General features: G+C 70.4%; 100 protein-coding genes and 3 pseudogenes. 47 read left to right on the forward strand and 56 right to left on the reverse strand.

Annotated features, from left to right (window positions below):
• Positions 1-489: 489 nt before the first annotated feature.
• Positions 490-2,529 (forward strand): HelD family protein, encoded by a 2,040-nt coding sequence (locus ACWDGI_RS40430; RefSeq protein WP_450768117.1) that lies wholly within the window; start codon positions 490-492, stop codon positions 2,527-2,529.
• A 43-nt stretch (positions 2,530-2,572) separates the two neighbouring features.
• Positions 2,573-3,511: a helix-turn-helix domain-containing protein gene (locus ACWDGI_RS40435; RefSeq protein ID WP_450768011.1), complete on the forward strand. Its 939-nt coding sequence runs from the start codon at positions 2,573-2,575 to the stop codon at positions 3,509-3,511.
• A gap of 80 nt (positions 3,512-3,591) precedes the next feature.
• On the opposite strand, the gene ACWDGI_RS40440 is transcribed toward ACWDGI_RS40435, so the two are convergent.
• On the reverse strand, positions 3,592-4,128 hold the full coding sequence (locus ACWDGI_RS40440; protein ID WP_450768013.1) for a DinB family protein: 537 nt from the start codon (positions 4,126-4,128) through the stop codon (positions 3,592-3,594).
• 275 nt (positions 4,129-4,403) lie between these two features.
• On the opposite strand from ACWDGI_RS40440, the gene ACWDGI_RS40445 reads away from it, so the two are divergent.
• Positions 4,404-4,835, forward strand: a complete 432-nt coding sequence (locus ACWDGI_RS40445; protein ID WP_450768015.1) for a hypothetical protein — start codon at positions 4,404-4,406, stop codon at positions 4,833-4,835.
• A gap of 13 nt (positions 4,836-4,848) precedes the next feature.
• On the opposite strand, the gene ACWDGI_RS40450 is transcribed toward ACWDGI_RS40445, so the two are convergent.
• The 5 genes from ACWDGI_RS40450 to ACWDGI_RS40470 all read right to left on the reverse strand — a co-directional run bounded on the left by ACWDGI_RS40450 (position 4,849) and on the right by ACWDGI_RS40470 (position 10,285).
• The gene (locus ACWDGI_RS40450; RefSeq protein ID WP_450768118.1) at positions 4,849-5,406 is read right to left on the reverse strand and encodes a transposase; all 558 of its coding nucleotides are present in this window, start codon (positions 5,404-5,406) and stop codon (positions 4,849-4,851) included.
• Between the two features lie 61 nt (positions 5,407-5,467).
• Positions 5,468-7,087, reverse strand: a complete 1,620-nt coding sequence (locus tag ACWDGI_RS40455; protein ID WP_450768017.1) for an FAD-dependent monooxygenase — start codon at positions 7,085-7,087, stop codon at positions 5,468-5,470.
• A gap of 435 nt (positions 7,088-7,522) precedes the next feature.
• Positions 7,523-8,818 carry an MFS transporter gene (locus ACWDGI_RS40460; protein ID WP_450768019.1) on the reverse strand — a complete coding sequence of 432 codons (1,296 nt, stop codon included), beginning with the start codon at positions 8,816-8,818 and terminating at the stop codon, positions 7,523-7,525.
• Positions 8,815-9,354: an ArsR/SmtB family transcription factor gene (locus tag ACWDGI_RS40465; RefSeq protein WP_450768021.1), complete on the reverse strand. Its 540-nt coding sequence runs from the start codon at positions 9,352-9,354 to the stop codon at positions 8,815-8,817. Before ACWDGI_RS40465 ends, ACWDGI_RS40460 begins: the two co-directional genes overlap by 4 nt.
• Positions 9,355-9,844: 490 nt before the next feature.
• Positions 9,845-10,285 carry a MarR family winged helix-turn-helix transcriptional regulator gene (locus ACWDGI_RS40470; protein WP_450768023.1) on the reverse strand — a complete coding sequence of 147 codons (441 nt, stop codon included), beginning with the start codon at positions 10,283-10,285 and terminating at the stop codon, positions 9,845-9,847.
• Positions 10,286-10,354: 69 nt separating this feature from the next.
• On the opposite strand from ACWDGI_RS40470, the gene ACWDGI_RS40475 reads away from it, so the two are divergent.
• Positions 10,355-10,729 carry a cupin domain-containing protein gene (locus tag ACWDGI_RS40475; RefSeq protein ID WP_450768025.1) on the forward strand — a complete coding sequence of 125 codons (375 nt, stop codon included), beginning with the start codon at positions 10,355-10,357 and terminating at the stop codon, positions 10,727-10,729.
• 561 nt (positions 10,730-11,290) lie between these two features.
• On the opposite strand, the gene ACWDGI_RS40480 is transcribed toward ACWDGI_RS40475, so the two are convergent.
• A complete protein-coding gene (locus tag ACWDGI_RS40480; RefSeq protein ID WP_450768027.1) occupies positions 11,291-11,926 on the reverse strand; it encodes a maleylpyruvate isomerase N-terminal domain-containing protein in 636 nt (211 codons plus the stop codon).
• A gap of 489 nt (positions 11,927-12,415) precedes the next feature.
• On the opposite strand from ACWDGI_RS40480, the gene ACWDGI_RS40485 reads away from it, so the two are divergent.
• Positions 12,416-13,129: a VOC family protein gene (locus ACWDGI_RS40485; protein WP_450768029.1), complete on the forward strand. Its 714-nt coding sequence runs from the start codon at positions 12,416-12,418 to the stop codon at positions 13,127-13,129.
• Between the two features lie 481 nt (positions 13,130-13,610).
• Here ACWDGI_RS40485 and ACWDGI_RS40490 read toward each other — a convergent pair whose 3' ends face one another.
• Positions 13,611-14,384 carry a hypothetical protein gene (locus ACWDGI_RS40490; protein WP_450768031.1) on the reverse strand — a complete coding sequence of 258 codons (774 nt, stop codon included), beginning with the start codon at positions 14,382-14,384 and terminating at the stop codon, positions 13,611-13,613.
• Positions 14,385-14,412: 28 nt separating this feature from the next.
• Between ACWDGI_RS40490 and ACWDGI_RS40495 the strand changes: the two genes are divergently transcribed.
• Complete coding sequence (locus ACWDGI_RS40495; protein ID WP_450768033.1) at positions 14,413-14,634, forward strand: hypothetical protein; 222 nt, start codon at positions 14,413-14,415, stop codon at positions 14,632-14,634.
• 538 nt (positions 14,635-15,172) lie between these two features.
• Here the strand turns inward: ACWDGI_RS40495 and ACWDGI_RS40500 are convergent.
• On the reverse strand, positions 15,173-16,510 hold the full coding sequence (locus ACWDGI_RS40500) for an alpha/beta fold hydrolase (RefSeq protein WP_450768035.1): 1,338 nt from the start codon (positions 16,508-16,510) through the stop codon (positions 15,173-15,175).
• 68 nt (positions 16,511-16,578) lie between these two features.
• Here ACWDGI_RS40500 and ACWDGI_RS40505 point away from each other — a divergent pair, with 68 nt between their 5' ends.
• On the forward strand, positions 16,579-17,196 hold the full coding sequence (locus ACWDGI_RS40505; RefSeq protein ID WP_450768037.1) for a TetR/AcrR family transcriptional regulator: 618 nt from the start codon (positions 16,579-16,581) through the stop codon (positions 17,194-17,196).
• A 171-nt stretch (positions 17,197-17,367) separates the two neighbouring features.
• Here the strand turns inward: ACWDGI_RS40505 and ACWDGI_RS40510 are convergent, their stop codons facing one another.
• Positions 17,368-17,697, reverse strand: coding sequence for a hypothetical protein (locus ACWDGI_RS40510; RefSeq protein ID WP_450768038.1), 330 nt, complete (start codon positions 17,695-17,697; stop codon positions 17,368-17,370).
• 371 nt (positions 17,698-18,068) lie between these two features.
• Here ACWDGI_RS40510 and ACWDGI_RS40515 point away from each other — a divergent pair, with 371 nt between their 5' ends.
• A complete protein-coding gene (locus tag ACWDGI_RS40515) occupies positions 18,069-19,205 on the forward strand; it encodes a serine hydrolase domain-containing protein (protein ID WP_450768039.1) in 1,137 nt (378 codons plus the stop codon).
• An 83-nt stretch (positions 19,206-19,288) separates the two neighbouring features.
• On the opposite strand, the gene ACWDGI_RS40520 is transcribed toward ACWDGI_RS40515, so the two are convergent.
• Positions 19,289-19,753, reverse strand: a complete 465-nt coding sequence (locus ACWDGI_RS40520) for a hypothetical protein (RefSeq protein WP_450768040.1) — start codon at positions 19,751-19,753, stop codon at positions 19,289-19,291.
• A gap of 96 nt (positions 19,754-19,849) precedes the next feature.
• A complete protein-coding gene (locus ACWDGI_RS40525) occupies positions 19,850-20,299 on the reverse strand; it encodes a hypothetical protein (RefSeq protein ID WP_450768041.1) in 450 nt (149 codons plus the stop codon).
• A 520-nt stretch (positions 20,300-20,819) separates the two neighbouring features.
• Between ACWDGI_RS40525 and ACWDGI_RS40530 the strand changes: the two genes are divergently transcribed.
• Positions 20,820-22,025 (forward strand): cytochrome P450, encoded by a 1,206-nt coding sequence (locus tag ACWDGI_RS40530; RefSeq protein WP_450768042.1) that lies wholly within the window; start codon positions 20,820-20,822, stop codon positions 22,023-22,025.
• Between the two features lie 605 nt (positions 22,026-22,630).
• Here ACWDGI_RS40530 and ACWDGI_RS40535 read toward each other — a convergent pair.
• A complete protein-coding gene (locus ACWDGI_RS40535) occupies positions 22,631-22,993 on the reverse strand; it encodes a hypothetical protein (protein WP_450768043.1) in 363 nt (120 codons plus the stop codon).
• A 469-nt stretch (positions 22,994-23,462) separates the two neighbouring features.
• On the opposite strand from ACWDGI_RS40535, the gene ACWDGI_RS40540 reads away from it, so the two are divergent.
• Both ACWDGI_RS40540 and ACWDGI_RS40545 read left to right on the forward strand, forming a co-directional pair.
• Positions 23,463-23,591, forward strand: a complete 129-nt coding sequence (locus ACWDGI_RS40540) for a hypothetical protein (protein WP_450768044.1) — start codon at positions 23,463-23,465, stop codon at positions 23,589-23,591.
• A 104-nt stretch (positions 23,592-23,695) separates the two neighbouring features.
• Entirely contained in the window at positions 23,696-25,147 is a 1,452-nt protein-coding gene (locus ACWDGI_RS40545) for a glycoside hydrolase family 76 protein (protein WP_450768045.1), read from the forward strand.
• 95 nt (positions 25,148-25,242) lie between these two features.
• On the opposite strand, the gene ACWDGI_RS40550 is transcribed toward ACWDGI_RS40545, so the two are convergent.
• The 3 genes from ACWDGI_RS40550 to ACWDGI_RS40560 all read right to left on the reverse strand — a co-directional run bounded on the left by ACWDGI_RS40550 (position 25,243) and on the right by ACWDGI_RS40560 (position 30,346).
• Positions 25,243-26,355 carry a 2-oxoacid:ferredoxin oxidoreductase subunit beta gene (locus tag ACWDGI_RS40550; protein WP_450768046.1) on the reverse strand — a complete coding sequence of 371 codons (1,113 nt, stop codon included), beginning with the start codon at positions 26,353-26,355 and terminating at the stop codon, positions 25,243-25,245.
• Entirely contained in the window at positions 26,348-28,264 is a 1,917-nt protein-coding gene (locus tag ACWDGI_RS40555; protein WP_450768119.1) for a 2-oxoacid:acceptor oxidoreductase subunit alpha, read from the reverse strand. Before ACWDGI_RS40555 ends, ACWDGI_RS40550 begins: the two co-directional genes overlap by 8 nt.
• Positions 28,265-28,876: 612 nt before the next feature.
• Positions 28,877-30,346: an MFS transporter gene (locus tag ACWDGI_RS40560; protein WP_450768047.1), complete on the reverse strand. Its 1,470-nt coding sequence runs from the start codon at positions 30,344-30,346 to the stop codon at positions 28,877-28,879.
• 1,033 nt (positions 30,347-31,379) lie between these two features.
• Between ACWDGI_RS40560 and ACWDGI_RS40565 the strand changes: the two genes are divergently transcribed.
• The 10 genes from ACWDGI_RS40565 to ACWDGI_RS40610 all read left to right on the forward strand — a co-directional run bounded on the left by ACWDGI_RS40565 (position 31,380) and on the right by ACWDGI_RS40610 (position 41,987).
• The gene (locus ACWDGI_RS40565) at positions 31,380-32,450 is read left to right on the forward strand and encodes a ketoacyl-ACP synthase III family protein (protein WP_450768048.1); all 1,071 of its coding nucleotides are present in this window, start codon (positions 31,380-31,382) and stop codon (positions 32,448-32,450) included.
• On the forward strand, positions 32,450-33,442 hold the full coding sequence (locus ACWDGI_RS40570; RefSeq protein ID WP_450768049.1) for a 3-oxoacyl-ACP synthase III family protein: 993 nt from the start codon (positions 32,450-32,452) through the stop codon (positions 33,440-33,442). The genes ACWDGI_RS40565 and ACWDGI_RS40570 overlap by 1 nt, the downstream gene beginning before the upstream one ends.
• A gap of 55 nt (positions 33,443-33,497) precedes the next feature.
• Positions 33,498-34,385, forward strand: a complete 888-nt coding sequence (locus ACWDGI_RS40575; protein ID WP_450768050.1) for a Phenylacetic acid catabolic protein — start codon at positions 33,498-33,500, stop codon at positions 34,383-34,385.
• Positions 34,385-35,434, forward strand: coding sequence for a Phenylacetic acid catabolic protein (locus tag ACWDGI_RS40580; protein WP_450768051.1), 1,050 nt, complete (start codon positions 34,385-34,387; stop codon positions 35,432-35,434). Before ACWDGI_RS40575 ends, ACWDGI_RS40580 begins: the two co-directional genes overlap by 1 nt.
• Positions 35,431-35,919, forward strand: a complete 489-nt coding sequence (locus tag ACWDGI_RS40585) for a PaaD-like zinc ribbon domain-containing protein (protein WP_450768052.1) — start codon at positions 35,431-35,433, stop codon at positions 35,917-35,919. The genes ACWDGI_RS40580 and ACWDGI_RS40585 overlap by 4 nt, the downstream gene beginning before the upstream one ends.
• Positions 35,916-36,659: an SDR family NAD(P)-dependent oxidoreductase gene (locus ACWDGI_RS40590; RefSeq protein WP_450768053.1), complete on the forward strand. Its 744-nt coding sequence runs from the start codon at positions 35,916-35,918 to the stop codon at positions 36,657-36,659. Before ACWDGI_RS40585 ends, ACWDGI_RS40590 begins: the two co-directional genes overlap by 4 nt.
• Positions 36,656-37,456 carry an enoyl-CoA hydratase/isomerase family protein gene (locus ACWDGI_RS40595; RefSeq protein ID WP_450768054.1) on the forward strand — a complete coding sequence of 267 codons (801 nt, stop codon included), beginning with the start codon at positions 36,656-36,658 and terminating at the stop codon, positions 37,454-37,456. Before ACWDGI_RS40590 ends, ACWDGI_RS40595 begins: the two co-directional genes overlap by 4 nt.
• Positions 37,457-37,461: 5 nt before the next feature.
• Complete coding sequence (locus tag ACWDGI_RS40600; RefSeq protein WP_450768055.1) at positions 37,462-39,165, forward strand: AMP-binding protein; 1,704 nt, start codon at positions 37,462-37,464, stop codon at positions 39,163-39,165.
• Between the two features lie 200 nt (positions 39,166-39,365).
• Positions 39,366-40,709, forward strand: coding sequence for an MFS transporter (locus ACWDGI_RS40605; RefSeq protein WP_450768056.1), 1,344 nt, complete (start codon positions 39,366-39,368; stop codon positions 40,707-40,709).
• Between the two features lie 48 nt (positions 40,710-40,757).
• On the forward strand, positions 40,758-41,987 hold the full coding sequence (locus ACWDGI_RS40610; RefSeq protein ID WP_450768057.1) for a cytochrome P450 family protein: 1,230 nt from the start codon (positions 40,758-40,760) through the stop codon (positions 41,985-41,987).
• 513 nt (positions 41,988-42,500) lie between these two features.
• Here ACWDGI_RS40610 and ACWDGI_RS40615 read toward each other — a convergent pair.
• The 9 genes from ACWDGI_RS40615 to ACWDGI_RS40655 form a co-directional block, all read right to left on the reverse strand.
• Positions 42,501-43,802, reverse strand: coding sequence for a flavin-containing monooxygenase (locus tag ACWDGI_RS40615; protein WP_450768058.1), 1,302 nt, complete (start codon positions 43,800-43,802; stop codon positions 42,501-42,503).
• Positions 43,803-43,869: 67 nt separating this feature from the next.
• Positions 43,870-44,874: a zinc-binding dehydrogenase gene (locus ACWDGI_RS40620; RefSeq protein ID WP_450768059.1), complete on the reverse strand. Its 1,005-nt coding sequence runs from the start codon at positions 44,872-44,874 to the stop codon at positions 43,870-43,872.
• A 32-nt stretch (positions 44,875-44,906) separates the two neighbouring features.
• A complete protein-coding gene (locus tag ACWDGI_RS40625; protein WP_450768060.1) occupies positions 44,907-46,400 on the reverse strand; it encodes an aldehyde dehydrogenase family protein in 1,494 nt (497 codons plus the stop codon).
• Between the two features lie 53 nt (positions 46,401-46,453).
• Positions 46,454-47,995 (reverse strand): GMC family oxidoreductase, encoded by a 1,542-nt coding sequence (locus ACWDGI_RS40630; protein WP_450768061.1) that lies wholly within the window; start codon positions 47,993-47,995, stop codon positions 46,454-46,456.
• A 62-nt stretch (positions 47,996-48,057) separates the two neighbouring features.
• Positions 48,058-49,302: a cytochrome P450 gene (locus tag ACWDGI_RS40635; RefSeq protein ID WP_450768062.1), complete on the reverse strand. Its 1,245-nt coding sequence runs from the start codon at positions 49,300-49,302 to the stop codon at positions 48,058-48,060.
• A gap of 118 nt (positions 49,303-49,420) precedes the next feature.
• On the reverse strand, positions 49,421-50,782 hold the full coding sequence (locus tag ACWDGI_RS40640) for an aspartate kinase (protein WP_450768063.1): 1,362 nt from the start codon (positions 50,780-50,782) through the stop codon (positions 49,421-49,423).
• Positions 50,783-50,884: 102 nt separating this feature from the next.
• A complete protein-coding gene (locus ACWDGI_RS40645; protein ID WP_450768064.1) occupies positions 50,885-51,997 on the reverse strand; it encodes a 3-dehydroquinate synthase II family protein in 1,113 nt (370 codons plus the stop codon).
• 122 nt (positions 51,998-52,119) lie between these two features.
• Positions 52,120-52,953 carry a 2-amino-3,7-dideoxy-D-threo-hept-6-ulosonate synthase gene (locus ACWDGI_RS40650; protein ID WP_450768065.1) on the reverse strand — a complete coding sequence of 278 codons (834 nt, stop codon included), beginning with the start codon at positions 52,951-52,953 and terminating at the stop codon, positions 52,120-52,122.
• A 136-nt stretch (positions 52,954-53,089) separates the two neighbouring features.
• Positions 53,090-54,208, reverse strand: coding sequence for a ParB/RepB/Spo0J family partition protein (locus ACWDGI_RS40655; protein WP_450768066.1), 1,119 nt, complete (start codon positions 54,206-54,208; stop codon positions 53,090-53,092).
• A gap of 663 nt (positions 54,209-54,871) precedes the next feature.
• On the opposite strand from ACWDGI_RS40655, the gene car reads away from it, so the two are divergent.
• Both car and ACWDGI_RS40665 read left to right on the forward strand, forming a co-directional pair.
• On the forward strand, positions 54,872-58,384 hold the full coding sequence (car, locus tag ACWDGI_RS40660; protein WP_450768067.1) for a carboxylic acid reductase: 3,513 nt from the start codon (positions 54,872-54,874) through the stop codon (positions 58,382-58,384).
• A 215-nt stretch (positions 58,385-58,599) separates the two neighbouring features.
• Entirely contained in the window at positions 58,600-59,205 is a 606-nt protein-coding gene (locus tag ACWDGI_RS40665) for a TetR family transcriptional regulator (protein ID WP_450768068.1), read from the forward strand.
• 85 nt (positions 59,206-59,290) lie between these two features.
• Here ACWDGI_RS40665 and ACWDGI_RS40670 read toward each other — a convergent pair whose 3' ends face one another.
• The 3 genes from ACWDGI_RS40670 to ACWDGI_RS40680 all read right to left on the reverse strand — a co-directional run bounded on the left by ACWDGI_RS40670 (position 59,291) and on the right by ACWDGI_RS40680 (position 62,633).
• Positions 59,291-60,034, reverse strand: a complete 744-nt coding sequence (locus tag ACWDGI_RS40670) for an HAD family hydrolase (protein WP_450768069.1) — start codon at positions 60,032-60,034, stop codon at positions 59,291-59,293.
• Complete coding sequence (locus ACWDGI_RS40675; protein WP_450768070.1) at positions 60,031-61,266, reverse strand: acyl-CoA dehydrogenase family protein; 1,236 nt, start codon at positions 61,264-61,266, stop codon at positions 60,031-60,033. The genes ACWDGI_RS40670 and ACWDGI_RS40675 overlap by 4 nt, the downstream gene beginning before the upstream one ends.
• A 305-nt stretch (positions 61,267-61,571) precedes the next feature.
• The gene (locus ACWDGI_RS40680) at positions 61,572-62,633 is read right to left on the reverse strand and encodes a ScbA/BarX family gamma-butyrolactone biosynthesis protein (protein ID WP_450768071.1); all 1,062 of its coding nucleotides are present in this window, start codon (positions 62,631-62,633) and stop codon (positions 61,572-61,574) included.
• Between the two features lie 135 nt (positions 62,634-62,768).
• Here ACWDGI_RS40680 and ACWDGI_RS40685 point away from each other — a divergent pair, with 135 nt between their 5' ends.
• Both ACWDGI_RS40685 and ACWDGI_RS40690 read left to right on the forward strand, forming a co-directional pair.
• A complete protein-coding gene (locus ACWDGI_RS40685) occupies positions 62,769-63,404 on the forward strand; it encodes a ScbR family autoregulator-binding transcription factor (protein ID WP_450768072.1) in 636 nt (211 codons plus the stop codon).
• A gap of 49 nt (positions 63,405-63,453) precedes the next feature.
• Positions 63,454-64,467, forward strand: a complete 1,014-nt coding sequence (locus ACWDGI_RS40690) for an aldo/keto reductase (RefSeq protein ID WP_450768073.1) — start codon at positions 63,454-63,456, stop codon at positions 64,465-64,467.
• 58 nt (positions 64,468-64,525) lie between these two features.
• Here ACWDGI_RS40690 and ACWDGI_RS40695 read toward each other — a convergent pair whose 3' ends face one another.
• Positions 64,526-65,209 (reverse strand): alpha/beta fold hydrolase, encoded by a 684-nt coding sequence (locus ACWDGI_RS40695; RefSeq protein ID WP_450768074.1) that lies wholly within the window; start codon positions 65,207-65,209, stop codon positions 64,526-64,528.
• A gap of 327 nt (positions 65,210-65,536) precedes the next feature.
• Between ACWDGI_RS40695 and ACWDGI_RS40700 the strand changes: the two genes are divergently transcribed.
• Together ACWDGI_RS40700 and ACWDGI_RS40705 are read left to right on the forward strand one after the other, a co-directional pair.
• Positions 65,537-66,130 (forward strand): YdeI/OmpD-associated family protein, encoded by a 594-nt coding sequence (locus tag ACWDGI_RS40700; RefSeq protein ID WP_450768075.1) that lies wholly within the window; start codon positions 65,537-65,539, stop codon positions 66,128-66,130.
• Between the two features lie 68 nt (positions 66,131-66,198).
• Positions 66,199-66,510: pseudogene (locus ACWDGI_RS40705) on the forward strand (transposase); the annotation flags it as partial.
• Between the two features lie 70 nt (positions 66,511-66,580).
• On the opposite strand, the gene ACWDGI_RS40710 reads toward ACWDGI_RS40705, so the two are convergent.
• The 3 genes and pseudogenes from ACWDGI_RS40710 to ACWDGI_RS40720 form a co-directional block, all read right to left on the reverse strand.
• Positions 66,581-67,405 (reverse strand): hypothetical protein, encoded by an 825-nt coding sequence (locus tag ACWDGI_RS40710; protein WP_450768076.1) that lies wholly within the window; start codon positions 67,403-67,405, stop codon positions 66,581-66,583.
• Between the two features lie 77 nt (positions 67,406-67,482).
• Complete coding sequence (locus ACWDGI_RS40715) at positions 67,483-68,130, reverse strand: RNA polymerase sigma factor (protein WP_450768077.1); 648 nt, start codon at positions 68,128-68,130, stop codon at positions 67,483-67,485.
• Between the two features lie 325 nt (positions 68,131-68,455).
• A pseudogene (locus ACWDGI_RS40720) lies at positions 68,456-68,907 on the reverse strand (CHAD domain-containing protein); the annotation flags it as partial.
• A 122-nt stretch (positions 68,908-69,029) separates the two neighbouring features.
• Between ACWDGI_RS40720 and ACWDGI_RS40725 the strand changes: the two are divergent.
• Together ACWDGI_RS40725 and ACWDGI_RS40730 are read left to right on the forward strand one after the other, a co-directional pair.
• A complete protein-coding gene (locus tag ACWDGI_RS40725) occupies positions 69,030-70,352 on the forward strand; it encodes an ATP-grasp domain-containing protein (RefSeq protein ID WP_450768078.1) in 1,323 nt (440 codons plus the stop codon).
• Between the two features lie 7 nt (positions 70,353-70,359).
• Positions 70,360-72,381 (forward strand): CocE/NonD family hydrolase, encoded by a 2,022-nt coding sequence (locus ACWDGI_RS40730; protein WP_450768079.1) that lies wholly within the window; start codon positions 70,360-70,362, stop codon positions 72,379-72,381.
• Between the two features lie 236 nt (positions 72,382-72,617).
• On the opposite strand, the gene tkt is transcribed toward ACWDGI_RS40730, so the two are convergent.
• Complete coding sequence (gene tkt, locus ACWDGI_RS40735; protein ID WP_450768080.1) at positions 72,618-74,834, reverse strand: transketolase; 2,217 nt, start codon at positions 74,832-74,834, stop codon at positions 72,618-72,620.
• A gap of 216 nt (positions 74,835-75,050) precedes the next feature.
• Entirely contained in the window at positions 75,051-75,524 is a 474-nt protein-coding gene (locus ACWDGI_RS40740; RefSeq protein ID WP_450768081.1) for a hemerythrin domain-containing protein, read from the reverse strand.
• A gap of 482 nt (positions 75,525-76,006) precedes the next feature.
• On the opposite strand from ACWDGI_RS40740, the gene ACWDGI_RS40745 reads away from it, so the two are divergent.
• A complete protein-coding gene (locus ACWDGI_RS40745; protein ID WP_450768082.1) occupies positions 76,007-77,068 on the forward strand; it encodes a glycoside hydrolase family 19 protein in 1,062 nt (353 codons plus the stop codon).
• Between the two features lie 916 nt (positions 77,069-77,984).
• A pseudogene (locus tag ACWDGI_RS40750) lies at positions 77,985-78,380 on the forward strand (carbohydrate binding domain-containing protein); the annotation flags it as partial.
• Between the two features lie 296 nt (positions 78,381-78,676).
• On the opposite strand, the gene ACWDGI_RS40755 reads toward ACWDGI_RS40750, so the two are convergent.
• On the reverse strand, positions 78,677-79,003 hold the full coding sequence (locus ACWDGI_RS40755) for a winged helix-turn-helix transcriptional regulator (RefSeq protein WP_450768120.1): 327 nt from the start codon (positions 79,001-79,003) through the stop codon (positions 78,677-78,679).
• Between ACWDGI_RS40755 and ACWDGI_RS40760 the strand changes: the two genes are divergently transcribed.
• Together ACWDGI_RS40760 and ACWDGI_RS40765 are read left to right on the forward strand one after the other, a co-directional pair.
• Positions 78,924-79,199, forward strand: coding sequence for an acyl-CoA dehydrogenase family protein (locus tag ACWDGI_RS40760; protein ID WP_450768083.1), 276 nt, complete (start codon positions 78,924-78,926; stop codon positions 79,197-79,199). The two genes, ACWDGI_RS40755 and ACWDGI_RS40760, sit on opposite strands and share 80 nt — an antisense overlap.
• A 129-nt stretch (positions 79,200-79,328) precedes the next feature.
• Positions 79,329-79,703 carry a flavin reductase family protein gene (locus tag ACWDGI_RS40765; protein ID WP_450768084.1) on the forward strand — a complete coding sequence of 125 codons (375 nt, stop codon included), beginning with the start codon at positions 79,329-79,331 and terminating at the stop codon, positions 79,701-79,703.
• Positions 79,704-79,731: 28 nt separating this feature from the next.
• Here ACWDGI_RS40765 and ACWDGI_RS40770 read toward each other — a convergent pair whose 3' ends face one another.
• Positions 79,732-80,676 (reverse strand): NADP-dependent oxidoreductase, encoded by a 945-nt coding sequence (locus ACWDGI_RS40770; RefSeq protein ID WP_450768085.1) that lies wholly within the window; start codon positions 80,674-80,676, stop codon positions 79,732-79,734.
• A gap of 8 nt (positions 80,677-80,684) precedes the next feature.
• Positions 80,685-80,987 carry a hypothetical protein gene (locus ACWDGI_RS40775; RefSeq protein WP_450768086.1) on the reverse strand — a complete coding sequence of 101 codons (303 nt, stop codon included), beginning with the start codon at positions 80,985-80,987 and terminating at the stop codon, positions 80,685-80,687.
• Positions 80,988-81,275: 288 nt separating this feature from the next.
• Between ACWDGI_RS40775 and ACWDGI_RS40780 the strand changes: the two genes are divergently transcribed.
• On the forward strand, positions 81,276-81,779 hold the full coding sequence (locus tag ACWDGI_RS40780; protein WP_450768087.1) for a MarR family winged helix-turn-helix transcriptional regulator: 504 nt from the start codon (positions 81,276-81,278) through the stop codon (positions 81,777-81,779).
• 196 nt (positions 81,780-81,975) lie between these two features.
• Positions 81,976-82,290 carry an ATP-binding protein gene (locus ACWDGI_RS40785; RefSeq protein ID WP_450768088.1) on the forward strand — a complete coding sequence of 105 codons (315 nt, stop codon included), beginning with the start codon at positions 81,976-81,978 and terminating at the stop codon, positions 82,288-82,290.
• Here ACWDGI_RS40785 and ACWDGI_RS40790 read toward each other — a convergent pair.
• Complete coding sequence (locus ACWDGI_RS40790; protein WP_450768089.1) at positions 82,266-83,177, reverse strand: SDR family oxidoreductase; 912 nt, start codon at positions 83,175-83,177, stop codon at positions 82,266-82,268. The genes ACWDGI_RS40785 and ACWDGI_RS40790 overlap by 25 nt on opposite strands.
• A gap of 126 nt (positions 83,178-83,303) precedes the next feature.
• On the opposite strand from ACWDGI_RS40790, the gene ACWDGI_RS40795 reads away from it, so the two are divergent.
• Positions 83,304-83,894, forward strand: coding sequence for a TetR family transcriptional regulator (locus tag ACWDGI_RS40795; RefSeq protein WP_450768090.1), 591 nt, complete (start codon positions 83,304-83,306; stop codon positions 83,892-83,894).
• A 256-nt stretch (positions 83,895-84,150) separates the two neighbouring features.
• Here the strand turns inward: ACWDGI_RS40795 and ACWDGI_RS40800 are convergent, their stop codons facing one another.
• Entirely contained in the window at positions 84,151-84,855 is a 705-nt protein-coding gene (locus ACWDGI_RS40800; protein ID WP_450768091.1) for a DUF4097 family beta strand repeat-containing protein, read from the reverse strand.
• A gap of 446 nt (positions 84,856-85,301) precedes the next feature.
• Between ACWDGI_RS40800 and ACWDGI_RS40805 the strand changes: the two genes are divergently transcribed.
• The 3 genes from ACWDGI_RS40805 to ACWDGI_RS40815 are packed head-to-tail and all read left to right on the forward strand — an operon-like array spanning position 85,302 to position 86,451.
• Positions 85,302-85,721, forward strand: a complete 420-nt coding sequence (locus ACWDGI_RS40805) for a phage holin family protein (protein ID WP_450768092.1) — start codon at positions 85,302-85,304, stop codon at positions 85,719-85,721.
• The gene (locus ACWDGI_RS40810) at positions 85,718-86,188 is read left to right on the forward strand and encodes a DUF3618 domain-containing protein (protein WP_450768093.1); all 471 of its coding nucleotides are present in this window, start codon (positions 85,718-85,720) and stop codon (positions 86,186-86,188) included. The genes ACWDGI_RS40805 and ACWDGI_RS40810 overlap by 4 nt, the downstream gene beginning before the upstream one ends.
• Positions 86,185-86,451, forward strand: a complete 267-nt coding sequence (locus tag ACWDGI_RS40815) for a DUF4235 domain-containing protein (protein WP_450768094.1) — start codon at positions 86,185-86,187, stop codon at positions 86,449-86,451. Before ACWDGI_RS40810 ends, ACWDGI_RS40815 begins: the two co-directional genes overlap by 4 nt.
• A gap of 203 nt (positions 86,452-86,654) precedes the next feature.
• On the opposite strand, the gene ACWDGI_RS40820 is transcribed toward ACWDGI_RS40815, so the two are convergent.
• The 7 genes from ACWDGI_RS40820 to ACWDGI_RS40850 all read right to left on the reverse strand — a co-directional run bounded on the left by ACWDGI_RS40820 (position 86,655) and on the right by ACWDGI_RS40850 (position 90,794).
• On the reverse strand, positions 86,655-87,296 hold the full coding sequence (locus ACWDGI_RS40820) for a carbonic anhydrase (RefSeq protein ID WP_450768095.1): 642 nt from the start codon (positions 87,294-87,296) through the stop codon (positions 86,655-86,657).
• 86 nt (positions 87,297-87,382) lie between these two features.
• Entirely contained in the window at positions 87,383-87,826 is a 444-nt protein-coding gene (locus ACWDGI_RS40825) for a MarR family winged helix-turn-helix transcriptional regulator (protein ID WP_450768096.1), read from the reverse strand.
• Positions 87,827-87,920: 94 nt separating this feature from the next.
• Positions 87,921-88,835, reverse strand: a complete 915-nt coding sequence (locus tag ACWDGI_RS40830; RefSeq protein WP_450768097.1) for an alpha/beta hydrolase fold domain-containing protein — start codon at positions 88,833-88,835, stop codon at positions 87,921-87,923.
• Positions 88,836-88,845: 10 nt separating this feature from the next.
• On the reverse strand, positions 88,846-89,826 hold the full coding sequence (locus tag ACWDGI_RS40835; protein WP_450768098.1) for an amidohydrolase family protein: 981 nt from the start codon (positions 89,824-89,826) through the stop codon (positions 88,846-88,848).
• A complete protein-coding gene (locus ACWDGI_RS40840; RefSeq protein ID WP_450768099.1) occupies positions 89,810-90,082 on the reverse strand; it encodes a DUF1427 family protein in 273 nt (90 codons plus the stop codon). Before ACWDGI_RS40840 ends, ACWDGI_RS40835 begins: the two co-directional genes overlap by 17 nt.
• Entirely contained in the window at positions 90,079-90,249 is a 171-nt protein-coding gene (locus ACWDGI_RS40845) for a DUF1427 family protein (RefSeq protein ID WP_450768100.1), read from the reverse strand. Before ACWDGI_RS40845 ends, ACWDGI_RS40840 begins: the two co-directional genes overlap by 4 nt.
• On the reverse strand, positions 90,231-90,794 hold the full coding sequence (locus tag ACWDGI_RS40850; protein ID WP_450768101.1) for a quercetin 2,3-dioxygenase: 564 nt from the start codon (positions 90,792-90,794) through the stop codon (positions 90,231-90,233). Before ACWDGI_RS40850 ends, ACWDGI_RS40845 begins: the two co-directional genes overlap by 19 nt.
• A gap of 209 nt (positions 90,795-91,003) precedes the next feature.
• Between ACWDGI_RS40850 and ACWDGI_RS40855 the strand changes: the two genes are divergently transcribed.
• The 3 genes from ACWDGI_RS40855 to ACWDGI_RS40865 all read left to right on the forward strand — a co-directional run bounded on the left by ACWDGI_RS40855 (position 91,004) and on the right by ACWDGI_RS40865 (position 95,270).
• A complete protein-coding gene (locus tag ACWDGI_RS40855) occupies positions 91,004-92,572 on the forward strand; it encodes an FMN-binding glutamate synthase family protein (RefSeq protein ID WP_450768121.1) in 1,569 nt (522 codons plus the stop codon).
• 36 nt (positions 92,573-92,608) lie between these two features.
• Positions 92,609-94,369 (forward strand): thiamine pyrophosphate-dependent enzyme, encoded by a 1,761-nt coding sequence (locus tag ACWDGI_RS40860; RefSeq protein ID WP_450768102.1) that lies wholly within the window; start codon positions 92,609-92,611, stop codon positions 94,367-94,369.
• Between the two features lie 187 nt (positions 94,370-94,556).
• The gene (locus ACWDGI_RS40865) at positions 94,557-95,270 is read left to right on the forward strand and encodes a hypothetical protein (protein WP_450768103.1); all 714 of its coding nucleotides are present in this window, start codon (positions 94,557-94,559) and stop codon (positions 95,268-95,270) included.
• A 486-nt stretch (positions 95,271-95,756) separates the two neighbouring features.
• Here the strand turns inward: ACWDGI_RS40865 and ACWDGI_RS40870 are convergent, their stop codons facing one another.
• Complete coding sequence (locus tag ACWDGI_RS40870) at positions 95,757-96,155, reverse strand: hypothetical protein (RefSeq protein WP_450768104.1); 399 nt, start codon at positions 96,153-96,155, stop codon at positions 95,757-95,759.
• Between the two features lie 71 nt (positions 96,156-96,226).
• On the opposite strand from ACWDGI_RS40870, the gene ACWDGI_RS40875 reads away from it, so the two are divergent.
• Positions 96,227-96,850: a TetR/AcrR family transcriptional regulator gene (locus ACWDGI_RS40875; protein WP_450768122.1), complete on the forward strand. Its 624-nt coding sequence runs from the start codon at positions 96,227-96,229 to the stop codon at positions 96,848-96,850.
• Between the two features lie 36 nt (positions 96,851-96,886).
• Here the strand turns inward: ACWDGI_RS40875 and ACWDGI_RS40880 are convergent, their stop codons facing one another.
• The 3 genes from ACWDGI_RS40880 to ACWDGI_RS40890 form a co-directional block, all read right to left on the reverse strand.
• On the reverse strand, positions 96,887-97,009 hold the full coding sequence (locus ACWDGI_RS40880) for a hypothetical protein (RefSeq protein ID WP_450768105.1): 123 nt from the start codon (positions 97,007-97,009) through the stop codon (positions 96,887-96,889).
• 612 nt (positions 97,010-97,621) lie between these two features.
• Complete coding sequence (locus ACWDGI_RS40885; protein WP_450768106.1) at positions 97,622-98,917, reverse strand: amidohydrolase family protein; 1,296 nt, start codon at positions 98,915-98,917, stop codon at positions 97,622-97,624.
• 72 nt (positions 98,918-98,989) lie between these two features.
• Positions 98,990-100,159, reverse strand: coding sequence for a trans-sulfuration enzyme family protein (locus ACWDGI_RS40890; RefSeq protein ID WP_450768107.1), 1,170 nt, complete (start codon positions 100,157-100,159; stop codon positions 98,990-98,992).
• Positions 100,160-100,313: 154 nt separating this feature from the next.
• On the opposite strand from ACWDGI_RS40890, the gene ACWDGI_RS40895 reads away from it, so the two are divergent.
• A complete protein-coding gene (locus ACWDGI_RS40895) occupies positions 100,314-100,751 on the forward strand; it encodes an Lrp/AsnC family transcriptional regulator (protein ID WP_450768108.1) in 438 nt (145 codons plus the stop codon).
• 92 nt (positions 100,752-100,843) lie between these two features.
• Here the strand turns inward: ACWDGI_RS40895 and ACWDGI_RS40900 are convergent, their stop codons facing one another.
• Together ACWDGI_RS40900 and ACWDGI_RS40905 are read right to left on the reverse strand one after the other, a co-directional pair.
• Positions 100,844-101,686, reverse strand: coding sequence for a PhzF family phenazine biosynthesis protein (locus ACWDGI_RS40900; RefSeq protein WP_450768109.1), 843 nt, complete (start codon positions 101,684-101,686; stop codon positions 100,844-100,846).
• Between the two features lie 523 nt (positions 101,687-102,209).
• Positions 102,210-103,079 carry a UbiA family prenyltransferase gene (locus tag ACWDGI_RS40905; protein WP_450768110.1) on the reverse strand — a complete coding sequence of 290 codons (870 nt, stop codon included), beginning with the start codon at positions 103,077-103,079 and terminating at the stop codon, positions 102,210-102,212.
• Between the two features lie 148 nt (positions 103,080-103,227).
• Between ACWDGI_RS40905 and ACWDGI_RS40910 the strand changes: the two genes are divergently transcribed.
• From ACWDGI_RS40910 to ACWDGI_RS40920, 3 genes are read left to right on the forward strand one after another with little or no spacing between them, the layout of a single operon-like run.
• Complete coding sequence (locus ACWDGI_RS40910) at positions 103,228-104,295, forward strand: type III polyketide synthase (protein ID WP_450768111.1); 1,068 nt, start codon at positions 103,228-103,230, stop codon at positions 104,293-104,295.
• Positions 104,296-104,321: 26 nt separating this feature from the next.
• Positions 104,322-104,855, forward strand: a complete 534-nt coding sequence (locus ACWDGI_RS40915) for an isoprenylcysteine carboxyl methyltransferase family protein (RefSeq protein ID WP_450768112.1) — start codon at positions 104,322-104,324, stop codon at positions 104,853-104,855.
• Positions 104,852-105,865, forward strand: coding sequence for an NAD(P)/FAD-dependent oxidoreductase (locus ACWDGI_RS40920; RefSeq protein WP_450768123.1), 1,014 nt, complete (start codon positions 104,852-104,854; stop codon positions 105,863-105,865). Before ACWDGI_RS40915 ends, ACWDGI_RS40920 begins: the two co-directional genes overlap by 4 nt.
• A gap of 324 nt (positions 105,866-106,189) precedes the next feature.
• Here ACWDGI_RS40920 and ACWDGI_RS40925 read toward each other — a convergent pair whose 3' ends face one another.
• The 4 genes from ACWDGI_RS40925 to ACWDGI_RS40940 form a co-directional block, all read right to left on the reverse strand.
• Positions 106,190-106,606, reverse strand: coding sequence for a hypothetical protein (locus tag ACWDGI_RS40925; RefSeq protein ID WP_450768113.1), 417 nt, complete (start codon positions 106,604-106,606; stop codon positions 106,190-106,192).
• A gap of 188 nt (positions 106,607-106,794) precedes the next feature.
• Positions 106,795-107,229 (reverse strand): VOC family protein, encoded by a 435-nt coding sequence (locus tag ACWDGI_RS40930; RefSeq protein ID WP_450768114.1) that lies wholly within the window; start codon positions 107,227-107,229, stop codon positions 106,795-106,797.
• A gap of 317 nt (positions 107,230-107,546) precedes the next feature.
• Positions 107,547-108,461 carry an RNA polymerase subunit sigma-70 gene (locus ACWDGI_RS40935; RefSeq protein ID WP_450768115.1) on the reverse strand — a complete coding sequence of 305 codons (915 nt, stop codon included), beginning with the start codon at positions 108,459-108,461 and terminating at the stop codon, positions 107,547-107,549.
• Between the two features lie 5 nt (positions 108,462-108,466).
• Positions 108,467-109,027 (reverse strand): dihydrofolate reductase family protein, encoded by a 561-nt coding sequence (locus ACWDGI_RS40940; protein WP_450768116.1) that lies wholly within the window; start codon positions 109,025-109,027, stop codon positions 108,467-108,469.
• Between the last annotated feature and the right edge of the window lie 185 nt (positions 109,028-109,212).

Below are 109,212 nucleotides of genomic sequence, written 5' to 3' on the forward strand. Positions count from 1 at the left end.
CGTCAGGGACAAGATCAGCACGCACCCCGGACACCCTGCCGACCAAGATCGTCGAGTACAAGACCCGCAGCTCAACTCATTCTGAAACGATCAGTTAGTTGTGCCGTCTCATGAGGTTGGTGCCGCATCAGCGGTGGTAACGACGCGCCAATGAGCGGTGCCCGGGTGGGGCCGGCTGCGCCGGCCGCCTGGGCAGGGTTTGTGGCATGGCGGCGAAGTGCTGAGCCTCCTTGAGCTCGAATCTCTGCGGGCTGGATCAGAGCCCGCCAGCTCGCCATGGTCGACAGTCAGTACCAGAGGGCCGCACAGACCTGAGCCTTGATGGCGGACCGGCCGCGGGGCGGCTGAACCGGGCAAGTAAGTCAAGCCTTACTTTCAAACAAATTTGGCTGCATAGTGGGGGCCGAGTCGAGAGGAAGGATATTTTTGTCCCAGTTCAATGAGGTTGCCGCGGGACAGGTCGAGGTGGAGCAGGCTCATGTGACCGCCATGTACCGGCTGCTCGATGAGCGATTGGCTGATGCACGGGCCCAGCTGGCGGATGTGCTGAGGTCGTCGGCCGACAGCGCGGGCGAGGTGTACGCGCGCGATGTCGCCGCAGAGCGTCTGGCAGGTCAGGTTCGTCGCCTGGAGGGGGCCGAGGAGGGGTTGGCGTTCGGCCGGGTTGACGGCACGGACGGAACCGCCCTGCACATCGGACGGCTCGGCCTGCACACGGGTGACCGGGACCTGCCACTGCTCGTCGACTGGCGAGCGGACGCGGCGCGGCCTTTCTACGAGGCGACGACCGTCCACCCCATGGGGCTGCGGCGCCGGCGTCATCTGCGGGTCGAGGGCCGTGCGGTACGTGCGGTGAGCGACGAGCTACTGGACGGATCGTCGGCCACAGCCGGCGATATCGTCGGCGACGGACCGCTGGCGGAGGCGCTGGAGGCGCAGCGCACGGGGCGGATGCGTGCGGCGGTGGCGACGTTGCAGGCGGAGCAGGACGCGATCGTGCGGTCCCCGCATCGGGGGACAACGGTGGTGCAGGGCGGCCCCGGTACGGGCAAGACCGTGGTTGCGCTGCACCGGGCGGCATACGTGCTCTACGCGTTCCCGGGAGTGGCCGCTCGCGGTGTGCTGGTGCTCGGGCCGAACGCGCGGTTCCTCGAATACGTTTCCCAGGTGCTCCCCTCGTTGGGGGAGAACGACGTGCTCCTGGCGACGTGCGCGGAGCTGGCCGGAGTGGAGCCCGCAACTGTGGAGTCCTTTGTTGTCGCGCGCCTTAAGGGGAGTTCCGCGCTGGCCGAGGCGCTCGCGGCCCTGGTGCGCTCCCTGCAGGCACCGGCCGGCGGCTTCGCGGTCCGGGTGGGGCAGCAGTCGGTCCGGCTGGAGAGCGTAGATGTCGCGGCGGCGCGGGAGGCCGCGCTGGCGGGCGATCTGGCGCACAACCGTGCGCGGGAGGTGTTCAAGGAGCACCTGATCGTCGCGGTCACGAATGCCCTGAAGCGCGATGCCGTCGAGGCCCTCGAACATATCGACGCCGAGGTCGCCGAGAGCACGGGCATGGATCTCGATGCCGCGGCCGAGGCCGATCTGCGGACTCTCGGTTTCGACGACGCGCCGGCCGCGGATCCGGCCGAGGTGTTCGACGCGGATGCCGTCCGCGCGGACCTCTCGGGCGACGCCCACGTCGACCGTGCGGTGGAGTCCCTCTGGCCGCGGCTGACGCCCGACGTGGTCGTGCGGACCCTGCTGGCAGACGCTCGCATGTTGGCGAGGCACCTACCCTCGCTCGCCGGGGAGGAGCGGTCCCGGCTGGTGCGCTCGCCTGATGCCCCGTGGACGGATGCCGATGTGCCGCTGCTGGATGAGGCGGCGGCCCTGGTGGACGGGCTGCCGGAGCGGTCGTTCGGGCACGTCGTGGTCGATGAGGCCCAGGAACTGACCGCGATGCAGTGGCGGATGGTGATGCGTCGGTGTCCGGCCAGGTCGATGACTCTGGTGGGTGACTTTGCCCAGGCGGGCCCTGCGACGGCGGCGAGCGACTGGTCCCAGGCGCTGGGTCCTTACATAGGCAGCAGGTTCTCCCTGCACACATTGACCGTCAGCTACCGCACGACCCAGGAGATCCTTGCGAGCACCCACGGCCTGCTGGCGCGGATCGCCCCCGGTCAGACACCGAGCCGGTCGATCCGCCACGGCGTTCCTCCCCGCCACCTCACCGCCTGCCCGCACTCCGTCGCCACCACGGTGGCCGGGGAGCTTCGGGAGCAGGCGCAAGCGCACCCGGGCGACCTGCTCGCCGTGATCTGCGCGGACGACCGGGTCGAGGAGTTGGCGTCGGCTGATGTCGCGCGGTGGGCGCGCGTGGTGCCGGCTTCCGAAGCCCGCGGCCTGGAGTTCGACGCGATCGTCGTCGTCGCTCCGGAGGAGATAGCCGCAGCCCGCCCCGGCGGTGAGCGCGACCTGTATGTCGCCCTCACGCGTGCGACCAAGAGACTGTGCACGATCGCCGTGAACACGGCGTCACAGCACACCTCATGACGCCTGTGATGGACACTCGGAGCTGGGACCTCGACGGGCTGATGTGACGGGACATCTCATCGCCCCGCTGACGCCTGAAGGGCGGCGCCGGTTATGTGAGCGCGTGGATGCCGGGCGTCCGGTCGCGCACGTCGGGGCGGAGGCCGGGAACTCCCGCCGTCGCCTGGCCAAGTGGTACGCCCGCTGGCGCGCGCACGCCGAAGCCGGGCTTGTGGACCATTCCTCCCGGCCTCCCACGAGCCCGGCCCGCCCCGCCGAGGACGTCGCGGACCTGATCGAGGCGCTGCGGCGGCAGACCGAGCACGGGCCCGCCCGCCTCGCCGCGGACCCGCAGCGACTGCACGGCATCACCGTCGCGCCCGCCTCCGTCCACCGCGTCCTCGTAAGCCGCGGGGTCAATCGGCTGCGCGACCTGGACCCGCCCAGCAGCGAGCAGTTGCGCGAGGTGATCCGCTACGAGCATGCCCACCCCGGCGAGCTGGTCCACGTCGACATCAAGAAGCTAGGTCACATCCCGGCCGGCGGCGGCTGGCGCATGCACGGCCATGGCACCGACGGCGCGCGGGCCTCCAAGGGCGCCGGCCCAAGGACCGGGAAGGTCGGCTACACCTACCTCCACTACCTCCACTCCGCGCTCGACGACCACTCCCGGCTCGCCTATCTCGAGGCCCTGGAGGACGAGAAGGCGGCGACCGCGGCTGCCTTCTGGCACCGGGCCGTCGCGTTCTTCGCCGCCCACGGCGTCACGCCCGTCCGCCGCGTCATCACGACACCGGCGCGTGCTACCGCTCCCGGACCTGGGCGGACGTGCTCACGAAGGCCGGCACAGAGCGCAAGCGCACCCGTCCCTACTCACCGCGAACCAACGGCAAGGTCGAACGGCCCGCTTCGGAGCGCTGAGGCTGTCCACCACCGCCACGTCGAACCACCCCCACCACACAGTGCAGACCGGGGCATTGCACGCCTGCTTGCGGTGGCGTAGCGGCAGGGGCCGCCACCGCGACATCCTGACCGCCGAACAACGGAACGGCATAGGCATGCTTCGTGGGGCGCATGGGTCGGCTACTCGCCGGTTACGCCGTCGATGGCCTCGCGGAGGAGGTCCGCGTGGCCGACGTGCCGGGCGTACTCCTCGATCACGTGCTCCAGGACGAACCTCACGTCGGTGTCACCGAATTCCGGGTTCGGCACGATGCGTGCGAGGTCGACGGTCACCTTGGCGAATACCTGCCGCGACTCCTCGCACGCCTTCAGATAGTCCTCGTAGACCACCTTGGCCGACGTAGTGTCCGACTCGTCGTACCACTCGCCACCGTCAGCGGTGGCGTAGGTCCGATAGGGAAAGAATTGAGGCGCCGTGCCGGCCAACGTCCGCTGGAACCAGGCACGCTCGACCCCCTGAAGGTGGCGCATGAGCCCCAGCAGGGTCAACGCCGACGACCGTACCGGACGTAGCCGCAGTTGTTCATCCGAAAGGCCTTCGCACTTCCACAGGAAGGTCGCTCGGTGGTAGTCGAGATTCGAGGCGATCACCTCCAGCCACGAGCCCGATACTGCGCGCTCAGGCCGGACGATCTTCTGGACCACCATGTCGCTCAAGCTGGTATCTCCTCACCGGTCATCGTGCTTGGTCGCGTTCGTACGTGCCCACGATCCGAGGACCGGCCGGCGTCTCTACCGGCACCTCCCGTGTGCGCGTCCGTCTCAGAAGACCTCTCTTCGTATCAGGACTCATCGCCCGACGCTCGATGCCGCCTCGAAAGTTGCCCTCCACGGGTGCGCGTCGGCGGCGGCTTGAGCGCAACCCGGCGAACCACTGGGGTCGCCGCACTGAGCCGTGTATCGGAAGTGAATCTTGAACGTAGGGTGTCGGCATGTCGCTGAGTCACATAGCCCTCTCGTCCGGACGTTCGATCGAGCTCACCGAGCTGCGAATGTCTTCGACCTACGGAGGGATGCTGGAGGGCTACCCGTGCAAGCCCATCAATGACATGAAGGTCGGGAGCCTTCAGCGGCAGGCTGAACGTGCGTTTCCCTCCACGCCAGTACACCTGGTGCCCCCCTCTCGCGATTACCCGGACCAGACTGCCGGCGCCTTCGGCCCCGTTGAGGTGCTGCCCCCCGTGGCCTGCATCGGTGCCTTCCGCTCGACAGCGGTCGCCCCGGAACTCGACTCGGCACTGCACCGGTCCGCTCTCACCGTGGTCTGGTTCCAGACCGGCTTGGATGTCCCGTCGGGCAAGGACGCCGACCTTGTGCTGCGCAGCATTCGCTGGGAGGAGCGGGCCCAGGACTACGAGCTCTAGCGACGGGTGCCGATCACAGCCACTCACTGATCGCAGCGATCAGGACGGTCGCCTCGTAGCGCACCGCAAGCTTGTGGTAGCGCGTGGCGACAGCCCGGTTCCTCTTGAGGCAGTTGATGCCGCACTCGACCGCGTGACGCTCGCGGTAGTCGGCCGGGTCGAAGCGCGGGGGTCGGCCTCCGCGGGAGCCAAGCTTCTGACGGTTGCGGGCCTGGTCGTCCATGTCGGGGATGGTGCAGCGGTTCCTGCGGCGGCGCAGGTAGGCGCGGTTACTGTGGGAGGCGTACGCCTTGTCGGTCCGCACGCGGTCGGGGCGGACGCGTGGCCGGCCCGGTCCGACGCGGGGCACGCGGACCTTCTCCCATACGGGTTCGAACGGTGGCGAGTCTCCGCGCTGCACGGCCGTGATCACGATCGACATGGGCTTTCGGCTCTGCTCGACGGCCAGGTGGAGCTTGGTGGCGAACCCGCCGCGTGAGCGTCCCAGCCCATGGTCATGGGGCTCGGTGAAGATGCCTCCCGGTGGTTCCTCCTGCAGGGTCGCCCTGCCTTCGGGCTCCGGCCGGGTTATTCGGGCGTTGAAAGGGGCCCCAAGACGGCACGAAGCCCTGCTAGAGGCTCAGGGCTGTCGTTCACCGTCCTAGCAGCCGCCGGATCACGTCGTCCAGTTCGTGTCCGTCGGCTGTCGGTTCATCGTCGGTCTTCCAGGCCACGAAGCCGTCCGGGCGCACGAGGACCGCGCCGTCGGGTGTCGTCCCATGAACGGCCGACCACTCGGGCCCCTCTCCGGTGTCGAGGTCGTATGCGGCTCCCCGGCCGATGAGGTGGGCCTCGAGCGGCACACCCTGCCGTCCGGCCGCCCTGCGCGCCGCTTCAGACCAGTCCGGGCGTCCGCAGAGCAGGACGAAGGACTGCTCGTACAGGTCGATGGTGGAGAGGACCTCACCGTCGCGTACGACCTGCATGTGGGGGGCGCGGGTACCCGGGTCGGCACACAGGCGCAACAGGTCGGGGACGACGGGTCCGCCGGCACCGGCCACCGCCGGGGACGTGTAGCGGTATCCCAGCGCCACCGTGATCGGTACCTCGGAGTAGCCCGCCGATTTCCTGGCGGTATAACCGGAGTTCTGGTCGCTGCGCGCCTGAGCGGTCGACCGTGCGCTGATGGCCTGGGCCAGGGGGCGTCGCTCGGCCTCGTAGGTGTCGAGCAGGCGGGGGTCCGCCCAGCCGCGCAGGACGGCGGCGACCTTCCACGCGAGGTTGTGTGCGTCCTGGATGCCGATGTTGGCGCCGAAGGCTCCGGTCGGCGGCATTTCGTGTGCCGAGTCACCGACGAGGAACACCCGACCGTCCCGGTAGACGTCCGCCAGCCGCTCCGCGGCGCACCAGGGTGCCTTGCTGGTGATCTCGATATCCAGATCGCGCATCCCGGCCGCCGCGCGGATGTGCTCGGTGCACAGTTCGTCGGTGAAGTGCTCGGCCGTCTGTCCCCTTTCGGGGAACCAGGGCAGCTGGAAGATCCAGCGCTCCTTGTCGTCCACGGGCTGCAGCACGCCCTGGCCCGCAGGATCGGTGACGTAGCACAGGACGAAATGGTCCTCCCCCACCATCTCGCGCAACATCCTGCTGCGGAAGGCAATACTGAGGCGGTTGAACAGGACTCCCGGTCCCGTCTGCCCGATGCCGAGCCGCTCGCGCACGGTGCTGCGTGGTCCATCGGCAGCGAGCAGGTAGTCCGCGCGCAGCGTGCGGGACGCACCGGATTCCGTGTCGCGCACGACGGCCGCCACCCCACGATCGTCCTGTGTGAACGACATCAGCTCCGTCGCGAACCGTACGTCCCCGCCGAGTTCCCTGGTGCCCCGCAGCAGCACCGGTTCGAGGTCGCTCTGGGGGCAATCGCAGCGAACCGCCGAACAAAGACCGTGCTCGGGCGGTCTTCCGGTGACCGGCGCCTGCAGCCACTCCCGGAGTTCGCCGTGCAGCGTGTCCACCCGGAGGATGCCCCGGTTGTGGGACAGGGTCCCCGCCGCCCGGCGGATCGCCGGCTCCAAACCTGCGGTCCGGAAGAGTTCCATCGTCCGCATGTTGGTGCGCCGGCCGCGCGGGTGCTCTGACAGCGTCGCGCGGCGTTCGACAACCTGGTGGCGGATACCCAGGCGCCCGAGGAACAACGATGCGGACAGTCCTACGAGCGCTCCCCCGGCAATCAGCACGGGTACGTGTTCGTCACCGTCACCGCTATCGTTCATACGATCGTCTCCTCCAGGGTCCGGAGCGCCGTGCTGTACCAGCGCCTCCCTGGAGGACTCTCCCCCACCTCTGCCGACATCTGGCCGACACGCTCGAGTGATCGCCCGGATGCCGTATGGCGGCCGCGATGGACCGACCGCCGCTGCACAGGCTGCAGGCCGGCAGGCGAGGGCGAGTCCTTGGATCGGACGTCGGCTGCGATTTGATGCACTCAATGCACTTCAAGACGAAAGCGTGTCGGGGATAGCAGGGCCCCGGCTGGCTGGCTGGCTGGCTGGCTGGCTGGCTGGCTGGCTGGCTGGCTGGCGCCGAACGTCGCCTCGTCCTTGCAGGGGATGAGCGTCGTCGTCGGCCTCCCATGGCTTCGGCCGAGCCACCCCAGACCTCCAGATCACCGCTCCCAGAGTGATCCAACCAGCTTGAAGATCATTCCGTCAGGAGCTCTCAATGGCATGCTCCTGAACGAAGTCCCCGGATTCCGGGTGATCTGGATCCTCGGCCGGGGCGGTGGCTCGCAGCGCCGCCGCGACCCGGCGGTTGCTGGTCATGGTCGCGGTGATGGTGGTCATGGTGAGGAGGAGGCCGGCTGCGGTGTAGAGGGGGGTGCGTACGTCGTAGGCGGTGGCCAGCCAGCCGCCGAGGAAGGCGCCGAACGGGGCGGCGCACATGGCGAGCATGCGGGAGGTGGCGGCGACCCGGCCCATCAGGTGGGCGGGGACGATCGCCTGTCGGAGAGAGGGCGCGAGCACCATCGTGGCGCCCATGCCCGCTCCGCAGACGGCGAGCGCGAGGCCGGCGACATACGGGTTCGGGGCGGCGGCAAGGCCCACAACGGCGAGTCCCTCGACTGCGGCCGTGCAGGTCAGCGCGGCGCCGGTGCCGAGTCGTCGGCCGAGGAAGGAGGCGATGCCTGCGCCGAGCAGACCGCCGGTGGCCTCCGCCGTGAGGAGCAGGCCGAAGCCGAAGGTGTCGATGCCGAGACCATCGTGCGCGAAGAGGGCGAGTACGGTCTCCACGGCGAGGAAGGCGATGTTCCCGACCGCCGGACGCAGCGCGAGCCCGAGCAGCAGTTGATCCCGGAATACGTACGACGCGCCGGCTCGCGCCTGCCGCAGCAGCGACTCACGGGCCTGCGGTGCGGGCCGGGGTGCGGCGGGAAGTGACCGTACGAGCAGTGCGGAGAGCGCGAACGAGACCGCGTCGGCGAGCAGCGGGATTGCCCGTCCGAGCGCGAGAAGGGCACTGCCCGCGGGGGGCCCGGCGAAGCCGGACGCGGCGGTCTGGGTGCCGCGCAGGCGGGAGTTGGCGCGCTCCAGGAGTGCGGGGTCGCGGCCGAGCAGATCCGGCAGGTAGGCCGTGGCGGCTGTGTCGAAGAAGAGTCCGCCGAGGCCGAGTAAGAAGGCGACGGCCGCGAGCAGTGGAATGCTCAGCACGTCGAGCGCGGCCGCTGCCGCGGGTATCGCGAGCAGCATCGCACGTGCCGTGTCCGTGACCCACATCGTGCGCCGACGGTCCCAGCGGTCCACCAGCGCACCGCCGAGCACCCCGAAGAGCAGCCACGGCAGGGTTCCGGCGGCCGTGACGGCGGCGAGCGCCATCGGATCCCGCGTCAACGTCAACGCGAGCAGCGGCAGTGCGGCATGCGTCACCCCGTCACCGAGCGAGGACACCGTCTGTGCGGTCCACAGCCGTCCGAACCCGGTCGGCAGCTTCCGGATGTCTGAGGTCACTTGGCGTCTCCTTCGGCCTGCTGGCGCGGTGCCGGGTGGAACAGTGCGAAGACGAGTGACGCGTCCGGCAGCGACGGATCGGACAGCTCCCGGTACTCGTCCGCCAGCGCCTGCAACCGCGCCCCCAACTCTGCGAACTGCTCCTCGGTGAGCCGCAGATGCGCCATCCGCACATGCCGTGCGCCATCCGCCGGCGCTGCCTCCAAGTCCGCCACCGCATGCCGCATCAGCACATCCGGCCCTCCCTCGCCCGGATCCGGCAGCACGATCGCCCGCGCGGCCATCGCGTAGTACCGCTCGGTGACCCCCCGCACCTTCCGCGTCCGCACCACCTTCACGAGGCCGGCCCGCTCCAGCAGCCGTACGTGATAGCTGGAACTCCCCTTCGCGAGACCAACGCGCTCGGCGATCTGCGTGATCGTCGCCGGCTCGAAGCGGAGCACGGCCATGATCCGGTGACGCGTGAGATTGGAGACGGCGCGCAGCTGTTCGTCAGTGGTGACGTGAAAGGTCTCGGGAAGGTCATCGGCAGGCATGCGAGAAATGGTCAACGATTCTTGACCATTGCGCAAGGGGATTGCACGCGGACGTCCAGAATCTGCCGCCCGGCGCGCGAGAGCTGCCGAAAGGCCTTCGATCCACCACGCCGGTCCGCGACGCCCCGGCCGCGCCGACCGTCGCGGACGAAAGCCGCGCCGGCTGCACCCGGGACACGTGCAAGCACGGGACCGACGCGGACGAGAACGCTGCGGCACTCGCGCCGACGGCCTCCCCGAGGAGGCCGTCGCCTCCCCCGAGATCGGCGCGAAGTGCTCGCTGACCGGGGGCAGTTGGTATAGCCCGTACGACCACCGGTATCCGGCAGTGCGGGGAGGCTCGACCTCGACGACCTGGTCCGTGGTCAGCTCCGGGAGTCCTCGGGGGGTGCGGGGTTCACGACTTTCAGCGCATGACCGACACGGGGATGCGCAGATTCGTGGCCCCTTATGGGTGGCCTGCGGTCGTCCGGGCCGGTGGTTGACCGGCTCACCAGGCGGGGCGGATCGGTCCCGGTGGCGCAAGCCGGGTGAGGTCGGCGACCAGTTCACTGAAGCGCGCCTCGCCCAGCGCCTCCTGCCATGGTGCGACGGCTGCCCGGGCCGCTTGGTCGGCGGCGCGAGTGGCGGCCCAGCCGGCCTCGGTCAGCCGCAGGAGCCGGGCGCGGGCATCGTGGGGGTGCGGGTGCCGCACGACGTATCCCTTGCGGACCAGTTCCTCGACCAGCTGGGCGGCGGCCTGCTTGGTCACCCCCAGGTGCTCGGCCAGGTTGGCCGTAGTGGCGTCGCCGACGGAGATGCGGGCAAAGGCGAAGCCGTGTGCCGGCCGCACGTCCTCGAATCCCTGCTGGGACACGCGAGCGTGGATCTCCTGTACCAACTGGCCGGAGAGTGCCAACACGACCGCAGAGAAGGCCAGAGCGTCATCCATGGGTTTGACTATAGGCCGTCAAGCTGCTTGTCTTTATAGACAAGCAGCTTGTCTATAAAGGAGGTTGGCGTGTCCTTCATCAGAAGTCACGAGGCCGTCGTGCACGAGCTCCACGGTGCCCGCTTCGTTTCCTACGTCCGTCCGGGCACGGGGAGTCGGGATCTCGCCGCCTGGCGCGGCGAGATCCCGGCCAAAACGGTGGCCCCGGCCCACACGATCAGTCACGAGGAGACGTTCTACGTTCTGTCCGGTCGTCTTCGGCTCACCATCGGCGGCGAGAGCGCCGAACTCGGCGTCGATGACGCGGCGGTGGCTCCGGCAGGCTCTGAACTGGCGGTCGCCAACATGACCGACCAGCCCGCGCACATATGGGTCACGACACGTGTCGGGCTCACTGCCAAGCTGGCCGACGGCAACACCATCACGCCGCCCTGGACTCATTAGGCCCGCAGAGGGCCTGTGGCCACGCTTCCCGGATCAGCGACACCTCGGTCGCCGCCGAGCCCTCCGCCTTCTGCTGCTGGGCGAGCTCCTGCACCGGCCGGCACTGCGCTACGACGGCCCCCGGCACCGACCCCCGCGGGCGCCGACACTGACCCCAGCGGCCGTCCGCACGCGGGCCGAGGCGCACGTGAACGGACCGAAGGCCGTCAGGACGAGTCCGCTGCCTGACGTCGTCCGCGCCCGGGCTGATCGCGGCCCGGGCGCGACGGCGGGTAGGGCCGTCCCAGGGGGGCACAGTCCCTCAGTCCCGTTTCGGAGTTGCTCCTCGAGGAGGAGCTCGCCCCCACGGGCCAGGGTCTGGAGTAACTGCCTTTGCGAGTCCCTCCGGCGCCTGCTGCTGCCGGGCAATCATGAAGCTCAGGTCGTCCTCGCTGAACCAGCCGCTCGCGCTGTTTTCGGCGGCGACGAGCTTGTCCAGGCCGAGGCAGCGCATCCAGCCGCGCGGCGTGGTGACCACACCAAAGCCCGGGCCGAACGGGCTGACGCGAGCGGACGCAGCGTTCAGAACACGTTGATCGCAGACGGCGCCCGTTCCGCGCGAGTCAGGGCCCGGAGCAGGGCCGCTTGGCCATGGCGCCGGACGGCAAGCCCGGTCAACAGGGAAATGACGGGATCCACAGCATCGCCGGGAAGCTCTGGAGCACCGAGGCCCACACTGACCGCCAGGTCATCCATATGCACAGAGAGCTCGACCATCCGCGTCACGAGGAAATCGTCCAGCCTCAACGCCCACCCTGTTTGAGGCATGAACACCACCCGGTCGCCCTGGACCTCCTCAAGGCCGGTTCGCTGCCGGTCGAGTGAGATATGGACCCGCTCGACCAGCGGTCGCGCACCGTCAGATGAGATGCCTTCGCCCTTCGCCCGAATCCCAGAGTTGATCTCGCCGTCGAGCGGCGCGTCGATCCACACGGCCCGCGCATAGTGCTCCAGCACAGGGATGGGTTCCTGCTCGGAGGCGGGCCCCTCCAGCGCCGGATCCACGCTGAAAACCTGATACGCGAGGTGGCCGGCCAGACCGCCGACAGTCCACTGTGCCAACGCGCTGGGTTTCTCCCACGAGGCCGCCACTTCAGGTGTGTCCAGCAACGCCACGGCCTGCGCGGCGGTCTCCAAGTAGGCGTTCTTCAGACTCACAAGCCCCCCTGATCCGTCCGGAGTCCCAACCCTACGCAGCGACGCGGAGGTTGAAGGCCCGATGCCACCCGCCTGTCCACGCAGCGCACTCGCTCCGCGAGGACACAGCGCCCGGACACCGGCCCACTCGGCGACCTGCCCGGCCAGATCCTCGGCAGCGGGAAGAAGTGATCGTTCATGGGGCGGTTCCAGGGCGCGCCGTGCTCTCTCCTCTCCCCCCGAGGCGCGAACGGCCTCGGCCGCGTTGTCCCTCGGCAGCCGTGTCGCGTGGGACGCGGGTACGTGCGTAACAAGGCGGTCGGCATCAGCCGTGACCGGTGGGCCGCCGTCCCCGGTGTCTGAGGACAGCGATACGGCGACAGCCCCGATCAACAAATCAGCAGCAGCTCAGTACTTCCGCGCGGGAGAGCTGTAACTACCCTCGTTCGAGGCGCTGGCATGGCGCCCTGCCGACAGTTGGCGCTCAACGGACCGAGGAAGCGTGACGCAATGACCAGCCGACTCATCGCACTCTCCTTCGACGCGCACCAGCCGGACCGCCTGGCGCATTTCTGGTCCGGGGTCCTGAACTTGGAGAGAGCCGACGATTCCGACCACAGCGTCGCCCTGACGTCCGGGAATGATGCCGGGTACCGGATCGGCTTCCGTCCCACCCGCGTGCAGAAGATCGCCCAGAACCGGCTGCACTTCGACCTGACCAGCTCCTCCCTGGAAGACCAGCAGAAGACGGTGGCCCGGGCGCTCAGCCTCGGCGCGCGGCACACCGACGTCGGCCAGGGACCGGACGCGGCCCATGTGGTGCTCGCCGACCCCGAGGGCAACGAGTTCTGTGTCATCGAGCCGGGCAACAGCTTCCTCGCCGGCTGTGGCTTCATCGGAGCGCTCGCCTGCGATGGTTCGCGGGCCGTGGGCTACTTCTGGAGCGAGGCGCTGGGCTGGCCGCTGGTCTGGGACCAGGACGAGGAGACCGCCATCCAGTCACCGAACGGTGGTACGAAGATCACGTGGGGCGGACCTCCGTTGATGCCGGACCCCGGCAAGGACCTGCACTTCGACCTCGCACCGGACGGCGATCAGCAGCCGGAGGTCGATCGCCTGCTCTCCCTCGGAGCGAAGCGTCTCGACTCCGCCTACGGCGAGAACGGCGCGGTGCTGCTGGCCGACCCCGACGGCAATGAGTTCCGCGTGCTCCCGCACCAGTGAAGCCGGACCCCGTGGAAGCCGCGGTCGGCGGTTGCTGCGGCGGTGGTCAAACATGCCCCGGACACCGCGGACGCAGGTTGGCGGGAACAATCACGCCACCTTGGTGCCCGGCGTCCGAACTCCGGTAGGGACCGGCCGCCGGGGCGGGACCGGCTGCTTGTCTCACCCCCCTCCGGTCTGGACGCCCTGGACGAGGATCTCGGCTGAGAACGCGCGCCGGTTGTCGTGCGGCTGCCGGGGCGGCCATGGCCTGCCGCCGGCACAGGCAACCGCATCCACCCTGATGAACGCGGCTGTCCCTGCTTCGGCCGTCGCGGCGGCAGCAGGGACGGACTAGTGGCCGGGAGACTCGACCCGTTCCCCGTCGCCGACCTGGTCCCCGTCACCAGCCTGGAACGGCATCACGTACGCGGTACCCGAGGCGGTCGCGGTGCCTGTGGCACCGGTGCTCGTGCGGCAGGCGGCAGGCGGCAGGCGGCAGTCACTCGAGGGGGTCAGGATCGTCCGGCGTATGCCGGGCCAGGCCAGGAGCACGGCACCCGCGGACGCTGCCGGGGGTGAGCTGCGGCTCGGGCTCCGGCTTGAGGCCGTCGGCGATCGGATAGACAGTGAGAACCATGAACCGGCACCGGCAGCCATCGCGGCGGACTCCGTGGATCGCGGGCGGAGCGGCCGTGGTCGCCCTGGGAGCCGGTCTGGGGGCCTGGGCTCTGGTGTCGTCCCACCACGGCGGCAGCAGCCCCCACTCGACGCCGTCACCCTCGGTGACGGCGTTGCCGTCGGTGCCGGTATCGCCGTCCACGCCGAGTCTCTCCCTGTCCCCTTCGCCGCGGCCGTCTACCCCGAGTTCACCGGCCTCGGTGAACCCAAGTTCACAGGCCTCGGCGACCCCGAGTTCACCGGCCTCGGCGACCCCGAGTTCACCGGCCCTGGCGACCCCGCCACCGGCCCACACACCCGCACCCAGACCGACCCGCACCGTACGGCCGGTGCCGACCGCCACCCGGCCCGCGCCCCACCAAACGCCCCCGGCTCCCCCGCCGCCGGTGCGCACACCGACCACGAAGCCGGCCCCTCCCCGCACACCGACGCCCCGACCGTCCGTCACCCCGCCCCGGCCGACCCCGCCCCCAATCACCCCACCGCCTTCGCAGACACCGGTGCCCAGACCGTCCGCGACCTCGCCCCGGCCGCCGGCCCCGCCCCGGTCCTCGCCGTCCCCCACGACGACGCGGCCGAGCCCGCCCCCGGTCACCTCGCAGCCTTCGCAGGCACCGCTGCCCGTGACTCCGGCTCCGACGACCACCGGCAACAAACCGGGAACCACCACCTGGGTCACGTCGCCGGAGGCGGTTGCGGCCGCCAAGCGGATGGCAGCTGCCAAGGCGGTCGGCGACCCGGTCTGCTCGCTGTCGGCCGTGGGACAGCCGGACCCCAACCTCGTACCGCAGGGCCGGCCTATCGGCATCGGGCACTATGGCGACTACTGGTGCCTGATCTGGTAGCCCACCACGGGCAAAGCCGCGCCCGGGCCGCACCGACGCGCAGCCGTTCTAGGCCCCTACACCCATGCGAGCCGGGGGGAGCGAGAGTGGGCACGACGTCGGGCGGGGCCCGTTCGGTGGCGCGTTCACCCGATCAGACGATCGGGCGCCTGCCCGCCGCATGTTGCTCCCGGATGGGCCTCCGTCTGTCGGCCTTCCGGTCTGTCCGATCGGCCCCCATCGCACGCCAGGGGCCGGGTGTCGCAGGCAGGAGGAGAGCGGCCCGGCGGCGCCGGCGCGAGACGTCGATGGGTCAGCCCCGCGGGTCCGCCGGTTCCAGCGGGCCGCCGATGTCCAAGGCGCCCAGCCGGGCATTGCACCAGCCGACCAGCAGGATGTCGAAATCGGTCATCGCCCGTTCGCGGCCGATGGCCACGGCCGCCTACATCGACGCGGCAGCGGATCCCGGGACACCAGAAACGGCCGCGGGGCGCAGGACCGTCACCCGGTCGCCCTGCGCCTGGCCACACACGGTGAGCGGACGGGCGGCACCTCTTCATTATTTGTGGTCGCGCAGGAAGGCAGGGATTTCGGCACGGGTCGGGGAGTTCGGCAGGGGGGCCGGCTTGTCCTGAAGGAAGGCAGTGATGACGGTGGCGGCCCGGTCGTTGTTGTCGTCGAGGCCGTTCCACATGTGGTGTCCGACTCCGGGCATGTACTGGGTGCGTTGGACGGCGGGGTCATCGGCAAGGACGGTGGTCGCCCATTGACGGACCTGGGAGGAGCACTCGGCGATCATCAGCATCGCGGGAGTCCTGGACTGCCTCAGCTGCGAGGCGATGGAGGGTGAGTCCTTGACCGTCTGCTGGATGCGGAGGCTGGCGGCGGGGCTGAAGGAGAAGTTCTGTGCGGTGTCCTCGGTGGGGATGCGCTGCGCGTCGCGCGCGCAGTAGGCGGATGCGGTGTCACTGCCGAGGTCGGCGGCGGTGAAGGCGTTGTCGCCTTCGGCCTGTCCGATCAGCCCGGTGCCGGGGGTGAGAAGTCCGAGTCGCATGAGGCCGAACGCCACGGCGTACCGGGGGATGTGCGTCGATCGCGGTCCGGTCATGGTCGGCGCGAGGCCGCGCGCGGATTTTTGGCCCTTGTGCCCGGTGATGTGCGCGGTGGGGCCGTCCATGGGGCCGGGCTCGGCGATGATCGCCCGGTGCAAGCGTGCGGCCACGTTCGGGTCGGCCAGGGCTCGGGTGAGCACGACCCCGCCCGAGGAGAATCCGAGGATGTCGACCTTGCCCTTGTTCAGGCGGTCGACGAAGGCGGCGAGGTCGCGGACCGACCTGGAGATCGTGTACTGGCCCATGGGGAGCAGATCGCTTCGTCCGCCACCGGCCTGTTCGTAGGCGTAGATGTCGTAGCCCTGGCGTGCCAGGAGCCGCAGGAACCGGTGGTCGAGCACCGAGATGCCTCGGACCGGTCCGCCGTTGAGGTAGACGAACGGGATGGGATGCCGGGTGCCGGAGCCCGCGGGCGGGTAGTGGTAGACGGCGACCCGGCTGCCCGTAGTCAGGCTCCAGTGCTGCGTGGTCACGAACGGCAGGGCGGGCGGGTACTGCCGGGTCGTCGGCACGGTCGGGATGCAGACGGCCGCCGTCAATGCTGCCGCGACAACCACCGGCAGGAACGGCACGAGCCGTGCCGGCCAAGTGCGGCGCCGGCCCCGCCACGTGGCGAGGACAGCCCCGACTCCCAGGGTCGTCAGCCATGCGGCGAGCCCCGATCCTGCCCCGTCCGTGAGGGCGATCAGTGCGAGAAAGACGACGACCAGCGTCGCGACGGCGGCCAGGGCGGACAGTAAGCGTCCGGTGAAGCGGACGAGGCGGCGTATGGCGGACGTGGGCAAGGCGAACCTCCGACAGTTTCAGAACGCTGTTTCAAAACGACGTTATCAAACAGGGTAGGCTACTGACCGTGGGTAGGCCGAGAACAAACGACGAGGCCGTCAAAGAGCGGCTTGTGGCGTGCGCGACCGAGATGCTCGCCACCCGTCCGCAGGAGTCGGTCACGGTCCGCGCCGTGGCCGCTGCCGCCGAGGCGTCGACGACGGCGGTGTACTCCTTGTTCGGCGACAAGGAGGGGCTGATCGGTGCGGTGCGCGACAAAGCCGTCGCCGGCCTGTTCCAGGACGTGTCAGCGGTGCAGACCTCCGCGGACCCTCTCGCCGACCTCTACGCGCTGGCCGTCGCATACCGTCGTTGGGGGCGCGGACACAGCCATCTGTACACGGTGTTGTTCGGTGGCGTGCAGTCCTTCGACCCCTCGGGGGAGGTCGGCGCCCGTGACCCGATCCGTCCGCTCCTCACGGCGATCGATCGCGCGTTGGCGGCGCCCGTCCTCGCCGGCGAAGCAACGTCGATCGCCCTGTCGATCTGGGCCACCCTGCACGGGCTCGTGACTCTCGAACTGGCCGGGGCGTTCGACGCCGCCACAGCCGACGCCGCATTCCGCTCGACGATCCACGCCACACTCCGCGGGTGGACGACCCCGGCGGTGTTCCGCAGTCTCCGCCAAGCCGGACTCACTCCCTGACAGGATCAGGGCCGGTATCCGGACTCTGCCGGTCCTGGTCGGAGGCCCTGTCGTTCTTGAAGTCGCGAAGTGGACGTCGCCGAACCCGACGACGACCTTGACGCACGCTCCGATCTGCTCGACGGCGGCCCCCATGCCATGCCGATTCTCCGAGCAGGTCCGGGTGGTGGTCTACTCCGGGACGAGGACGGTGAGCCACTCCGCTTCGCGCGGCCGGTACCCGTAGCGGTTCCAGAGTCCTGAGACGATCGCCGGGGCGTGGCCGGCTCCGTAGACGACGGCCACCCGGATCGCTTCGTCGCCGCGTTCCGAGTGGATCTCGCCGAGCGCGTCGAGCAGTCGCTGGTCGCGCCGGTCGGTCATCGCGTGCTCCACAGGGCTGTCGGCCATCAACTCCGTCCGCAGTGTCGACGGCAGGTCCTCGACCTCCTGGTCTTCGTCGAGGAAGGCAAGCGGACCGCACAGCGCGAACACCAGACCCATCACGGGGGCTGCGACCATGAGCAGTACGTAGCTCCACCGTGGCGGTGTCTTCACTCCGGCCGATCTTCCCCGGATTCCCTCCATGATTTTGAGGGCGCATTCCCTGAGTCGGAGGCGGACTTGGGAGTAGAACGTCGGCGATGCCACATGCAGCATCGGGAAGATCACGAATTCAAGTGGCGTCCCTGGCCGCCTCATGCGGATCACGGCAGAGCGGACGGCCTATCCGGTCACATCGACGCCGCTCGTTTCTCTGGGTCCCTGGGCGTCGTCGGCGTGTTCCTGTCCGAGGGCCGGCAAAGCGGGTGTGCGGGTCGGCGCCGATGAGTTTTGGGCGGACGGCCGGTCCTAGAGTTGTACCCGGCGCCGACAACGAGAGGCTGAGCCCGATGAGCCACCTGACCGCGATGTTGGAGAAGTACGTTGCCGAGGGCGTCTTTCCCGGGGCGGTGGCTCTGGTGGACCGCGCCGGCGACGTGGAGGTCGCGGCCGTGGGATCGGCGGAGCAGGGAGGCTCGGCGCCGTTGCAAGCCGACGCTCTGTTCCGGCTCTCCTCGGTCACCAAGCCCGTGACTGCCGCCGCCGTGCTGGCGCTGGTCGACGACGGCGTGCTCACCCTGGACGCGCCGATCGCGCGCTGGCTGCCCGAGCTGGCGTCCCCGGTGGTCGTCCGTACTCCCGCCAGCGGGTTGGACGATGTGGTGCCGGCCGCCCGTCCCATCACCGTGGAGGACGTCCTGTCGTCGCGCTCGGGGTGGGGCTTCGGAGCGGATTTCACCGCGCCGGTGCTTCAACCGCTGTTCGCGGACGTGGCCGTGTACAACGGCGGGCCACGTCCGACGGCGAGTCCGGACGAGTGGGTTGCCGCCCTCGCGGGCCTTCCGCTGCTGCGCCAGCCCGGAGAGGCGTTCCTCTACAACGCCAGTTCCGACCTGCAGGGAGTACTCGTCGCACGGGCGGCAGGGCGCCCGCTGCCGGAGTTCCTGGCCGAGCGGATCTTCGAGCCGCTCGGGATGGTGGACACCGGATTCGACGTACCGGCCGCGGCGCGACACCGCCTCACCCCCTACTACCGGACCGACCCCGACGGCGCCCTGACCTTCGCCGACGCTCCCGACGGCGCCTGGTCCACTCCGCCCGTGTTTCCCTCGGGTGCGGGCGGTCTGGTGGCCACCGCCGCGGACTGGCTCGCCTTCGGCCGCATGCTGCTCGCCGGTGGCGGCACCGTGCTCTCTCCCGAGTCCGTGCGCCTCATGACGACGGATCACCTCACCCCCGTGCAGCGCGAAGAGGGCTCCCTCTTCCTGCAGGGCCAGGGCTGGGGATACGGCGGATCGGTCGACATCACCACTGCTGAGCCCTGGAACGTCCCCGGCCGCTACGGGTGGGTGGGCGGCACCGGCACCGCCGCCCACATCGTCCCGGCCACCGATACGGTCACCGTCCTCCTCACCCCCTGCGGCCTGCCCGGCCCAGCCTTCCCCGCCTGGATGCGCGACTTCTGGACCTATGCCGCAACCTCCTGACTGCCTGACCGTCCTGCTGCCGACCCCCACGGCACGCGCCGCCGGCCCAGACCCCTGGGCCGCCGTCCTGTTCCCGCCCGCCGTCACACCACCGCGTCGTACGCGGCCCGCACGCGCACGCCGTCAGTACGAGGCCGAGGGGTGCTCTGGGCGAACACACCCAGACGCAGCACGAGATAGCGGCCGATCCCGACGAGCGCGGTGGCCGACAGGTACACCGTCTGCTGCAGGACGAGTCCGGCGCCGGGGCGAAGTGCGGCCAGCGCGCCGACCGCGGCGGACGTGACCAGCCACCCGAGGGCAGTGGTGGCCGCGCTCTCCAGGTGACCTGCCAGACCGGGCCGTCCGTGGCCGAACGAGACACGAGCGTGCAGCTCGGTCGCGACCACGGTGGAGGCGACGGCGGTCAGCGCATTCGCCGCCATCCACGGAATCCACCGCGAGAGCAGGACCAGGGCTGCGGAGGCCGCCAGGGTGACCACACTGCCCAGTCCGGCGAAGCGTCCGAAGGCCGCCGCGTGCCGACGGATCAGTCGCAAGCCGCTCATGGTGATCCCCTCCCGGGCAGCTGGCCCTGGCAGGGCCGTCGTCGTCATGCCGCAGAGCGTGGCCGAACCCCCATTCAGCGCGGTTTCAGAGCGTTTTCAGGTCCGGCGACGGTGGTGAAACCGGTACGGCGACAAGCAGCCGCCTGCCTCGACTGTGCTCAGCCGATCGGCGGGGTGGAGTCGGGGCGCTGTGCTCAGCCGCAGTACGCCGTTGGCCCTGGCGGTGTACTCATGACGGGCGTTCTTTGCGATCTTTCGTTCGGCCGCTTCGCCAAGGTCGACGCCCAGCATCTCCGCGATCGCCGTGGGGTAGCGGAAGACGTCGGCGAGTTCTTCACCGCGGTCGAGCGGGCCCTTGCGCCACGCCGTGAGAGCCTCGCCAGCCTCGGCCGTGAGCAGCCCGTACTCATACGGCATGTCGGTCGTGTCGAAGCCCCTGGCGAGCTGTCCCGCGACGTTCGGCCACGCCGCCCGGGCCGAGACAGCCGGGGCACTGAGGGTGAGGGCGGTGGGGGCGAGCGGGAGCTGGAACAGGACGGCGAGCATATGGGCGGGGGGCGGGGGGCGGGGAGCATGGCCCGGCGCGGCCACCGACTCGACGTACAGGGGGTGGACGCCCCAGGGCATTGCGGTCGTCAGGGTCGCACCGCCCGACGCGTCGGCGGACAGCGCGGCGGCGCTGCCGGGCTACTGGTCCCGGGCGTGGAGGAACTGGTCGAGGCCGCTCGCCGCGCAGCCCGGGGTGCCGGCCGTGCGTTTCGTTCGTGGACCGCCTTCCACCTGCCGAAACGCTGCCGAAACGCTCTGGAGGATCACGCCGGCGGTCCCAGTCCGCTTCCGGAACAGGGCTGCCCCGATCACCCTCCTGTGGCCCATCACTCTCCACGCCGCCCGAACGACGGACACATGCGGCTCCAGCGGCGCGACTCCGTGTACCAACTCCGCTGTCCGCCGGCCACTCGGGAATCGGGGCGGGAAAGCGCACCGGACGCACAGCGGTGGCCCGATGGCGCCGAGTGACATATCCATGAAATAGCAAAGTCGGCGAACCAGGGAGAACAGTGCGATGACCTCAGGCGACGAAGCAATCACCTGTCCGTTCGACTTCAGCGAGGGCTTGGAGTTCGATCCCTCCCTGACGGCGCTCATGGACCGTGGTTCCATCGCCCGGATACGGCTGCCCTACGGTGCCGCCGATGCCTGGCTGGTCACCGGCTTCGAGGGGGTGCAGCAGGTGACCACCGATCAGCGGTTCAGCCGGGCGGGGATCATGGGGTCCGACTTCCCCCGGCTGACGCCGGAGCCCATCGTCTCCGCCGAGTCGATCAATGTGATGGACCCGCCGCACAGCAGCCGCCTGCGCCACCTGGCGTCGCAGGCGTTCACCCAGCGGCGGGTGGACGCAATGCGAGCAAGGATCACCCGTCTCGCGGACGCCCTGCTCGACGAGATGGCCGAGCAGGGACCGCCGGCGGACCTCGTAGGCCATCTGTCGAACCCACTCCCCCAGCACACCGTCTTCGACCTGTTCGGCATTCCCCAGGGCGACTGGAGCCGGATGCAGCAGAACCTGCAGCGACTCCTCGCCACCGGCCCGGACAGCCGCACGACCGCCGCAGCCGCCAAGACCGAACTGCGCGACTACTTCACCGCACTGGTCGAACAGCGGCGGAGTTCTCCCGGCGACGACCTGATCAGCGCGTTGGCCACCGCGAAGGACGGCGAGGACGCACTCGACGACCAGGAAGTGGCCGTGATGGCGCTCACGCTGACGCTCAGCGGGCAGGACACGGCCACCTGCCAGATCAGCGACATCTGCTACCTCCTCCTGACCCGGCCCGAACTGATGAAACGCCTGCGCAGCCGGCCGGAGACCCTCACGGACGTCCTGAACGAGCTGCTTCGCGTCATCCCTTTCCGCAAGGGAGTCGGCATTCCCCGTGTGGCACGGGAGGACGTGGAGATGGCCGGGGTACGGATCAGAAAGGGCGACTTCGTCCATGTGTCGTACCTGACGGCGAACCGCGACCCCCAGCGATACCCGGACCCGCAGTCCATCGACCCCGACCGGCCCTCGGCACCGCACATGACCTTCGGCTGGGGCGGGCACCGCTGCATCGCCGTACCCCTGGCCATGGCAGAACTGGAAGTAGCCATCGGACGGCTGCTGGACCGGTTCCCCGGTCTGCGGCTCGCGGTCCCACCTCAGGAAATCCGCTGGGACACCGAGACCATCCGGCGCTTCCCGATCGAGCTGCCCGTCGCCTGGTAAGGGCCTCGCACTGATCCAGTCACACACCCACCCCGAGCCCGGCAGGCACACCCAGTCCCTCACCTCGTAGCAGCCACACCGCGAACCTGACACGTCATCCCCGGTCGGCACAAGCGACCGGTGGGGGTTCTCGGCTGCGCGTCACCGTGGCCGACGCCGGCAGCAGCGCGGTGACGCAGACGGTGAAATGCGCGTGCCTGCGGCGTGGCGCCGCCTGAGTCGTAGCCAACGTAGACACGCGGCCGGTGAACAGTGGTGGTGCCGGGGCCTCGTCTCCGGCACCACCACCGGCCACAGCGAGGCGGCGCCGGAGCACCACCTGAGCCCACTGCGCGGCCCCCGCGGCACGCCCGCGGCCCTTTACCCGTCCCTCCGGCGACCCCTGTCCCTCCGACGACCGGCCCGTGCTGCTGTTTCCGTTGGCCAGCAAGAAGGGACCGTGCAGCCCGTCAGCGACGGCCGTGAAGGCCTCCGTCAAGGTCGGACGGTGCCGCGCCCCGACCCGCCTACCTCCGGTGGCGTAACGCGGCGAACGGCGGGCACCGTGACGTCCAGGCCGCCGAACGCAGGGAACGTGTCCGCATCCGCAGCGAGTTCGCGCACGGTCAGCCGAGTGGATTCCAGTTGAACCAGCCTCGGGAAGTGTTGTAGACGTTCGTGGGTTCGTCGCAAGTCTGGGATGTCGAGATCCGCAAGGCGACGGCATCCGCACGCGCCGCATAGTCGTCCGCCAGAACGACCGAGATCAGAACCGACGACAGCATGAGCACGGGAAGAACTCGTCCGCGGCGCACGTGTGGGATGACCAGGGCGGCCACGGACAGCACGAGGCCGGCCAGCAGGAGCCACCGGTTCACGCTTGCTTCCCGGTCGAGCCGTCTGGACAGCGCTACAAGGTCATCGCAGAGTATGTACGTTTCCGGTCCCCTGACCACCGACAGACAGCGCTCCAGCACCGCGGCGAGCACGATGAACATCCCAACGGCCGGCAGCAGGCTCCGCTCTCTCTCAGATCGCGCCCCAGTCCCGACCTGCCCCGCAGCCCCCATTGCCCGCTTCCCTTCGACTGCCCGGCGGAACATCCGGCCGAGCGCAGAGATTACCGCCCCATGTGATTAGGGGTCCGGCTACCCGAGTCAGTGCACGTATGTGGTCAGAGCCGGCTTGACTTCCAGTCTCCGAGATTCGAACGCGGGGCGGCCAGGCCCTTATTGCCCGGCCCGGCGGCCGCTGCGTGTTGCTCTTGCCGGTGCACGGGAGCCTCGGCACACGTGCCAGCAGGCGTTGTCCGGCTGGGGTACCGAAACCTCCCTGGCAAGACGCCTCCAGGGGCAGTAGAGGGAACTTGGCCATTGACAGGCGCATGCAATTTTCCGATCCTACGGGCGGGACTGTGGGCACAGACCAAGGCGGCGCATCCGACACCGGCTGCACACGATGGCCTTCAGCCCCGCACCGGCCAAGGACCCCACGACCGATCCGGTCACCCGCACCAGCCGGGTGCCCGGCCAACTCCCGGCCTGCCGAGCCGCCTTCACCACCCGCACGAAGCGGCACCGTGGCTGAGCAGCTGACAGCAGACCGCACGCCGGCAGCTTCGACCCAGCCCTGTGCCCCTCCCCCCGTCCGCGAGCACAGCATGGCGCGCCATACCCCCCACAGGAGTTCACATGCATCTCCTCCGCACCGTCATCACCACTCTCGCCCTCAGCGTGATGACAACGATGTCCGCCGTCCTCGTGCCCGGCGCGGCCCAGGCCGCCGGCACCGTGTGCGACAAGTACTGCGACGGCAGGGATCCCGCGCTCTCCCCCGGCGACCGTATGCCCGTCACCACCACCCTCTTCTCGCGCTCCATCACGCTGCACATGGACGACAGCGATGACATGGGCTGGGCCTCGATCGACAACGGAAGCCCCACGGACGAAGTCTGGCTCGACCGGTCCTTCGACGGCGGCCGCACATGGAGTTCGGGCAGCCGACTGGGTGACACCACCATCCCGTCCGGTCAGCGGGGATGGCGCACCCTGATGTACAACGCCGACGACTGGGCCAACCACGGGGTGGGGGCCCTGCGGGCCTGCGGCAAGGCAGGCGACCGGGCCGACATCGCGTGCACGCCCTGGGCCCGTACCACCTGGAATGCCGCGGACCGCCGCGGTGCCGCGGCCACCGCACTCATGGAGTTCTACGACTACGGGACCGGGCTGTTCTCGACGACCGGCTGGTGGAACTCGGCCAACGCGCTGACATCCCTGATCGGCAATATCCGCAAGACCGGCATCACGAGTTACCAGTACGCCGTCGGACGGACCTACGACCTCAACATCAACGCCCAGAGTGGTCAGTTCAGAAACTCCTACATCGACGACACGGGCTGGTGGGGCCTTGCCTGGGTGGCGGCCTACGATCTCACCAAGGACAGCCGTTACCTCGACACGGCGCGAGCGGACGCGGACTACATGGCGTCGTACTGGGACTCCACCTGCGGTGGCGGGGTGTACTGGAGCACGGCGAAGTCGACGAAGAACGCCATCCCCAACTCCCTCTACATTCAGCTCAACGCGGCACTGCACAACCGAATCCCGGGTGACACCGTCTACCTGGGCCGGGGCCAGGCCGCATGGTCCTGGCTGAAGGGCACCGGTCTCATCACCTCCAACAACACCGTCTCCGACGGCCTGTCACTGTCCACCTGCAAGACCGGCGACGCCACTGTCTGGTCCTACAACCAGGGTGTCCTCATCGCGGCCCTCACCGAGCTCCACACCGCCACCGGTGACAGCGCCGTGCTGGACACCGCCCGGCGTATCGCCGACGCCAACACCACCTCGACGCAGCTCAACACCGCCGACGGCATCCTGAAGGACCCCTGCGAAACGGGCAGTTGCGGAGCCGACGGACCTTCCTTCAAGGGCGCCGACGTCCGGGGCCTGGCACAGCTCAACAGCGCACTGACCGACCACCCCTACACCGCCTACCTGCAGCGCCAGGCCAACCTCGCCTACAGCAGCGACCGCAACGTCCTGGACCAGTACGGCCTCCACTGGTACGGCCCCGTGGACACCACCGATGCCGCCCGACAGCACAGCGCCCTCGATCTCATGAACGCCGCTTCTTAGGCGGGCAAGCCCGCTCGGGCGGTGCGGCTGGCGCCGTCGACGCCGAGCGAGGCGACGGTGGTCATCGCCCCATCGCTGGGCGGCGTCGTCTGCTGTCATAGCGGGCGGCTGCCCGGAGTCGGTCGCACAGTCCAGGTGTCGCCGCCGGCGAGGAGGGCGGCGAGGTTGCCCTTGCCCTGCTGCTCGACAGCGGTGTCGAGCTGCTCTGCCATCTCGGTGTCGTAGACCGGGCGGTGGACCGAGCGCAGGACGCCGATGGGGGTGTGGTGCAGGGTGTCCGGGTCGGCGAGGCGGGAGAGCGCGAAGGCCGTGGTCGGGGACGTCGCGTGGGCGTCGTGGACCAGGATCCGCGCCGCGTTCTCCGGCGTGACGTCGACGATCTTAAGGTCGCCGGTGGCCAGGTCCCGAACGACGCCCTTGGCGCCTCTTTCGTCCGCAAGGGGCGTGCCGAAGCGGATGGGCTCGCCGTGCTCGAGGCGGATGACAGCCTCCTGGGCCTGTTCCTTGTCCTTGAGGACTTCGAAGGCGCCGTCGTTGAAGATGTTGCAGTTCTGGTAGATCTCCACCAGGGCGGTGCCGGGGTGGGCGGCGGCCTGCCGCAGGACGTCGGTGAGGTGTTTGCGGTCGGAGTCGACGGTGCGGGCGACGAAGGAGGACTCGGCGCCCAGGGCGAGGGAGATGGGGTTGAAGGGGGTGTCGAGGGAGCCCATCGGGGTCGATTTGGTGATCTTGCCGACCTCCGAGGTCGGCGAGTACTGACCCTTCGTAAGGCCGTAGATCCGGTTGTTGAAGAGCAGGATCTTCAGGTTCACGTTCCGGCGCAGGGCGTGGATGAGGTGGTTGCCGCCGATCGACAACGCATCCCCGTCGCCCGTCACCACCCACACGCTCAAGTCCCGCCTGGACGTGGCGAGTCCGGTCGCGATCGCCGGCGCGCGCCCGTGGATCGAGTGCATGCCGTACGTGTTCATGTAGTACGGGAAGCGGGACGAGCAGCCGATGCCCGAGACGAAGACGATGTTCTCCTTCGCCAGGCGGAGCTGGGGCATGAAGCCCTGCACGGCGGCGAGGACGGCGTAGTCACCGCAGCCGGGGCACCAGCGCACCTCCTGGTCGGACTTGAAGTCCTTCATGGACTGCGGGCCGTCGGACTTCGGCACCAGGGACAGCGCGTCGGTCACCGGCGCCTTCGTAGCGGTGTCAGCCATGGTGGATGGCCTCCTCGAGAGCGTGGGCGAGTTGCTCGGCCTTGAACGGCATGCCGTTGACCTGCGTGCAGGACTGGGCGTCGACCAGGTACTTGGCGCGGATGAGCGTGGCGAGCTGGCCCATGTTCATCTCGGGAATGATCACCTTGTCGTAGGCGGTGAGGATCTCGCCGAGATTGGCCGGGCAGGGGTTGATGTGCCGCAGGTGGGCCTGCGCGACCTTCTGGCCTGCGGCGCGGACGCGGCGGACGGCGGCGGTGATCGGACCGTAGGTGGAGCCCCAGCCCAGGACCAGCAGCTTCGCCCCGTCACCGGCGGCGGCACCCGGGTTGTCGACCTCGATGTCCGGGACGTCGATGCCGTCGATCTTGGCCTGCCGGGTACGGACCATGAAGTCGTGGTTGGCGGGGTCGTAGGAGATGTTGCCCGTACCGTCCTGCTTCTCGATGCCGCCGATACGGTGTTCGAGACCGGGCGTGCCCGGGATCGCCCACGGACGGGCGAGTGTCTGCGGGTCTCGTTTGTACGGCCAGAAGACCTCGGTGCCGTCGTCCAGGGTGTGGTTCGGCCGGGAGGCGAACTGCACCCGCAGGTCCGGCAGCTCATCGGTTTCCGGGATCCGCCAGGGTTCGGAGCCGTTGGCGAGATAGCCGTCCGACAGCAGCAGCACGGGGGTGCGGTAGGTCAGTGCGATCCGGGCGGCGTCCAACGCGGCGGTGAAGCAGTCCGACGGGGTGGCCGGGGCGATCACCGGTACCGGCGCCTCACCGTTGCGGCCGAACATCGCCTGCAGCAGATCCGCCTGCTCGGTCTTGGTCGGCAGCCCGGTCGACGGGCCGCCCCGCTGGATGTCGATGATCAGCAGCGGCAGCTCCAGTGAGACCGCCAAGCCGATGGTCTCCGACTTCAGCGCGATACCCGGACCCGAGGTCGTCGTCACGCCCAGCGAGCCGCCGAAGGCCGCGCCCAGCGCTGCGCCGATCCCTGCGATCTCGTCCTCGGCCTGGAAGGTCCGGACACCGAAGTTCTTGTGCTTGGACAACTCGTGCAGGATGTCGGAGGCCGGCGTGATCGGATACGAACCGAGGAACAGCGGCAGATCGGCCAGCCGCCCGGCCGCCACCAGCCCGTACGACAGCGCCAGATTGCCGGAGACAGAACGGTACGTACCCGGCGGGAAGGCCTTCGCGGCCGGAGCCACCTCATACGAGACCGCGAAGTCCTCGGTCGTCTCGCCGAAGTTCCAGCCCGCCCGGAAGGCGGCGATATTCGCCGCGGCGATTTCCGGCTTCTTGGCGAACTTGCTCCGCAGGAAGGCTTCCGTGCCCTCGGTGGGCCGGTGGTACATCCACGACAGCAGACCCAGCGCGAACATGTTCTTCGACCGGTCGGCGTCCTTGCGGGACAGCCCGAACTCCTTCAGCGCCTCCACCGTCAGCGTCCCCAGCGGTACCGGATGCACGCTGTAGCCGTCCAGGGAGCCGTCCTCAAGCGGGCTTGCCTGATATCCGACCTTCGCCAGCGCGCGCGTGGTGAACTCGTCGGTGTTGACGATGATCTCCGCGCCGCGCGGCACATCCGGCAGGTTCGCCTTCAGAGCGGCCGGGTTCATCGCGACCAGGACGTTCGGCGCGTCGCCCGGCGTGAGGATGTCGTGATCGGCGAAGTGCAACTGGAAGGAGGACACGCCCGGCAGCGTGCCTGCCGGTGCTCGGATCTCCGCGGGGAAATTCGGCAGCGTGGACAGGTCGTTACCGAACGAGGCGGTCTCCGACGTAAAGCGATCGCCCGTCAACTGCATGCCGTCCCCGGAGTCCCCCGCGAACCGGATGATCACCCGGCCCAGACGGCGGACCTCCTTCGTGGGAGGCACCTCGACCTCGGCAGACAGGCTGTTCTGGACAAGCATCGGGAAGCTCCTGACATTCTTGATCTCGCAGGTCACGGCGCCGGAGAACGCCGTGCGCGGCCGCAACCCCGGGAGAGCGGATCGTGCCGCGGCCCCGGCGGGAGGGGGGCGGCCGAGCGGATCGCTGCCCTCGTCTCGGCCGTCGGTTGCCGTCGGTTGCCGTCGATTGACGTCGATTGGCGTCGATTGGCGTCGATTGGCGTCGATTGGCGTCGATTGGCGTCGATTGGCGTCGATTGGCGTCGATTGGCGTCGATTGGCGTCGGGGTACCGGTGACCGGCCGGGCGGAGGAGGATGCGGGGGCCGGGACCCGTCCTGCCGCCACGCACGAGGCTTCCGTACCGCGGGCAGAGGTGCATGGTGCCTCGGACCCTCGGCACGAGAGCCTCGTTGCTGCGTGTGCGGACGGCGACCGGGTCCGGGACGCCGTCCGGCGCTGCCGTCCCAATGCCGTACCGGTGTGATGGCCGCCGGCCTGCTCACCGGCCGTGCGGCGCCCCCGGCAAGGACGCTGCGGGCGGCCGACCGCAGGCCCGGACCTCGCTCACGGTCCTCCGCGTCCTGCTAACGCCAGCTCAACATTGGGCATTGGGCATTCGGCTGAGGCGGCGTCAGCCCGCCTGCGTGGCAGGATCGGCGACTTCCGTCGTCGGCGCCGCAGGGGTGGCAGGCTCGGGAGCCGGCCGGGGCTGCTTCTTCAGGCCGAGTCCGATGAAGGCACCGGCGAGTGTCCCCGTGGCGGCGACCCACCCTGCCATCCGAAGCCCGCCGACCAGCGCGTGGGGGCCGGGGTTGTGGCCGGCGTGGGAGTTCGCCACCGCGACCAGGGCCGCGAGGCCGAGGGCGCCGCCGATCTGACGGCACGTGGAGGCGAGCGCCGAGGCGACCCCCTGCTGGGCCGGTTCGGCCCCCGAGGACGCCACCGCGACGAAGAGCGAGGGGAAGGCGAAGCCGCCGCCGGCGCCCCAGATCGCGATCCCCGGCAGCAGTGCCCAGTAGGAGCCGTGCGTGGACATGCCGGCGATGATCGCGGCCAACCCCACGGCGGTACCGACCGTACCGAGGAAGAGCGTCGTACGGACCCCGAGCACGCCCAGCACCCGGGCGTTGAGCTTCATCGCCACCGCCATGCAGATCACGGTCGGCGGCAGGAAAGCGATGCCGGCGGCCACCGGGCTGTAGTTGAGCACTGTCTGCAGGTAGGTGGTGAGCAGGTAGTACGTACCGCCCAGAGAGGCCTGGAAGACGATCAGCGCCAGCATGGGGACGTTCAGGCCCCGCAGGCGGAACAGCTTCAGCGGCACCAGCGGGTCGGTGGACCGCTTCTCGATCAGCACGAAGACTGCCAGCAGCAGCGCGCCGACCGCCAGGGCGCCGGCGCCCTCGATCGATCCCCAGCCCTTGGCCGGACCGCTGACCAGACCGAACACCAGCAGTGTCGAACCGATGGTGGCGACCACGGCTCCGACGGCGTCGAAGCTGCGGCCGGTGCCGAGCGGGCGGTCGGGCGGCAGGATCCGGGTGGCGGCGAACGCCGTGATCAGTGCGAGCGGGACGTTGACGAAGAAGACCCAGCTCCAGCCGAAGGCACTGGTCAGCACGCCGCCGAGCAGCGAGCCCGCGGCCAGGCCCGCGCTGCCCACGGCGCCCCAGACGGATGTGGCCCGGTTGCGCTCAGGGCCCGGAGCGAACGTGGTGAAGACGAGCATCAGCGTCGCCGGCGTCAGCAGCGCACCGCCCACGCCCTGAATCGCACGAGCGGCCACCAGGAGCCCGGCGTTCTTCGCGAGTCCGCCGGTGAGAGAGGAGAGCGCATAGATGACCAGACCGATGACCAGCATGCGCCGCGGGCCGATCCGGTCGGCCGCACGGCCTCCGAACAGCAGCAGTCCGCCGAGCGCGACCGAATAGGCGCTGACGACCCACTGCAGCGACTGTGCGGAGAAGCCGAGCTGGCTACCGATGTCCGGCAGCGCCACATAGACGATGTTGTAGTCGATGGTGACGATGAACTGAGTGAACGCCAGCAGGGCGAGTGTGTACCCGGCCCACCGTGGCGATCGGGAGTCTGAGGTGGCCATGGTGTGGCTTCTTCCTTCGGGGTGAGCGGGGCGGTGGCCGCCCGAGGTGGATTCCACGCCTGAGAATAATCCCTTCGTGAAGGTATGTAAATCTGGAGACGGCAGCTGGACGAGTCAACTGCGCACAAAGGTCATGCAGTTGAGGTCACTGACACCGTGGTGCGAGGCAGCGGGCCCCCTCGACGATCACGCGGACCGCCAGCGGTGTATTGCAGGGCCCCGGCTGCCACCAAGTCACCCTCACCGAGCCGATATCGGCGCCGGCGGTGCGTTGTAGGTAGGGCCGTGTCGGTAGGGCCGTGCCGGTAGGGCTGTGTGGGTAGGGCCGTGTCGGTGGGGCCGTGCCGGTAATGCACTGCCAGATGGTGTCCGGGGCCGCCACGGGATGGCTCCGCCAACAGATGGCAGGTGGATCCGATCCAGGCGGCGGTGACGCCGTGAATCCGATCCAGGGTGGCGATGAGGCAGTGGATCCGGTCCAGTTGGCGATGACGCAGTGGATCCGGTCCAGTTGGCGATGACGCAGTGGATCCGGTCCAGTTGGCGATGACGCAGTGGATCCGGTCCAGTTGACGACAAGGCACTGGAAGATGTCCGGGGCACGACAGAGCGGCGAGCGCGCCGCGGACGGCTTTGGCGGCCGCCGGCCCCCGCTCCCCCGGCGCCCGTGTGCAAGTGAGGACCGTCCTCACTTGCACAGGGGTCACCTCTCTCCTGCGGCGCCGTGGCGCAAAGTGGCGCAGGCAGCGCAGGCACTGCCCGCAGGCTCCGCACGGCCCGGTGGTCGCTCACGGACGCCGCACTCCGGCGCAGCTACATACCTTTGCGAAGGTATGCGACTCTGGGCGGGAAGCCACTGGTGGCCCAGTGCGCCAGTGTCCGCTCCCGGTGGTGGACCTGCGTACCGCACCGCGCCTGGTACGGCGTGCCCCTCTTCCCCGGCCCGGGCGAACTGCCGGGCACTCACCCGGCCCCCGCTCGTCGGCCGGTGACCCGCACTCCCTACGGATCCCGAGCTTTCGAAGGAGCCTGAATGAAATTCGGAAACGATCTGCGGATCAAGACCGTGACCGCGTGGTTTCCACCAGACCGCGAGAACGTCGAGGACGCCGTGGCGGCGGGGAAGCTGACCGACTCGGACGCGGAGCGGCTCGGTGTCAGCCAACTGCCCTTCTCGGCCGCTCTGTCCGCTCCCGAGATGGCGGCGGAGGCCGGCCGTGCCGCGATAAGCCGGGCGGGCTGGAGCCCGTCCGACATCGGCCTGGTCCTGCACACCTGGATCTACCACCAGGGCCATGACATGTGGTCGCCGCCGCACTACGTGGCCAACGCGGTGGGCGCCGGCAATGCCACGCCCTACGGCGTTCAACAGGGCTGCAACGCAGGGGCGTTGGCCCTGCAGCTGGCCGCGATGCACCTGGATGCCGACGCCGGACTCGGTGCCGTGCTCGTCACGACGGGCGACCGGTTCTGCCCGCCGGGTATGGACCGCTGGACCTCCGACTACGGGCTCGGCTTCGGTGACGCGGGGACCGCGGCGCTGGTGCACCGCGGCGACGCGGAACGCGACGACTACGCCCTGCTGTCGCTGGCCACCGCGACCGACGCCCAGTTCGAGCTGATGATGCGGCACGGCAACGACTTCAGCCCGGCCCCCATGTGGCACGACGGCTTCATCGACCTGCGCACCCCCAAGAAGTCCTATCTGGCGGAGTACGGCAGGACGAAGTTCGAGACCATCGCGGGCCAGAACATCCGCAAGGTGATCGCGGACAGCCTGCACGACGCGGGGCTGGAGCCCGACGACCCTCGGATCAAGTACATCGCCCTGCCGCGGCTCGGGGCGAGCCTGCTGGACTCCATCTACGGCCCGGTGCTCGACGAGCTGCTCAAGGCCGAGGCCCTGCGGTTCGGTTCCGCCACCGGCCACCTGGGGTGCGGGGACTTCCTGGCGAACCTGGCCGACATGCGGGACCGGGTGCCGCTCGAGCCGGGCGACGTCGCGTTGGTGATCAGCGGTGGGGCGGCCTGGACCTGGGCCTGCGCCGTCGTCCAGGTACCGGGCGGGACATCGCAGGGCCAGGCTACGGCGAAGGACGTGTGATGGGCTTCGGATTCCTCGGCCTGGGCGGCCACGTGCCGCCGCTGGTCATAGACAACGCACAGGTCGCCGAGTGGACGGGCGCGGAGGAGAACTGGATCGTCGAGCGGACCGGCATCCTGGAGCGCAGGTACCGGGAGCCCGGCACCGTCACCTCCGACCTGGCCCTGCACGCCGCGCGCGAGGCGCTGGGGGCGCTGCCTGAGGCGGTGGCCCGGCTCGGTGTGATGGTCGTGGCCACGTCGACGCCCGACCAGCCGCAGCCCTCCACCGGGGCGATCCTGCAGAACAAGCTGGGCCTGTCCGGCGTTCCGGCGTTCGACGTCAACGCGGTGTGCTCGGGCTTCCTCTACGCGCTGGCGGTCGCCGACTCGATGCTGTCGGCGCGGCTGGCCGGGGAGGGCGGCGACCACGCTCTGGTGGTCGGCGCCGACATGTACTCCTCGCTGATGAACCGCTCCGACCGGCGCACCGTCAGCCTCTTCGGCGACGGGGCCGGTGCGGTGCTGCTCGGTCCGGTGCCCGACGGATACGGCGTGCTGGGCTGGCGGCTGGTCGCCCACGGCGAACACCGCGAGCTGGTCGAGGTGCCGGCCGGCGGCACCCGTACGCCGCTGGACGCCCGCAGCCGGGAGGCCGGCGAACACCTGTTCCGCATGCGGGGCCGCGAGGTGCGCGACTACGCGCTCGGCGTGCTGCCCAAGGTCGTCGGCGAGGCGCTCGACTCGGCCGGGATCCGGCTGGCGGACGTGGACCGCTTCATCCTGCACCAGGCCAACACCCGCCTGGTGGAGGCGTGTACGCGTGAACTCGGCGTCGACCCCGACCGGGTGCCGCTGACCGCACCGCAGTTCGGCAACACCGCCACGGCCTCCATCCCGCTCACCCTGCGCGCGGAGAACGAACTCCGGCCGTTCCGGCGGGGCGAGCGCCTGGTGCTGGCCGGAGTGGGCGGCGGCATGACGGCGGGGGCCGTGGTCGTCCGCTGGTACTGACCCCTCCCCCGCGACACCGCTGCAAACCATGCAAGCGCTGCGAAAGGAATGAGACATGCCGACCGCGACAGCGGCGGGACTCCGCTGCTACGAGCTGTGGGACCCGATGCCCGACGAAGTACGGGAGGGCGCCAGGCGGTTCGCCACCGTACAGGCACTCAACGAGCTGGTGGGCGTGCTGCCGTTCGCCGAGTGGCTGGACCGCGCGCCCAGCTACACCCGGCGGCAGATGCTGATGGCCAAGGTCCAGGACGAGGTGGGCCACGGGCACGTGGCCGCCCGGGTCGCCGAGGACCTGGGCATGCCGCGCGAACGGATCCTCCTGGACTACCTGGAGGGCCGCTCGAAGGTGCACAACATCTTCCACTACTCCTTCGCGTCCTGGGAGGAGTTCGGCCCGGGGCTGCTCCTGATGAACTCGGCGGCGATCCTGCAGTTCCGGTCGCTGATGAAGGGCGTGTACCTGCCCTACGGCCGGGCGCTGCGCAAGATCGAGCGCGAGGAGTCCTTCCACTACCAGCACGCGCTGGACCTGACCCACGAGGTGCTGACGCACGGCGACGCCGGCCAGCGCCGCCGGGTGCAGGAGGGGTTCGAGACGTGGCTGCCGCGGGTGCTCGCCTACCTCGGTCCCCCCGACACCGAGACCCTGCACACCAACCGCATGCACCAGATCGGCCTGAAGCCCGACGGCAACGACGAGCTGCGCCAGGCCTGGCTGAACAAGATCATTCCGGTCTTCCAGAAGCTCGGCGTGCACGTGGACCCCGCGCTGGCCCGTCAGACGCCCTCGGGCGAGTGGGAGTTCGCCATGCCCGACTGGGCCGAGGTGAAGAAGGTCATCGCGGGTGGCGGCCCGGCGTCGCAGCGCCGGCTGGACTGGGTGCGCGGCGCCCTGGACCGCAACGCGCGATACCGGCGCGCGCTGAAGGGGGTGGCGTGATGCCGCACGTTCCCACCGACACCGACGTCTACGAAGTCTTCGCGCAGACCGGCAGCGGCTCGCCGCTCAACCACGTCGGCTCCATCGTCGCGCCGCGCCGGGAAGCCGCCTGGCACCTGGCCAAGGAGACCTACGGGCGCCGCGACGACCTCTCCCGGCTCTGGGTGGTACGGCGCACCGACCTGATCGTCTCCAGCGCCGAAGACCGCGACCTGCTCGCCGCCAAGACCCGGATGCCGCACCGCCAGCCCGGCTTCCCCACCACACGCCGCCGCGACCGCTCCGCCGCGCCGGACACCGCCGCGCCGCGACAGCGCCTCGAAGGCGCCGAGTTCGAGCACACCGACGACGCACGCGGGGCCGCCGACCACGCACTGACCGGGCTGTGGCTGGCCCTCGCCGACGACCTGTTCGTCCTGGGCAACCGACTGGGAGAACGCATCGTCGACTACATCGACCTGGAGGAGTCACTGGCGGTCGGCTCCATCGGACAAGAGGCCCTGGCGCACGCCGAAACGATCCTGTCGCTGCACGGATTCGACGAGTCCGCCGCCGACGCCCACTTCTTCGAACGGCCGCAGGAGGAGTGGCAGGTGTCCGGTGTCATCGACCGGCTCGGCGACTGGCCGTCCACCGTGGTGTGCGGGCTGGTGATCTCCGCGGCCGTCACCCTGCTCGCCGAGCAGCGCGCCGAGAACGACCCCGCGATCGCCGCCATCCGCGACGAGCAACGAGTCCACCTCGACCACTGGCGACGCTGGGCGCGGGCGCTCGCCGCCTGGCCCGAGACAGCCGAGGAATTCACGCGGGCGTACGCCGAGGTGACGCAGCGCGCCGGCGACCTCTTCGGCGCCGGCCCGCAGGACGCCCTGACGGGTGCGCTGCACGAGCGTCTGAACGCACTGATCAGCGACAGCGGCGGCCCCGGATCACGCCTGCCGCACCTGCCGGTGCCGCGGACCGCGGGGACGGGCGGCAGCGTCCTGGCCGACTGCCTCGCGCGCGGCCGCCTCGTGCGCGAGCACTACGCCCCGGAGGTGTTCCTGTGAGCCCCGATCCGCTCACCGGCGTGGTCGCCGACGTGCGCGATCCGGAGATCGACGTGGGCCTGGGCGACCTCGGAGTGGTCCGCTCGGTGTCCAGGACCGACGACCGGATCGTGGTCCGCCTCGCCCCCACCCGGCTCAGCTGCCCCGCCCGCGGCGAGATCGCCCGCCGGGTGCGGTCCGCACTCACCGACGCCGCACCCGGGCACGGAATCGACATCGTGTGGGAACGCGGCGCATGGCAGCCCACGGCGGTGACCACCGCCGGCCACGACGCACTGCGCACCGCCGGATACCGCGTGGCGGGCGAGGTTCCACGATGCCCCTACTGCGCCGGCGACGACGTCGTACGGGCCGGCCGCTTCGGCGGCGCGGTCTGCAAGGTGCCCTACGACTGCCGCGGCTGCGGCTCGCCCTTCGATGTGATCGGTACGGCCGGCTGCTCCGCCGTGCTCCCGGTCCCCGACGTCAGGCAAGGAGGATCATGATGAGGCTCGCCGGAAAGACAGCCGTGATCACCGGGGGCTCCCGGGGACTGGGCCGGGCCATCGCGGAACGCTACCTGCTGGAAGGCGCGCGGGTGGTGTGCGCGGCGCGCAACCCCTACGACATCAAGGAAGTCCTCGACCTCTCCCCCGACCGCGGCGCGTACATCCAGGTCGACGTCACCAGCAACGACTCGGTCACCGCGCTGATGGCCGAGACCGCCGAACGCTTCGGCGGTGTGGACATCCTGGTCGCCAACGCCGGTGTGAGCCGGGACGGACGGGTGGACCGGCTGGCGGTCACCGACTGGCAGGACATGGTGGCCACGAACCTGACCGGGGTCTTCCTGTGCACCCAGGCGGCCATTCCCTACCTGGAACGCAGCTCGGCCCCCCGGATCGTCAACGTCTCCTCCAGCATGGCGACCCGGGTCGCCATCGGGGCGGCCGGCTACTGCGCCACCAAGGCCGCGGTGGAGATGTTCACCCGGGTCAGCGCCATCGAACTCGGCCCCCGCGGCATCCTGGTCAACTCCCTCGCTCCGGGCATCCTCGACGAGGGCATGGGCGAGCAGCTCACCAAGAACGACAAGATCTGGGCGCGCTACCGGAGCAGGCTGGCGCTCGGCCGGCCCGGCGGCGCCGACGAAGCCGCGGACGCGGCGGTGTTCCTGGCCGGTCCCGAATCGAGCTACGTCAACGGCCACGTCCTCGAGGTGAACGGAGGCCTCCTGTGGTCATGATGACCGTACCTACGGCGGAACATCTCTCCGTGTGGCTGGACGTCGACGGAGCGGTGGGCATCCTGCACCTGGACCGGCCGCCGCTGAACGTGCTGGACCGTGCGGCGCAGTACGCCCTGCGCGCGGCGGCCGAGCAGGCCGCGGCCGACGAACGGGTCCGCGCCGTGGTCCTGCACGGCGGGCCCACGGCCTTCTCGGCGGGCGGCGACATCAAGGAGATGGCCGCGATGACGCACGCCGAAATGGTGGCGCACGCGGTGGTGCTCCAGGGCGCCTTCGACGCGGTGGCCGCCATCCCGAAACCGGTGGTGGCCGCGATCAACGGCCCTGCTCTCGGCGGCGGTTGCGAGCTGGCGCTGACAGCCGACGCACGCATCTGCGGCACCGAGGCACGTCTCGGGCTGCCCGAGGTCCTGCTCGGGGTCATCCCGGGGGCCGGCGGCACCCAGCGGCTGCCGCGGCTGATCGGTCCGGCCAAGGCCAAGGAGCTGATCTTCACCGGACGCCAGGTCGGTGCCGACGAGGCGCTGCAGCTGGGCCTGGTGGACCAGGTCGTGCCGACCGGTCAGGTGCTGGAGACCGCGCTGCGGTGGGCTCGGCGCTTCGAGAAGGGCCCCGCGCTGGCGCTGCACGCCGCCAAGACGGCTGTCGACCAGGGTCTGGCGACCGACCTGGCCGCCGGGCTGGCCATCGAACGGTCGGTGTTCGCCGCCCTGTTCGCCACCGAGGACCGGCTGACGGGCATGCGGGGATTCGCCGCCGACGGTCCCGGTCGCGCGATCTTCAACGGGAGGTAGCCGCCATGCGTACAGCGACCGGCGAGTTCCAGCGCGCCCGCGACCACCTGTTGTCCTCCTACGGGGACCTGCCGCGCGCCCGTGCCTTCCCCCGGCCCGACCTCGGCGAGACGTTCAGCTGGGTCGCGGACTGGTTCGACGTCGTCTCCGACGGCAACGACGCCACCGCGCTGCGCGTGGTCGACCTGGACCGGCAGGGCTCGGTCCTCGCCGACACGGCGCTGAGCTTCGCCGAACTGGCCGAGCGATCCCGGCGGGTCGCCGGGTGGCTGCGGTCGATCGGCGTGCGGCGCGGGGACCGCATCCTGCTCATGCTCGGCAACCGGGTGGAGCTGTGGGAGTGCGTGCTGGCCGCGTTCCGGCTGGGCGCCGCGGTGATCCCCGCGGCCGTCCAGCTGACACCCGACGACCTGGCCGAGCGGCTGGAGCGCGGCGAGGTGCGGCACGTCATCGCGCAGACCGATCTCACCCCCAAGCTCGATGTCCTGCACGGCGGTTGGACGCGCGTCGCCGTCGGGGACCGCGTTGCGGGCTGGCAGGACTACCAGCGGGCCTACGCGGCCGCACCGCTGCGGGAGGCGGTACGGACCCGGCCCGAGGACCCGTCGCTCATCTACTTCACCTCGGGTACCACCGCCCGTCCCAAAATGGTCGGGCACACCGGGCTGAGCTATCCGGTCGGTCACCTGTCGACCATGTACTGGATCGGCCTGCGCCCCGGTGACGTGCACCTGAACATCTCCTCGCCCGGGTGGGCGAAACACGCGTGGAGCTGCCTGTTCGCCCCCTGGAACGCACAGGCGACGGTCCTGGTCGTCAACCAGCCGCGGTTCGCGGCGCGTCCGCTGCTGGAGATGATGTCGCGCTGCGCGGCAACCTCCTTCTGCGCTCCGCCCACCGTGTGGCGCAGCCTCATCCAGGAGGACCTCACCCGGTGGCCGATGTCGCTGCGCGAGGCGGTGGCCGCCGGAGAACCGCTGAACGCGGAGGTCGTGCACCGCATCCGTGACGCCTGGGGCGTCACGGTACGGGACGGCTACGGGCAGACCGAGACGACCGCCCAGATCGGGACGCCGCCGGGGATGCCGGTCGTGGAGGGCGCGTTGGGCTGGGCCCTGCCGGGCTACGACGTGGCGCTCCTTGACCCACAGACCAACACCCCCGTGTACGGCGGCTCCGCGGAAGGCGAGATCTGCCTGCCGCTGGCCGGCCGGCCGCTGGGTCTGATGAGCGGGTACCTCGGCGATCCCGAGGCGACCGCGCGCGCCATGCACGGCGGCCACTACCACACCGGTGACTTCGCCACCCGCGACGCCGAGGGCCTCTTCCGCTACCAGGGACGCGGTGACGACGTCTTCAAGGCGTCCGACTACCGGATCTCTCCCTTCGAACTGGAGAGCGTGCTGCTGCGGCACGCGGCCGTGGCCGACGCCGCGGTGGTGCCCTCACCCGAGCCGCTGCGGCTGGCCGTGCCCAAGGCCTACGTCGCGCTCGCCGCCGACTACCGGCCGGAGGCGCAGACCGCACAGCAGATCCTCGCGCACGCCCGCGAACACCTCGCTCCCTACAAGCGGATACGCCGGATCGAGTTCGCCGAACTGCCCAAGACCATCTCCGGCAAGACACAGCGGGCCGAGCTGCGCAGGCGCGAGGAGCAGCGGCTCACGCGCTCGGCGCAGGAGTGGTGGGAGGAGGACTTCCACAGCTAGCTCCCCGCTCCACCGGGTGTGTCCGCCGGGGCGGTGTCGTCCGCCGCGCATCAGGCGCACTTCATCCCAAGGGTGCGGGCTGCGCCGCCGGCGGACCGGTCACCGGCGCAGCCCGCACGGCCGCGGCCCTCGGCCCTCGGCCCCCGGCCCCCGGCCCACAACCTCATCGACACAGTCGACCATCGAGCCTCGGAGACGCCATGAATCGTGTCCTCACATCCGAGGGGCAGCGCAGAAGAGCCGTACTGAGCAGCCTCATCGGCAACAGCATCGAGTTCTACGAGTTCCTCATCTACGGGTCGTTCTCGTCGCTGTATTTCGGCAAACTGTTCTTCCCCTCCTTCGCCCCCGCCACCGGAACGCTGCTGTCGCTGTCGACCTTCGCGGTCGCGTTCGTGGGCAGGCCCCTGGGCGCCTTCGTCTTCGGCCACTTCGGGGACCGGCTGGGTCGCAGGACGACGCTGATCACCACGCTCACCGTGATGGGCGGCGCAACGGTCCTGATCGGCCTGCTCCCCACCTACCGGACCATCGGCGTCGCCGCCCCGATCCTGCTGACGGTCCTCCGGTTCGTCCAGGGGTGCTCGCTCGGCGGGGAGTCCAGCGGCGGATTCCTGATGGCGCTGGAGAACGCCCAGCCGAACAAGCGGGGCTTCCTCACCGCCGTCGTCGGCACCGGCAACGCCTGGGGGCTGCTGCTGGCCAACGGGGTCCTGCTGCTCGTCACGCTGCTGCCGGACCGGCAGGTGCTGTCGTGGGGGTGGCGACTGCCGTTCCTGTTCAGCGCGTTCCTCGTGGCCTTCGCGTTGCGCGTCCGGCTGCGCCTCGTTGAGACCCCCGAGTTCGAGGAGGTGAAGTCGGCGGGCGCGGTCAGTGCCGTACCGGCGCTCGCGGTCCTGTCGCGGCACGGTCTGCTCACCCTGTGCGCGTCGCTGTCGGCGCTCCCGATGTTCCTGGTGTTCTACCTGGGGTCGGTGTTCTCGCTCAAATACGCGTCGACCATCCATGTGGGCCGCTCGGAGATGCTGGCGCTGCTCGCCGGGTCGTGCGTCTTCCTGATCGTCGCCATGCCGTTGTTCGGCCGGCTGGGTGACCGCCGCAGCCGCAAGGCGGTCTTCGTCGGCGGCATCGTCGTCATGACGGTGGCCCCGTTCGCCTGGTTCCCGCTGCTCGGGACCGGGTCGTTGCCGCTGATGGCACTCGGCTTCCTGGCGCTGTTCGCCGGGTTCGCCGCGAACTACGGCGTTCAAGGGGCGTTCTTTCCGCAGCTGTTCCCCACGGCGCTGCGGTACTCCGCGATGTCCATCAGCTACAACGTGGGCGGTCTGCTCGGCGGCGCCGTCAGCCCGCTCATCGCCGCGTCCCTGCTCAGCAAGTACCACAGCTGGACGCCCATCGCCCTGTACATGGCGGCGGCCGGTGTGATCGGCCTGGTCGCATCGCTGTTCCTGCGGGAGCGCCCCGCCGGCTCGCCGGTGCAACACACCGCCGCCGCACCGACGCTGGCCGCGCCTGCCGACGTCGCCGCCGCCGCCCGGAGCTGAGGACAACCGGCGCACGTCTCTGTTCGATCTCCAGTGAGGAAGTTCCCCATGTCGTCCCTGTCCATCACCAGTTGCCCCGTTCTCGATCCCACCGGCCGGGCGATGCACGCCGAGGCCACCTCGCTGCGCGAGGCGCCGGCCGTGCTGGTGAACCTTCCCGGCCCCGTCCGCGCCTGGGCGGTCACCCGGCACAGCGTCATCCAGGCGTTGACCAACGACCCGCGCGTCTCGCGCGACATACGCCGGCACTGGCCCGACCTGGCCCACATGCCCGACGGCTGGCCGCTCGCCGCCCTCGCCCTGCAGCAGAGTTTCTTCAACTTCTACGGCGAGGAGCACCGCAGGTCCCGCCGTCGCGTCGCGCCCACGTTCTCACCGCGGCAGGTGGAACGCATGCGTCCGCAGGTCCAGGCGACCGCCGACCGGCTGATCGACGCGCTGGCCGAACTGCCCCCGGGGGCCGTCGCCGACATCCGCCAGGCCCTGGCTCTGCCGCTGACCATCACGGTCATCTGCGACCTGTTCGGCGTCCCCGACCACCTGCGCACCAAGATCGGCACAGGGATCGACGCCGTGCTGAACTCCTCGCTCGGGCCGGAGGAGGCGCTGGCCGCCAACAACAACCTGTACGAGCGCCTCGGCGAACTGCTGCGGTACAAGCGGGAGCACCCGGCCGCCGACCTGACCAGCGACCTGCTGCTGCCCTCCGACCCCGGTCAGGAGCCGATGTCGGAGGACGTCCTGCTCGGCACGCTGTTCCTCATGATCGGCGCCGGTTACGAGACCACCGTCAACCTCATCACCAGTGCCGTCCACGCCGTACTCGACCACCCCGAGACCCTCACCCGGGTCCAGGAGGGGACCATCGGCTGGCAGGACGTCATCGAGGAGACGCTGCGCGTCGAGGGCCCGATCATGCACATACCGATGCGCTGCGCCCTGGAGGACATCGACCTGGGTGAAGGCGTCGTCATCCGCAAGGGCGATGCGATCACCGTCGCCTTCGCGGCCGCCGGACGCGATCCCGAGCTGCACCCGCAGTGCCCGGAGCGCTTCGACCCCACGCGCTCCAGCAAGGAGCACCTCGCGTTCGGTCACGGACCCCACTTCTGCCTCGGCGCGCACCTCGCCCGACTCGAAGCGGACGTCGCCCTGAGCACGCTCTTCAGTCGGCTGCCCGAGCTCGCCCTGGCGCACCCCGGGCAGCAGCCGGCGCGCGTGGAGTCCTTCATCATCAACGGCCCCCTGGGCCTGGAGGTCGTACCCCGGCCGGCATGACCGTGCCTGCGCCGCCGGCGTCGCCCCCGAGGCTCGGGGCGGCGCCGGCGGCATGTCCTTGTCCGTGTCGTCAGCCGGGTCACCGGCCGGCTCCCACCGTGCCGCAGGCCATGTCACTCGACCAGCTCTCACCGTGCCGCAGACCGTGTCACCCGACCACCTTTCACCGTGCCGCAGACCGTGTCACCCGACCACCCTTCACCGTGCCGCAGACCGTGTCGCCCGGCCCGCTCCACCGCGGCGTCGGCCGGGATGGCATCCCGGCCGACGCCGTTCGCCGGTCCCGTCCGGAGCGGCCGCCGACCGAGCGGGGACTCGGGCCCGGACCGGATCGGACCGGCCCGACCCGACCCGACCCGACCCGCCAGCAGAATGACGCACCGGCGACGCGGCAAGACGAGACGGCTGCGCGGCAGGGCGGCGACAAAGCGCGGCCGGCACGCAGACGACGCAGCGGCGCCCGGCGGGAAATCCCGCCGGGCGCCACTGCCTGCGTCGTGCCGGTCGCCGTGGTCAGCCCCAGAGCTGGCCGAGCGCCGCCGGCGAGCGGTGGCGCAGCGTGTTGTCCAGGTGGATGGAGCGGGCGACCCGCTCCGACTGGATCCGGGTGGAGGCGATGAGCAGCGGCATCACCGAGCCGCCCTCGGGCAGGCCCGCGTAGTACAGCCCCGGCAGGGTGCCGGCCCCCGCGCGGTGCACGGGCATGCCGCTGTCGTCCAGGGCGGTACGGGGCAGGATGCCGTAGTCGGGCACGAATCCCGTGGCCCACACGATCGTCGTGATGTCGAGGGCGGCCAGGTCCAGCTCTTCCCCGTAGTCCGCGAACTGCGAGGCGTCGAAGGGAGGTACGGGCGTGCGCTCGGGCACGGTCAGGCCGTACTGCTCTATCGCGGTGTCGATGGCCTCGAGGAGTTCGGTCTCGGCGCGGGCCGCGTCCCGCGCGATCGCGCGGACGTTGTCCTCCAGCAACAGGATGCCGTCCCGCACACCGCGGACACTGCCGACGAGCGTGACGCCCTTGCGGGCCAGCACACCGAGGCTGAGGTCGCGGCCACCGGCCTTGCCGCTGAGCACCGACACGCCGGGCAGGACCGGCGAGTTGCCGCGCCCGCCGGACGCGGACTCCAAGTTGCCCTCCAGCGGCAGCAGTTGCAGCCAGTCCAGGACCTGGGCGCCCCGGTAGCGGCGCGGCGAGGTCTTGTGCCGGCCGACCGCGAGGTACACCTGCCGGCCAGAGTCTCGCAGGTCCTCGGCGATCTGCTGGCCGCTGTTGCCCGAGCCCACGACGAGCACCGCGCCGGGCGGCAGGGACTGGGGGTCGCGGTAGTAGCGGGTGTGCAGCTGGGTGACCGACGGGTCGATCCGGGCGGTCAGTTCGGGCAGGCGCGGCGAGGAGTAGCCGCCGAGGGCGGCGACGACGTTGCGGGCCTCGACGCTCTGGCCGTTCTCCAGGTGGAGCCGGAAGCGTGCGTCGGGGTGGGCGGGGGTGTCGACGGGTGTCTCGACCGACCGCACGGGCGTGTGCTCGCGCACGTCGATGCCCGACTCGGCGACGTAGCGTCGCAGCCGCGAGGCGACCTCGCGGGCCGGCATGTACCCCTCGGGGTCGTCGCCGTCGTAGGGCATGCCGGGGAAGGTGACGGTCCGGTTGGGCGTGTTGACGCGCAGGCTCTCCCAGCGCTCCTTCGCCCAGGCCTGGCCGGTCTCCCCCCGCTCGAAGACCACCGCCCGGTAGCCGAGGCGGGCGAGGGAACCCGCGACCGAGCAGCCTTGCTGGCCCCCTCCGACGACGGCGGTCTCGACGAATTCGGTCATGATGGCAGCGCTCCTGGTCCGCTTGGAATGGGGTTTCTCGTCACGCGGTGGTGCGTCGTGGGTCGGTTCACGCGCCGGTGGCGCGGGCCCAGGGCAGTACGACGGTCTTGCCGGTGGCCTGGTCGGCCTCCATGCGGCGGTGGGCGGCGGCGATGTCGTCCAGGGCGAAGACGCGGTCGAGGTCGGGCCGGTAGACGCCCGCCTCGACCTCGTCGACGATCCGCTGCAACAGCCCCTGGCCGGTGCTGCCCTTGAGGGTGTCACTGTGAAAGGCGGTGAGCCTGGTCCCGGTCGGGATCATGGCGATCGGTTCGAAGTCGGGGATCAGCCAGCCGCTGAGCGAACCCGCCACGCACACCGTCCCGCCGCGGCGCACGAGCCGCAGCGAGTCCACCACGGTGCTGGTCCCCACGAGGTCCAGGACGTGGTCGGGGCCGTGGGGCCACAGCGCGTGCACGGCGTCCGCCAGCGGCCGGGCGTCGTCCAGCAGGACGTGGTCGACGCCGGCCGCCTTCAGCGCCTCGGCCTTGCCCCTGTTGCGGGTGGTGGCCGCGATGTCGACGCCGAGGGCGGCGGCGATCTGCGCCGCCGCCAGCCCCACCGAGGAGGTCCCGCCGCGGATCAGCAGCCGTTCACCGGGTGCGATTCCCAGGGCGTCCAGGGAGCCGCGCGCGGTCAGGTAGGTCTCGGGCAACGCGGCCAGGACCTCCCACGGCAGGGTGGTGGTCACCGGCATCAGCAGGGCGTTCGGCAGCAGCGCGTACTGCGCGTAGCCGCCGTCGAACTGGCGGCCCATCTCCCCCATCACCGCCGCGACCGTCGTCCCGACCGGCAGCCGGGGGTCGGTGGAGTCGGCCACGGTACCCACGCACTCGATACCGAGCACGCGGGGGAAGGAGACACTCGGGGAGTGTCCCTGACGGGTCCTCAGCTCGGAGCGGTTCAGGCCCGCGCCTTGCACACGGACCAGGCTCCAGCCGTCGCGGATCTCCGGGATGGGCAGATCGCGGATCTGCAGTACCTCGGGACCGCCCGCCTCCACGCAGACCGCCGCGCGCATCGTCGTACTCACATGCCACCACCTTGCGGATGCCCGGAAGCCGGTCAGGCTTCGTCCACGACGTCGAGGGACGGCGCCCAGCGGGGGATCGCCTCGCGTCCCGAGGGCAGCCGCAGGCTGCGGCTGAAGCTGTACTCCTGCAAGGTCTCCAGGGCGTGCTCACGGCCGTACCCGCTGGCGCCCACGCCGCCGAACGGGGTGCCGGTGAACGCGCGGTTGTAGTGGTTGACGAACACCACGCCGGCCCGCAGCTCGCGGCTGACCCGCAGGGCGCGCTCGGAGTCGCCGGTGAACACGCCGGCGACCAGGCCGAACTCGGTGCCGTTGGCGATGCGGACGGCCTCGGCCTCGTCGCGGAAGGGGATCAGGCACACGACCGGCCCGAAGATCTCCTCCTGTGCGATCCGCATGTCGGGGGTGACGCCGGTGAACAGGGTCGGCGGCACGTAGTAGCCGTCCGCCAGTTCCGGGTCGGTGGGCAGGGGTGCCTGCGCGGCGATGGTGGCGCCCTCGCCGACGCCGATCTCCAGGTAGTCCAGCACCCGCTGTCGCTGCGCGGGGCTCACCAGCGGCCCGACATGGGTGCCCGCGTTCGAGCCGGCGCCGACCTTCAGCCGCCGGACGGCGGACGCGAGGCGGCGGGCGACCTCGTCGTGCAGGTCGGCGTGGACCAGGACCCGTGAGGAGGCCGTGCACGCCTCGCCCTGATTGAAGTAGCCGCCCTCGACCGCCCAGGGCAGGGCTGACTCCAGATCCGCGTCCTCGAAGATCATCAGGGCGTTCTTGCCGCCGAGTTCCAGCAGCGTCGGCGTCAGGTTGTCGGCGGCCGTCTTGATCACCGCCCGGCCCGTGGTGGGCGCGCCGGTGAAGGAGATCTTGCCGACCAGCTTGTGGCCGGCCAGATGGGCGCCGATCTCGCCGCCGCCGGGCACGATGTGCACGACGTCGTCCGGCAGTACCGACTGGACCAGCTCGGCGATGCGCAGCACCGACAGCGGCGCCTGCTCCGGCGGCTTCATGACCACGGCGTTGCCTGCCGCCAGGGCGGGGGCGAGCTTGCCCGCGGTGTGCAGCGGGGGCCAGTTGAACGGCACGATCGCGCCCACCACGCCGAACGGCTCGCGCACCGTGACGTCGAGCATGCTGCCCGCGTCGCGGGCCTGGCCGGGCATCGCCTCGCACAGGCCGGCGAACATCTCGAAGATGGTGACGGCGCCCTCCAGGTCGAACTGGCGCGCCTGGGTGAACGGCTTGCCGTTGTCACTGGACTCCAGCGCCGCGATCTCGTCGGCGTGCTCGCGGATCACCTGGGCGACCTTCCACAGCCACCGGCCACGCTCGCGCGGGGTGCGGGCCTTCCACGCGTAGTGGGCTTCGTGGGCGGTCCTGACCGCCTCATCCACCTGGTCGGCGTCGGCTCCCTGGACGACCGTCAGGGGCCGGCCGGTCGCCGGGTCGTCCACGGTGAACCGGTCGGCCTCGTTCTCGGACGACCAGCGGGTACGCAGGACTTGTACGGCTTCGACGGTCGTGGACACGGAATCCTCCTGATAGTGCGCCGGGCGCGCCCGGCTTCGGCTGGTGGTGGGGCTCAGTTGTGCGGGGCGAGTCGTTCGCACAGCACCGAGGCGATCCGCTCGGCGACCACGATGGCGGGGACGTTCGTGGCCACGCGGGGCATCACCGGGAACACCGACGCGTCCGCGACGGTCAGTCCCTCGACGCCGCGTACAGCGCCGTCGGCGTCGACCACGGCGGTCGGGTCGTCCGGGCGGCCCATGCGCATCGTGGCGCTGCCGTGGTTGTAGTGCGCCGGCGCGCGGCGGACGGCGTCGGCCAGTTCCCGGTCGCTGATGTCCGGGCCCGGCACCCGCTCGTCGAACAGCAGGTCGGCCAGCGGGCGGGTGCGGGCCAGGCGGCGGGCCAGACGTACCCCGTCGGCGACCCGTTCGGCGTCGTCGGCGGCGGTGTACATGCCGAGGTCGATCGTCGGCGCGGCCTCGGGGTCACGCGACGACAGCCGGACGCTCCCGCGGGAGCGGGGCTGCACGCAGGAGACGAAGAAGACCATGTCCCAGCCGGTGGGGTGGTTCTCGGCCCGCGGCACGAACTGCTCGGGCAGGCTGCCTGCCGGCACGGCCGCCGAGGGCAGGATCTGTACGTCGAAGTCGGGCTCGTCCGGCCCGGTGGCGACGCTGAGGACGCTGCCGAACACCGACCGGGCCTCGGCCCGGGGCGGCTTGGCCGCGTGGACGTTCCAGTAGGCGGGGTGCTCGGTGAGGTTGCGTCCCACTCCGGGAAGGTCGGCCACCACACCGATACCGAGCGCCGTCAGGTCGCCGCGGTCGCCGATGCCCGAACGCAGGCTGATGGCGGGCGAGTTGTAGGCGCCGGCGCTGAGCACGACGTGCCGGGCGGGGATCTCCTCCCCGGTGGCCAGTCGCACGCCCCGGGCCCGGGTGCCGCTGAACAGCACCCGGTCGACCAGCGTCTCGCCGCGCACCTGGAGGTTGGGGCGGTCACGGACCGGGTTGAGGTAGCCGATGGCGGTGCTGAGCCGTATGCCGTCGGCCGCGCTGAGCGGGGTGCGGGCGAATCCCGGCGCGCCGGGCGCGTTGAAGTCGGCGACCTCCGCGTACCCGAGTCGCACGCCGGCCTGCTGCGCGGCGACGGCGTGCTGTCCGAGGTCCTCCGGGGCGCCCAGCGTCATGCGGTAGGGGCCGCCCAGGCCGTGGTACTTCTCCTCGCCGTACGGGTAGTGCTCCATCTCCTGGTAGAAGGGGAGCATCTGCGGGTAGCCCCAGGCGGGGCCGGCCGCGGCGGCCCACGCGTCGTGGTCGGCGGGCCGGGCCCGCATGGCGACGCAGACGTTGACGGCGGAGCAGCCGCCGATGACGCGGCCCCGCGGAACGGGCACCTCGTTGCCGAAGGCGTCCGGGACGGAGCGGTAGCCCCAGTCGTAGGTGTACGGGGCGTAGGTCGCGTCCTTGATGTCCGGCGGTGTGTCGTCGGTGGTGGCGAAGTCGGGGCCCGCCTCCAGGAGCAGCACCGAGCGCCGCGGGTCGGCGCTCAGCCGGTTGGCGAGGACGCAGCCGGCGGATCCGCCGCCGATCACGATCACGTCGTAGGTCATGGCGGCCGCCTACCCGGACCCGGGTCGGCCGGCGGCGCGTCGCGGGCCGGGAGCTGGTGCGGTCATGATGCGGCCTCTCGCAGGGTCGGGACGTTCCAGTGCAGGTGCAGTTCCTCGAATCCGCGCGCGATGACCAGCCGTTCGCGGCTGCGGGAGTCGGCGGGGCCCAGGCGCAGGCCGGGGAGCCGGTCGAAGAGCAGCGGGATGGCGACGCGCAGCTGCAGGCGTGCCAGGGAGGCGCCGAGGCAGGCGTGGACGCCGCGGCCGAAGGCCATCTGGTGCCGGCGGGGCCTGCCGCTCAGGGCGAACTCGTCCGGGTTGGCGAACACGCACCCGTCGCGGTTGGCGGAGCCCCAGTGGACCATCACGCGGTCGCCGGGCACGAGGCGCCTGCCGGCGAGTTCCGTCTCCCGTGTCACGGTGCGGAACAGGCCCTGCACCGGGGATTCGAAGCGCAGGATCTCCTCGACCATCGCCTCGGCGGAGGCCTCGCCGGCGCGCAGGGCCGCGAGCTGGCGGGGGTTCTGCAGCAGGGTGACCAGGCCGTTGCCGATGGCGCGGGTGACCGTGACGTGTCCCGCGATGATCAGGTTCATCACGATGCGCATCAGTTCCACGTCGTCGAGTCCGTGCTCGACGCCGTACTGCGCCAGCGAGGAGACGAGCGAGTCCTCGCCGGCCCGGTCGGTGTCGTCCAGCAGCCCCATCACGTAGTGCTGCATGGTGACGACGTCATGGGCCCAGTCGACCCGCTCGGCCGGCTCGCCGGTGCCGACGGACAGCTTCAGCCAGTTGGAGCTCCACTGGCGCAGCAGCGGCACGTCCTGGGACGGCACGCCCAGGATCCGTGCCATGACGATCAGCGGCAGGGGCCAGGCGTAGCCCTCGATGATGTCGGCCCGGCCGTCCCCCGCGAACCGGGCTATCAGTTCCTCGGCGGTGTCCTGGACGAAGGGCTCCAGCGCCGCCACGCGCCGGGGTGTGAAGACGCGGTTGACCGCCACACGCAGCCGGGTGTGCTCCTCGCCGTCGCTCTCGGTCAGGTTCGGCGTCAGCGCCCAGCCTTCGGCCAGGACCTGCTTCACCTCGTCGGACTCGGGTCCCGCGGTGATCCGCACCGCGCTCTCGGAGGAGAACGTCTCGGGGTCGTGGACGACGCGCACCACGTCCTCGTGGCGGCTGAGGATCCAGATGTCCCGGTCCCGGTCGTGGAGCACCGGGCACTGCGCGCGCATCTGCGCGTAGACGGGGTAGGGGTCGGCCAGTTGCTCGTCGGAGGTGGGGTCGAAGGCCGGCGTGGCGGTCATCGGGGACCCTCCCGCCGCGGCCTGCCGGCGGGGCCGCGCGATGTCGGCCCGCCCGGACGGCCGGGGTCGAGTCGGATGACGGACATCGGTGTTCTCCCTCGTGGTGTGGGGGCCGGGGTCACTCGGCGGCGGCCAGAGCGGGCACCGCGTCGAGCTGCCCGCGCCCGGCGGCCAGCGGCCAGGCGGCGCCGGCGTGGTCCGGGTCCGCCGTATGGACCAGGGGCGTCACCGGCTCGGACAGGAAGGTGTCGTGGACGATCTGGGTGGCCGCGGCCAGGTCGCTGCGACCGGTCAGCACGCTGAGCCGGTTGGAGGTGACGTGGAGGTCGGTGCGCGCGGCGCCGACCGAGCGCAGGGCTTCCAGCAGCCGCACCGGCGCGTAGGGCCGCCGGCCGATGCCCAGGCCGACGACGGAGAGCCGGGCCAGGTTCATCGTCCAGTGCGCCTCGTCGAGGCGGATGCCGCGGTCGGTGTCGGCCAGCAGTTCCCGCATCTCCTCCACACTGCCCTCGGGCAGCGTGAGCGCGATGTCGCCGGCGTCCTCGGTGCCGAGGTTGCCGTAGCGGCGCAGCTCGACCTCGGTCTCGCGCTCGACCAGTTCGCCGAGCAGGCGCAGGACATGGTCGGAGGTGATCCGCCGCAGTACGCAGCGGACCAGGCCGGAGCGCCCCGCGACCCCGGCGATGGGGTGGAGGCGGCCTGCGGGAGTCCACGACTCCCCGGATGCCGCCCCGGCGGCGCGTCGGCCATCACCGACCCAGGTCTGCGGGCCGATCGCGGCGCTGTTGGAGCGCACCTTCAAATCGACGCCGTGGGTTCGCGCGTAGTCGACCGAGTCGGAGGCGAGCACCTTCGCGCCGCTGACGGCCAGTTCGGCCATCTCCTCGTACAGCAGGGCCGTGTGCCGACGGGCGCCGGCGACCGTGCGGGGGTCGGCCGTGTAGACGCCGGCGACATCGGTGACGATCTCGCAGTGGTCCGCGCCGAGCGCGGCGGCCAGGGCGACGCCAGTGGTGTCGGAGCCGCCGCGGCCCAGGGTCGTGCGGGCTCCGGTGACGATCGACTCGCCCTGGAAGCCCGCGACGACGGGGACGGCTCCCCTGGCGAGTTCCTCCCGCAGTCTGCGCGGGTCCACCTCCACGATCGTGGCCCGGCCGTGGCGGTGGTCGGTGCGGATTCCCGCCTCGGGACCGCTGAACGAACGGCTCGCGACGCCCTGGTGGCCCAGCGCCAGCGATACCAGTCCGGCGGACGCGGCCTCGCCCGTGCACAGCAGGGCGTCGAGTTCGCGTGCGTCGGGGCGGGCGGTCACCGCGGATGCCAGCCGGAGCAGTTCGTCGGTGGCCCCGCCCATGGCGGACACGACCACGACGACCTGGTTCCCGTCCTCGCGTGCCGCCCGGATCTGCCGTGCAGCTTCGATGACCTTTTCAGGTGTGGCGACCGATGTTCCGCCGTATTTCTGCACTATGAGCGCCATCTCACGCACTCTCTTCCTTCAAATCCGTGAAACGTGGAGGACGTTGCCCGAGCGCCCCGGTGACCGCCGGTTCCCGCGGCGGTCACGTGACCGGCGCGGGCTCTACTGCTCGTGGAGGAACTCCCGGATGGCGTAGCCGACGTGGCGCTGGTCGGTCATGGTGTGGCCGAGGATGACGTCACCGGGCCGCAGCTCGGTGAAGTTGTGCACACTGCCGCCGGGGCCGAGCGCCCGGACGTGCCAGTCGTCCTGACCGACCATGTCCACGAGCTGGCCGCTGCGGGTGCGGGCCTCGATCCGCAGCATCGGACGGGACTCCATCTTGATCCGGCCCACGACCACGGTGCGTACGCTGCCGTCGGTGCTGACGGCCAGGATCTCCGACCCGCAGTGCAGCTCGGACAGGTACTGGGTGCGGTTACCGGGCGTCAGGGTGTAGGAGGACAGAGCGGCCGCGTTCACCCGGAACGGGCGGGTGGGCATGTACGGCAGCGGGTGGGTCTCACTGCTGACGAGCACCAGGCCGGTGGAGTACGACCCGACCAGGATGCCCTCGTTGGGCCGCAGGTGGGAGCAGGTGTCGACGCAGACCCGGTCGCCCAGGCCGAGGTGGGTGAGCTGGACGATCTCCAGCTCCTCCATCTCCAGCGAGGCGGCCTCGCCCCGGGTGACCTGCATCAGTTCGGTGGCGTCGCCGACGCGCTTGGGCGCCAGCAGCACCGCGTCCGAGCCGCGCTCCAGCACCCCGAGGGTGGTGGCCGCGTCCTCGACGTCCTCGACGACGGTGACGATGGAGCCCTTGGCCTTGTCGGCCGCGGCCAGCAGGATCTCCAGGGGGATCTTGCTGGGGTCCTGACGGAACTCGACGAGGGTCAGGTCGGCCTCGTTGGCGATCCGGCAGGCGAGTTCGAGGGTCTGCTCGTCCAGCACCTTGACCAGGACACCGGAGCGCAGACCGGGGCGCAGGCCCTCGAACTTCTCGGCGATGCTGTGGTCGGCGATCAGGATGTCGACCACGTCGACGAGCTGGTCGATCAGGGTGGTGGGCGTCTCCCCGGTGACGACGGCGGCCTTCTGCACGTTCGGCGGGACCTTGCCGACCAGTTCGGGGTCGTCCAGCACCACGGTCTCGATGCCGATGTGGGTGCTTTCCTCGACGATGGCGGTGGCGAGTTCGGAAGCGGTGCCGCGGAGGTCGATCCATGCGGATTTCATGTTCGCACCTTTGATTGTGGGTGGCTTGCCTGTCGTGGTCGCGCCTGGCTGTCGGTGACGGGTCGTCACGGTGTGCGGTGGAGGGGAGGCCGGGTTGGCCGGGTGGAGCGGCGGGGTGCCGGTCAGACGGTCGCCTCGGACAGCTCCTGGCCCAGTGCGGCCAGGGCCGCGAGCGACCGGGGTCCGGCGTGGACGCGGCGGGCCACCGAGCGGGCCAGGCCGCCCGGGTCCGGTGCCTGGAAGACGTTGCGTCCGACGGCGACGCCGAGCACGCCGGACTCCATCGTGCTGTCGATGAGGTCGAGGAACTTCCCGGTGTCCTCCAGCACGCCGCCGCCGGCGGTGACGACCGGGATCGGGCTGGTCGCGACGACCTCGCGCATCGTCAGGGGCGAGCCGGTGTACGGCAGCTTCACGATGTCGGCGCCGAGGTCGGCCGCGACGTTCGCGGCGTGCGCCAGCAGGACGGGGTCGGTCGGATCGGTGACGCGGGGGCCTCGCGGGTAGACCATCGCGAGCAGCGGGAGGCCGAAGCGGGCGCATTGGCCGGCGACCGCGCCGAGGTCGGTGAGCTGGGCGGCCTCGGTGCTGGATCCCAGGTTGATGTGCACGCTGACGCCGTCGGCGCCCAGGGCGACCGCCTCTTCCACGGCGCCCACCAGGATCTTCGCGTCCGCGTCCGGCGCGTGCTGCGTGCTGCCGTTGAGGTGGACGATCAGTGCCAGCCGCCCGAGCGCATCGGTCGGCAGGAACCGTACGCGCCCCTTGTGGACGATGATCCCGTCCACCTCGTTGGCGGCCATCTCCTGGACGAGCCCGGCGAATCCGGCGGCGGAAGCCACCGGGCCGTCGGCCAGCGAGTGGTCGAGCGGAACCAGGAACGTCGTCCCGGAAGCCGAGTGGACAATTCGCTGAACCCGACGGTCCTTTCCGGTCCAGCCGTATGCATCGGTCATTTTATTCAACACCCCGTCCCAAACCCAGATGACCAGATCAGTTGTCCGGTGCGCATTCGAAGCGCTTTCTGTGGAAGTTTCTCTGCGGTGTTTCCGGTGTTGCCTCAATGACCAAACCAAGGAATTCACCGACCCGTCAAGCCCTGCGATTTCCCCGCTTTTCAGCGTTTACCGCCGGCTGCCTCTGCTCGGGCGGATCCGACCGGCGCTGCGCCAGGCGCACGGAAAGGTCCTGCCACGCCCGCACGCTCGCCTGGGCGAGTTCCGCGACGAAGTCGAGGCAGTGGTCGGGCAGGTCGAGGACGAGCCCGTCCTGCGCCTGCGGGTCGATGGCGGCCACCGCGAGGATGCTCAGCAGCAGGCGGCCGGACTGGTTGAACCGTAGCGAGGGGTCGGTGCGCAGGGAGCGCAGCAGCGCGCTGGACCTGTCGAGCTTGCCCGGCACCGCGGTCGCGGCCTGCGCACGCGGCGCCTCCGCGCAGCGCGCGGGCGGGAGGCGAGGTCCCTCCGCCTTAGTCGCGGGCGGGATGCGCCGCTGATCGGGGATCACCGCCCTGGCCTCCCGTAGGAGCTGGTCGCGGACGTCGCGGACGGTGCCCGGGGACACGCCGGCGACCGCGCTCACCGCCCGCAGGGAGGAGGCAGGTTCCCGTAGGAGCATCTCCTTGGCGCGCTCCCGCCCGGCAGCGGTGCTGACGGGCCGCACGCGGCCGTCCTTGCCGAGCCTGGTCTGCCCGCCGGGCCGTCCGATCGCCTCGCGCAGGGCGGCGATCGTCTTGGGCGAGAGCCCGACGGCCGAGGCGATCGCGCGGTTCGACCAGCCCTCCTGCTCGGACAGGATGCGGGTGCCGGCCGCCTTGCGGTCGGCGAGCGACAACGGCAGTCCGTGCCGTACGTTCAGCCGCACCGCCAGGACGAAGGCGCTCGCGTCGTCGCCGTCGAACCAGCGCGCCCGGATGGCCTCTTCGCCTCGTAATTGGGCTGCGCGGACCCGGTGCACACCGTCGACGACCCGGTGGGTACCGCGCTGCACGACGATGGGCGGCAGCTCGGCCTGCGATTCCGCCAGGACCCGTACGTGCTCGCCGTTCTCCCCCGCGGAGCGCGGCGAGTGGGACAGATCGAGCGCCGCGATCGGGATCCATTCCGTGTCCGTACCGGCGTCCGATCCGGCGTACCGCGCCTCGGCGTCCACCTGATCCGGAGGGTGGACGCGCGCGTCCCGTCGCTGGAGCACTGCTTCGCTGTCTGCCACGTTCGACCACTCCTCAGCCACACCTGCCGCTGTCGGTCAGGGGCCGCGGATCCTGTGCGCACTCCGACGACCCACCATAAGAATACCTTCGCCAAGGTATTTTTTCTAGGAGCGTGGCACCCGACGCGGTGTGCAACCGGGGATTTCCCCGGTTGCACACCGGGCGACCTCGGGTGCCGGTGGCGGGGCGCCCCGAGCAGGGCGGCAAGGAGAACCCGCCGCCGCCGAGCGCGGGCCCGCACCGGCAAGCAGACAGACGGGCGGCCGCCGCACAGCCTCGGGGGTGGACCGTGCGACGGCCGCCGGACGCAGCGTAGCCCGGGAGTCCCACGGCGCGGCGAGGCGGCCCCACGGCAGCGGACACGGAGACGCACGCGGTGCGCACTGATTTCCAGGGGAATCGCGCACCCCAGCCGCGCGAGCGGAATTCCGGACGCCATCGCGAGCGCAATTGCCCGCCCCTCCCCCGCCACCCCGACAACCTGGCGTCCGTTTCTTTCCGCGCGCTAAGCTGACCGCGCCTTGGCCACCGGAGCCGTCTGCTCCCCTGCGCCGGCCCGGCCCGTGGTGGTCTTCTTCGGCTTTCAGCCGGGCTCATGTGCCGGAAAGAATTCGCGGTCACAGAAAGGCGTGGTCATGGGTAATGACTCACCAGGCACCACTGTGCGCGCTTCCGCAGGGAAAAGCCGGAAGCAGCGCATTGCCGAACTGTTCCGGGCCGAGCCGGAGCTCGCCGAGATCATGCCGGTGGCCGGCGTGTTCGAGGAATCCACCGGACGCGGGCCGCGCCTGTCCGAGATCGTCAGGCGTACCCTCACGGCGTACGCCGACCGGCCCGCACTCGGCGAGCGGGCCAGGCAGTACGTCAGCGTGGACGGCCGCGTCACCGCGCGGCTGCTGTCCCGGTTCGACACCATCTCGTACGGCGAGCTGTGGAAGCGGCTGAGCGCGGTCGCCGCCGACTGGTACCACCACCCGCAACACCCGCTGCGCGAAGGCGACTTCGTCGCGATCCTGGGCTTCGCCGGCACCGACTACACCACAGTCGATTTGGCCTGCGGTCAGGTCGGGGCGGTCGCCGTGCCCCTGCACACCAACGCCTCGGTCGACCACATCCGCCACCTGGTGGCGGAGGCCGCCCCGCGCGTCTTCGCCACCAGCACCGACCGACTGGCCACCGTGCTCGAAGCGCTGGCCGGGCAGAACTGCGTGCGGCGCATCCTCGTCTTCGACCACCGCCCCGAGCTCACCGAGCACCGGGAGGCACTGGCGGCGGCCGCCCGGCTGCTGGACACGACAGGTGCCCCGGTGTCCCTGGAGCTGCTGTCCGACGTCGTCGCCCGCGCGGGTGCGCTGCCGCCGGCGCCCGAACTGCCCCCGGACAGCAGTGCCGACGGCGCGCTGTCGGCTCTGGTGTACACATCCGGCAGCACCGGCACGCCCAAGGGTGTGATGTTCCCGGAGTCGACGGTGTCCCTGATGTGGCGCCCGCCCGCGGGACCCGACAACCAGTACCCGTTGATCACGGCCAACTTCCTGCCGCAGAGCCACCTGGTCGCCAGGCGGCTGGTGATCAAGACGCTGGCCACCGGCGGCACCGCGCACTTCGTGGCCAACAGCGACCTGTCCACCCTCCTGGACGACCTGTCGCTGATCCGGCCGACCGAGATCGCCATGGTGCCGCGGGTCTGCGAGCTGCTCTTCGAGAGCTACCACGCCCAGCTCAACCAGCGTGCGGCGCGCGGCGAGTTGAGCGAGACCGACCACGCCGAGGTCATCGCGCACCTGCGGGACCACGTGCTGGGAGGGCGGGTCATCCACGCCCCCTGCGGGTCCGCGCCGCTCGCCCCGGAGCTGGCCGCGTTCCTCCGCGACGCCCTGGACGTCCCCCTCCTGAACAGCTACGGCACGACGGAGACCGGTCTGGTCATGCTGGACCACCGCGTGCAGAGCCCCCCGGTAGTGGACTACAAGCTCGTGGACGTGCCCGAACTGGGCTACTCCACCGCCGACTCCCCCTACCCGCGCGGCGAACTGCTGGTGAAGACCGCGCTCATCACCCCCGGCTACTACCGGCGCCCCGAGGACACCGCCGGGGTGTTCGACCAGGACGGCTACTACCGCACCGGCGACATCATGGCCGAGACCGCGCCCGGCGAACTGGTCTACGTCGACCGCCGCAAGAACGTACTCAAGCTCTCCCAGGGCGAGTTCGTCGCACTGTCCAAGGTGGAGGCGGCGCTCGTCGCCAGCCCCCTGGTGCGGCAGGTCTTCGTGTACGGCAACAGCTCCCGTGCATACCTGCTCGCCGTGGTGGTGCCCACCCCCGAGGCGATCGCGCAGGCCGGTGACGAGGCGGCACTGAAGGCGGCGGTCAGCCGGTCGCTGCAGGTCGTCGCCGCGCAGGCCGGACTGGCGCCGTACGAGGTCCCGCGCGACCTGATCGTCGAGACCGTGCCGTTCAGCCAGGACAACGGTCTGCTGACCGACTCGACCAAGCAGCTGCGCCCGCGGCTGAAGGAGCGGTACGGCGAACGGCTCGAAGAGCGCTACGCCGAACTCGCCGCGGGTCAGGCCGCGGAGCTGCGCGCGGTGTGGCAGGGCCACGACCGCCCGGTGGCCGAGACGGTCGCCCGCGCCGCGCAGGCGCTGCTGCCGGGGCTCGATGCGGAGCCGGACCCGGAGCAGCGCTTCACCGATCTGGGCGGCGACTCGCTGTCGGCACTGTCGTTCGCGAACCTGCTGCGGGAGGTCTTCGGCGTCGAGGTCTCGGTCGGAACCGTCCTGGGGCCGGCCAACACCCTCGGCGAGATCACCACCCACGTGGAGCGGCTGCGCGGCGTCGCGGCGGGACAGCGGGCCACCTTCGCCGCCGTCCACGGCGAGCACGCCCCCTCGGTGCGGGCCGGGGAGCTCACTCTGGACAAGTTCATCGACGCCGCGACCCTCACCGCGAGCACAGCACTCCCCCGGCCGGTCAGCGAGCCACGCACGGTGCTGCTCACCGGAGCCAACGGCTACCTCGGCCGCCTGCTGTGCCTGGAGTGGCTCGAGCGCCTTGCCCCGGTGGGCGGCACGCTGGTCTGCCTGGTGCGCGCCGCCGACGACAGCGCCGCCCGGCAGCGCCTGGAGGAGTCCCTGGACAGCGGGGACACCGCGCTCAAGAGCCGCTTCGCCGAACTGACGGCCAACGGCGCGCTGCGGGTGCTGGCCGGCGACATCGGCGCGGCGCACCTGGGCCTTGGCGAGCAGGACTGGCAGCACCTGACCGCCACGGTGGACCTCATCGTGCACCCGGCGGCCCTGGTCAACCACGTGCTGCCGTACCGGCAGTTGTTCGAGCCCAACGTGGTCGGGACCGCCGAGGTCGTCCGCGCCGCCCTGACCACCCGGCTGAAGCCGGTCGTGTTCGTGTCCACCGTGGCCGTGACCGCACACGGCGCGGCCACGGCGGACGAGGACACCGACATCAGGGTCGACAGCCCGGAACGTGCGATCGACGACAGGCACGCGGGCGGCTACGCCACCAGCAAGTGGGCGGGCGAGGTGCTGCTGCGCGAGGCCCACGACCGGTGCGGGCTGCCGGTGACCGTTTTCCGCTCCGGCATGATCCTGGCGCACGCCCGGTACGCCGGGCAGCTCAACGTGCCCGACACCTTCACCCGCCTGCTGCTGAGCCTGATCGCCACGGGGATCGCGCCCGAGTCGTTCTACGGCGGCGCCGAGGGCGGCCGGCGCCCACGGGCGCACTACGACGGGCTGCCGGGGGACTTCGTCGCCGCCGCGGTGGCCGCCCTGGGCTTCCGTACCGACGGATACCGGACGTTCAACGTGGTCAATCCGCACGACGACGGAATCTCGCTGGACACCGTGGTCGACTGGCTGGCCGACAGCGGGATCACCGTCCGCCGGGTCGGCGGCCACCAGGAGTGGCGCGAGCAGTTCGAGGCCGCGCTGCAGGCGCTGCCACAGGCGCAGCGCCCGTACTCCCTGCTGCCGCTGATAGCCGCCTGGCGCGAGCCGCTCGTCCCTCGCACGACGTCGGCGCTGCCCGCGGAACGGTTCCGCGCAGCGGTGCGCACTGTCGGCATCGGCGCCGAGCGGGACATCCCGCACCTGTCCCGGCCGCTGATCGAGAAGTACGTCGCCGACCTGCGGCACCTGGGTCTGATCTAGTGCTCCGGTCGCGAACGCGTCGCCCGGGCCGGCCGGCCCGGGCGACGCGTTTCGGCCCGGACACCGATGCCCGGCCCGGAGCGCGACGGTGGCGGGATATCAGCACGCGATCCGGTCGTGCGCGGATATGATCACGTGCATGCGGTCCGCATCGGGCCGCGTCCACACAATAACATACCTTTGTGAAGGTTTCTTCTCTGGAATGGAGGATCCGTGTGACTCAGGAGCGTGCGGTCCGCACCCGGGAGGCGGTGCTCAAGGCTGCGGCGGAGGAGTTCGCCGCGCACGGCTACACGGGCACGACGCTGCTCGACGTGATCCAGCGCACTGGCATGACCAAGGGCGCTCTGTACGGGCATTTCTCCTCGAAGGAGGAGCTGGCGGCGGCGTTGATCGGGGAGGCCGGGGACGAGCTGAGCACGCGGGCGGCACGGGCCGGCGAGCCGGACGCGGCGGCGGTGCGCACGTTGCGGCAGACCGTGCTCGACATCGCCCGGCACCTCCGCCAGGACACGCGGGCCCGGTCCGCGTTGCGGCTCGCCGTGGAGAGCCCTCATCTGGACCGGCACGAGCCCGGACTGGTCCAGCGGATCTGCTTGCCGCTGACCCGTGCCGTCACGGAGGCACAGGCCGGTGACGGGAGCACCGGCGGATACCCCCCGGAGGCCGTGGCCCGCCTGTTGCTCTCGATCTTCTTCGGGGTTCCTCACCCCGTGCCGCGTGACGACGCCGACGCCGCGCGGCGGTTCGACGACCTGTGGACGGCGGTGTCCGGGCCGGCGAAGGACGGTCCGGCCGCTGCCCGCCCACACGAGCGCTGAAGCGCCGTCCGCCCTCGGCAGGCCGCTCGGCTCCGGTGGAGACGGGCGGGCCGGGCCGAGGGCGCACGACCATCTGTACGGCCGGTCAGGCGCCGTCCCGGCGACAGGCCACGCGGGCCACCGGACCCGGTGAGAGCAGGGCAGGGACGTCGAGCGCGGCGTGGGGGTCCAGCACCCGCGCCCGCGGCAACCGCGCCGTCAGTTCCGGCGAGCCGCCCACGATGACGGGGTGCCCCACCTCCGCCAGCATCGGCAGATCGGACAGGTGGTCCCCGTACGCGTAACACCGCGCCGGGTCCACGTCCGGACAGCGCCGCAGCGTGTCACGGACCGCCGCGCGCTTCGCCTCTCCGATACAGGGATCGCCCACCAGACGGCCGGTCAGCACTCCGTCCTGGATCCCGGGGACCGAGCACAGCAGGTGCGTCGCACCCACTTCGGCGGCGATGGGCGCGAGGACCGCAGGGAACGATCCGGACACCAGGATCACCGTGTCCCCTGCGTCGCGGTGCAGCTCCAGCGCCCGGCGTGTGGCGGCCAGGTAGAAGCCGGGTGCCCCCGACCGCTCGGCGTACCAGGCCTCGGCCAGCTCCGCGACCCGGGCGGCGGGCTCGCCCGCCCAGGTGCGGTAGTACAGGCGGTTCATGGCTTCCCGGGGAGCGCCGGCGGACGTCCGCAGGGACAGGTCCCGCCGGACGTCCGCCGCGAGGCGGGCACCTCTACTTCCGCGGGTGCCGCAGAAGTAGTACGCGAGGAAGTCGAACATCGACTTCCCTGCGATGAGCGTCTCATCGACGTCACTGAACACCAGGCGGCCCGACCGGCTCACCGCGGCCCCCACGGCAACGTCGTCGACCACTCGCCCTCGCCCCAGGCGGCGTACGCGCCGGCCGAGGCGTCCAGCCGCAGGGCGCCGTGCGCCGCCACCGTGTGCGTGTCCCGCCAGGCCCGCTGGACCTCGCTGGTGTCGTCCCGGGCGTGGGCACCGCCCGTCCTGAACAGCCGTTCGACGGCCTCCACCAGCAACTCGGCCGCCACCGCGGCGTCGCGCCGGTTGACCGCCTCGACGCGTGGCGCGGTGGGCTCGGCGTCGGCGCTGGCTCCGGCCCGCTCCAGCAGCAGGGCCACGGCGTCGATCTCGGCGGCGGAGCGCGCCAGCGCCCGCTGGACGGCCGTGTCGCCCAGGGCCGCCGGGCGCCCGGCGGGCGGGGTCGTCGCCCAGCGCGTGAAGGACCGCAGGGCGAGCCGGGCCGCGCCGAGCGCCGGCGCGCAGAACATCGGGCCGCCGGCCACATGCGCGGGCGCCTGGCGTGCCGGTGAGGCACCCGGCTCGACCACGGCGGCGAGCACGTCGCCCAGCGGGCAGGTGCGCCGGTCGGGGACGAACACCCCGCGTACGTCGACGGAGTTGCTGCCGGTGCCGCGCAGCCCGGTGCTGCGCCAGGTGTCCCGCACGATCACCTCGCAGCGCGGCACCGCCATCACCCATGCCGCGGCCCGCGCCGGACCAGCGGGGGTGACACCGGCCGCGACCGCGGTGTCGTCGACCGGGGCCGCGAGCAGGACCCAGTGGGAGAAGTCCACACCGCTGACACAGTCCCAGCGGCCGTCCAGCAGCCAGCCGCCCGGTACCGGGCGCGCCGTGCCGGCGGGCGGGGCCAGGGCGGCCGCGATCAGTGTGTCGGGGCCCTGGCCCCACAGCTCCCGCTGTCCTTCTTCGGGCAGCCTGGCGGCGAACCGCCCGTTCGCGGCCCATAACATGCCGCACCATGCGGCGGAGGGGCACTGCCCGGCAACCAGCGCCGTGGCGGTGATCAGGTCGGCGAAGCCGCCTTCCCGGCCGCCCCATCGGCGGGGCACGAAGTGACGTGCTGCTCCCGCCTCCTTGAGGGCGGTCACGACCGCGGGAGCCAGCCGCCGGTCTCGGTCCGCCGCCGTGGCGGCACGCCCTGCCGCCCGGGCGGCCCGCAGTACGGCGTCCTCGGCGAACGTGCCGCCTGTTCGCTCCGGAGGGAAAAGGCCGGATCGCTGCTTTTCTTGCGGCTCAGCATGATCGAGCATGATTCAGCTCCTTGTCGAGCCGGACAGGGATGTGAAAACATACTTTCTTAACGGTTTCTTAGTCGGAGGTACGGATGCCGCGAGAGCAGGAACCCTCCCTGCGCACGTACGCGTCGGCGCACGCCCCGACACGGGAGGCACTCGCAGCCGTCAACTCCGCCCCGCCGGTCGACGCCGCTTCTGGTCCGGGCGTCAGCCGGCCGACTTGGTCCGCACAACTCACAGGGGGCGGCGGGTCTTTGGCTCCCCTGTACATCGGAGACCGCGGTCGCGGTCGAGGGAGGCCCGCCGGTCTGCGCTCACCGCTAGACCGCCGCGCCGGAGCCGACCGTGTCGCGGGAGAAGGTGACCCCCTCGGGCGCGCCGGGCAGGACTCGGGGCAGCCACTCCATGGTGACCGTGGCGACGGCGTCCTCCCGCTGTACGGCCGTGATGCGCAGCCTCGTGGCGTCCGACGCGGCCACCGGCGGCTGCAACTCGGCGCACAGCCGCACCGGTTCGTCAAGGTCGGCGAAGGCCGGGCAGTCCATCTGGACGGCGCGCAGCACCGCTCCCGCGGGGACGCCGTGGCGGCGGTGGACCAGGTGATGGCCCAGTTGACGAGCGCCTTCCAGGGTGACCATCAGAGGTATGTGGTCCCCGGGGTGATCGAAGAGCACGGCGTGGTGAAGATCGACCAGCAGCCGCCACTCCCCCGCCTCCGTGCGGCCCAGCACGCTGTCCTTGGCCCGCAGGCGGCCGACGTCGGCCGCCGGCAGGCGAGTTGCGGTCAAGTGCCCGACGCGGGCGACCTCGTCACGGCCCTGCCCCTCCGCTCCCCGCCAGCGGAGCCGCTGGTACAGCCTCTCGTCGACGGCGTAGACGCTCAGCCCGGCCCGGGCGCACTCGCGCCCGGCCACGGACACCACCGCGTCCACTCGCATACCGAAGCGCCGGGGCGGTCGGTTCGCCACCCACGACCACTGGGCGTCCAGGGTCACGTGCAACGGGGTGTCGCCTACCAGGAACGCCTCGTGGTCCGTGATCTCGAAGTGGGTGTCGCTGCCGAAGAACCGGTGTCCCAGCGGGATCCCGCAGTACTCGTGCGCCAGGTAGACCAGAGCCTGGCGCACTGTCTCGGTCAGCAGCAGCGGGTCGGACATGCCCTGAGCGTCGGGATAGTACAGCGCGTGGTCCCGAGGCCACTGGGCTCCCACGAGGAACCGGCCCTCGCTCACCTGCAAGGCGTCCGTGATGAAGACCTCCGCGACCGCGGCCCGGTGGACCAGTTGTCGGGAGACTGGTTGAAGGAACTTCAGAGAGGCATCCACTACTGCCGTGCCCGGTTCGCCTGGGACCCTGGTCGACAGTTCGTACAACTGGTCCATGGTCTCTCCCCCATCAGGTTCGGGAATACCGTGGTGATGCGCCGTGAAAATATACCTTCGCAGAGGTATTCTGCAAGGACCAACTCGTGCGGGGCATGCGCGCCAGGCACCGTCGAAGCGTTCGGAAGAGGAATCATGAGCAACCTGAACAGCGACCTGCGGACCGCCGCCAAGGCCGCTCCCCCGCGGGAACTCAAGCAGGAACGGGCCAGCCGCACCCGGAGGCAGCTCCTCCACGCCGCTGCCACGGCCTTCGCTGAAAAGGGGTTCCCCTCCGTCACGCTCCAGGACATCGCCGACCGCGCCGAAGTGACCAAGGGAGCCGTCTACTTCCACTTCACCAACAAGGAGGCGGTGGCCGTCGCGGTCACCGAGGAGTTCTACACACAGCTGCCCGCCATTGCCGAGTCGGTCACGGCCAGGCAGTTCCCGCCGCTCGACGCGGTCGCCGAGCTCCTTCTGCGGACCGCGGTCGCCCTGCGGGACAACCCGGTGATGCAGGCCGGTGCCCGGCTGCAGATCGAGCGGAACCTGGTCGACGCCGACATGCCGACGCCGTTCAGCGAGTTCACCCAGCTCATCGCCGAGCTACTGGCACAGGCCCAGGACGAGGGCACTTTGCGGACCACCACCGACATCTCCTCCATGGCCCGCGTCGTCGTCGCCGCGTTCTTCGGCAGCCAGCACATCTCCTGGGTCCAGCACAATCGTGAGGACCTCACGGATCGCGTCCAGGAGATCACCGACGTCATCCTCCCCCGCCACGCGTGATATCCGCGCCTCCCCGGCCACCCACCGCCACACAAGGAGAGCCCTTCCCATGTCCGCCCTCACCCTCCCGGTCGTTCCTCTCGGTACCAGCGGCCCGCCAGTAGGCGCCCAGGGCCTGGGCTGCATGGGATTCAGCGAGTTCTACGGACCCAGCCCGCAGGCCCAGGCGCAGGAAACCCTGCAGGCCGCCCTCGACGCGGGCGTCACCATGTTCGACACCGCCGACCTGTACGGACACGGCGAGAACGAGGTGCTTCTGGGCCCCTTCGTCCGCGCCCACCGTGAACGGGTCTTCCTCGCCACGAAGTTCGGCATCGTGCGGCAGCCGGGCCGCCGGACCTGGAACCAGGTCCGCGGCGACCGCGCCTATGTCCGCCGGTGCGCCGAGGCGAGCCTGAAGCGCCTCGGCATCGACACGATCGACCTGTACTACGCGCACCGCCGCGACCCCTCGGTTCCCCTGGAGGAGACCGTCGGCGCGATGGCCGAGCTCGTCCAGGAGGGCAAGGTCCGCCACTTGGGGCTCTGCGAGGTGACCGGCCCCGAACTGCGCGCGGCCCACACCGTCCACCCGATCACCGCGCTGCAGTCCGAGTGGTCGCTCTTCAGCCGCGACGTCGAGACGTCGGCGGTCCCCACGGCCGCGGAACTCGGCGTGGCATTCGTCGCGTACTCGCCTCTCGGCCGTGGCCTGCTCACCGGCGCGCTCCCCGACAACAGCGAACTGAGCCCGGGCGACACCAGGTTGTCGATGCCCCGGTTCACCGGCGAACACGCCCGCACCAACTACGCGCTCCTCGACACCGTCCGCGCGATCGCCGCGGACCACGCCGCGACCCCCGCACAGATCGCGCTGGCCTGGCTGCACCAACAGTCCCGCGTCCACGGCCTCACCGTCCTGCCCATACCCGGCTCCCGCAGGTCCGCCCGGCTGCGGGAGAACGCCGCCGCGACGGCGCTCACCTTGTCCGCGGCCGAACTCTCCGTACTCGAACCGCTGGCGGCGCAGGTGGCCGGCACCCGCTACGCGGACATGAGCACCACGGCGACCGCCCGCGAGTGACCCCGCCCCGGGGGGTGGCGAACTGAGCGCCGACTCCCGGCAACGCCGCGCATCAGCGTCACGCGCCCCCACCGACCGGCTGCAGCGCCCCGAGGACTGCCGCGAGACCAACCGGATCGAGACGGGCGATGTTGTGGCCGACGGGAATCTCGTGCACCCGCCAGCCCGAGCTGTGGCGCAGCCGTTCGGTCACGGCCACGAACGGGCTGCCCGGCCACGCGCCACCGCTGATGAACGTGCGGCCGACCGCGCGGCGGGGGCCGCTTTGCAGCCTGAGCGACTGGAGGAGGCTCGCCAGCGGATGCGGCCGCGAGCGCGGGTCGGCCCCACGGGGGACCGCCACCCAGCGGCCGTCGTCGCGGACACCGGTCATGAACAGGTGCCGGAACCGGTCGCTGGTCAGCGACCAGCACGAATCACCGTCCTCCGGGACGTAGGCGTCGATGAAGACGAGCTGGTCGAGACGGTCGACGAGCCGGTCCGCGACACCGGCGATCACCATCCCGCCGTAGCTGTGCCCGCACAGCGCGAGGGGCCCTTCACCGCCGCCTTCGATGAGCCCGGCCACCTGGTCGATGTGGGTGTCGAGATTCGGCGGCCGGTCCACGTCGGCCGGACCGTCCGGCTCCAGCCCGGCCAGGGTCACCGCCTCGACCTGGTGACCGTCGCGGTGCAACTCGGCCGCCACCTCGTCGAACGCCCACCCGCCCTGCCAACCACCCGGCACCATCACGAACTTCACCACATCATCTTAGGCGAGGCACCACACCACGCGTACGCTCCGTGACGGTACGTCACAGCCGTTCCGGGGCCGGCGAGCATCGCGTTCGACTGCCGGCTCCACGATCATGCAGGTCGCACGGGATCCCCGTATGCGGCGCCCGACCGCACCCCGCCGCCGGGCGGTCAGCCGGGCACCGGCCCGGATCTGGGTCGCTGGCCCGCGCGCGGAAGGCTTCTCTCACGGCTCTCGCATGATCGTTCTGCGTCGAGAGCACAGATGATCACCCAGGTCCACGGGCATCCCGCATCCGGGGCCGCGCCCGAATGCGTCATGACAATCGGCCGGATGTGGTTCGCTGCTGGGGTGACTCAGGACTTGGAGATCGTCGCATTCGAATCCGCCGAGGCATTCCAGGCATGGCTCGGCGAGAATCACGCCGTCTCGCCCGGCATCTGGCTCAAGCTTCGCAAGAAGGGCCCCGGAATCGTCGCGCTGGACTACGCCCAGGCGCTCGACGAGGCACTCTGCTACGGCTGGATCGACGGCCAGAAGGCCAAGTTCGACGACCAGTGGTGGCTGCAGCGGTTCACCCCGCGCAAGCCGCGCAGCAAGTGGTCCAAGATCAACCGGGACAAGGTGGCCGCCCTGATCGAGCAGGGCCGGATGCATCCCCAGGGGCAGGCCGAAGTCGACCGCGCCAAGGCAGACGGCCGCTGGGAGGCGGCCTACGACGGCGCGAAGGCCGCCACGGTGCCGGACGACCTCGCGGCGGCCCTGACCGCCGACCCGGCCGCGGCGGAGTTCTTCGAGACACTGGACCGGCAGAACCGCTACGCGATCCTGTACCGGGTCCAGGACGCCAAGAAGCCCGAGACCCGGGCGCGCCGGATCGAGAAGTACGTAGCGATGCTGGCCAAGGGCGAAAAGCTGTACCCGTAGTCGCGGAGAGGGACCGCAGCCGTGCAGCGCCTTGGGGACCTGGCGCGCCTGCGGCCCCGGCAGCAGCCGGCCCGCTCCTGGCCGTCTGGGTCACCGCGGCGAGTGTCTCCGACAACGTCGGCGGCATACACCTGATGTCCCACATCGCCGCGGCTCACCCCCGAGTAGCCAAAGCATGGGCCGACATCGACCACGGCACCAAAACCATCGACCACGGCGCCCGCCTCGGCATCGACGTGGAAGTCGAAGTCGAAGTCGAAGTCGTCCAACGCGAGCCGGGCGCCGAGGGATTCAGGGTGATTCCGCGGCGCTGGGGCGTCGAGCGCACCTTCGGCTGGTTCGTGCACCGCCGCAGCCTGGCCCGCGACTACGAAACCCACCAGCTGGCGCGACACCCGACCCCCGAACCGCCCCCCGAACCAAACAACCTCGCCGGGGCGAAACGCTCTTTTACTGCTTGTCGGTGAACTGCGGGTCCGTCTTCTGGTTGTAAATCTCCGCGCCGGATGCGTTGTAGGCATGGACGTAGGGGCTCGGGCCCGCGTAGTGCGGACCGCGGTAGTCGGTGGAGAGCGCCGCCGCGTAGACGAACGCGCCGCCTGCCATGACCGCCGGGTACTGCTTCGGGTTGTCGCCGTAGCTGATGGTGATCTTGGCGATGTCGGATGTGTAGTGCCCGGCGCCCAGCATGAGGTACCGCCCCTCGCCCGCGGGCGCACTGTTCGAGTCGAAGTACTCGATCATGTGACCGGTGCCCCACAGGCGGTCGTTGATGAACGTGGGCGGGGAGTCCTGGCTGTTGCCCTTTTCGCCCTTCGACTCGCATTGCACGTACTGATCGGCTGCGTTCACGGCGATGACCACGCCGTCCCAGTCCTGCGACGCGATGGGCGCGCGGACCGCGACCACCGCGTGGAATCGCGATGCGTCCGAGCCCAGGCAGGAGGCCAGGATCTTGGCGACGGTCCCGGCGTCGATCGGGGTCGTCGTCCCGCTGGTGATGGAGAACGCGTCCGCAGCGGAACTCGCGTGAGCCGAGGACGACGCCGAGCCGGCTCCGGCCGACGTGGAGCCGTTCGTGGTGCTCGGACTCGGGGACGCGGTGGCGCTCGTCGGGTTTCCGGCGGGGTCGGCGAGCAGCGGCTTGCCATCCCTTGCCCCGTTGAAGACGGCCACGGCCGCGACGCTCATCGCCGCAACGCCGGTGGCGACGCCTATCGGCACTCCCCACCTGCTGCGCAGCGAAGCACGGTTGTTCTCAGGGCCGATCTTCATCAGTAGCTCCTCTCGGGTCCGCCGGTGGTTCGGCAGATCACGATCGGAAGGAGCCGCAGGAATGCCCGGCTTGTGGTTCATCGTGCGACCTCTTCCGCGTTGACGGGATTGTTCGAACCGAATGACGCTGGAGCCGCGGCTCCGCCAACGAGGTCGGCCCCCAGCCTCCGCCGCGCCCGGTGCAGTCTGGACTTCACCGTCCCGACCGCCACGCCCAGAGCTGCCGCAGCCGCCTGCTGGTCCAGGCCCGACCACACGCAGAGCTCGACGACGTCGCGTTCGTGGCGCGGCAGCCGCGCCAACGCCCGGTGGATTTCCGACATGCGACGCTCGTCGTCGACCCGGCCGGCGACGCGGTCCGCGTGGTCACCCACCGGCTCGTCATGCGAGACGAGCCGGCGCAGCAACGCCTCGGCCCGCCTCAGCCGCCGCCTGGTGTTCGACAGCAGGTGGTCGGCGATGCCCAGCAGCCACGGCAAGGCCGAGTCGCGGTCCAGCACCGTCTCCGATCGCCGACGCCAGGCGTGCAAGAACACGGTCGACGTGAGGTCTTCGGCTTCGGACCAGTCGGCCGTGCGCCGGAACAGGTGGTTGTAGACGGCCTTCCCATGGCGGTCGAACACCCGGCCGAACGCCTCCCGGTCGCCATCGACGGCCCTCGCCCACAGCTCTCGGTCGGATATCCCTCCGACCGGTACGGCGGGACCAGCATCGTTCAGTTCCATGCCCTATACGTGTCCGGCAGCCGACCGAAGGTTCCCGCTGAGTTTGCTCCGCTTCGACGGACGGATCCGGCCCTGCTGTGAAGACATGTCTGCAGTCGATTTGTCGTCACTCGGTTACATTTGCGCACTTCGCCCGCCCCCTGAAGGCGCTGCTCCTTCACGCGGAATGTATCGGGCTGCCGATGACGGGCCTCGCCGGGGCCCAGACCGGCAGGTGGCCCGGAGGTGCGCCTGTCCTCGGCGTGCTGCCGTCTTCAGGACCGCACTCCTCGTCGCGGGCAACTTCATCTGGTCGACCTCATGCGGCTGCGGCCACTTCGCACGTCTAGTCGAGCGTCTTGCGCGGATCGTGCCTCGAGGCGTCAGCCCATACCGTCGGCAGCTCTCGTTCGTGCCTGTCGGCCTCGGCGTGTTCCTGTCCGTACAACAGGCCCCAGACGAAGCCGGGTTCGCCGGCCTCGTGTGCCGCCACGGCCAACTTGCGCAGGGCATCGCGGGTCACGACGCTGTCCTGGTGGTTCCCGAGCACCTTCTGGACCGCTTTGACGCGCTTGCCCAGACGCGTGGCGGGCTTGCCGAGTGCGGCGCGGGCCGGCTCCGTGGCGTACCGGGTCTTCTTGGCCGCCTTGCGGGCCTCATGGAGGGCCATGTCACGTTCTGTCCCCGCGCGAGTTCCAGCGCATGGGCCATACGACCGGCAAGACGATCGTATTCCTCGAGAATGGCCCTGGCCGTGACCCTCTCCGGCTCCCGGTCGGCCTTGCCCCGCGGCGGCGGCCGTTCCGTCCGAAGGGATCCGTTCCGCCCCTGTGGACCCTCACGCCGCCGGGGTCTTGCCGTGTGCCTGATCGGCCCATGGGTACACGGCCGGTTCCCTGCCCCGACCCCTGGAGCCGTCAGTGAGCCCACGCCCCCGCAACGTATTCGTCGTCGGTCTCGACGAGGCCAATCTACGGACCCTGCGGACCGTCCCCCGCGCCGAGGAGCTGCGTTTCCACCGCCTCCTGACCATCCGGGAGCTCCAGCACGGCGAGGTGACCGTACCGGAACTGATCGACCGGGCCCGGAGCGTGCTGGACGGCTTCGACGAACCGATCGACGCGATCGTCGGCTACTGGGACTTCCCGGTGAGCACGCTCGTCGCGCTGCTCTCGAAGGAGTACGGGACGCGCGCCACCAGTCTGGAATCGGTGGTCAGGTGCGAGCACAAGTACTGGAGCCGTCTCGTGCAGCAGGAGGTCGCCACGGAGCACCCGCGCTTCGGCCGGGTGGACCTCGACGCGTCCGACCCGCAGCCGCCGGAGGGTGTGCGGTTCCCCATGTGGCTCAAGCCGGCGCTGTCGTACTCCTCCGAACTCGCCTACGGCGTGCAGGACATGGAGCAGTTCCGCACCGCCGTGGAACACATCGGCCAGGGCATCCACCGGGTGGGCCGCCCCTTCGAGTACATCCTGGACCGGCTCGACCTGCCGCAGGAGATGGCCGGGGTCGGCGGCCAGGTCTGTCTCGCCGAGGAGACGCTCGACGGCGTCCAGGTCGCGGTCGAGGGATACGAGCACGACGGCGAGATCACCGTGTACGGCGTTCTCGACTCGATCAACTACCCGGATTCCACCAGCTTCCTCCGCCACCAGTACCCCTCCGCCCTGCCGGAAGCGGTACAGGAGCGCCTGCGGGAGGTGTCGAAGCGGGTGATGCGCCACATCGGCTGGCGGCAGGCGACCTTCAGCATCGAGTTCTTCTATGATCCGGCCACCGACGGGATCTCGATCCTGGAGATCAACCCCCGCCACTCCCAGGCACACGCGGAGCTCTTCGACTACGTCGACGGCGTGCCCAACCACCACTGCATGCTCGCCCTCGCCCTGGGCGAGGATCCGGCCATGCCGTCCGGGCAGGGACCGTACGCCCTGGCCGCCAAGTGGTACTACCGCTGGTTCTCCGACGGCGTCGTACGCGAGGTGCCGCAGCCCGAGGAACTGGCCCGCATCGAGAAGGAGATACCCGGCGTCCGCGTCGACGTCGTGCCCAACGAGGGCCAACGCCTGTCGGACGTCGACCAGCAGGACAGTTACAGCTACGAGGTGGCACACATCTTCACCGGCGGTGCCGACGAGCACGACCTGCGCGAGAAGTACGACCGCTGTGTCGCCGCGCTACGACTTGCCTTCGACCGCCCGACTGACCCCACGACCGACCCCACGACCGACCGCACGGCTTGAGAGACGTATGCGATACATCGACAACCTCCCCCACACCACCAGGCAAGAGGACCACGTCAGGATCCCGATGCCGGACGGCGTCCACCTGTCGGCACGCGTCTGGCGCCCGGTCTCCTCGGACGACTCCCCCGTCCCCGCGATCCTGGAGTACATCCCGTACCGCAAGGGCGATCTGAGTTCGGTCCGCGACTCGATCCACCACCCCTACATCGCCGGGCACGGCTACGCGTGTGTCCGCGTGGACCTGCGCGGTACCGGTGACTCAGAGGGCGTCCTCACCGATGAGTACCTGGAAGTCGAGCAGAACGACGCCGAGGCGGTACTCGACTGGCTGGCTGCGCAGCCCTGGTGCGACGGCACGACCGGGATGATGGGCATCTCCTGGGGCGCGTTCGCGGCCCTACAGGTCGCCGCCCGGCGCCCCAGCAGTCTGCGCGCCATCGTCATCTCCTCGTTCACCGACGACCGTTACTCCGACGACATGCACTACATGGGCGGCGCAATGCTGTCCGACAACCTCGCCGAGGCGGGCACCATGTTCGCCTACGCCACCTGCCCGCCGGACCCGTCCGCCGTCGGCGACCGCTGGCGCGCGATGTGGCACGAGCGTCTGGAAGCCGCCGAACCGTGGGTGCTGAACTGGCTACGCCACCAACGCCGCGACGACTACTGGAGGCACGCGTCGGTGTGCGAGGACTACACGGCCGTACGCTGCCCCGTCCTCGCCTCCAGCGGCTGGGCCGACGGATACTCCAACGCGGTGACCCGCCTGCTCGCCCATCTGGACGTACCACGCAAGGGCTTGATCGGCCCCTGGTCCCACAAGTACCCCCACCTCGGCGAACCCGGACCCGCCATCGGCTACCTCCAGGAAGTGGTGCGCTGGTGGGACCACTGGCTGAAGGGGGCCGACAACGGGGCGATGGACGGCCCGATGCTCCGGGCGTGGATGCAGGACAGCGCGCCACCCTCCACCTCGTACGAGGAACGCCCCGGCCGGTGGGTCGACGAGCGGACATGGCCCTCGGAGCACGTTCACGACACCCCGTACGCGCTGCGCTCGCGCCACCTCACCACCGCGGACGAAGCCCCCGACGACGGGGGAAGCCAGACGCTGCGGTCCCCGCTGTCCGTGGGCCAGTTCGCCGGCAAGTGGGCCTCGTACAACGCCCCGCCGGACCTGCCCTACGACCAGCGGGAGGAGGACGGCGGCTCCCTGGTCTACGAGACCGAACCGTTGACGGACCGGCTGGAGATCCTCGGGGCGCCTCGCATCGAACTGGAGGTGAGCGCGGACCAGCCGGTGGCCATGGTGGCCGCCCGGCTGTCGGACGTGGCCCCGGACGGCAGTGCCACCCGCGTCACGTACGGCGTCCTCAACCTCACCCGCCGGGACGGCACGGACGAGCCCGCCCGCTTGGAACCGGGTCAACCCGTCCGGGCCACAGTGCACTTGAACGGTGTGGCGCAGGCATTCCCGCCGGGCCACCGCATAAGGCTTTCGCTGTCCACGTCGTACTGGCCGTTGGCCTGGCCGCCGCCACGGCCCACGCTCCTGACCGTCCACGAGCAACCGTGCCGCCTCTTCCTGCCGGTCCGCCCCGCCGACGAACCGGATACCTCGGTCCCCTTCGAGGCGCCCGAAGGCACGGCCCCCATCACGACGACCCAGGTGACCCCGCCGGAGCAGCGCTGGGAGGTGAGCCGCGATCTGATCGACTACCGGGCGGCGTTGAACATCGTCAAGGACCGCGGCACGGTCCACTACGACGCGATGGACCTGGACGTCGGCTGCCGCGTCCACGAGCGGTACACCTCGGTCGCGGAGGACGTCACCTCACCGGCCGGCGAGGTGACCTGGGCCATGAGTTTTCGTCGCCAGGACTGGGATGTACGGGTCCGCACGAGCACCACGTTGACCTGCGACTCCGAAAACTTCCACGTCAACGCCACGCTGGACGCCTACGAGGGCGGCCGACGCGTCGCCTCGCGCACCTGGAACGAGTCGGTCCCCAGGGACGCGCTGTAGACCGTCCGCGTTCTCGCCCCCGGGCGCGTGTCCGCCGAGCAGGCGTGTCACGGCCGGCAGCACCGAGGCCGCTGTCTGGCCGGACACCATCTCGGCGGGACCCTCCGACCCGGATGTCGCCGAGTCTCTTCTGGACCGGCTGATCAACGCCGGCCACGAGATCGTCGTGAACGGGCGGCGCTGAAGATGGATTTGTAGCCGTGTGCGCCCACGGGTACGGGAGCGGCGCCGCGCTGTCAGGGGTGGTCTCCGGTGCCGCCGCTGGTGGGAGCGGAGGTCTGTCGCTGGCCGCCGGGGCGCGGGGCGCGGCCGGCGTCGTGGATGCTGTCGCGGGCGGCCGCGGCGACCGCCTCGGGCGTGATGCCGAACTCGGTGTACAGGCGCTGGTAGTCGGCGGAGGCGCCGTAGTGCTCCAGGCTGACGATGCGTCCGGCGTCGCCGACCACGTCCCGCCAGCCCTGCCCCACCGCCGCCTCGACGCTGACCCGGGCCCGCACGGCCGGCGGGAGGACCTCGTCCTGGTAGGCCGGGGGCTGAGCGGCGAACCACTCCCGGCACGGCATCGACACGACCCGCACGGCCAGGCCGTCGGCCTCCAGCAGTGTGCGGGCCTCAAGGGCGATGTGCACCTCGGAGCCGGTCGCCACGAGGATGACGTCCGGCACGGTGCGGTGCGCCGCGTCGGCGAGGACGTATCCGCCGCGGGCAGCGTCCCGGGCAGGAGCGCAGGCACCGTTACCGCGGTCAAGCACGGGAACGTTCTGCCTGGTCAGGACCAGTGCGGCGGGGCGATCCCGGTGTTCCAGGACGGTGCGCCAACAGGCGGCGGTCTCGTTCGCGTCGGCAGGGCGGACCACGTCCAGGCCCGGGATGGCGCGCAGCGCGGCCAGGTGCTCCACCGGCTGGTGGGTGGGGCCGTCCTCGCCCAGGCCGATGGAGTCGTGGGTCCACACATAGGTGGTGGGCAGCTTCATCAGCGCGGCCAGGCGGACAGCCGGGCGCATGTAGTCCGAGAAGGTCAGGAACGTGCCGCCGTAGGGGCGGGTCAGGCTCTGCAGGGCGATGCCGTTGAGGACCGCGCCCATGGCGTGCTCGCGGATGCCGAAATGCAGGGTGCGGCCGTAGGGGCCGCCCTTCCAGTCCTTGGTCTGGCGGTCGGCCGGTACGAAGGACGGCTCGCCGTCCATGGTGGTGTTGTTGCTCCCGGCCAGGTCGGCGGAACCACCCCACAACTCCGGCAGCACCGGGGCCAGCGCGCTGAGTACCTCGCCGGACGCGGCACGGGTGGACATCCCCTTGGGGTCGGCGGGGAAGTCGGGCAGGGCCTCGGTCCAGCCATCCGGCAACCGCTGCGCCTGCAGCCGGTCCAGCAGTTCGGCGCGCGCCGGATCGGCCGTCCGCCACGCCGCGAACGCCTCGTCCCACTCGCCGCGCAACCGCCGCCCGCGGTCGGCGGCCTGCCGGGTCCGCGCCAACACCGCATCCTCCACGACGAAGTGGCGCTCGGGGTCGAACCCCAGCAACCGCTTGGTCGCGGCGACCTCGTCCTCGCCGAGCGCGGAGCCGTGGGCCTTGCCGGTGTTCTGCTTGGTGGGGGCGGGCCAGCCGATCAGGGTGCGCAGCATGATCAGCGAGGGTCGGCCGTCCTCGTCCTGTGCGGTACGGACGGCGGCCAGCAGCGCGTCGACGTCCTCGGTGTAGTCGCCGGTGACCGTCCAGTCGACGGTCTGAACGTGCCAGCCGTAGGCGGCGTAGCGGGCCGGGACGTCCTCGCTGAAGGCGACGTCGGTGTCGTCCTCGATCGAGATGTGGTTGGAGTCGTAGAAGACGACGAGATTGCCCAGCCCCTGATGGCCCGCCAGGGAAGCGGCCTCGCCGGTGACGCCTTCCATCATGTCGCCGTCGGAGGCGACGACGTAGACATGGTGGTCGAAGGGACTGCTGCCCGGCTCGGCGTCGGGGTCGAGCAGACCACGTTCGCGCCGGGCCGCCATCGCCATGCCGACCGCGCTGGCCAGCCCCTGACCGAGCGGGCCCGTGGTGATCTCCACACCTCGCGTGTGCCGGTGCTCGGGGTGGCCCGGGGTGGCGGAGCCCCAGGTGCGGTACGCCTCCAGATCCGACAGCTTCAGGCCGTAGCCGGTCAGGTAGAGCTGGATGTAGAGGGTCAGGCTGGAGTGCCCGCAGGAGAGCACGAACCGATCGCGGCCCAGCCACTGGTCGTCGCCGGGGTCGTGCCGCATGACGTTCTGGAACAGCAGATGCGCCAGCGGGGCGAGGCTCATGGCGGTGCCGGGATGGCCGTTGCCGACCTTCTGAACCGCGTCGGCCGCCAGCACCCGTGCGGTGTCCACCGCCCGTACGTCCACCTCGTCCCACCCTGTACGATCCGCCAGCGGCCTCGTCACCGACCGGTCCGGTCGGGAAGTGGTGTCGGGCTTTTCGCTCGTCATGCCGTTGCTCCTCGGAACTGCCGGTGGCTGGTTCTGCCGTCCTTGAAGGGGCGTACGGAGCCCGGGCCGCCGGGCCGCCCCTCGAGGGTCATTCGTGCGCGCCGGGGCGCCCCGCGGGGGTCATTCGTGCGCGCCGGGCCGCCCCGCGGGGGTCATTCGTGCGCGCCGGGCCGCCCCGCGGGGGTCATTCGTGCGCGCCGGGCCGCCCCGCGGGGGTCATTCGTGCGCGCTGGGCACCTGGAGCGGGTCGTGCGGAGCGTCGGGCTTTGCAGCGGCGAGTTGCTCGCCCAGTTCGCCCAGCCGGCTGCGGCCGAGAGCGGAGCGGACCTTGGGGAACCACTCCTTCTCTTCCTCCTCGACGTGGTGGCGCACGTTCTCGATGAGAACGGTCATCTTGGCGTCGAACCGCTCGTCCTCGGGATCCAGGCCCGCAAGTTCGGAGAGCATCCACAGGACGACGTGGTGTTCCTCGACGCTCTCCAGCACGTGGTCGGTGGTGTCCGGCACGGCGGCGCGGGCGGCGGGGTAGAAGATCTTCTCCTCGATCCAGGCGTGGACCGTCAGCTCCTCGATCACCTTGTCGGCGATCTTCCGCTTGGTCTTGTAGGCACGGTCCCCGGCCTGCTCGAACTCCTTGAACAGCTTCTCGACCGTCTGGTGGTCGTCCTTGAGCAGCACAATCGCGTCCATGGGCCCGCCTTCGCGTTGTCCGGCACGTCCCGCAAGGAGCGGGGGTGTTCTCGCCGGTGGAATACCGAAAGCCGATCGGCTCCCACGCCCCGGTTACCCCGGGCAGTGCGTCCGACTCATCTGAGGGCGGCATCGGCAAGGTCGACAGCATTCCGACGCGGTCGGTGACACCAATCTGGTGGTCGACACCGGTGGGTGGATCCTCGGCAAGGAGGTCGATGCTCCCGGCGAGGGCGGTCGTTCCCCGACGACACCTCCGGAGACGACGCAGACACAATCCGTCCACGGTCCGCCTGCGGCCCCGCCGCGGGGCAGGGGACGCAACTATTGCCCATGCCCTGGCAAATGCCCCTACCTGACCCTTGACTGGTCTGGACCAATCACGCTTTGCTGCAGGGGCCACCACTCACCCCCTACGTCTGGAGTGGCAGATGAGCACAACCATGCCCAGCGGGCATCGCAGACCCGTATATGGCAGGTGCATGACAGCACTGCTGGCCGTACTGGTCGGCCTCCTCGGCGCGTTCACCGTCTTCGGCGCCGCGAGCCCCGCGGCGGCGGCGGACTGCGCCGCGGCCTGGAGCTCAGGCGCGGTCTACACCGGCGGCATGACCGCCTCCTACAACGGCGACAACTGGCAGGCCAAGTGGTGGACACAGGGCGAGACGCCCGGTGTCGCCGCGGTCTGGGCCGACCAAGGAGCCTGCAGTGGCTCCGGCGGAGGAGGCACCGGCGGCGGCAGCTGCAACTACCCCGCCTGGGTGGCCGGACAGTCCTATGCGACCGGCGCCATCGTGAAGTACACCCCCAATGGCCAGTACTACGTCGCCACCCACGACAACCCCGGATACGACCCCACCATCAGCACTTGGTACTGGTCCCCCTACACCTGCACCGGAGGCTCGGGGGGAGGAGGCACGGGCGGCGGCTCCGGCGGATTCGTGGTCAGCGAAGCCCAGTTCAACCAGATGTTCCCGAACCGGAACTCCTTCTACACCTACAGCGGTCTGGTGGCCGCGCTCAGCGCCTACCCCGGATTCGCCACCACCGGCAGCACCACCGTGCAGAAGCAGGAGGCCGCGGCGTTCCTGGCCAACGTCGACCACGAGACCGGCGGCCTCGTCTACGTCAACGAGGTCGACCAGTCCGGGAACTACTGCGCGAGTGAGCCCTACGGCTGCCCCGCCGGCACCTACGCCTACTACGGACGCGGCCCGATGCAGCTCAGCTGGAACTTCAACTACAAGGCCGCCGGCGACGCCCTCGGCGTCGACCTGCTGGACAACCCCGGCCTGGTTGCGTCCGACTCGGCGATCTCCTGGAAGACCGGCCTGTGGTACTGGAACACCCAGACCGGCCCTGGCACGATGACCGGACACAACGCCATGGTCAACGGCGCGGGCTTCGGCGAGACCATCCGCAGCATCAACGGCAGCCTCGAGTGCAACGGCGGCAACACCGCCGAGATGCAGGACCGTGTCAACGACTACCTCTCCTTCACCTCTATCCTCGGCGTCCCCGCAGGTTCCAACCTCACCTGCTGACCGCCACCCATCGGAACGTCCTGCCACCAAGCCGTCTCACCACCGAGTAGCCGCCTCCCCAGTACCGAATCAATGAAGGTTTTCAACCTGATCGGGAAGCTGGCGAATTGGCAATTCAGAACGGCGAAGCTCCTGGTAGTTGGGGGTCGAACAGGAACAACCCTCTCTGCCAGGAGCTTCGCGCAGCTCGCAGCAAGCTTCGAAGCCTTCGCACGACTTCGCCCGGTCGGGAGTCGAGAACTGCGTCGTGTGGTGACGATGATGAGTTTGGCTATGCCCGACCGGCTGGCTCGCGTCAACGCCCGGGCGGCGTACGGCTGTCCCGGACCTCACGGGCATAGAGCGTGGCTTCCCCGGGTGCAGTCCCGGGTGCAGTCCCGGCTGAACCTCCGGAGCGTGCGCTGCGTATGAATGCCGAGGGACAACTCCGGTCTACGCCACGGGACGGAAGGAGAGCACCGTGCCCACACCGCCCGCGTCCGACGCACCGGACGACCGCACCGCGCTGGAACCCATCCGCGTGCTGCGCCCGCGCCGCACCGACGCGCTGGCCCAACTGCTCGACGACATACGCCAGGACAAGGACTATCGCGACCGCGCAGCCGTGGCCGCACCTGCCCCCCGCACCCCGACCGACGCCGAGACAGAGGAACTCCCGCCTGTCCCGGGCGGCAAGACGGCGGAACTCCCCACACTCGACGGCGACACCCGCCCGCCGCGTGCCGTAGACCACCCCCGCCTGGGGCCAGGACAGCGCCGGGCGGCCGGCGCGATCACGGTCACCGCGGCGGCCGTCATCGGCTTCGGCTGCTCTCTCCTTATCCCCAGCCCTACCGAAGCCACCCCGACCGCGCCCTCGGCGAGTGCGCCAGCAGACCCGACCTCGGCCGCCCCGGGCGCGGTCGAGGGCACCGACGCCCTGACCAACCCCGGCTTCGAGTCGGGCGGCCTCTCGCCGTGGAGCTGCGCCGGCAACCCTGGCTCGATCGTTTCCTCCCCCGTCCACACGGGCTCCAAAGCCCTCCAGGGGACGGTGAGTTCAAGCGACACCGCGCAGTGCAACCAAACGGTGGCGGTACGGCCGAACACCACCTACTCACTCAGTGCCTGGGTCCGCGGCTCCAACGTCTACCTGGGCGTGAACGGCGGTACATCCACCTGGACCACGTCCCCAACCAGATACAGCCCGCTGACCGTCTCCTTCACCACAGGCGCCTCCCAAACCAGCGCGACGATCTACGTGCACGGCTGGTACGCCCAGGGCAGCTACTACGCCGACGACATCACCCTGAACCGGGCCGGTGGCGGCGGCCACACCTAGAGCCTCAGCGCCGCTGGGCCGGGGCGCAATGACGACGGCTACTCCTTCGCCACGTCCACGGGCTCTTCTCGCACATGCAGACCCCCACAGCACTGGCCAGAGCAGCTCGGTGGCGACCGTCCGGCAACGACAGCCCCATTCAAGAGCTGGCACGATGTCCAGCATGAGCCGACCGGTAACCGATGAAACGGACTGCTGAGAGAAGCAGCCTGCACGCCAGGCGAGCCGTGACGCCGCAGGTTCCGCCGGCCACGTGGGGCCCGGTCGACCTGGTGTACGGCTTCACTTCAGCCAGCCGTAGGTTCGCTCCACCATCCAGCGTTTCGGGATCGGTGTGAAATCCCAGCACCTCCCACGGGAGATGTGGGCAGTACCGTGCGCACGACCATGCCGTTGCGCTCCAACCGGCGCAGTGTCTGGGTGAGAACTCGCTGGGTGATGCCCTCGAGTCGCCGCTTGATGTCGTTGAAGCGCCTGGGTTCTTCGAGCACTGCCATCACCATCAGCGACCACTTGTGAGCTATCTGGTCGAGGATGGGGCGCGCGGGGCAGTCGGCCCGTATCCGGCTGAGAGTGGAACTGTCGACAGCCGCCCGGCAATGCCGCGAGGCGATGGAACTGCCGCTCGATCTGCACGGCGCGAGCGGATTCGCGGACGACAACCCGCTGCAACGGTTCTGGCGCGACGTCGCCGTCGGCACCCGGCACCCGGCACCCGTACGTCACGCCGTACACCCTCGCCGAGGACCACGGCCGTGTCACCTTCGACATGATGCCCACCGTCTCGCTGACCCTGTGAGCCGGCGTTGACCCCGGAACTGCTCAAGCACATCATGCGCCACCAGGCCACCACGGTCGCCCTCGTCACCACGGACAGGGACGACCGGGCCGGCATGACGGCGACATCGTTCACCTCGGTGTCCGCGGCATCCACCGCTCGTGCTCTTCTTTGTGGCCCGGACGGCGTCCGCGTGGCCGGCCCTCGCCGTGGCGGACCGCCTCGGCATCCATCTCCTCGGCGAGGACAGCCAGGAGCTGGCCCGCAGATACTCCGCCCCGGGGATCGACCGGTTCGATCAGCCGGCAATCGGCTACGACGACGGCCGCACGTCGGTCGCCGGCGCGGTCGCCTGGCTCGAATGCCGGATGGCCGACCGGATCCCGGCGGGCGACCACCACATCGTCCTGGCCGCGCCGGTCAGGGGCGGGCATGGCAACCGGGACCAGCGCGGACCGCTGCTGTACCACGGCCGCCGTTATACCTCGGTCACGGAGCCGCAGGAGAGGAAGCCTGGCAAGGTATCTGCCGACTGAGACACCATTTCCTTCCGGTGGATCGGCGTCAGGCGGCAGGCGGGACGACGACGACCTTGCCATGCACCGCGCCTTCCGCGGCCCGGGCGTGGAGCGCCGACAGCTCGGCCAGCGGCACCCGCTCGGCGACGTCGACGCGCAGCTCCCCGCTGTCGATCAGCGCTACCAGCCGCGACAGCTGGTCGGAGTCGCTGCGGACGAACAGGTCGATGCCGCGCACACCGCGCTCCTCGTCGGCGGGCGCGGGCATCCACACCGTCGTGTTCACCACGACCCCGCCCGGACGGACCAGCGTGACGAGCGCGGCCAGCTCGGCCGGGTCGACCGGCGCGAGGTTGAGCACGACGTCGACCGGCTCGGTCACCGCCGTGGTCACCCCGGTGGTCGTGTGGTCGATGACCTCATCGGCGCCGGCCGCCTTGACCGCCTCGCTGCTGCGCGGGCTGGCCGTGGCGATCACGTGCGCGTCGGCCCCCTTGGCGAGTTGCACGGCGTAGCCGCCGACCGCTCCGCCGGCGCCGTTGATCAGCACGCGTTGCCCGGCCGTCAGCTTGCCGTGGTCGAACAGCGCCTGCCACGCGGTGAGGCCCACGACTGGCAGTGCGGCGGCGTCGGGCAGCGGGACGCTGTTGGGAGCCGACGCCAGGACCTCGGCCGGTGCGAGAACGTACTCCGCAGCGGCGCCGTTCCCGTCCATCGGCAGGAAGCCGATGACGTCGTCGCCAACCGCAACGCCGGCCACGCCCTCGCCCAGCGCGTCGACCGTGCCGGCGACGTCGATGCCGGGAGTGTGCGGCAGCACCACCGGAATGGGGCCGCGCATGAAGCCGCCGCGGATGTTGCCGTCGACGGAGTTGAACGACGTCGCGGCCACGCGGATGCGGACCTCACCGGCCCCGGGAACGGGCAGCTCCACGTCCTCGTAGCGCAGGACACCGGGGTCGCCGTACTCGTGGAAACGTACTGCCTTCATTTCGGTACTCACCTTCGCTGCGGTCCACATTGCTTCGAATTCGAAGTAACTGTTGACGACAGTACCTCTGCTTCGAATTCGAAGCAAGCCCTGTCGGTGCAAGTGCTGTCGGTCACTCCCGGTGCGAGCGCATCACCGCGGCGAGTTCGGCCGCGGCCCGCGACGACGACCGTGGGCATGGGGTCGGCGTGCACGTCGGTCAGGCACCTGCCACCGGTCGCCTCGGCGTCGAGCAGGACGCTGAACACACTCCCGCCGATCCACTCGAGTTGCTGCTGGTCCTCACGTTGCGCGAGGCAGGGGATGCTCATGGCCGGTCCTCGGAATCCGTGGGCGGCGGCGCCGTCCTCCGTTCCGCAACCCTGCGCCGCACCCCTGCCCGATCTCCCTGTTCTGCGGTGCTCGGCCGGGCCCAACACTGCCCACATCGTGCGCTGATGAGGTCGCGACATCGGGCCGTTGAGACCCTCGCGTCCGCCCGATCCACCCGCCCGGGACGGCAGCGGAATTCGCGGAGGAGTTCAGTTCCGGCTCCGCCCGTGGCGTGGTGGAACGGCAGCCGACCACACCCTTCGAATTCGAAGCAGTAGAATCCGGTCATGCCTGATTCACCGCCGTCGCTCGACCCCGTGCAGCTCGGCGCCTACTTCGACCTCGTCGAGGTGACCAGCCTGCTCCGGCATGCGGTCGAGCAGCAGCTGCGCGAGACCGGGGATCTCAGCTACGTGCAGTTCCAACTGCTGGCCCGCCTCGGAGACTCGCCGACGGGCAGCCACCGCATGACCGACCTTGCCGACGGCGTCGTCTACAGCCGCAGTGGCCTGACCTACCAGGTAGGTCTGCTCGAAAAGGAGGGCCTGGTCGTCCGCGCACCCTCGCCGGACGACGAGCGGAGCATCACCGTCACCATCACCGATGCCGGGCGCGAGCTGCTCGCGAAGGTGCTGCCGGGCCACGTCGAGGTGGTCAGCGGCCTCCTGTTCGAGCCGCTTTCACGCGAGGACGCCAAGGCTCTCGCAGGCCTGCTGGCGCCGGTGCGCGACCACATGCGCTCAACGCCGCCTCGCTCGGCCGCGCCTCGCCGCCGCAAACACGGAGCATAAGAACGCGACAGGCGTCGGAGCGCCGAAGACCGCCGCGGATCAGGACGAGCGTGACCAGCCGGGCGGCAGGATCGGCCCACCGGTCGCGGTTCGCGGGCCGCTCGACCGTAGAGGCAAGAGGGAAACCAGAGAGGAACTTGGATCGGGAGCGGCGGGGCTGGCGGGCCGCCTGGCACAAGCTCGAGCCGGTGCGCTGGTGGGCAGGGAGCCGGAGCGGCCGGTGCTCGACCGGATGCTGTCGGGCGCGGCGGACGCCCCGCACGTGGCGTACGTGCACGGTCCCGGCGGCATCGGCAAATCCTCGCTGGTGCGCTACGCCGCCCGGCAGGCCGAGCTCACCGGCCGCCGCGCGGTGCACGTCGCCGGACGGTTCCTGGACGCTGATCCGCGCCGGCTCGAGGAACTCCCTCGCCGGCCGGCCCGCGCCCCTGCGTCCGTCGGTCTTGGGACCACACGGCCGGGGCGCTGCGGATGGGTGCGGGGTGGTCAGGAGATCGGCGTGGTGAAGTAGTCGCCGTGTGCCAGGTCTTCGAGGAGGGTCGGGTGGATGGGTGACCAGCCGAGCATCTCCTGTGTACAGGAGCTGGAGACGGGCGCGTCGAAGCCGTAGACCCTGGCCATGAACGGGCTGACGTAGTGCCCGGCAGCCTGGTCGGGTGTGAGCGAGACCGTGGGCAGATCCAGGCGCCGGGCGATCGTCTCCGCGATGCTCTTCATGGTGACGCCGGTTTCCGCGACTCCGTGCAGCACGCTGCCCGCGGGAGCCTTCTCCAGCGCCAGGCGGAACAGGACTGCGGCGTCGCGCCGGTGTACCGCGGGCCACCGGTTCGTGCCGTCGCGGACGTAGGCCGAGACGCCGGTCTTTCGTGCGGTGGCGATGAGCATGGGGATGAAGCCGTGGTCCTGGGGGCCGTGGACGGTGGGAGCGAGGCGGACCACGCTCGCGCGTACTCCCTGGGCGGCGAAGCCCAGGCAGGCTCGCTCGCCCGCGATGCGGAAGGCGGCGATTCCGGCCGTGTCGGGCTCGTCCTTCTCGGTGGTCTCCCGGCCGGCGGGCATGACCAGCGTGCCCGAGGTGATGACCAACGGCTTGCCCGAGCGTTCCAACGGCTGGCCGAGCGCCTCGATGGCGGTCCGGTCCCGCCGCATCATGTCGTCGAGGTCGGAGAAGTCGCCGCCGTAAGCCATGTGCAGGACGCCGTCGGCGGTCCGGGCGCCGCTGCTCAGACTGTCGTGGTCGTCCAGGGAGCCGCGGTGCGGTGTGGCGCCCAGCGACTCCAGCCGGGCGGCAGCAGCGTCCGAGCGCGCCAGAGCGGTGACCGTGTGGCCGGCCGCGATGAGCTCGGCGACGACGGCGGGGCCGGTCTGACCGGAACCGCCCGTGACAAAGATGTGCATGAAGTGTTCCCTCTTCCGCGTAACGCCAGCGACTGGCGCTACATAGCGCCAGTCGGTGACACTACGTAGCGCCAGTCACTGGCGTCAAGAAATGTCAGTCACTGGCGCATGTGCTAATTTCGAGCAGTGCCACGGAGCGGAGCGGAAGCGCGGCGCCGCCTTCAGCAGGCGGCCCTGGAGCTATACCAGGAACACGGGTTCGATCAGACGACCACGGCTCAGATCGCGGCCCGGGCCGGCGTCAACGAGCGCACGTTCTTCCGGCACTTCCCCGACAAGCGCGAGGTGCTCTTCGCCGGCGAAGCCGACCTGCGAGCCGCGCTGATGCAGGAGGTCGCCGACGCCCCGGACGGGCTTCAACCACTCGACATACTGCTGTGCGCCTTCCGGAAGGCCGGGCGCATCCTCGAGGACAACCGCCCGTTCTCCGAACCACGACTGGAGATCATCGCCAGGACACCGGCTCTCCGCGAGCGCGACCTGGCCAAAGGCGCATCTCTCACCGAAGCGGTAGCACAGGCCCTACGGCAGCGCGAGGTACCCGACCGCCTGGCCGACCTGGCGGCTCATACCGGCTGGGCCACCTTCCACCACGCGGCCCAAGCCTGGATCGACGACCCCTCACAGAGCCTGGACGCGCATCTCCTCCGAGCCTTCGACGATCTACGCGCCCTCTCCTCGACCAGTCGGCCGACGCAGAGACGGCTTGGCAACTGAAACCGTCCCGCCCTGGTGGGGTTCGACCTGCTGCTCGACGCTCCGGATCACGGACCTCGTCCACGCTGTCCTCCCCCTCCATCCGGCCAGCTCAGAGTCAGGATGAAAATGGGCTCACTGGTCAAAGAGCGGGTGTGACCGGTTGTCGGGGTGCTCACGCCGGTCGTGGACGGCAGCCGACGGAGTGGATCGTCCGTCAGCGGTTGACGCCCGGGTGCCTGCCCGAAGTGGCCACGCGGCCTTGTCCGGTCGCCGACTAGCCTGCCGACTTCACGCTCAAGTCACCGTTCGTCGTCGACAGATCGAGGCGGTACATGCCTGACGGGTCGTTCTTGAACGCCACGTTCTTGTCGCCGTGGGAGTCGTTCGCGGAGATCCGGTACTTGGCGGGTGGTGTGGTGACCGTGAGGTTGCCGCTGGTCGTGCGCACCTTGATGTTCTGCGCGGTGGCCGTCTGGATCGTCACCTCGCCGTTCGATGTCTGCGTGTCGATGCCGCCGCCCTTGACGTCCTTGACGTTGACGTCACCGTTGGACGTGCGTAGCTTCACAGGGCCCGTGGCGTTGGTCACCGCGATCTCACCGTTGCTTGTGTGTACGTCGACCGTGCCGACATCGGTCAGTGTGAGGCCACCGTTGGACGTGCCTCCTGTCACCGCAAGACCGGCAGGCACCTCGACGATGTAGTCGACGCCGCAGTTCCTGCCGCAGCCGGACAGCACCAGGACGCCGTCCCTGACGCGGAAGGACGTGCCACTCGGCTTGTCACCGCGGTAGTTGACCTTGCGGTGCACGGAGATCGTGGAGGCGTCCGTCGAAGCGTCCACCTTCACCTCTCCGTTCCTGTTGTCGAGACGGATCGAGGTGATTCTCTGCGGCACCTTGGCATCGTCCTCGAAGGTCTTCTGGCTGAGCGCCGAGCACGCGGACAGCCCGCTGACCGTGAGAGCAGCCAGAGCCACCGCGGTAGGAACGCGCGTCTGTGGGCGTCGCATGAAAGTCCCCCGTGTGAAGCGAGTTGAATCGTTGATCAGTCATCGCGATCCTACGCAGCCGCTCTCCCGCCCTCACTGGGGAAAACCCCCCAATGCCAGGACTGGGCCGTCATTCACCACCGCACGGCTCTTCGTCCGGCCGCTACGAACTCGCGCTTGGGGTGGTGCGCGCCACCCCTCCGGCGTGCCCGACTTCGGTCACGCCGGTCTGCCGCACTCCGACCGTTCTGGTGGCGTCTGCTCCGGCAAGTGGTGAGGTGCCGTTGGTCGGGTACCCGGACACACGATCAGACGGTGTCAGGAGAAGGCCGATTGGTCGCAGCCCACGGCGATCCAGGGCCGACGGCGAGCACGAACGGACGCCGAACGGCCCAGGATCCGCCGCAACGCCGACGAAGGACAGGTGAGCACCCATGACCGCAGCGGGTTCCCCACGCACCGACAGTGGAGCACAGGAACCGGTCGGCGACCTGGTCCAACGTGCCTCGCAGCAGTTGTCGCAGCTGGTCCGCGACGAAATGCGCCTGGCGCAGGCGGAAATGGCCCAGAAGGGCAAACGGTTCGGCAGGGGCGGTGGGTTGCTCGGCGGCGCCGGCCTGATGGGTGTTCTCACTCTCCAGGCGCTGGTGGCCACCGTGATCGCCGCGCTCTCGCTCGTCATGGATGTGTGGGCGGCGGCGCTGATCGTCACCGCCGCCTTGGCCGGCGTCACCGCGCTGACGGCGGCCCGTGGCAAGCGGCAGATCAGCAAGGCATCCCCGCCGACGCCGGAACAGACCATCGACAGCGTCGAGGCCGACGTAGCCGAAATCAAGGAGAGGGCACAGCGATGACCCAGGACAAGCCGCACACGGGCGATGAGGCGACACCCTCCACAGAGCAACTGCGTCAGCAGGTCGAGGCGACCCGCGAGGAACTCGGCGAGACCGTCGAGGCGCTCACGGCCAAGGTCGATGTCAAGGCCCGCGCCCAGGAGAAGGCGGACGCCGTCAGGCAGCAGGTCGAGAAGAAGAAGACACAGGCCGAGGCCCAACTGCGGGACAAGGCGGCACACGTGATCCACGTGGTGCAGGACAGGACCCCGGAGCCGGTACGCGCCAAGGCCGCCGCCGCCACGGAACAGGTTCGCGTCAAGGCAACTCATGCCGGTCAGCTCGCGTGGGAGAAGACCCCGGAGCCGGTACGCGAGAAGGCCGGCCAGGGCCTGCGGGCGGCACGGGCCAACCGTGCCCCGCTGTACGTGGCGGTCGGCGCGTTCATCACGCTGCTGCTCGTCCGCCGTTCCAGGAAGCAGCGATGAAAGCGAGCAAGATCGCTTACAGACCACTCGGCACGGCCATGGGAGCCCTCAGCGGCATGCTGGCCGGTGCGGCGTTCAAGCAGGTCTGGAAACGGCTCGGCCACGACGAAGACACCCCGAACGCCACCGACGAACACCGCACCTGGGCTGAGGTCCTGTCCGCAGCCGCCCTGCAGGGCGCGATCTTCGCCGGGGTCAAAGCCGCCGTCGACCGCGGCGGCGCAACCGCCATCCGCCGGCTGACCGGCAGTTGGCCCGGCTGACCACTGCCGTCGGCGTCCCCCGCAGCCGAACCGGGGCGGACGCCGCATGCTCGGCATCACCCCGGCTCGGCCGCTTCAGCCCATGTCGTGACTCGGGTGGGGCTCCGCGTCATCGGCGACCAGGCACCAATCGGTGTTCCGCATTCACCTGTTCGAGGGCCTCCGACCGCGGCAAATCGAGCTGAGCAGCCACGGCCGGGGCATCAGGACGCTGCGGGGACCGCCGTATCGAGGCCGCGTGACGCGACGAGCTGTGCACTGCCGTCGGCCAGGCGGTAACACAGGCCCACCACGGCGGCCTGGCCGGCGGCGACCTTCTCGGCGAGTACCCGGGAGCGGTCCAGCAGCAGGTCGACGGTGTGCCTTATGTGCTCGGCGAGGATCTCCTCGGGCTCGACCTTTCCGGCGGCTCGTGCTGCCAGCACGCTGGGGGTCACCCGCTCGACGACGTCCCGGATGTATCCGGCCGGCGTGATGCCGTTCTCCAGGGCAGCGCACGCCGCTCCGACCGCGCCGCACGAGTCGTGGCCGAGGACCACGACCAGCGGACAGCCCAGCACGTCCACGCCGTACTCGATGCTTCCCAGCACCTCCGGCCCCATGACGTGGCCGGCGGTGCGCACCACGAACAGGTCGCCCAGGCCGCGGTCGAAGATGATCTCGGCGGCCAGCCGGGAGTCGGAGCACCCGAACAGCACGGCGAAGGGCTGCTGGGACGGTGCGATCTCGGCGCGGCGGGCGGCGTCCTGGTTCGGGTGCACGGGGGCGCCGGTGACGAAGCGCTGGTTGCCGGCCAGCAGCAGCTCGAAGGCGTCGCGGGGCGCCGGGGTCTGGATCTCGGTCATGGTGGCAGCCTAGGACCCTGCGTCAGCCGTCGCACGGCCTGGTCCTGCCGGAAGCCTCGGGCGAAAGGTGCTCCCGGGCCCTCGCCTCAGGGAGCGGCGACGAACGGCGGTTCTCCCCAGTCGGCGGTCAGGGCCTGCCGCAGCGCCTCGACGGCCGGCCGGCCGATCCGCTCGGCGAGCACCGACTCGATGATCCCTATGGTGGCCTGTGCCCGCTCATGGACACGCTGCCCGTCGTCCGTCGTACGGATCAGCACCCGGCGCGCGGACCCGGGGTCGGGGATCTGCTTCAGCAGTCCCATGCCGATCAGGCTGTGGACGGCCTGATGTGCCGTCTGGCGGGTGACGCCGATCCGGCGCGCCAACTCGGAGACGGTCGTGCCCTCCTCGTCCAGCATGGCGAAGACGGAGGCCTGGGCGGTGGTCACCGGCTGTTCTCCGGCCGCCTCCATGCTCGCGAAGAGCGCGTCCTCGAACCAGCGCCTGGCTTCGGAGAACAGCTGCGGGACGTTGGCTGACCGATGACTCATGGCTCCTCGAATGGTCGGCGACGAGTCGGATTATCCACTCCGTCTCCCACCCGGCGCGCACACCGGTCGCCCGCACGGGAAGGGGCCCGGACGGTCAGCAGACGCAGCGTGCGGCGAAGTCGAGGGTCGTGGTGAAGCACCGTTCCACTTCTTCCTCCGCGACACCCAGCCACAGATGGGCGGCGCCGGGCACCGGCAGGTGGTCCGCGCGGGCGCCCGCGTCCCGCAGCGCGGTGACGAGGCGCTCGCTCTGGGCGTAGGGCACGAGCGCGTCCTCGGTGCCGTGCAGGACGAGGAAGGGCGGCGCCTGCGACGACACGTACCGGACCGGGCTGGCCTCCCGGGCACGTGCCGGTACGTCGGTGGGCGCGCCTCCGATCAGCTGTGCTTCGGGGGTGCCCGGGTCGGCCGGGTCGAAAGCGCCCGGGGGCTGGTCCTCGGCCAGGCGGGTCAGGTCGGTCGGGGCGTACCAGGTGGCGCAGCCGCGTACGACGAGCCCCTCGACCCGGTCACCTGCCGTGAGGGCGGCGAGGGCCGCGAGGTGTCCGCCGGCCGACTCGCCCCACAGGACGGTGCGGGTCGTGTCCACGCCGAGGTCGGCGGACCTGGTGTGGAGCCAGGTCAGCGCGGTGTGGAGGTCGTGGAGCTGACCGGGATGGGTGACCTCGCCGCTCAGGCGGTAGTCGGGCGATGCGACGGCGAACCCGGCGCGCACCAGGCGGGCGAAGGGGCTGGGGGCCCAGCCGCGGAAGCGGGGACCGAGGTCGTCGCGCAGCCCCGTGCGCCAGGCGCCGCCGTGCACGAAGACGACGACCGGCACCGGCTCGGACACCTCGGCCGGCAGCCACAGGTCCATCTCCAGTGGCCGGCTGCCTTCGGGCATGTCGTACACCGCGGCGCGCAGCAGCCTTGCTCCGGCGTTCGTGAGTGCGGCCGGGGGAAGGGGCAGGGTCGCCGGGTCGTACGGCGGCATCCCGCCGGCGGGGAAGGGCGTTTTCGCCGAGAGCACTGGGGGTCTCCTATCCGGGCCGGTGGGCGAGGCGGGGCAGCAACGTCCGGGCGTTGGCGGTGGTGAGGGACGGCCAGGTGGTGCCGGCCACCGGGGCGGGCTCGGTGCGGAAGGACTCGGCATGGGCCTGGGCCGCGGGTGCCGGAGTCCAGCAGTAGTCGCTGCCGTAGAGGAGTCGTCCGGGTTCGACCAGGCCGAGCAGGGCGGGGAGCTGGCGGGGGAAGGCGGGACCGGCCAGGTCGTAGTGGAGCTGCCGCAGCTGGGTGACGGCGTCCGGTGTGTCCGGCCCGGCTCCCATGAACAGCTTCATGAACCCGTCGACGCGATCGGCCAGTACGGGCAGCGCGCCGCCGCAGTGCGGCACGATCACCTCCAGTTCCGGGTGTCGTGCCAGCGTCCCGGCGCACAGCAGGTCCGTCACCGTGCGGGCGGTGTCGAAGATGAACTCCACCATGGGGCGGGGGCGGCCGAGTGCGGACCGCTCCCAGCACACCGGTGAGGTGGGGTGCAGGAAGACCACCGCCCGGCGGCGCGCGAGTTCGGCGAAGACGGGTTCCAGGCGTTCGTCCCCGAGGTACACGCCGTGGCTGTTCGTCTCCAGGACGACGCCGTCCGCGCCGAGCTCGTCGAAGGCGTGGGCGATCTCCGTCAGGCTGCCCTCGACGTCGGGCAGGGGCAGCGAGGCGAACAGGCCGAAGCGGTCCGGGTGGGCGTGCACGACGCGGGCGCCGTCCTCGTTGACCTCCCGGGCGAGGGCGCGGGCGGCCTCGGCGTCGCCGAAGTACACCCCCGGTGAGGACACGGACAGCACGGCGGTGTCGATGCCGCTGCGATCCATGAGCTCCAGGTGCGCCTCGGCCGACCAGGCCGGCCAGGCGGGCATCCCGTCGGGCAGCTCGTGGCCGGCCGCGCGGGCCTGGCGGACGTAGGAGTCCGTGACGAAGTGCGCGTGGACGTCGATGAGTCCGGCGCGGTCAGTCTGTGTGTTCATGAGCGGGGTCCTCGTGGGATGGGGAGCAGGCAGGTGTGGATCGGTGGGTCGTACCGGTACCGTCCAGCCGGGAGCGGACCGCTGACGCCGTGCGCTCCCCGGCGACGATGCCGACCAGGCCGGTGAGCCCCAGCAGGGGCGGGGCGGGCGAGCGGATGTCCATGGCCCAGTAGACGGCTCCGATGAGCAGCCCGGCGGCGAAGGAGAGCGCGGCGGCTCGCAGGAAGGCGACCGGCTTGGCCGAAGCGGTTTTCACAGTGCCGCCAGCAGCGCCTGGCCGGCCAGCATGCCGAGGAGTCCGAAGAGGGCGATGGGCGGCGGTGCGGGGGACTTCACCCGCAGCACGGAGTACACCGCTCCCACCAGCACGCCCGCCAGGAGAGCCTTGACGTAGGGCACGGCGGTCAGTTCCCGGTACGCCATTCGTGCCCGGGCAGGAAGCGTACGTCGTACTCCTCGGGCACGGTGGCGAACTTGGTCGGCTCGGGGATGAACGGCCGTGCGGGCAGGGTGATTTCGTCGGTGGGGGTGCCCATGGTTTCGAAGAACCGCTCGAAGTTCCCGCTGCCGGGTCCGGCGGCCACCCCGACGATCTGGGAGTGGTGGCGTTCCATGCGGTAGGAGTGCGGGCAGTTCTTCGGTACGAACCCGAAGTCGCCGGGGGTGAGCAGCTTCTCGTACTGCTCGCCCTCCTGGTCCTCCACGAACAGCCGTACCGCCCCGTGGGTGATGTAGAAGACCTCGTAGGTGTCGGCGTGGGTGTGCGCCGGGATGATGTCGCCCTGGGGGCCCTCGCAGGTGAAGAAGTTGAACGTGTTCTCGGTCTGTTCGCCGCCTGCGTAGACGGTGAACAGGTCGCCGAACAGGTGCGCCCGGTCCCCCATCCCCTTCTCGATGAAGTAGGGCTTGCCGGGGTCCGGCGCGATGTACGAGCGCGAGCGGTACCTGGTGGCGTACTCGATGGTCATGACGGACCTCCGGTCTCTCTCTGTTCTCTCTGTCGCAGACTATGTCAGGTTACCTGACATCAAGGAAATGGGAAGGCCTCCGCCCGGGAATCCGCGGACGCGCCGGCCCTGCGGACCCCACCGCCTCGATGAACGCGCGACCGGTCCGCATGACCGGTCCGCATGAGACGGGCCAGGCGGGTTACTCGTGGGTCGTGCTGAGAACCGGAATGATCGCGATGGTCGTGGGCGCCGCCATCGCTGTGGCCGCTGTGGCCGTGCTGGTGTCGCCCTGGTGGTGGATCGCGGCGGCGCCGCTGGCCGTACTCGGTGCGATCGGTGTGTGGGATCTGACCCAGCGGCGGCACTCGGTGCTGCGCAACTATCCGGTGATCGGGCACGCCCGCTTCCTGCTGGAGAGCATTCGTCCCGAGTTGCAGCAGTACTTCGTCGAGCGGAACTTCGACGGGCGGCCCTTCGACCGGGACGTCCGCAGCATCGTCTACGAACGGGCCAAGGGCACCGCCGCGGAAGAGCCGTTCGGCACCGAGCGCGACGTGTACCAGGCGGGTTACGAGTACCTGGTTCCCTCGATGGCTCCGTGCCCGGTGCCCGAGCACCCGCCGCGGGTACGGATCGGCGGCCCGGACTGCACCCGGCCGTACGACATGGCCCTGCTGAACGTCTCCGCGATGAGCTTCGGCTCGCTCTCCGCCAATGCCGTCCTGGCGCTCAACCAGGGGGCCGCGGCGGGCGGTTTCGCGCACGACACCGGTGAGGGCGGGCTGTCGGAGTACCACCTGCGTCCGGGTGGTGACCTGGTCTGGGAGATCGGGACCGGCTACTTCGGCTGCCGGACCCGGGACGGGGACTTCGACGCCGGGGAGTTCGCCGAGAAGGCGTCGGGCGAGAGCGTCAGGTGTGTGTCCCTGAAGCTGTCCCAGGGTGCCAAACCCGGCATCGGCGGTGTACTGCCCGGGGCCAAGGTGAACGCGGAGATCGCCCGGGTGCGGGACGTCCCCGAAGGACAGACGGTCATTTCCCCGCCGTACCACCGGGTGTTCTCCACGCCTCGTGAACTCATCCGTTTCATCGCGCGGATGCGGGAACTGTCCGGCGGCAAGCCGACCGGTTTCAAGCTGTGCCCCGGTTCACGACGCCAGTTCCTCGCCGTGTGCAAGGCGATGATCGAGGAAGGCACGGCACCCGACTTCATCATCGTCGACGGCGGGGAGGGCGGCACAGGTGCCGCACCGCTCGAATTCGCCGACCACATCGGCACACCACTGACCGAGGGCCTGATGACCGTGCACAACGCCCTGGTCGGCGCGGGCCTGCGGGACCAGATCCGGATCGGCGCCAGCGGCAAGATCGCCACCGGGACGGACCTCGTCAAACGCCTGATCCAGGGCGCCGACTACGGCAACGCGGCGCGCGCCATGATGTTCGCGGTCGGCTGCATCCAGGCCCAGCGCTGCCACACCAACACCTGTCCCGTCGGCGTCACCACCCAGGATCCGCGGCGCGCCCGCGCGCTCGACGTCGGCGACAAGGCCGCGCGGGTGCGCCGCCTCCAGGAGGCCACCGTCGGCAGCGCACTGCAGATCATGGCCTCCATGGGCGTCACCGACCCGGCACAGCTCCACCCGCACATGCTGCGGCGCCGCGTCGACGCGCAGACCGTGCGCTCGTACGACGTGTTGTACGAGTGGCTGTCCCCCGGACAACTACTGGTCGAGCCGCCCGCCGACTGGGCGGCCGACTGGAAGGCCGCCGATCCCGATCACTTCACCATCTGACCAGCCATCACTTCACTGTCCGACCTGGAGGAATCCGTGGCACGAACCGTCGCCCGCGTCATCGTGGACGCCTTGAGCGAACTCGGCGTCCGCCAGGTGTTCGGCGTCGTGGGAGACGCGCTCAACCCCCTCACCGACGCCATCCGCGCCACGGACGACGTGGAGTGGGTGGGCTGCCGTCACGAGGAGGCGGCCGCCTTCGCCGCGAGCGCCCAGTCCCAGCTCACCGACCGTCTGGGCGTGTGCATGGGCACTGTCGGCCCCGGTTCCGTGCACCTCCTCAACGGCCTCTACGACGCGGCCAAGAGCCGTACGCCCGTACTGGCCATCGCCGGCCAGGTCCCCCTGTCCGAGCTGGGCAGCGACGCCTTCCAGGAGGTCGACAACGACCTGCTCTTCCGTGACGTCGCGGTCTTCCGCGCCACCGTCACCGACCCCGACCAACTGCCGCAACTCCTCGAGACGGCGGTGCGCAACGCCCTGGGCCACAAGGGCGTCGCGGTCCTCACCGTGCCGGGCGACATCGGCGACCGGGAACTGCAAGCCGACCGTCCGGCCCGCTTCTCCCTCACCACACCCACCACCCGCCCCGAGGCGTCCGCCGTACGCCGGGCCGCCGATCTCCTCGACCACGCGGAGCGGATAACCCTGCTGGTCGGGCAGGGCGCCCGCGCCGCCCGCGAGGACGTCCTCGCGCTGGCGGACCGCCTCGCGGCACCGATGGTGCTGACGTTGAAGGCCAAGGAGGGCTTCGAGGGCGACAATCCCTTCCAGGTCGGCCAGACCGGTCTGATCGGCAACCCCGCGGCGGCCGGGGCCATGCAGTCCGCGGACACCCTGCTCCTGCTGGGCACCGACTTCCCCTACCGCGACTGGTATCCCGAGGGGCGCACGGTCATCCAGGTCGACACCGAACCGGAGCACATCGGACGCCGCGTCCCGGTGGACCTCGGCCTCGTCGGCGATGCGGGTGCCACTGTGCGGGACCTGCTCGACCACCTGACCGCCGGACCGGACCGGGCGGGTGACGCACGCGACCGCGGGCACCTGGAACAGGCACGGAAACGCTTCCTGAGCTGGCGCGAGGGCCAGGCACGTCTCGCCGACCCCGCGCACGACGACGGTCTGGTCGGCAAGGTCCGCTCCGCGCTGGACAACCGCGAGCACGACATCCGCCCGGAGGCCCTGGCCGCCGCCGTGGACCGCAGCGCCGACGACGACGCGATCTTCACCTCCGACACCGGAATGGCCACCGTCTGGCTCTCACGATTCGTCGAGATGCGCGGGACACGTCGGCTTCTGGGCTCCTACAACCTGGGCTCCATGGCCAACGCCATGCCGCAGGCACTCGGCGCTCAGTACCTGGACCGCGACCGCCAGGTCGTCGCCTTCTGCGGCGACGGCGGCCTCAGCATGCTCCTCGGCGACCTCATCACCCTCAAGTCCTGCCAGCTGCCGGTCAAACTCGTCGTCTTCGACAACCGCCGCCTCGGCATGGTCAAGCTGGAACAGGAACAAGCCGGACTCCCCGAGTTCGGGACGGTCCTGGACAACCCCGACTTCGCCGCCGTCGCCACCGCCATCGGCATCACCGGCATCCGCGTCACCGACCCCGCCGACCTCGACGACGCCGTACACCGCGCCTTCGCCACCCCCGGCCCCGTCCTCCTCGACGTACTCACCAACCCGGACGAGATCGCCGTCCCCGCCAAACCCACCGTCGAACAGGGCTGGGGCTTCGCCGTCGCCAAGGTGAGGGAACTGCTGCGCAGCAGCGGCGACGAAACCCGCCACTGACGATATGCACCGTTGCACGCGGCTTGCCTTCGGGACGAGATCCGCGTTGGCAGATGAAGTTGTACGGCCATACGCGGGAGCGGTGAGATCGTCGGCCGGGTTCTGTCATCACCTGAGATGAAGAGAGGGAGAGCGGGCGGTACCGTCGGGTGGAGCGAGCCGACTGCGCTAGGAGATGATCCCCTGCGTGGCTGACGAGGCAGATACAGATGCGGACGACGCTTGCGCATGGGCTGAGCGACTGGGTTGGGCGTTCGGGCTCATCGCGGAGGATCCGGCTGCGAGAGGTGCAGCGCTCGTCCATCTGGCCGAGGCTCAAAGGAAGGTCACGGACGCGCTTGACCGGTCCAACGAGATGTGGCTGCTGACGCGGCCCCTGGGCCCGGACGAGCAGTACCGGGAGCCGGCCTTTCGACAGGCACTCCAGAGGCGTTGGCAAGCCCAGAGGCGTTCGCTGCCTGACGGCCTGTGGAATGGCCCTGTGGGTGGGGATCTGGCGACGTGGCCGGGGCTGCCCTATGCGTTGCTCTTCCTGGAGTGGGAGGCGAGGTACCCGCTGGAGTGGACGCGGCATGCGAAGGCGTGGGGTACGAAGGAGACCCTGATCCGTCAGGTGGCCCGTGCTCCCCAGGAGGAGGCGATCAAAGCGAAGCTCACCGACCTGGTCGAACTCGTCGTCCACCGGGCGTATCGCTGCAAGGATCGCGAATACGTGCGGGTGGCGCGGGCTGTCGACAGCGCTGACCTACGGGGCAGGCTCGATCGGGCAGCCGATTCGGACAGTCCGTGGGCCCGGTGCCACGCCGGGTATGTGCTCTGGCTCCTTGACCGCCCTGACATGCCGAACACCCGTCGTGTCTGGCAGACCTGGGTGGCAGGCGAGGCTGCGTCGTTGCTGTGACCGGGGGCGAATACAGGGAAGGTTCACGTGATCATGGCTTCTCCTCCCTGTCGGCGCGCTGCTCCGCTCTGACCCCCAAGATCAGCCGCCGAGTGCGGCAACGATGGTGATCACCGCACCCACTCCCTTGCCGATCTCCGCCCATGCGGGCGCAGGCGCTGAGGGATCAGCAGGGGCGGCATTGCTGGACGAGCTTGCCTGATTTTGAAGCGCCGGGTCCGCAGGGGCATCACCATCGGAACCAGTGGCACGACCAGGCTCGCCGCCGTCCGGCACCCGAAAGTTGCCGGCCTGGGACGGCCCTCGACGCGCACCCCGGCAGTCTGCGGAGTAGATCATCCGGCGGAGTTGTCTCGGGGGTGGATCAAGCGTCGAGACAACTTATTGAGCGTTGGAGTGTCCCGTCCCGCAGAAGGTGAGGCCGTGTGAGTGCCCAACCTGGTGTGCCTCAGTTCCAGCGAGACAGGAACGAGTCGGTTGTCTCGCTCAACCCGAGTCGGTCCGGGCCGGGTTGACAGCGATCAGCAGTACGGCGAACACGATGGGGGCAGCTGTCTGGTATCCGATCCACACCTCTCCCCCGGCGCTGCCGCCTTGCCATGCCATCAGGGCGCCGACCAGGGCCGTCAGCACCCAGCCGCTGTCGTAGGCGATCATGAGCCGGGTGTAGGTGCGCATCGATCGTCTGCGCGTATACCTGATCTCGATGCCACCGCCGATCAACAGGGCCACGCCAGAGGCAACCATCAGCCAGGCGGGTGTGCCGAGCAGGCGGCCGAGCGGGGCGGCGGCGATGTAGGCAACGGCAAGCAACACCTTGAAGACGCCGTCGGCGATGACCCCCGCCGTCCGGCGGGTCACTAACGGTGCGACGACCTGGGCCATGATCGTTCCCTTCCTGAAGCTCGTCCGGGCTGGTTCCGTAACGAGATTACGGGAATAATCTGACTATGAGAATGACGAGGGCGGAGGCCAGGGAACGCAACCGCCGCGCATTGCTGGACGCCGCGTTCCAGGTCGTTTCCCGCGACGGATACCGGGCCAAGCTCGAAGAGATCGCTGAACGCGCCGACCTGACCACAGGCGCCATCTACTCACTGTTCGGGAGCAAGGACGGCCTGGTGGTCGCCCTGGTCGCCGACTACCTGCGGCCGTACTACGAAGACGTCGAGCGCGCGGTTCCGGCCGCACTGGATCTGCTCGGAGCAGTCGACGCCTTCGCCCGGTACTACAGGCGTAGTTGTGACGCTCCCGACGCGCTGGCCGGCCTGTCGCTCCAGATCACCTTGCTGGACATGGCTCTGCACGACCCGGACCTGGGGTCCCAACTCGCCACGTCCGTCCGATCGCAGGAGACCCACCTGATCGCGCTCTTCACCGGAAGGTCGCACGACGGAGGCGTCGTGACGTCGCACCAGGCGCAGCGTCTGACCACCGCCCTCAGGGCCCTGTTCGTCGGTCTCAGCCAGGGCGTCCTCCTCGGCCTCGCTCCCGGTGCCGACGAGCAGTTCTTCGCCGACACCGCCCGCGCTCTGGCATCCGACATGTCCCTCATCGATCACGACACGGATCCTTCGTGATGGCCGGTCAAGGGGGCTGGATTTCCACGTCATCGGTCAGATCAGCGACAACTTCCGGCTGACCGGCACCAGATGAACGCCGTCGAACGCGCCGCTGTCACCGATGGCCAGGACCTGTTCGCATGCTGCGGCGACGCCGGCGTCACGGTCGCGCTCCACGTCTGCGACCATTGGGGCTGTGCGCCATCGAGTTCCCAGGAGACGTCCGGCTGGGCGAATTGCAGTGACGGTACGTGCACGGTGTCGCCCCAGACGAGGAGCCGGCCGGCGCTGCTGCTGACCTCGTAGACGGTGCGCCCGGGGGTGTGCCCGGGCGTCGGGACGGCCATCACCCAGTAGCTTGGCTGTGGTGGTCGCCGCGGCGGAGGCAGCAGGTCCTGCGCCGACGACGGCCAGAAGCCGCGGCGCGAACGGCTTCTCAGGGCCCGTTCTTCGGCCGCCTACTGACGGTGTTGCGAGATCGGCGACGGATGCCTGCTGGCGGGACTCGCCGTCCACGGTGGAGGAGACCACGAGCCGTGCGGGATCGCCGACTTCGTCGGCGGTGACCGCTCAGGATTCACAGGTGTTCCCAGGCGTCGATGACGTCGAGAACGGTGCGGTTGTTGAGCACCCTGCTCAGATCGCGTACGTGTCCTTCGTCGTCGTTGTGGCCAAGCGCGGCGTGCTAGACGGCGGTGAACGTCACGGGTTTCATCAGCCGGGTTCCTTCCCCGGGCCGTGGTCGAGCAGGGCGGCGGGCGATCTCTTGCTGCGGCCGCTCGGGTGCGGTCACTTCGCGGGCTGTGGGCGCCAGGTGCCGTCGAGCGGGACGCCGGCGGCGGCGGCGATGCGGTCGCGGGACGCGATCAGCCGGGTCTTGAGCGTGGGCAGGTCGACGTCCAGCAGGGTTCCGTCTCGTTTGACCACGCGGCCGGCGACGAGCACGGTGTCGACCAGTCCGGGGTGCCCGGCGGAGACGATGGTGCCGGCCGGGTCGGTGACCGGGAAAACGGTGATGTCGTCGGTGCGCAGCAGGATGATGTCGGCGTCCTTGCCGGGGGTGAGGCTGCCGGTGCGGGCGTCGAGTCCGCACGAGGCGGCGGCGTCGATGGTGGTGAATGTGAGCAGGTCGCGGGAGTTCAGGCCGCCGTCCAGGCCGCGCTGCACCGCGAAGGCGGTACGCATGGTGGAGAACATGTCTCCGCCGACCGAGGGGACGTCGTCGACGGACAGCGTCGGGCGCAGACCGGCGGCGCGTGCACGGCCGGTCAGCGGGTTGCCGAAGCCCATCTTCAGCTCGACGTCCGGGCTGATGGAGAGCCAGCTGCCCGCGTCGGCGAGCATGCGCAGTTCTTCGTCGCTGATGCCGTTGCCGTGCACGAACGTGGTGGTGTCCCGCAGCAGGCCGTGCTCGTGCAGGTCGGCGATGGGGCGCTGGGTGCCGTCCGAGCCGGTGTGCAGGCTGGTGCGCAGGCCGAGTTCAGCGGCCAGCTTCAGCTCCCGGGCGAGGGCGTCCATCCCGGTGTCTTCCGGTCCGCGCAGTCCCCAGACCAGGCTGACCAGTTGGTCTTCGGCCAGGTCGGTGTGGACGCGGCGGATTGCGTCGTCCACGGAGCCAGCGGATCCCCAGCCTGCGCCCAGGCAGAAGAGGGACCGGGCCGGTACGTCGCGCAGTGCGGCGATGGCGGCGTTCTCGTGCTCCGGGCCCTGGGCGACGTGGTACCAGTCCAGCATCGTGGTCACGCCGGAGTGCAGGGCCTCAAGGCGGCCGAGCAGGGTGCCCAGGTACACGTCTTCGGGCTTGTAGTGCGGCTTGACGGTGCCGTGCATGGCCACCGCCCACTCGGGGAACGTCCAGTCCGCGCCGGCGCCGCGGAACGCGGTCTGCCAGCCGTGGCGGTGGTTGTCGACGAAGCCGGGCATGACGATCCGGTCCGAGGCGTCGATCACTTCGGCGTCCGGCGCATCGATCCGCTCGGCCACATGGGTGATCTTCCCGTTCTCGATGAGCACGTCGCCGTGCGCAAGGTCGCCGATGGCCGGGTCCATGCTGACGACGGCGCCGCCAGAGAGCAGGGTCTTCATGAGAGGGGTCCTTTGCTTCGGTGGTTCACGTTCACCCGCGGGCAGGCGGGCTGAGGCCGGGTGCAGGGACGCTCAGTGGTGGAGCGTGTCGGCTGCGGCGAGGGCGTCGGCGACCAGGTCGGCGGTGTCCTCGGTGCCGGCCGCCAGTCGCACCAGGCCCGCCGGGACGGCGTCGGTGATCTGGTCGTCGCTGAGCATTCCGGCCCACATGGAGGCCGGGTGCACGGCGAGGGACTCGACACCGCCCAGGCTGGCCGAGCGGCGCGGATAGCGCAGGTGGGACAGGAAGGCGTCGGCCATCTCGTATCCGCCGGTGAATTCGACGCTCAGCACTCCGCCGAATCCGTTCATCTGGTCGACGGCCAGCTTGTGCTGCGGGTGGGTCGCCAGGCCGGGGTAGTGCACGCGTGCCACTGCCGGGTGGCTGTTCAGTGCCTCGGCGAGGGCGAGGCCGTTGTCGTTGTGCCGCGGCACGCGCAGCGGCAGGGTGCGTATGCCGCGCAGCAGCAGCCAGGCGTCGATGGGGCCGAGGGTGGCGCCGGTGAGCAGGCTGGTGTCCCAGATCCGGTCCAGGATCTTCGCCGGCCCGGCCAGCACGCCGGCGGAGACGTCGGAGTGGCCGTTGAGGTATTTCGTCGCGCTGTGCCAGACCACGTCGATGCCGAAGTCCGCGGGGCGCTGGTTCAGCGGGGTGGCGAAGGTGTTGTCCGCCAGGGTCAGCACACTGTGGGCATGGGCCAGGTCGGCGGCGGCGCGCAGATCGGTGATCTGCAGCAGCGGGTTACTCGGTGTCTCGACCAGGATCAGCCGGGTCTTGGGAGTGAGGGCCCTCTCGAACTCCTCGGGGCTCGTCTGGTCGACCAGTGTGGTGGACACGCCCAGGCGTGGCAGCAGATTGAGCAGGACCGATGCGGTGCCGCCGTAGGTGGACTTCTGCCCGATGACATGGTCACCGGCGGACACCAGGGCGAGTACAGCGGTGGTGATCGCGGCCATGCCGGACGCGGTGACCATCGCGGCCTCGGTGCCCTCCAGTTCCGCGACGACGGCCGCGACCTGTTCGTGGTTGGGGTTGCCGAAGCGGGTGTAGAAGTCGGCGCCTCGTGGCTCGACGGCGCCGGCGGCGAATGTGGCCGCGTCCTCGGCCGAGAACGCCGCCGTCTGGTAGATGGGCGGCGCAACGGCGCGGCTGGAGTGGATCTCACGGTCGGTGTGAACGGTGACGGTGCTCTTGCCCGGCATGGCTGCCCTTCCGGAATTCGACGCAATGTCCGTATCCAGCATGGCCGCCGACAAAGCCGAGGTGACCCGATTGTCAGCAATCTTGGCAAGATCTTGCGCTCAGACGCGGCATTCATTTGTGCTGCATGAGTCTCTCAAGCAATATTCTGCTGTCATGGATGAAGTGGACCGGTCGATCCTGGCCGTGCTCGAACGGGACGGCCGTATCAGCAACAACGAGCTCGCCGCTCGCGTCGGACTGACACCCTCACCGTGCCTGCGGCGCGTACGGCAGCTGGAGGAGGCCGGGGTCATCCGCGGCTACCGGGCGCTGATCGACCCGGCGGCGGTCGGCCGCGGGCTGCGCGTCTTCGCAGGGGTGCGCCTGATGCGGCACACCCGCGCAGCCGTGGTCGCCTTCGAACAGCAGGTGATGGAGCTGCCGGAGGTGATCGCCTGCCACCACATCACCGGCAACTTCGACTACCTGCTGCAGGTGGAAGTCGCCGACCTGCCCGCCTACGAGGATTTCCACGCCAACCAGCTGGCTGCCCTGCCCGGCGTTGGCACGGTCAACAGCTTCGTCATCATGAAGACACTCGACACCCCATGACAACCAGCTGACCGCGGCCCGGGCGGCCCACGGTGACGGTCGTCCCATGACCGGAGCCGGCGGGTGCCGCGCGGGCGCGGGCAGCGGGAACGTCACGCGGTGACGGAGCCGCGGATGCACACCGTCGTGGCACCGCTGACCCAGACGGTGCCGTCCGGATCGGCGGTGATCTCGATGCTGGCGGCCCGACCCAGCCGGGTGCCCTGGGAGACCCGGTAGGTGGAGGGTGCGCCGCCGACGGCGGTGAGCCACTGCCCGACACCGGCATTCATGCTGCCGCAGGCCGGGTCCTCGGGAACGCCTGCCCCTGGGGCGAAGGTGCGCATCTCGAAGTGGTGCGAGGATCCCTCGGGGTGGGCCCCGATCGCGCCGACCATCGCGGTCGGGATGAGAGACAGGTCGGGCTCCAGGGCGAGGACCTCCTGGGCGGTGGCCAGCTGGACCACCGCCCAGCCAGGCCCGTTGTCCACCCACTGGTGGGCGAGCACCCGCTCCCGGGTGATGCCGAACGCGGCGACGATCTGGTCCAGACAGGCGTCGTCCAGGGCGCCTTCGCGCACCCTGGGCGGGGCCGCGAAGGACAGTGAGCCGTCCCCGCGACGCACGGTGACCAGGCCCGCGGCGCACTCCTGCACGATCCGGTCGGCGTGCCGTGGCGTGCCGCCGTCCTCCAGCCAGGCCCGAGCAGATCCCAGGGTGGGATGCCCCGCGAACGGCAGCTCGCCCCCAGGCGTGTAGATCCGCAGCCGGTAGTCCGCCTCCGCGGCAGTGGGGGGCAGCACGAACGTGGTCTCGGACAGGTTCGTCCAGCGCGCCAGACGCTGCATCTCCTCATCCGCCAGGTCCGTGCCGTCCAGCACGACCGCGACCGGATTGCCACCGTAGGGCTGTGCGGAGAACACATCGACCTGCATGAACGAACGGGCTCGCGGCATGGTCATCGAACCTTTCGCATGGTGCCAGCGGATTCGGTGTCCATCCGAGCTGGCGCCAGCGGGCTGGTACAGGGCCACTCGCACCGCAGTGGACTGAATACTGGCCCGGTATGGGATGTAGGCGATCACTGTCCACCGGCCGACGTCCCCGTACCGCCTGGTAGGCGGTGGCCTGCTCCGCGTCGTCGGCACCGACATGTCCTTCTCGACGGGCGACGCCCTGTGTGTCGGCTGCGGCGTGACGCCCAAGAAGCGGCGGGAGGCACGGAAGTTGTGCGAGATGAAGAGCTTGCCGTGGTCGCAGACGACCGTCTCCGGAATGATCACCGGTCCTGCCGCCGCGTGCTCCAGCCGCTCGTCCGGACCCTGCCGGCAGCGGGGGTGACGGTAGCGCGACAACCACCGCACGTTCGCCAGCAGCACCGCCTCCGGCGTGCCCACCCGCTCGAAGTCCCACCCGGCCTCGGCGCGGGCCTGGCGTGTCACTTTCGTCAGGTGTGAGCGGGTCGGCGAGGCGGAACGGTCAGGCGATCCCGGTGCCGCGCAGCAGCAGCAACGCCACGTCCACCACCGCCACGGCAACGGCTGCCGCGAACGCCGCCCGTTGCCGGCGGCGTCCCAGCACCGTCCCTGTCACCGCGACCAGGATGGCCGCCGCGAGCGCGGCCACTCCCCATCTTCCGGGTCCTCCCGCGGGCCCCAGCGCCAGAACAGCGGTCGCGGTCACCAGCGGAACCGGCAGGAGCAGCCGCGCGCCGTCCGGGCCCAGCCGGTGCGGCCACCCCCGTACGCCCGTCGCCAGATCCCCGCGGATATCCGGCAGCACATCGCCCAGATGGGCTCCGACCCCCAGTAGCGCCCCGGCGGTGACGACCCACCAGGCCGGCCACGGCTGTCCTGGGAGCCCCATCGCCACGAACGCCGGGAGCGCGGCGAAACCCAGCGCGTACGGCGCCCAGGACCATGCGGTCGCCTTGAGCCGCAGGTCGTACGCCCATGCCGCCGCCACCCCGGCCAGGTGGACGGCGCCCGCCCACAGGCCGCAGGCGAGCGAAAGCGGCACGCACAGCGCCAGCGCGGCATACGCGGCCACCCACACCTCCGCCACACCGACCGCGCCGTCGACGACGGGTTTGCCATGGCGGCCGGAGGCGATGTCCCGGCGTGCGTCGAACGCGTCGTTGCACCAGCCGACGGACAACTGCCCGCTCAGTACTGCCGCCGCGGTCAGGACACAACGCGCGGCGCCCTGGCCGGCGGTCACGGCCAGCGCCGTCATCAAGCCCGTGACGGCCACCACAGGCCCGGGATGGCACGCCCCGGCCAGGCCACCCACCCGGCCGGCCCAACCCGCGGCCGCGCCGCCGGTCGTCGACTGCTCAGGAGTACCCACCCGGCCGATCGTAGGCGCCCCGGCCCCGCCCATCTGGAGCACGCGCCCCGGGACGAACGGCCGGACGGGCGATCCGTGGTGTCGGAGCCCCGGTCCGGGGAAGACGTGCAGAGCAACTCACCCCAGTCGATAGCCGGACGGGAACCATATGACGCGGATCGCCGCCGTTCACGGGGCCCTCGCACCGCACCGTCGCACCCAGTCCGAGATCACCGACATGGTGGCCCGCATCTGTCTCCCCGAAGGCACCGACCGCCGGGTCCTGGACCGGCTGCACCGCAGCACGAAGGTCCGCTCGCGCCATATGACGCTGCCGCTGGAACGGTATGGGGAACTGGACGGATTCGGGGCCGCCAACAACGTCTTCATCGCCGCCGCCACCGACCTGGGCGCCAAGGCCGTCCGGGAAGCGCTGCACACAGCCGGTCTGTCCGCCGCCGACGTGGACCTGCTGATCTTCACCTCCGTCACCGGTATCGCCGTCCCCTCGATCGACGCGCGCCTGGTCGGCCGCCTCGGACTGCGGCCGGACGTCAAACGGCTGCCCCTGTTCGGTCTGGGCTGCGCCGGCGGCGCTGCCGGACTGGCCCGTATGCACGACTACCTGCTGGGCCGGCCCGACCACGTGGCGGTGCTGCTGTCCGTCGAGCTGTGCTCGCTCACCTTCCAGCGCGGCGACGCCTCCATGGCCAACCTGGTCGCCACCGGGCTGTTCGGGGACGGCGCCGCGGCCGTCGTCGCGTGCGGCGCGAACCGGCCGGCCCGGCCGGACGAGACCGCAGGCCCGACGATCGTGGACACCCGCGGCCACCTGTATCCGGACACCGGGCGCGTCATGGGCTGGGACATCAAGGACTCCGGCTTCCAGGTCGTCCTCGACCCGCGGGTCCCCGACGTGGTACGGCGCTACCTCGCCGATGACGTCGAGGGGTTCCTCGGCGACCACGGCCTGAAGCCGAAGGACGTGACCGCCTGGGTGTGCCACCCCGGCGGCCCCAAGGTCCTGCAGGCCGTCACCGAGGCCCTCGACCTGCCCGAGGAGGCCCTCGACGTGACCTGGCGTCACCTGGCCGACGTGGGCAACCTGTCCTCGTCGTCGGTGCTCCACGTACTGCGCGACACCCTGGCCGAACGCCGCCCGCCGCCGGGCACTCCGGGTGTGCTGCTGGCGATGGGGCCCGGCTTCGCCAGCGAACTCGTCCTGCTGCGCTGGTAGTCGAACCCTCGAAGGACACGGGACACATGATCTGGTACGGACTGCTGGTGGCCGCCGTCGCCGCCGAGCGCGTCGCCGAACTCGTCGTCGCCCGCCGCAACGAGCGATGGAGCACCGCCCGTGGCGGGACCGTGTCCGGCCAGGGCCACTACCCGGCCATGGTCGCCCTCCACACCGCCCTGCTGATCGCCTGCCCGGCCGAGGTGTGGCTGGCCGGCCGCCCCTTCGTGCCCGCCCTGGCCTGGCCGATGCTGGCCGCGCTGGTGGCCGCCCAGTCACTTCGCTGGTGGTGCATCGCAACCCTGGGACCCCGTTGGAACACCCGGGTGATCGTGGTACCCGGCCTGCCACTGGTGACGAGCGGCCCCTACCGGTGGCGGTGGCTGCGGCACCCGAACTACGTGGCCGTCGTCGCTGAGGGCGTGGCCCTGCCACTCGTCCATACCGCCTGGGTCACCGCAGTCGTGTTCACGGCACTCAACGCTGCCCTGCTCACTGTGCGCATCCGATGCGAGAACCGGGCGCTCGCCGCCGCCACGACCGCGACCGCTCCGGCGTGATCGACGTGCTGGTGGCCGGTGGCGGACCCGCCGGTCTGGCCGCCGCCATCCACGCCGCGCTCGTCGGCCTGGAGGCCGTCGTCGTCGAACCCCGGACCTCGCCCGTCGACAAGGCCTGCGGCGAGGGCGTCATGCCGGGCGGTGTCGCCGCGCTGCGGGCACTGGGCGTCGAGGTCACCGGCCGCGAACTGCGCGGCATCCGTTACGTGGACGGCGCATCCCGCGCCGAAGCGTCCTTCCGCGGCCGCGGTGGGCTGGGGATCCGCCGTACCACGCTGCACTCCGCACTGCACCAGCGCGCCCTCGGCCTCGGCGTACGGATGCTGCCGGGCAAGGTCGGCGAGGTGCACCAGAACGCGGACACGGTCACCGCCGCCGGAATCACGGCCCGTTGGCTGATCGCCGCCGACGGCCTGCACTCCCCGGTGCGCCGCAGCCTGGGACTGGACCTGCCGGGCCGCCCCCACGGCCGCTACGGACTGCGCCGGCACTACCGCGTCGAGCCATGGTCGGATTTCGTGGAGGTCCACTGGGCCCGGCACGGCGAGGCCTACGTGACACCGGTCGGCGACGACCTGGTGGGCGTCGCCGTCCTCAGCCGCAGCCGTCGCGGCTACGACGATCACCTGGCCGACTTCCCGGTCCTCACCGCGTCGCTGCGCGGGCCGGCCGCGACGGAGGTACGCGGCGCCGGGCCACTGCTCCAGCGGGTACGGCGCAGAGTGGCCGGACGTGTCCTGCTCGTCGGCGACGCCGCAGGCTACCTGGACGCCCTCACCGGCGAGGGCATCGCCCTCGCACTGGCGACGGCCGGGGCCGCCGTCCGCTGCCTGGCCGCCGGGCGACCCGACCCGTACGAGCGCGCCTGGGTACGGCTGACCCGGCGTCACCGGTTACTGACCGGGGCCCTGCTGGCCGCGAGCCGCCGTCCCAGCACCGCCCGCCTCATCGTCCCCGCAGCGTCCCGGATGCCCCCGGTGTTCTCAGCCGCGGTCCACGCACTGCAGTAGTGGCCCGACCCTCACCCCGAGGGGAACGAAGCCAACCGTACGCGCTCCCGCGCCGGCGGAGGTCGGGACCGGCATGTGGGAGCTGCACCTCGGCAGGTGCAGGGTGCTCGTCGACTTGGCGCTGGCGGAGCCGGAGGGGGTGAAGGCGGTCCCAACCCTCAGCCCTTGCCGAAGTGCGCCGTGGGGAAGGCGCCCGCTGCTCTGAGGGTCGGGAAGCCGGACGGCGAAGACACGCGACCGGGCGACCCGTCCCCAACTGCACCGCTCGGAGAGCCGCTGGTGCGCTTTGCCTGCGCTCCCACCGGCCGGATTCGCGGGACCGGATCACGGCGGCCACCTGCGTCGGCGGACCGTGGCCGGCGCAGGTCCGCCGCCTTCGCGCTGGGACTTGTGCCAGCGCAGCCGTTCCCGGCGAAGACGGCGTCGTGACAGGTTTCTCCTGATCCGCTTGCCGCACGCGGTGCCTGCGACCAGGATCAGCAGCGACGCGAGAAGTGTGGCCATGACCGCCTGAGCCGTGCATGCCATGGGCAGATCAGCCCAGGACAAGCCGTAGGCGATCACTGCCGAACACGTCGACCCCACGCTCAGCACCAGCACGAACCGGCCCGTCGGATCAGGAACCGACTGCCCCTTGGCGGCCCACTGCTTGAGGCCTTCAGCGAACCAGAAGCCCACCAACACCACTGCTTCGAGCGCTGACAGCAACACGGCCAGGCCAAGGTCCGCAAGCAACTCCATGTTCGCCATGTTCGGGCAGGCGGACCGTCGCCCGCCTGAGTACGGCTACTCAGAGCCGAAGGCCTGCGGACCGAGGCAGTCCAGCACGCGGGCCACGGTCGCCGAGGGAGGCTTGGATTGGTCAGACCTTGCGGAGAGGACCGAGGGAGACGGCTCCCCCCCCCCGATCTCGCCGTCGCGGAGAAGGCTCAGTCGAGACAGAACTCGTTGCCCTCGATGTCCTGCATCACGATGCACGACTCGTTGTCGTCATCGGCGAGCAGCGTTCGTACGTGTACCGCACCGAGCGCGACCAGCCGTGCGCACTCTGCCTCCAGTGTGGTGAGGCGCTCTTCACCCACGAGTCCGGTGCCGGCCCGCACGTCGAGATGCACCCGATTCTTGACGGTCTTCCCTTCGGGAACGCGCTGGAAGAGCAGGCGCGGGCCCGTGCCCGAGGGATCACTGCATGCGAAGTAGGTGACCTGCTCCTCAGGCGGCAGCGAGCGATGGTAGTCCTCCCAAGTGGCGAAGCCCTTCGGGATCGGCGGTACGACGTACCCCAACACCTCACACCAGAAGCCGGCAAGGCGCGCAGGTTCCGCGCAGTCGAAGGTGACTTGGAACTGCTTGATCGATGACATCGGCGCACCATAACAGGGGTGAATCTGTTGCTCATCTCCCGGCCCAGATCGGCATGTTGTCGGGCCCTGGATCTTGCCGAGGCAGCATCGGGAAGTTCTTCGTCGATGAGGCCGGTCATCGTCCGATGGGTCGAAGGTGGCGCGGTCCGTGCTTCGGTTGCCGATCCGTTGGCTACCTCATGGGTATCTGCGCTGAGGACGACGGGACCATACCCGCCTGATCCGGTGAGGTGCGGACGCTGATCGAAGCCGGTGTTGGTTCCGCAGCAGACGGGTGCGTCGCCGTCCCCGCCCGCACGGCCTGAGCTCCTTCGGGCTTACACGGACGCAGGAAAGCCGAACCGCTTGACGAGCCCCGGATCCCCGAACGCGTTGATTCTCGCGATGCCTGTCGACGTCACGGTGAGCACGAGGATGCCGTAGGCCCGGCCATTGAGGTAACCGACCGCCGCTGGCTGGCCGTTCGCGTTGGTCGGCAGCATCCGCCAGGTGCCCGGCGAACCCATGACCTGCTCGACAAGGTAGGGCACACACGTGGCACGGCCGGAGAACCAGGTGCGCCATGGCGTCGCCTCGACCCTGGCATCGGTACGGAGCAGTTTTTCAAGGGCTGCGCCATCGGCCTCCTCGATGGCCTCGATGTAGTGAGCGAGTACGGTACTCAGCTTGCCCGGCTCGGCTGTCTGCTCGACGTCAGGCGGCTCCTGTGCCAGGCGCGCACGCGCACGCTGCAGTGTGCTCTTGACCGCTGCCGTGCTGGTGCCCATCACCTGTGCGACGTCCGACGCCGGCCACGCCAGTACGTCCCGCAGGACGAACACCGCCCGCTGACGGCCCGGCAGCTTCTGGAGCGTGGCGATCAGCGCGATTCTCAGGCTGTCGCGCGCCGCCGTGATCACCGCGGGATCAAGCATGGAATCGGGAATGGGCTGGACCCAATTCGCTTCCGCGGCCTTCGGCGGAATCACGGAGTCCTCGGCGGGTGCGCCCAGGCCGGAGGGCAAAAACCGCCTGCTGCGGTGGGACAACGCGGAGAGGCATGTGTTCGTGGCGATCTGGTAGAGCCAGCTGCGCACCGACGACCTGCCCTGGAACGACTCATACGAGCGCCAGGCACGCAGGTAGGTCTCCTGGACCATGTCCTCGGCGTCGTCCACCGATCCGAGCATGCGGTAGCAGTGCGCCAGCAGCTCGCGCCGGTAGGCTTCCGTGTCCGCTGCGAAATCTCCCATTATGGTCAGATCTGCGGGGCGTAGGTGAGCGTGACCACGCCCGTCGCACTCGGTGTGGCGGACACGAACTGCATGGAGCGCGGCAGCGCACTGTCGAAGAGCCGGGCTCCCTCACCGACGACCAGTGGATGAACGCCGAGGTTCAGCTCGTCGATCAGGTTGTGCTGCAGCAGGGTTCGCATCAGCGCGAAGCTGCCGTACATGACGATGTTGCCACCGGGCTCCTGCTTGAGCTTCGCAACCGTCTGTGCCGCTTCACCGGTAAGGGCGGTCGCGTTCCAGGGCAACGGGCCGCGCAGCGTCCTGGTCACGACGAGCTTGGGGATGGCGTTCATCGCCTCGGCATACTGCCCGGTATTGCCTGACCAGGCCTTCTCGATGATCTCGTAGGTCGCCCGCCCCAGCAGGAAGGTGTCGCTCGCCAAGAGAGCGTCGGTGGCATGCCGGCGTGAGGCGTCGTCGAAGTAGTCAAGTGCCCAGCCGCCACGTTCGATCTCACTGAATCCGCCCGGGTCCTGGGCCACGCCGTCAAGCGTGACGAATGCTCCCGCAACGAGCTTCCGCATGATGGTCTCCGTTTTCCGTTCTCAGGGTCGGACGTTCCGGCCCTCGGATATGAGGACTCGAGTCGGCTCCGAAAGGAATCGGTCCGCGTGTCAGACCGCGTTTGAGATCTGGTTCGGTGGCCTCTCAGAGGGTGCTCTAGGCTCGGCCAGGTGATCTTCGACAAGTTCCCCATCGTCGGCGGCTT

This window comes from Streptomyces sp. NPDC001220, from assembly GCF_053597895.1.

What these genes read in the sequence shown, in the direction of transcription:
- ACWDGI_RS40730 (WP_450768079.1), top strand. Translation starts at nt 70,360, where the DNA reads ATGCGATACATCGACAACCTCCCCCACACCACCAGGCAAGAGGACCAC.
- ACWDGI_RS40780 (WP_450768087.1), top strand. Translation starts at nt 81,276, where the DNA reads ATGCCTGATTCACCGCCGTCGCTCGACCCCGTGCAGCTCGGCGCCTAC.
- ACWDGI_RS40825 (WP_450768096.1), bottom strand. Translation starts at nt 87,826, where the DNA reads ATGAGTCATCGGTCAGCCAACGTCCCGCAGCTGTTCTCCGAAGCCAGG.
- ACWDGI_RS40445 (WP_450768015.1), top strand. Translation starts at nt 4,404, where the DNA reads ATGTCGCTGAGTCACATAGCCCTCTCGTCCGGACGTTCGATCGAGCTC.
- ACWDGI_RS40545 (WP_450768045.1), top strand. Translation starts at nt 23,696, where the DNA reads ATGCATCTCCTCCGCACCGTCATCACCACTCTCGCCCTCAGCGTGATG.
- ACWDGI_RS40525 (WP_450768041.1), bottom strand. Translation starts at nt 20,299, where the DNA reads ATGCTCGCCGTCCTGTTCCAGCTCCCGCTCGCCCCCACCGCCCTCACC.
- ACWDGI_RS40915 (WP_450768112.1), top strand. Translation starts at nt 104,322, where the DNA reads ATGATCTGGTACGGACTGCTGGTGGCCGCCGTCGCCGCCGAGCGCGTC.
- ACWDGI_RS40760 (WP_450768083.1), top strand. Translation starts at nt 78,924, where the DNA reads ATGGGGCGCGCGGGGCAGTCGGCCCGTATCCGGCTGAGAGTGGAACTG.
- ACWDGI_RS40775 (WP_450768086.1), bottom strand. Translation starts at nt 80,987, where the DNA reads ATGAGCATCCCCTGCCTCGCGCAACGTGAGGACCAGCAGCAACTCGAG.
- ACWDGI_RS40910 (WP_450768111.1), top strand. Translation starts at nt 103,228, where the DNA reads ATGACGCGGATCGCCGCCGTTCACGGGGCCCTCGCACCGCACCGTCGC.
- ACWDGI_RS40470 (WP_450768023.1), bottom strand. Translation starts at nt 10,285, where the DNA reads ATGGATGACGCTCTGGCCTTCTCTGCGGTCGTGTTGGCACTCTCCGGC.
- ACWDGI_RS40885 (WP_450768106.1), bottom strand. Translation starts at nt 98,917, where the DNA reads ATGAAGACCCTGCTCTCTGGCGGCGCCGTCGTCAGCATGGACCCGGCC.
- ACWDGI_RS40845 (WP_450768100.1), bottom strand. Translation starts at nt 90,249, where the DNA reads ATGGCGTACCGGGAACTGACCGCCGTGCCCTACGTCAAGGCTCTCCTG.
- ACWDGI_RS40745 (WP_450768082.1), top strand. Translation starts at nt 76,007, where the DNA reads ATGACAGCACTGCTGGCCGTACTGGTCGGCCTCCTCGGCGCGTTCACC.
- ACWDGI_RS40925 (WP_450768113.1), bottom strand. Translation starts at nt 106,606, where the DNA reads ATGGAGTTGCTTGCGGACCTTGGCCTGGCCGTGTTGCTGTCAGCGCTC.
- ACWDGI_RS40930 (WP_450768114.1), bottom strand. Translation starts at nt 107,229, where the DNA reads ATGTCATCGATCAAGCAGTTCCAAGTCACCTTCGACTGCGCGGAACCT.
- ACWDGI_RS40530 (WP_450768042.1), top strand. Translation starts at nt 20,820, where the DNA reads ATGACCTCAGGCGACGAAGCAATCACCTGTCCGTTCGACTTCAGCGAG.
- ACWDGI_RS40555 (WP_450768119.1), bottom strand. Translation starts at nt 28,264, where the DNA reads ATGCTTGTCCAGAACAGCCTGTCTGCCGAGGTCGAGGTGCCTCCCACG.
- ACWDGI_RS40455 (WP_450768017.1), bottom strand. Translation starts at nt 7,087, where the DNA reads ATGAACGATAGCGGTGACGGTGACGAACACGTACCCGTGCTGATTGCC.
- ACWDGI_RS40570 (WP_450768049.1), top strand. Translation starts at nt 32,450, where the DNA reads ATGGGCTTCGGATTCCTCGGCCTGGGCGGCCACGTGCCGCCGCTGGTC.
- ACWDGI_RS40890 (WP_450768107.1), bottom strand. Translation starts at nt 100,159, where the DNA reads ATGCCGGGCAAGAGCACCGTCACCGTTCACACCGACCGTGAGATCCAC.
- ACWDGI_RS40630 (WP_450768061.1), bottom strand. Translation starts at nt 47,995, where the DNA reads ATGACCTACGACGTGATCGTGATCGGCGGCGGATCCGCCGGCTGCGTC.
- ACWDGI_RS40815 (WP_450768094.1), top strand. Translation starts at nt 86,185, where the DNA reads ATGAAAGCGAGCAAGATCGCTTACAGACCACTCGGCACGGCCATGGGA.
- ACWDGI_RS40540 (WP_450768044.1), top strand. Translation starts at nt 23,463, where the DNA reads ATGGCCTTCAGCCCCGCACCGGCCAAGGACCCCACGACCGATCCGGTC.
- ACWDGI_RS40685 (WP_450768072.1), top strand. Translation starts at nt 62,769, where the DNA reads ATGAGCAACCTGAACAGCGACCTGCGGACCGCCGCCAAGGCCGCTCCC.
- ACWDGI_RS40740 (WP_450768081.1), bottom strand. Translation starts at nt 75,524, where the DNA reads ATGGACGCGATTGTGCTGCTCAAGGACGACCACCAGACGGTCGAGAAG.
- ACWDGI_RS40645 (WP_450768064.1), bottom strand. Translation starts at nt 51,997, where the DNA reads ATGAAATCCGCATGGATCGACCTCCGCGGCACCGCTTCCGAACTCGCC.
- ACWDGI_RS40605 (WP_450768056.1), top strand. Translation starts at nt 39,366, where the DNA reads ATGAATCGTGTCCTCACATCCGAGGGGCAGCGCAGAAGAGCCGTACTG.
- ACWDGI_RS40805 (WP_450768092.1), top strand. Translation starts at nt 85,302, where the DNA reads ATGACCGCAGCGGGTTCCCCACGCACCGACAGTGGAGCACAGGAACCG.
- ACWDGI_RS40700 (WP_450768075.1), top strand. Translation starts at nt 65,537, where the DNA reads ATGTGGTTCGCTGCTGGGGTGACTCAGGACTTGGAGATCGTCGCATTC.
- ACWDGI_RS40650 (WP_450768065.1), bottom strand. Translation starts at nt 52,953, where the DNA reads ATGACCGATGCATACGGCTGGACCGGAAAGGACCGTCGGGTTCAGCGA.
- ACWDGI_RS40770 (WP_450768085.1), bottom strand. Translation starts at nt 80,676, where the DNA reads ATGAAGGCAGTACGTTTCCACGAGTACGGCGACCCCGGTGTCCTGCGC.
- ACWDGI_RS40675 (WP_450768070.1), bottom strand. Translation starts at nt 61,266, where the DNA reads ATGCTCGATCATGCTGAGCCGCAAGAAAAGCAGCGATCCGGCCTTTTC.
- ACWDGI_RS40520 (WP_450768040.1), bottom strand. Translation starts at nt 19,753, where the DNA reads ATGAGCGGCTTGCGACTGATCCGTCGGCACGCGGCGGCCTTCGGACGC.
- ACWDGI_RS40615 (WP_450768058.1), bottom strand. Translation starts at nt 43,802, where the DNA reads ATGACCGAATTCGTCGAGACCGCCGTCGTCGGAGGGGGCCAGCAAGGC.
- ACWDGI_RS40550 (WP_450768046.1), bottom strand. Translation starts at nt 26,355, where the DNA reads ATGGCTGACACCGCTACGAAGGCGCCGGTGACCGACGCGCTGTCCCTG.
- ACWDGI_RS40515 (WP_450768039.1), top strand. Translation starts at nt 18,069, where the DNA reads ATGAGCCACCTGACCGCGATGTTGGAGAAGTACGTTGCCGAGGGCGTC.
- ACWDGI_RS40870 (WP_450768104.1), bottom strand. Translation starts at nt 96,155, where the DNA reads ATGGCCCAGGTCGTCGCACCGTTAGTGACCCGCCGGACGGCGGGGGTC.
- ACWDGI_RS40580 (WP_450768051.1), top strand. Translation starts at nt 34,385, where the DNA reads ATGCCGCACGTTCCCACCGACACCGACGTCTACGAAGTCTTCGCGCAG.
- ACWDGI_RS40640 (WP_450768063.1), bottom strand. Translation starts at nt 50,782, where the DNA reads ATGGCGCTCATAGTGCAGAAATACGGCGGAACATCGGTCGCCACACCT.
- ACWDGI_RS40715 (WP_450768077.1), bottom strand. Translation starts at nt 68,130, where the DNA reads ATGGAACTGAACGATGCTGGTCCCGCCGTACCGGTCGGAGGGATATCC.
- ACWDGI_RS40680 (WP_450768071.1), bottom strand. Translation starts at nt 62,633, where the DNA reads ATGGACCAGTTGTACGAACTGTCGACCAGGGTCCCAGGCGAACCGGGC.
- ACWDGI_RS40850 (WP_450768101.1), bottom strand. Translation starts at nt 90,794, where the DNA reads ATGACCATCGAGTACGCCACCAGGTACCGCTCGCGCTCGTACATCGCG.
- ACWDGI_RS40610 (WP_450768057.1), top strand. Translation starts at nt 40,758, where the DNA reads ATGTCGTCCCTGTCCATCACCAGTTGCCCCGTTCTCGATCCCACCGGC.
- ACWDGI_RS40565 (WP_450768048.1), top strand. Translation starts at nt 31,380, where the DNA reads ATGAAATTCGGAAACGATCTGCGGATCAAGACCGTGACCGCGTGGTTT.
- ACWDGI_RS40635 (WP_450768062.1), bottom strand. Translation starts at nt 49,302, where the DNA reads ATGACCGCCACGCCGGCCTTCGACCCCACCTCCGACGAGCAACTGGCC.
- ACWDGI_RS40510 (WP_450768038.1), bottom strand. Translation starts at nt 17,697, where the DNA reads ATGGTCGCAGCCCCCGTGATGGGTCTGGTGTTCGCGCTGTGCGGTCCG.
- ACWDGI_RS40595 (WP_450768054.1), top strand. Translation starts at nt 36,656, where the DNA reads ATGATGACCGTACCTACGGCGGAACATCTCTCCGTGTGGCTGGACGTC.
- ACWDGI_RS40810 (WP_450768093.1), top strand. Translation starts at nt 85,718, where the DNA reads ATGACCCAGGACAAGCCGCACACGGGCGATGAGGCGACACCCTCCACA.
- tkt (WP_450768080.1), bottom strand. Translation starts at nt 74,834, where the DNA reads ATGACGAGCGAAAAGCCCGACACCACTTCCCGACCGGACCGGTCGGTG.
- ACWDGI_RS40900 (WP_450768109.1), bottom strand. Translation starts at nt 101,686, where the DNA reads ATGCCGCGAGCCCGTTCGTTCATGCAGGTCGATGTGTTCTCCGCACAG.
- ACWDGI_RS40790 (WP_450768089.1), bottom strand. Translation starts at nt 83,177, where the DNA reads ATGCACATCTTTGTCACGGGCGGTTCCGGTCAGACCGGCCCCGCCGTC.
- ACWDGI_RS40935 (WP_450768115.1), bottom strand. Translation starts at nt 108,461, where the DNA reads ATGGGAGATTTCGCAGCGGACACGGAAGCCTACCGGCGCGAGCTGCTG.
- ACWDGI_RS40600 (WP_450768055.1), top strand. Translation starts at nt 37,462, where the DNA reads ATGCGTACAGCGACCGGCGAGTTCCAGCGCGCCCGCGACCACCTGTTG.
- ACWDGI_RS40875 (WP_450768122.1), top strand. Translation starts at nt 96,227, where the DNA reads ATGACGAGGGCGGAGGCCAGGGAACGCAACCGCCGCGCATTGCTGGAC.
- ACWDGI_RS40855 (WP_450768121.1), top strand. Translation starts at nt 91,004, where the DNA reads ATGATCGCGATGGTCGTGGGCGCCGCCATCGCTGTGGCCGCTGTGGCC.
- ACWDGI_RS40690 (WP_450768073.1), top strand. Translation starts at nt 63,454, where the DNA reads ATGTCCGCCCTCACCCTCCCGGTCGTTCCTCTCGGTACCAGCGGCCCG.
- ACWDGI_RS40430 (WP_450768117.1), top strand. Translation starts at nt 490, where the DNA reads ATGTACCGGCTGCTCGATGAGCGATTGGCTGATGCACGGGCCCAGCTG.
- ACWDGI_RS40465 (WP_450768021.1), bottom strand. Translation starts at nt 9,354, where the DNA reads ATGCCTGCCGATGACCTTCCCGAGACCTTTCACGTCACCACTGACGAA.
- ACWDGI_RS40940 (WP_450768116.1), bottom strand. Translation starts at nt 109,027, where the DNA reads ATGCGGAAGCTCGTTGCGGGAGCATTCGTCACGCTTGACGGCGTGGCC.
- ACWDGI_RS40485 (WP_450768029.1), top strand. Translation starts at nt 12,416, where the DNA reads ATGACCAGCCGACTCATCGCACTCTCCTTCGACGCGCACCAGCCGGAC.
- ACWDGI_RS40895 (WP_450768108.1), top strand. Translation starts at nt 100,314, where the DNA reads ATGGATGAAGTGGACCGGTCGATCCTGGCCGTGCTCGAACGGGACGGC.
- ACWDGI_RS40560 (WP_450768047.1), bottom strand. Translation starts at nt 30,346, where the DNA reads ATGGCCACCTCAGACTCCCGATCGCCACGGTGGGCCGGGTACACACTC.
- ACWDGI_RS40835 (WP_450768098.1), bottom strand. Translation starts at nt 89,826, where the DNA reads ATGAACACACAGACTGACCGCGCCGGACTCATCGACGTCCACGCGCAC.
- ACWDGI_RS40820 (WP_450768095.1), bottom strand. Translation starts at nt 87,296, where the DNA reads ATGACCGAGATCCAGACCCCGGCGCCCCGCGACGCCTTCGAGCTGCTG.
- ACWDGI_RS40590 (WP_450768053.1), top strand. Translation starts at nt 35,916, where the DNA reads ATGATGAGGCTCGCCGGAAAGACAGCCGTGATCACCGGGGGCTCCCGG.
- ACWDGI_RS40575 (WP_450768050.1), top strand. Translation starts at nt 33,498, where the DNA reads ATGCCGACCGCGACAGCGGCGGGACTCCGCTGCTACGAGCTGTGGGAC.
- ACWDGI_RS40710 (WP_450768076.1), bottom strand. Translation starts at nt 67,405, where the DNA reads ATGAAGATCGGCCCTGAGAACAACCGTGCTTCGCTGCGCAGCAGGTGG.